Source organism: Hoeflea marina (assembly GCF_003182275.1).
In the GTDB taxonomy this organism is placed as follows: Bacteria; Pseudomonadota; Alphaproteobacteria; order Rhizobiales; family Rhizobiaceae; genus Hoeflea; species Hoeflea marina.
Genome location: NZ_QGTR01000006.1, coordinates 1 through 112,866 on the forward strand (window position 1 = coordinate 1; position 112,866 = coordinate 112,866).

Consider the following 112,866-nt stretch of genomic DNA (forward strand, 5'->3'; position numbering starts at 1 on the left):
GGCGCTGCAGACCCAGCAGCAGCTCGGCATCCAGTCGCTGTCGATCGCCAACTCCAACTCCCAGAACATCCTCTCGCTCTTCAAGGGCTAAGGCCCGGCCCCCGGCGCCGTCCAGTCACGGCAGCCCGGAGGGCTGAGATGATCACCCCATTCTGCTGTGCCGCCGGTCATCGGATGCAGCGGATCAGCCGGATCGCGCCGAATTGCCCTCGGCGCGGTCCGGCTTCTTCATGTTCGGGAGCCGGGCACGGATGCTGGTCCGCCATTGCGTCCCGCATCGCAGCGGCCGGCCCGGGCGGCTGTCTCTGTGCCGCGCGGCGGCAGGTCGCTCACGCCCCGCAGCCGAACACCGGCGCGGGCGGCCATGTACATTGGCTGTGATCGCGCTATCCTCCCGCCTGCGGATGCGGCGGGCCGGAGGTGCAGATGAGCGACGCGGATGTGATCATCGTCGGGGCGGGACTGGCCGGGCTGGCTGCGGCGGCGGAGCTGGGAGATCGCGGCAAGCGGGTGATCCTGGTCGACCAGGAGGGCGAACAAAGCCTCGGCGGCCAGGCGTTCTGGTCGCTTGGCGGGCTGTTCATGGTCGATTCTCCGGAACAGCGACGCATGCGGATTCGTGACAGCCGGGACCTGGCGCTCGCCGACTGGATGGGCTCGGCGCAATTCGACCGGCCCGAGGACTATTGGCCAAGGCGCTGGGCGGAATCCTTCATAGACTTTGCCGCCGGCGAGATGCGGCCCTGGCTCCACGAGATGGGGCTGCGCTGGTTTCCGATCGTCGGCTGGGCCGAGCGCGGTGGATCTTTCGCGCCCGGCCATGGCAATTCCGTGCCTAGGTTCCACATCACCTGGGGTACCGGGCCGGGCGTCCTCGAGCATTTCATCCGCCGCGTGCGGGCGCATGCCGACAGGGGACTGGTCTCGTTCCGGTTCCGCCACCGGGTGTCGGGGATCACGATGCGCAACGGCGCCGCCGACGGGGTATCGGGCGAAATCCTCGCCCCGGACGCCGTGCTGCGCGGCGCGACGAGCAACCGCGATGTCGCAGGTGATTTCGAGCTCCATGCGGCCTCGGTGATGGTGACATCCGGCGGGATCGGCGGCAATTTCGACCTGGTGCGCAAGAGCTGGCCGCGGGAGCGGCTGGGCGAGCCGCCGGCGCAGATGATCGCCGGCGTGCCGGCCCATGTCGACGGCCGCATGGTGGCGATCACGCAAGCCGCGGGCGGCCGGGTGATCAACGGCGACCGGATGTGGCACTACACCGAAGGCGTGCGCAACTGGGATCCGATCTGGCCGGCGCACGGCATCCGCATCCTGCCCGGTCCCTCGTCGATGTGGTTCGATGCCACCGGCGAACGGCTGCCGGCGCCATGCATGCCGGGGTTCGACACGTTGTCGACGCTCAAGGAGATCCGCAAGCGCGGCCACGAGCACAGCTGGTTCATCCTGACGCAGGCCATCATAGAGAAGGAATTCGCGCTCTCCGGCTCGGAACAGAATCCGGACCTGACCTCGAAGCGCTGGCGCGAGGTGCTCAAGAGCCGGCTCGGAAAGGGTGCCACCGCGGCTGTGGAGGCGTTCAAGTCGAAGGGCGAGGATTTCGTCGTCGCCGACGACCTGGCAACACTCGTGGCCGGTATGAACAGGCTGGCGCCGGAAGTGCCGCTCGATCTCGGGCGCATACGCATGCAGGTCGAGGCCCGCGACAGCCAGATCGCCAATCGCTTCGCCAAGGACGCGCAGATCACCGCCATCAACGGCGCGCGCGCCTATCTCGGCGACCGGCTCATCCGCACCGCCAGGCCGCACCGGATTCTCGACCCGAAGAACGGGCCGCTGATCGCGGTCAAGCTGCACATTCTCACCCGCAAGACGTTGGGCGGGCTGGAGACCAATCTGGATTCGCAACTGCTGGGAAGCGATGGTGGGATCGTTCCCGGCCTGTTCGCCGCCGGCGAGGTCGCCGGCTTCGGCGGCGGCGGCTATCACGGTTACAATGCGCTGGAGGGCTCGTTCCTGGGCGGTTGCATCTTCTCGGGCCGCAATGCCGGGCGATCGAAGGCGGTGGCGTGAGCGACTGGTCCTGGTGCGGAATTCCGGAGCGCAGGCGCCGTCGGATTTCCAGGACCGGATGCCTGATCGGCGATTCAAATGGGGGAGTGTCGCATGAGCGTGATTTCGATCGGTCTGGTCGTCCTGGTGACGGCCATTCATGTCTATATTGTCTGGCTGGAAATGTTTGCCTGGGAGAGCAGGGGGCCGAAGGTCTTTCGCAACTTCCCGCGCGACCTGTTCACGCCGACAAAGGCGCTTGCCGCCAACCAGGGACTCTATAACGGCTTTCTCGCCGCCGGGCTGATCTGGTCGCTGCTGATCGCCGATCCGGCATGGCAGACCAACATTGCGCTGTTCTTCCTTGTCTGCGTCGCGGTGGCCGGGATCTACGGAGCGGTGACCGCGTCGCGAAAGATCCTCTATGTGCAGGCGCTTCCCGCCATTATCGGCATCGTCTCGCTGCTGCTCTGAGCATGCGGCCGTCCCGGATCAGGGATTGGGCGGGATGACCGACTTGCGCCACTGCGACAGAAAACGGCTGCGCTTGGCGCGGTCGAGCGAGACCAGCAGCGCCGGCGACAGCGGGATCGGCCGGAAGGCGGTGTCCTCGCCCTCGTTGATGGCGGCGAGCGCCGAAGGGCCGCTCAGCGACGTGAGCAGGCGGGTGTCGCCGTTGAGGATGGCGCGGCCGTCCGCCGAAAGCAGCAACTCGAGAAACGCACGGGCGGCGAGCGGGTCACGCGCCGGCTTGGGCACGAAACCGGCACGGGCGAGCACCAGCGTGTAGTCGGACGGCAGCACCACCCCGATGCGGGGGTCCTTGAGCGCCCGGGCCAGCGCGTAGGAGCCCAGAACGTTGTAGCCGATCAGCGCCTCGCCGCTGGCCACCAGGTCAATGACGTCGCCCGAGCAACAGAAGGTGCGGACATTGTTGCGGCCGAAGCCTTCCATCAGCCGGCCCCAGGTGCTGGCCTCGGCGGCGTCCTGGAAGGCGAAGAGATAGCCGACGCCGGACTGCTCGATATCATAGGTGGCGATGCGACCATCGAGCCGTCCGGTCTGCCGCATCATGTCGATCAGGTCGAAGCGGCTCTTCGGCGGTTCCTGTCCGGCGAAGGCCTGCTTGTTGTAGACCATCACTGCCGGCTCGTAGGTGAGGCCGAAGAGTTCGCCCCGCCAGCGGGCCCAGTCGGGCAGCGTCTCGACGATGGCGCTCTGGACCGGCGAGGCGCAGCCATTGTTGACCAGCCGCACCTGCTGGGCGATGGAGGATGAAATCACCAGGTCGGCGATGAAACGCCCGCCGTTGCACGCTGTGGTGACCGCCGCGTCGAGATTGTTGGACGTGTCCTCGACATAGGTGACCGCAATGTCGGGGTGCTGCCGCTGGAAGGCCGCGATCAGCGGCCGCATGAAGTCGAGGTCGGTGACGCTGGCGATGACCAGCGTTCGCGGATCGTCGGCGCGGGCGGCAAAGCGCGTCTCGGTGGCGGCTCCTGCGCCGCCGGTCAGCGCGCCGAATGCCACGGCAAGCGCGAGCGCGATTGTGGTGGCGACGCTGTGCGTTGCAGTGCTTCGATGCGCCATCAATTGCCTGTTCCCTGCTGGCTCGGCTGGGTCGGAAACACCACCACCGTCTCCTCCCGCGGCTGATCATCGGCGTCGGATCCGTCGGACTGGTCGGCGTCGAGCGGCAGCAGGATGGAGATGGTGAAGCGTCCGCCACTGTCGCTGCCGGTGGTGATCGAGCCCTGGTGAAACTGCGCCACTTCCGCGACGATGGCGAGCCCGAGTCCGGCGCTCCGCGGATCGGTGGCGGTGCGGACGAAACGCTGTCCGATCCGGGCGATGCGGTCGGCATCCATGCCCGGACCATGGTCGTGAACGGTTACACTGGCGGTGCCCGCCTCCAGGTCGGCGGAGACCCTGAGCATGATCGGCGGCACGCCATGGGCGACTGCGTTGTTGATCAGGTTGCGGGCCGCCTCGCGCAGGCTGAAGGCATCGCCGGTGACGAAGACCGGATCGGAGGGCAGGTCGAGGTCGATCCGGCTGGCGCCGCCGGTACGGCGCGCCTCACGCTCGGCCTCCATGGCCACGCGCCGCAGGTCGATGCGTTCCAGCGTGGCTGAATCGGCGCGATGGGTGATCAGCGCGTGCGAGAGCAGCTGATCGGTCAGCCGGCTCACCCCCATCGCGCGGTCGCGGATGCGCCGTTGCAGCACCCTGAGCCGGCGCGGATCTTCCTCTTCCATGGCGAGCTCCGTCTGCGCCCTCAGCGCGGTAATCGGGGTGCGCATCTGGTGGGCTGCATCGGCGACGAAATTCTGCATCGCGCCGACTCGCCGGTCGAGACGGGCCATGAAGCGGTTGATGGCGGCCACGAGAGCAGCCACCTCGCGTGGCGTGTCCGTCGACAGCGGGGTAAGGTCCTTGGGGTCACGCGCGAGGATGGCGCGCTCGATCTTGTCCAGCGGGCTCAGCGCGAGTCTCAAGGCCAGCACGGCCAGCACCAGGGTGAGAAAGCCGGCGATGACGACGCCGATGACGGCGCGGGCGACGATCTCGCGCGCCAGTTCGCCGCGCGCCCGCAAGGTCTGGGCGACGATCACGGTCACCGGTCCGCGCACCGAGCGCTCGGCCAGGAAGCGGCGCATGAGGATGGCGCGCACCGGCTCGCCGGAGAATTCGGCGTCGTAGAGCATCTGGGCGTCGCCCGCCCGGACCTCATCGGGCAGCGGAAAGGCCTCGTCGCCGGTCAGCGTAGCGCCGACCGGATCAAGAACCCGGTAGAAGATGCGGTCCTCGGAGGCCAGCGACAGCAGGCCGAAGGCGGACAGCGGAATGTCGACGACGGTCTCGCCCTCGACCACGCTGATGCGCTCGGAAATCTGCAGCGCCGCCCCGGTGAGCAGCCTGTCGAAGGCGCGGGTGGCGGCGGTGCGACCATAGGCATAGGCGGCGATGATGGTTCCGGTGGCGGCAATTGTCAGCACCAAGGTCAGCATCAGCGTCAGACGACCGGCTATGGAGGGCACGATGCCGGTCGCTGCGGCCGCCATCTCGGGATCGGAGAGAGGAGGCTTCAAGTCAGCGTTTCCGGGGCCGAGAGGACACGCGCCTGGTAGCCCAGGCCGCGCAGCGTGCGGATTTCCAGATCGGCGCCGGCGAGCTTGCGCCTGAGCCGGCCGACATAGAGTTCGAGCGCGTTGGCGCCTGCGTCGGCCTCAAAGCCGAACAGCCGCATGACCAGCTCTTCCTTCTCCAGGACCCGGCCCTTGTTGATGAGGAAAATTTCCAGCAGCAATTGCTCGCGCGGGGTCAGTGCGATCGACCCGCCGGCAACCGTCGCGGTGCGGGAGACGGTGTCGAATTCGAGATTGCCCGCCGAGAGCACCGTACCGCCATCGCCGGCGCGGCGCCGGACAATGGCGCGCACGCGGGCTTCCAGCTCGCCCAGGTCGAAGGGCTTGACCATGTAGTCGTCGGCGCCGAAGTCGAGCGCGCCGATCTTGTCGTCGATGGCGAGGCGCGCGGTCAGAACCAGCACCGGCACCGGATCGCGGCGGCGGCGGAGCCAGCGAAGGAAATCGATGCCGGAGCCGTCGGGCAGGTTGATGTCGAGCACCACCAGATCATAGGCGGAGGCGCCGGCGAAGTGCATGGCATCCTCGAGCGTCGGCGCATGGTCGCAGGCATGCCCGCCGCGCGACAGCCGCTCGGCGATCGCTTCGGCCACGTCCGCCGTGTCCTCGACCACAAGGTAGTGCACCGCGTCTGCTCCTCCCGCGGGCTGACAGCTTTCTGACAGTTTGAAGCGTTAGCATAGCCGCCAATCCTGCTTCGAGGAAAGCCGGGTTCAATCTTTTGGGAGGTTTCCATGAATCTATTTGTAACGCGGCTTGCCGCGACCGCCGTCACGCTCGCATCGCTGACCGTCGCATCCTTCGCGGCCGAATGCATTGCACCGGCCAATCCGGGCGGCGGCTGGGACTTCACCTGCCGCCAGGTCGGAAAGTCCATGCAGGATCTCAAGCTTGTCGACGGCACCGTGCAGGTCACCAACATGGCAGGCGGCGGCGGCGGTGTCGCTTTTGCCGAAGTCGTCAACAAGCGCAATGACGACGGCGAGCTGATCATTGCCGCATCTTCGGCCACCTCCACGCGTCTTGCCCAGGGAGCCTTCCCCGGCAACACCATGGACCAGGTTCGCTGGGTGGCCTCTGTCGGCGCCGATTACGGCATCATCGCAGTCGCCAAGGATTCGCCGATCACGACGCTTCCCGAGCTGATGGACATGATCAAGGCCGATCCGAAGTCCGTTTCCATCGCCGGCGGATCCGCTGTCGGTGGCTGGGATCACCTGAAGGTGCTGATTGCCGCCAAGAAGGCCGGCATCGATGACGTGCGCACGATCAAGTACGTGGCCTTCGACGGCGGCGGCGAGGCGGTGACGCAGTTGCTCGGCGGCGCGGTGCAGGCGTTCACCGGCGATGCGTCGGAAGCCAAGGGCTTCGTCGATTCGGGCGACATCAAGGTGCTCGCCGTGCTGGCGCCGGAACGTCTTGAAGGTGATTTCGCCTCCTTCCCGACCGCCAAGGAGCAGGGAATCGACGCGGTCGGCGCCAACTGGCGCGGCTTCTATGCCCCTGGCGGCATTTCCGACGCCGATTATGACAAGTGGGTCAAGGCTGTCGGCGCTGTCTACGATTCCGAAGAGTGGAAGGCGACCATGGCCGCCAACGGCATCGCGCCGCTCGACCTGCGCGGCACGGAGTTCGAAGCCTTCGTCAAGGCGAACATCGATGAGATTGCCGCGATCTCCAAGGAAATCGGCCTGATCAAGTAAGAGCCGAAACTTGCCCCCGTCCGCACTTGGCGGGCGGGGGCTTTTCCTGCTATCCGGGATGTCCCGGTGTGACTATCCGGGGACGCCGGGACAAACGGGGAGGGCGCCATGAGCGACCGTATTCTGGGCGGCTTCGGCCTGCTCCTCACTGCATTCTTCATCTGGCGCACATCGGTCATCGAGCTGAGCTTCATTTCCGATCCGTTCGGGCCCAAGGCGTTTCCCTACATCATTTCCGTGGTGTTCGGACTGGCGAGCCTTGTAGTGTTTCTGCGCCCCGATACCGAGCCGGAATGGCCGCCGCTGTCGCGGATGTTCGAAATCGGCATGACCGTCGCGGTGATGGTGGCCTATGCGCTGGTGCTGCCGGAACTCGGTTTCGTCATCTCGACCGCTCTCACCGGCGCCTATCTGTCGTGGCGGCTGGGGACGCCGCCGCTCAAGGCGCTCGCCGCCGGCGTGGCGATCTCGCTCGGGATCTTCGTGGTCTTCCATCTCATTCTCGGCCTGTCGCTTGCGCGCGGCCCCTTCGGCTTCTGAGGAGCGATCATGGATTCCCTTTCAGCACTTGCCCACGGCTTCTCGGTCGCTCTCACCTTCCAGAATCTCGGCCTGGCCTTCATCGGCTGTTTTCTCGGCACCATCATCGGCGCCCTGCCGGGGCTGGGACCATCGAACGGGGTGGCCATCCTCATCCCGCTCGCCTTCACGCTCGGCCTGCCGGCGACGCCGGCGCTGATCCTGCTCACCTCGGTGTATTACGGCGCCATGTATGGCGGCCGCATCTCGTCGATCCTGCTCAACATCCCCGGCGACGAGCCGGCGCTGATGACGACGCTCGACGGCTATCCGATGGCCAAGCAGGGCATGGCTGGCGAGGCGCTGGCTCTTTCGGGCGTTGCCTCCTTCGTGGGCTCCTTCTTTGCCACCTGGGGCCTTGTGTTCCTGGCGCCGCAGTTGGTCAAGGTGGCGCTGCTGTTCGGTCCGGCGGAATATTTCGCGCTGTTCACCGTGGCGTTCGCGACATTGGGCGGAATTGCCAGCCGCAACCAGTCCAAGGCGGCACTGGCCGCGGGCCTGGGCCTCGGCATCGCGATGATCGGCGTCGACGGCCAGACCGGGGTGCCGCGCTTCACCTTCGGCGAAGTCCATCTCTATGACGGCATCGATTTTCTCGTCGCCATTGTCGGCCTGTTCGCGCTGTCGGAAGTCTTCATCTTCCTCGAGCATCGCGGCACCGAAAAGGCCACCGGCGATTCCTCCGGCGTCAAGGTCGGCCGCTCCACCGTGCCATGGCCGATGCTGAAGTCGACGTTGCCGACCATGGGCCGCTCGACCATGATCGGCTTCATCGCCGGCGTGCTGCCCGGCGCCGGCGCCTCGCTCGGCTCCTTCATTTCCTACTCGCTGGAAAAGAAACTCGTCGACAAGGACGGCACATTCGGCAAGGGCGATCCGCGCGGAGTCGCGGCGCCCGAAGCCGGCAACAATGCCGCCGCCGGCGGCGCGCTGGTGCCAATGCTGGCGCTCGGCGTGCCCGGGTCGGGCACCACGGCGGTGCTGCTCGCCATGCTGCTGGCGCTCAACATCACACCGGGCCCGCTGCTGTTCCAGTCCAATCCGGACGTGGTCTGGGGCCTGATCGCCGCATTGTTCATCGCCAACTTCATGCTGCTGTTCATGAACATCCCGATGGTCGGAATCTTCGTGCGCGTGCTGCTGATCCCGCCGCGCTACCTGATGCCTGCCGTGGCGATGATTTCCTTCGTCGGCATCTACGGCATTTCCGGCTCCACCTTCGACCTGATCGTGATGGTGCTGTTCGGAGTGCTCGGCTGGGGCCTGCGCAAGCTCGACGTGCCGCTGGTGCCGGTGATCCTCGGCGTGCTGCTCGGCAACCAGATGGAAGCCAATCTTCGCCGGGCGATGACCATCTCCGACGGGGACTGGACGGCGCTGTTTGCCTCGCCGCTGTCGATCGGCCTCTGGCTGTTCGCCTTTGTCGGCTTCGTTCTGCCGATGATCGCCGGACGCTTCTTCCGGGTCAAGGTCAAGCCGGCGATGGCAGAGGAAATGGATCCCGACTGAATGAGCATGACCGAGGTCTGGATTGCGGCCCGAACGCTGGCCCTGGGCGCGCTCGGCGCCGGCATCGCCTGGGCGCTGGGTTTCCCTGCGCCCTATCTGACTGGGCCGGCGGTCGCTGTGACGCTGTCGGGCCTGTTCGGCATCCAGACCGCGGTTCCGCTGCTTCTGCGCTCGGTCGTCTTCGTCATCATAGGCCTTTCCATGGGGCAGTCGGTGACACCGGAGGTGCTGGAGGCCATCGGGCACTGGCCTTTGACCCTGGCGGCACTCGGCGCCAGCCTGTTTGCCATCATTCTGTTCACCCGCTTGATGCTGGTGCGGCAGTGGGGCATGGATCCGACGACGGCGCTGCTGAGCTCGTCGCCCGGGCACCTGAGCTATGTCCTGGGCCTGACCGAGGGCGTGAAGGCCGATCTCAAGACCGTCAGCATTGTCCAGAGCATCCGGGTGCTGTGCCTGACGCTGATCGTGCCGGTGGTCGTCACCCTGATGGGGCCGTTGCCCGTGCTGTCAGGGCTGCCGCCCGCTGAAACGGCACTTCTTCCGCTTCTCGCCTGCATCGCGCTTGCCGGCGCCGCCGGCTACGGGCTCGACCGCCTGAAGCTTCCGGCCGCCTATCTGATCGGCGGGCTGGTGGTGTCGGCGATCCTGCATGTCACCGGGACGGTGGCGGGCGTGGTGCCGGCGCCGCTGACGCTTTCCGCCTTCGTCTGCATGGGTTGCCTGATCGGCACGCGCTTCTCCGGCGTCACGCGGGCCGAACTGGCGCGCGCCACCGGCGCCGGGCTGGCGGTGACGCTGCTCGCCGTGGTGCTGGCGACGGTGTTCGCCGTCATCGCCTCCTATGCGACCGGCCTGGAGCTGACATCCGTGCTGATTGCATTCGCCCCCGGCGGGGTGGAGACGATGGCGGCGATGTCCGTGCTTCTGGGCGTGGACCCGACCTTTGTCGCCACCCATCACGTGGCGCGGCTGCTGATGCTGACCTTCATCGTGCCGTTCTTCGTGCTGCGCCGCAAACAGGCCTGACATTCGCGAGGGCCCGACCGCTCCGCAATCCGCCTCGGCTGGTCCTCAAGCGTCCCGACAATGGTTGATTGCGGATGCCCGCCCGTGCCATTGCTCTGTTGCCATTGGATCGGTGGGCTCGCCGGCCTATATGGGATTGGACAATTCAGGAAAATGCGGAGACTGATGTGAGTGTGAGCAAAGAACAGGTTCTCGACAAGCTGAGAACCGTCAAGGGGCCCGACCTCAGCGGCAACATCGTCGATCTGGGGATGGTCTCGGACATCTTCATCGCCGACGAGAAGGTGTTCTTCTCCCTCACCGTGCCGTCGCAGCGGGCCAAGGAACTCGAACCGCTGCGCGAAGCGGCGGAACGGGCAGCCAAGACAGTGCCGGGCGTGAAGAGCGCCATGGTGGCGCTGACGGCCAGCCGCGAGCCCGGCGCCCAGGCGGCGCCGCCGCGTCCGGCCAGCCCGCCGCCGGCCGCGCACGGCCATGCCGGCCACAGCCACGCGCCGTCAGGCGCCGCGCCAGGCCCGAAGGCAACGGCGGCGCGCACCAAGGCCGACGTGCCGGGCATCGCCTCGATCATCGCGGTGGCCTCGGGCAAGGGCGGGGTCGGCAAATCGACGACCGCCATCAACCTGGCGCTCGGGCTGCAGGCGACGGGGTTGAAGGTGGGCGTTCTCGACGCCGACATCTACGGCCCGTCGATGCCGCGTCTGCTGGGCCTCAAGGGCCGTCCGGAACAGCTCGACGGCCGCATGCTCAAGCCGATGGAGCGCTACGGGCTCAAGGTGATGTCGATGGGCTTCCTGGTGGAGGAAGACACGCCGATGATCTGGCGCGGGCCGATGGTGATGTCGGCGCTCACCCAGATGCTGCGCGAGGTGGCCTGGGGCGCGCTCGACGTGCTGGTGGTCGACATGCCGCCGGGCACCGGCGACGCGCAGCTGACCATGGCGCAGCAGGTGCCGCTGGCAGGCGCCGTGATCGTCTCGACGCCGCAGGATCTGGCGCTGATCGACGCCCGCAAGGGTCTCAACATGTTCAACAAGGTCGAGGTGCCGATCCTCGGGCTGATCGAGAACATGAGCTATTTCGTCTGCCCCGATTGCGGCGGACGGCACGACATCTTCAGCCATGGCGGCGCGCGCGACGAGGCACACCGGATCGGCGTGCCGTTCCTGGGTGAAGTGCCGCTGGCGATGGCCATCCGCGAGACCTCGGACGCCGGGGCCCCTGTGGTGGTTTCAGATCCCGAAAGCCCGCATGCCAAGGTCTATCTCGAGATCGCCGCCAAGGTGCGGGCGCGTCTGGAAGAGCTCGGCGGCGCCGGCCGTCGCGAGGCGCCGGCAATCGTATTCGAATAACCTGGGGCTCGGACGGGGGCAGGGATCGTTCCGCCCCCGTCGCAGTCATCAATCCGCGGCGCAGAGGCTCGCAAACAGAGCCAGGTTCTGGCGGTCGAGCAGGCTGTCCTGCGGCTCGTCCTGGGAGGCGAATTTGGCGATGACCGTGCGGCTTTCCGGATCGACATAGAGATACTGGCCGTGGATGCCGGCGGCGAGATAGGCCTGGCTTGCGCCGCCGACCTGGTACCAGCAGCTGCGGTAGCGGCCGTGGGCGAGGAAGTCAGCCTGGCTGCCCTTGGCCCAGACCTCTTCGTCGCCATTGCTTCGCATGTCGTCGAGCCAGGCCGGCGGGATGATCTGCTGGTCACCGACCTTGCCGCCATCAAGCAGCATCTGGCCGACGGCGAGCAGATCGTGGGGTCTGCAGGACATGCCGCCCGCGGTGCGCGGCGCACCGAAACGGTCGACGGTCAGCATGGCATCGGCGCTGGCGCCGAGCGGATGCCAGAGCAGGGCGGAGCAGAGGTCGGAGAAGCGCCGGCCGGCGAGTTCCTCGAGCGCGGTTCCGAGCATGTCGGTGTTGGGCGACTGGTAGGCGTGGACGCCGCCATGGGCGTGCGCGCCCTTGGGAAGGGCGCAGAGCAGCGCGAACAGGCCGGGATCCTCCTGCTTGGGATCGGCGGGATTCCAGAGCATGGCGCGGCGGTAACGGGCGTAATCGCCGTCGGAATTGTAGACCTCCTCGAAATCGAGGCTGACGCGCATGTCGAGGAGCTGACGGACGGTGGCGTCGCCATAGGCGCCGCGGCGGGTCTCCGGAAGAATGGCGCCGATCGGCGCCGACAGATCGACGAAGCCCTGCTCCTCGAGAATGGCGGTGACCAGCGCGGTTATCGACTTGGTGATCGAGAACAACAGGTGCGGATCCTGCCGGTCCACACCCGCGGCATGCCATTCGCAGATGATGCGGCCGTCGCGGGCCACCAGAAAACTGTCCGTCTGGCTGGTGGCGAGGAACCAGGCCAGCTTCTCTTCGCTGCCCTCGAAGGCGGTGCGCCCGAGCATGGCCGGGTTGGACACGGGGTCCGGCAGAAGGCTGGGCGACGCCGTCGATATCCGTGCCGACGGCACCAGTTCCGCGACATTGCGGAAAGCCCAGCGGTTGAAGGGCTGGGTGCGCCAGTTGGCCAGCGTCACCGCCGAGCGCGGATATCCGTTGCGGGTCGCGAATTCATTGTCCATGAGGTACTCCTTGGGCGGACACTCGGAAATGGCGCCGATCAGGTCAAGCTGAAAAAACTTGAACGAAAGGGTTCACTTTTTCTGGAATCATTCTAAACTCCATCTCAGGTGCAATTGAGACCAGACTCGACGGGAGTGCAATCATGCGGCTGACACGCCAGACAAATTACGCCGTGCGCATCCTGATGTACTGCGCGGCCAACAATGCCGATCTCAGCCGCATCGGGGAGATTGCCCGCGCCTACTCGGTCTCCGAACTGTTCCTGTTCAAGATCCTGCAGCCCCTGACCAAGGCGGGCCTTGTGCAGACGGTGCGCGGTCGCAACGGCGGCATCCGCCTGGGCAGGCCGGCGGAGAAGATCAGCCTGCTCGACGTGGTCAAGGTGACGGAAGACAATTTCGCCATGGCGGAATGCTTCGAGAACGATGCGGCGGAATGCCCGCTGGTGGATTCCTGCGGTCTCAACACGGCCTTGCGCAAGGCTCTGGGCGCCTTCTTCGACGTGCTGGCCGACTATTCGATCGACGACCTGGTCAAGGCGCGGCCCTCGATCAATTTCCTGCTCGGGCTCGACGAGAAACAGCCGGCAGCCTGAGGCTCGACCGGGCGGCGAGCCCGCAAGCCGGGCTTACGGTGGGAAACGCGGCTGCTTCCAGGGCTGATCCCCCCAGCAAGATCCCGGCTCCCGTTCCAGTGGCGCTGTGTGTGAATTATCCCCTTTGCCGCCGGTGAGCAGGGACGCCAGCGGCTTGACAGGGCAGGGCCGGGACGGACAAGCTGCCCGGACCCGAGATCCTTACCTCAAGCCGGCCCAGCATCCGGAAAGTTTCCCCATGAGCAAAGACAGTTCTCCAGATCACGCGCAGCATGGCGCAGGCACGCGCGGCGGAAACCCGCACTGGTGGCGAGGCGGGGTGATCTATCAGGTCTATCCCCGCTCCTACCAGGACAGCTCCGGCGACGGGGTCGGCGACCTTCCCGGCATCATCACGCGACTTGACCACATCGCCTCGCTGGGCGTCGACGCCATCTGGCTGGCGCCGTTCTTCAAGTCGCCCATGGCCGACATGGGCTACGACGTTTCGGACTATTGCGACGTCGATCCGATGTTCGGGTCGCTGTCGGATTTCGACCGGCTGATCGAACGCGCCCACGAACTGGGCCTGAAGATCATCATCGACCAGGTGCTGTCGCACACCTCGGACAAGCATGCCTGGTTCAAGGAGAGCCGCTCGAGCCGCGACAATCCCAAGGCCGACTGGTATGTCTGGGCCGACAGCAAGCCAGACGGGACCGCGCCCAACAACTGGCTCTCGGTGTTCGGCGGGCCGGCCTGGGAATGGGACAGCACCCGCAAGCAGTACTACATGCACAATTTCCTCGCCTCGCAGCCGGATCTCAACTTCCACAATGCCGAGATGGAGGAGGCGCTGCTCAAGACCGTGCGGTTCTGGCTCGAGCGCGGCGTCGACGGCTTCCGGCTCGACACGGTGAACTTCTTCTTCCACGACGCCAAGCTCACCGACAATCCGCCGCTGCCGAAGGACGCGGATGGCGACGAGTTCATGGGCGCCGACGCGCCCGACACCAATCCCTACGGCTTCCAGGATCATCTGCACGACAAGTCGCAGCCGGAGAATGTCGGCTTTCTCAAACGCCTGCGGTCGCTGCTCAACGAATATGACGACCGGGCCACGGTGGGAGAGGTGGGCGACGGCCGCCGTTCGCTGCACACGGTCGCCGCCTATACCAACGGCGGCGACAAGCTCAACATGTGCTACACCTTCGACCTCCTGGGACCGGAATTTTCCGCCGGCCATTTCCGTCGGGCGGTGAGCAATTTCCAGAAGCTGGTCAAGGACGGCTGGGTCTGCTGGGCATTCTCCAACCATGACGTCACCCGGCATGTCTCGCGCTGGATGCAGCCGGGCGACGACCAGGACCACCTTGCCCGTTTCTCGATCACGCTGCTGGCCTCGCTGCGCGGCTCGATCTGTCTCTACCAGGGCGAGGAACTGGGTCTGGAGGAGGCAGACATCGCCTTCGAGGACCTGACCGATCCCTACGGCATCCGCTTCTGGCCGGCCTTCAAGGGGCGTGACGGCTGCCGCACGCCGATGGTCTGGACCCGGCAGGCGGCCAATGGCGGCTTCTCTGACGGCGCGCGCAGCTGGCTGCCGGTGCCCGAGAGCCACTACCACCGCGCCGTCGACCAGCAGGTCCACGTCACAGGGTCGGTGCTCAATCACTACCGGGCGACACTGGGCTTCCGCAAGGCGCATGCAATGCTCGTCGACGGGCCGATGAGCTTTCTCGACCCCGATGGCGAGGTGCTGGCCTTCGTGCGCGGCGAGGGGACGGAGCGGCTGCTCTTCGTGTTCAATTTCAGCCGCGAGCCGGCCGAATGGGCCGTGCCGCCGGCGCTGGCAGCGCTCGAGCCGGCGCACATGCCAGGCTTCGGGCCGTCATTCGATGGCACCAGGGTGTCGCTGATGGGCCTCGACGTGTTCTGCGCCCGGATCGGGCGATGATGGTTCCAACCGCGCCCATGGCGCCGGTCAGGCGCCGTCGTCCGGGATGTTGAGGATGTTGCCGCAGGCCTTGCAGTGCACGGCGTCGGCATCATGGCGGAAGAGGCCGCAATTCGGGCAGGGAAAGGTCACCTTGTAGGGCCGGACCACGGCCTGCGCCAGACGGACGAACAGCGATATGCCGACGATCATGGTGACGATCGAAGTGAGCTTGCCGAAGGTGCCGGGCAGGATGATGTCGCCGAAGCCGGTCGTGGTGACGGTGGCGACAGTGTAATAGAGCGCGTCGACGAAGCCGGCGGTGCCATCCTGCCGGTAGAAGAAGAACGTGTAGACGAAGCCTGTGGTCATGAACAGGAACACCAGCACATTGATCAGGGCGCGAATGACGTCCTGCAGCTCCGACTGGCCGATCCTGCGCAGTCCCACCTTGAGCAGCGGACTCTGGCCGATCACCCAGATCCGCATCGCCCTGAGGAAGGCGAAGTTGTAGAGAAGGTTCGGAAACAGCAGCGTGCCGAGGATGACGAGGTCCACCCATGTCATCGGCCTGAGCAGCCAGTCGCGAGGGCGGCGGGCAATAGCGGCCTGGACCACCAGTTCGCCGGCGATCCAGACCGCGATCAGGTAGTCGATGATCAGATAGCTGGCACCGGCCCGCAGATACGGACCGAAGATGAAGAAGGCGATGATGGCCAGGTCGATGGTGGCAAGCACCGCCTGATAGCGGAGCGCGGAGCGACCTTCCCCTGCGTAGAGGCGCCGCAGGGTCTCGCGCAGCTGTTCGCGGCTGATCATTCGGCCATGCCTGGGTTTCCCGGTTTCATCATCCCGCGCGCCACGCCGACGCCCGGCCCTCGACCGCTTCTGCTCTTCATTCAATCGCAGACGCGCGCTCAGTTCTCGTTTGTCGCATTCTCCTGCGACGAAGTGAATTTCACTTCGTCTGGAAATGCTCCAGACATTTATGTGGCAGGCTCAGGCAATCAATGCAAATGCATCGACGTCGACCATCCCCATGTCGGAGATCTTCAGATGCGGAATCACCGGCAGGGCGAGGAAGGCCAGTTGCAGGAACGGTTCGTCGAGCGTGCCGCCGATCGCCCTGGCCGCGGCCCTGAGCGGGGTCAGCTTTTCGCGCACCGCTTCGAAGCAGAGATCGCTCATCAGGCCTGCGACGGGAAGGGCGATCTCGGCCAGGACCTTGCCGCCGGCAGCGACGACGAAGCCGCCGCGGATCTCGCTCAGGCGGTTGGCGGCCAGCGCCATGTCGGCCTCGTCGGCGCCGACGACGCAGATGTTGTGGCTGTCGTGGGCGACAGTCGAGGCGATGGCGCCGCGGTCGAGCCCGAAGCCCTGCACGAAGCCTGTCGCGATGTTGCCGTTCCTGCCGTGGCGTTCGATGACGGCGATCTTGAGGATGTCGCGGGCGCGATCGCCCGCAGTCTCGCCGTTGTCGATGGGCAGGTCGAGCAGGCGGTGCTCGGTGATGATCTTGCCCGGCACGATGCCGATCACCGGCGTGGCAATGCCGGTCCTGCGCACCGAAAAGCTGCTGGCGGTGACCGAGGGCGCTCGGACACTGTCCATGCCCACCGGCGCGGTGGTGGCGCGAGTGGCAAACAGCGCCTCGGTGACCAGACGGCCGGCGGAGAACACCATCTGTGCGTTGCAGTCTTCGAGCGAGTCGAGCACCACGAGGTCGGCGCGCCAGCCGGGTGCCACCAGGCCGCGGTCGCGCAGGCCGAAGGCGCGGGCGCCGGAGATTGAGGCGGCGCGGTAGATCGCCAGCGGATCGACACCCTTGGAGATCGCATGGCGGATCATGTAGTCGAGATGACCGTGCTCGGCGATGTCGAGCGGATTGCGGTCGTCGGTGCACAGCGCCAGGAACGGCGAATTGCGCTCGGTGATGATCGGGATCAGCGCGTCGAGATCGCGCGACACCGAGCCCTCGCGGACGAGAATGTGCATGCCCTTGGCAAGCTTCTCCAGCGCCTCTTCCGCGGTGGTGGTCTCGTGGTCGGTGCGGATGCCGGCCGCCAGATAGCCGTTGAGCGGCAGGCCGCGCAACAGCGGCGCGTGGCCGTCGATATGACCGCCCTGAAAGGCCGCGAGCTTTGCCATGCAGACGGGATCGCGCGAGAGCACGCCGGGAAAATTCATGAATTCGGCAAGGCCGATGACCTTCTCGTGGTCGCGGAAGGGCAGGAGATCATCGATGTCGAGGCGGGCGCCGGCGGTCTCGAGATGGGTGGCGGGCACGCAGCTCGACAGCTGCACGCGGATGTCCATGATGGTCTGAACGGCGCAGTCGAGGAAATAGCGGATGCCGGTGGCGCCCAGCACGTTGGCGATCTCATGCGGGTCGCAGATCGCGGTGGTGATGCCGCGCGGCAGGACGCAGCGGTCGAACTCGTGCGGGGTGACCAGCGAGGATTCGATGTGGAGATGGGTGTCGATGAAACCGGGGACGACGATGCGGCCGGCGATGTCGATCTCCCTGACGCCGTCATAGGACTCCAGCGTGCCGACGATCATGTCGCCCGAGATGGCGATGTCGCCCTCGCGCAACTCGCCGGTCACCAGATCGAACAGCCGTCCGCCCTTGAGCACGATGTCGGCGGGTGCCTTGCCCTGGCCATGGTCGATGCGGGTTCCGAGGTCCTGTGTCATGGCATCTGTCTCCTGTTGTGAAACGAACCGGCCGGCATTGCTGCCGGCCGGGCCATGTCATTTGACCGAGCTCGGCCAGATTACATCTTGTCGGTGATTTCCGAAGTCCAGGCGCCTTCCGGCTGCTTGGTGATGATCTTCTGGTCGAGCAGCGCCTTGGCGGTGCGCTCATAGGCTTCCGGGATCAGCTTGGCATCGGGCTCGCCGATCAGCTTGGCCACTTCGCCCATCATCCGCTTCTGGTGGTTCTCGTCCTGGCCGCCATTGTCCATGACGATGCCGGCGGCCTCGTCAGGATTGGCGATGGCGTATTCCCACCCCTTCATCGAGGCCTTGACGAACTTCACCATCGTCTCGGCGAAGGCCGGATCCTTGAGCTTGTCTTCCATCGCGTAGAGGCCGTCCTCGAGCAGGTCGTTGCCCATCTCGGAATAGTTGAACACGATCAGGTCTTCCGGCTTGTAGCCGGCGTCGATGAGCTGCCAGTACTCGTTGTAGGTCATGACCGAGATGCAGTCGGCCTGCTTCTGGATCAGCGGCTGCACGTCGAAGCTCTGCTTGAGCACGGTGACGCCGTCGGCGCCGCCTTCGGTGGACAGGCCGAGCTTGTTCATCCAGGCAAAGAACGGGTATTCGTTGCCGTAGAACCAGACTCCCAGCGTGTGGCCCTTGAAATCGGCTTCGGTCTTGATCGGACCGTCGGCGGGGCAGACCAGTTCCATGCCGGCCTTCTTGTAGGGCTGGGCGATGTTGACCAGGCCGACGCCCTTTTCACGGGCCGCCAGCGCGCCGCCCATCCAGTCGACGATCACGTCGGCGCCGCCGCCGGCGATCACCTGTTCGGGGGCGATGTCCGGGCCGCCCGGCTTGATCTCGACGTCGAGGCCGGCTTCTTCGTAGAAGCCCTTGTCCTTGGCGACGAAGTAGCCGGCAAACTGGGCCTGGGCGACCCATTTGAGCTGCAAGGTCACCTTGTCGGCGGCGTGGGCGACGCCGGCCATCAAGGTCATGGTGAGTGCAAGGGTCAGTCCGATTGTTCTTTTCATTAGGTTCTCCTCTGGTTAAGGCACCGGCCGCTTATCTGCGATAGCTCGGATGCCAGAATGTGACAGCGCGCTCAAGAAGTGCAAGCCCGCCATAAAACAAGGACCCGACAATGGCTGCAAGGGCTATTTCGGCCCAGACCATGTCGAGGTTCATCCGACCCACTTCGGTCGAAATGCGAAAGCCCATGCCGACGATCGGCGTGCCGAAGAATTCGGCGACGATGGCGCCGATCAGCGCCAGCGTCGAGTTGATCTTGAGGGCATTGAAGATGAAAGGCATTGCGGCCTGAAGCCGCAGCTTGACGAGCACCTGCCAGTGGCCGGCGCCGTAGGTTCGCATCAAGTCGCGCTCCATGTCGCCGCTGGCGGCAAGGCCCGCCAGCGTGTTGACCAGCATCGGGAAGAAGGTCATCACCACCACCACGGCGGCCTTGGACTGCCAGTCGAAGCCGAACCAGATCACCATGATCGGGGCGATGCCGATCATCGGCAGCGCCGAGACCATGTTGCCGATGGGCAGCAGTCCGTTGGCGAGAAAGCGGAAGCGGTCGGCGAGGATGGCCACCAGAAAGCCGGCGAGCGACCCCACCACATAGCCGAACAGCACGGCCTTGAGCACGGTCTGGCGGAAGTCGGCGGCGAGAATCGGCAGCGATCCGGCGATCCTGAGCCCGATGGCCGAGGGCGGCGGCAGGAGCACGAAGGGCACGCCGGCGCCGCGGACGATGCATTCCCACAGGATCAGGACCCAGATACCGAAAAGGGCCGGCACGGCGATGGCGACGAGGCTCGAGCCCTTGTCACCGTGGCTGCCGTCGCCCGAGAGCACGGTGACCAGCCGCCAGCCGAGAAGCCAGGCGGCGGCGAGGGAGGCGAAATAACCTGCGTTCGCGGTGCCGAAGGCGCCGGTCAGGCCTGCGAGGAGCATTGCCGCGGCGCCGAAGCTGGCAATCGCCAAGATTGTGGTTTCGATCGGCCTGGCGGCGCGCAGCATCGACAGGATCGCGCCTGCAGCGAGCAGGGCGGCGACGGCCAGCGACAGGGCTGGTCCCATCGTCGCGGTGAAGGGCAGGGCGGTGAGCGCGTAGAGCGTGGCGACAAGGGCGGCCAATGCCTGCCAGTTGGGACGGATCGCGCTCATGGCTGCCGCGCCCCCATGCGGGCGTTGACGAAGCGGCCGGCGAGATCGACCAGGGTGACGAGCAGGATGGCGACGATCGAACCCGCGATCAGCGCCGCGAAGATATCGATGGTCTGGCTGTAATAGGAGCCGGCGAGCAGCTTGGAGCCGATGCCGGCCACGGCGCCCGTGGGCAGCTCGCCGACAATGGCGCCGATGAGGCTTGCGGCAATGGCCACCTTCATCGAGGTGAAGAAGAACGGCACTGAGGCCGGGATGCGCAGCTTCCACAGCGTCTGCACCTTGTTGGCGGAATAGGTGCGCATCAGATCGAGATGCAGCACGTCGGGCGAACGAAGGCCCTTGACCATGCCGACGGCGACCGGGAAGAACGACAGATAGGTGGAGATCAGCGCCTTGGGCAAGAGCCCGGTGATGCCGATGGCCGAGAGGAGCACGATGATCATCGGCGCGATGGCGAGAATGGGAATCGTCTGCGAGGCGATGATCCAGGGCAGGAAGGAGCGGTCGAGCGCAGGGATGTGGACGATGCCGATGGCGATGAGGACGCCGAGCGCGGTACCCATGGCAAAGCCGGAGAGTGTCGCCGAGAGCGTGATCCAGGCGTGGTAGACGAGACTGCGCTTCGACCAGGGCTTGACGGTGAGCGTGTTTTTCCAGAGATTTTCCACCACCTGGTGCGGCGCCGGCATGGTCGGCTTCGGCTGACTCATCGTCTTGACCAGGAATTCGGAAGAGGTCGGTGTGACGCCGGCGCGTCGGTCGGTGTCGCGCTGGAACGGCGCGTTCATTGCGTAAGCTGCGACGTACCATGCGAGCACGATCACCAGCAGGATCGTGCCGATCGGCAGCAGTCGGTCATGGACGAAGCGTCCGACTTGCATCAGCTGCGGCTCCCCTGCGGCATGACGATGAGAATGACGGCGACGATGCCGAGCGCGATACCGCTGGCCTGCAGGTTGCCGGGTCGTTCGCCGTAGAAGAGAATGGCGACAAGGTTGACCAGGATCAGCTGGAGGACGGCGCTGACCGACATCGAGACGGCCATGCCGTTTTCCTTCATCAGCCGGACCATCATCAGGTTTCCGAGCGAATAGAGCACCAGCGCCAGCACCAGGAACCAGGCGTTCTGGCGGTCGATATACTGCCTGAGCACGGCGGCCCCCGCAATGAAGATCAGGCTCGCGCCGGTCAGCCAGGCCATCAGGAAACCGCTCATGCAGATACACTTTCAGAGTTGGAGATGCGGGACGTGAAAAACGGCTCAGCCCTCATAGGAATGACCCTCGCGCAGGCCTTCGCGGACCTGATGGGCGATGGCGAGGAATTCCGGCGTCTCGCGGATGTCGAGCGGCCGGTCGGCGCCGAGATTGCAGTCGATGATCGAATGGATGCGGCCCGGCCGCGGGCTCATGACGACGATGCGGGTCGACAGATACACGGCCTCGGGGATCGAATGGGTGACGAAGACCACGGTCTTCTGCGTCTTGGCCCAGAGCTTGAGCAGCTGCGAATTGAGGTGGTCGCGGACGATCTCGTCGAGCGCGCCGAAGGGCTCGTCCATCAACAGCATGTCCGGCTGCACCGAGAGCGCGCGGGCGATGGAGGCGCGCTGCTGCATGCCGCCCGAGAGCTGCCAGGGAAACTTGTTCTCGAAGCCCATCAGATCGACGAGCGCCATGTTGTCGCGCACCCGTGTGGCGCGTTCGGCGGCCGCAATGCCCATCACCTCGAGCGGCAGGGCAATGTTGTCGGCGATGGTGCGCCAGGGGAAAAGCGCCGCCTGCTGGAAGACATAGCCGTAGGCACGGTGGATCCGGGCCTGCTCGGGAGTCATGCCGTTGACGCTGATGGAGCCGCCTGTGGGCTGCTCCAGATCGGCGATGACGCGCAGCAGGGTGGTCTTGCCGCAGCCGGACGGGCCGATGAGCGAGACGAACTCGCCCTTGTCGATGTCGAGCGTGATGTCGGAGAGCGCATGCACCGGACCGTCATTGGTGGTGAAGGTGAGATCGAGGTTCTGGGCGGAGATGACGGGGTTCATGGTGCTGCGGTCCAGCCTCTCGGATTCTTGAAGTGACGTGTACCTAGCGACACAGGTTTGGCCGCTTTGCAAGCAGTGGAACGATGATACCCCCAGCCTCGGTTCAACGCGCGCCACGGGTGGCTCGCCATGACCTTGGAAACAGCATACCCCCACCCTCGGTCTGGCTCTCGCCACGGGTCGCTCGCCGTCCTTCGGACCCCCTCAAGGGGGAGGGAGGTTTCGCTTCGGAATCGCGGCTGCATCGGTCGCAGATCGGCGGGTTTTGGTTCCGGTGCTGAATTGCGAACAAGGAGGCGGAAATGGGCCATCCATTCCCCTCCCCCTTGAGGGGACGGGTCAGGGGTGGGGGTACCATTGCCAAGCAGCAGCCGGATTGCAACCATCATCACACCCCGGTCGCCGGGATGCCGGAGCGTTCGACCTTGCGCGGCGCGGTGATGTTCTTCCAGGTGGACAGCGCCTTGTTGATCGGGGTCACCGGCTTGCGGGCCACGAACTGGCCGTGGCCTTCCCGGGTCTTCATCGTGCCCTCCTCGACGGCGACATGGCCGCGGGTGAGCGTGTAGCGCGGCAGGCCGCGCACCGTCTTGCCCTCGAAGACATTGTAGTCGATGGCCGACTGCTGCGACTTGGCGGAGATCGTCTTGCTCAGTTCCGGATCCCAGACCACCAGGTCGGCGTCGGAGCCGACCAGCACCGCACCCTTCTTCGGGTAGGTGTTGAGGATCTTTGCGATGTTGGTGGAGGTGACGGCGACGAACTCGTTCATGGTCAGCCTGCCGGTGGTCACGCCATGGGTCCAGAGCATCGGCATGCGGTCCTCGAGGCCGCCGGTGCCGTTGGGGATCCTGGTGAAATCGCCGACGCCGAAGCGCTTCTGCTCGGTGGTGAAGGCGCAATGATCGGTGGCCACCACCTGCAGCGAGCCGGCGGACAGACCCGCCCAGAGCGAATCCTGGTGCAGCTTGTTGCGGAAGGGCGGGCTCATCACCCGGCGCGCGGCGTGGTCCCAGTCCGGGTTGAAATACTCGCTCTCGTCGAGGGTGAGGTGCTGGATCAGCGGCTCGCCCCAGACGCGCATGCCCTTCTGGCGGGCGCGGCGGATGGCCTCGTGGGACTGCTCGCAGGAGGTGTGCACCACATAGAGCGGCGCGCCGGCCATGTCGGCGATCATGATGGCGCGGTTGGTGGCCTCGCCCTCCACTTCGGCGGGGCGAGAATAGGCATGGGCCTCGGGGCCGGTGTTGCCCTCGGCCATCAGCTTCTGCTGCAGCTGCGCCACCACATCGCCGTTCTCGGCGTGGACCATGGCGATGGCACCCAGTTCACCGACGCGGCTGAAGGAGGCATACATCTCGTCGTCATCGACCATCAGCGCGCCCTTGTAGGCCATGAAGTGCTTGAAGGTGGTGATGCCCTTGTCGCGGACGATGGTCTCCATTTCGTTGAAGACCTGCTCGCCCCACCAGGTGATCGCCATGTGGAAGGAGTAGTCGCAATTGGCGCGCGTCGACTTGTTGTCCCACATGGTCAGCGCCTCGAGCAGCGACTGGCCCGGCGCGGGCAGGGCGAAGTCGATCACCATGGTGGTGCCGCCGGCCAATGCCGCACGGGTGCCGCTCTCGAAATCGTCGGCGGAATAGGTGCCCATGAACGGCATTTCCAGATGCGTGTGCGGATCTATGCCGCCGGGCATGATGTAGCAGCCGGTGGCGTCGAGCTTTTTGTCGCCCGACAGATTGGGGCCGATGGCGGTGATGATTCCGTCCTCGATCAGCACGTCGGCCATGTAGGTCAGATCGGCGGTGACGACGGTTCCGTTCTTGATGACTGTGCTGCTCATGGCTGGTCTCCGGTGTTGCTTGTCTGCTGTGGCTGTCCCCCTCCCCCTTGAGGGGAGGGGTTAGGGGTGGGGGTATGGTCGTCCATCAATACTTCGGTTTCAGCTCCCGCAGAATCGGCCGCATGTCCTCGCTGGATGGTTCTGCACGAGATCGTTCCTCTATCGACGCTGGTCGCTGTGGTGGCGATACCCCCACCCCTAGCCCCTCCCCTCAAGGGGGAGGGGGACACCACTCCGTCGATGCCTTGCGCTTCTTCGATCATTCAGCAGCTTCATTTCCACTTGCAGTCGACTGATCCTGATCCGGTTTCACTCCGCATAGCCCGGGTTTTCCCGGTCGAGCACGCGCTTCATTTCGGCGAAATGCGAGTATTCGGCGTCCTTGTAGACGTCCCATTCGCGGGCGACGCTCTCGGCCAGTTCGTCGCTCATGACGTTGAGCGGCTGGCCCGTTGTGTAGGCCATCACCATGGTGCGGGCGGCGCGCTCGAGATGGTACATGGCGTCGAAGGCCTCGGCGACCGTCGGCGCCACGGTGGTGACGCCGTGATTGGCCATCATGACCACCGAATGGTTGCCGATGGAGGCGGCGATGCGCTCGCCCTCGGCTTCCTCGGTGGCGATGCCGCCGAAACTCATGTCAAGCGCCATGCGGTTGAAGAAGCGCGCCGTGACCTGGTCGATCGGCTTGATCGAGGGATCCTTGAGCGTTGCCAGCGTGGTGGCGTAGGGCGGGTGCAGGTGCAGGGCGACGCGCGCATGCGGCACGTTGCGGTGGATGGCGGAGTGGATCGACCAGGCCGAGGGATCGGGCGCGTCGGGCCGCTTCATGGTGTCGGGATCGTCGGCATCGACCAGCAGGAGTTCGCTGGCGGTGGCAAACGAGAAATGCTTCCAGCGCGGATTGACCAGGAACTTGCGGCCGTCGGGCGATACGGCGGCGCTGAAATGGTTGGCGACGCCTTCGTGCCAGTCGTAATAGGCGGCGAGCCGCAGGGCGGCGGCAAGATCGATGCGCAGTTGCTGCTCGTCGGGATCGCCCGCGGGACGGAGCGAATGGATTTCAGCCATGCTTCTTTTTCCTTTTCTGCTTCGCGGATGTCAGCGGCTCGATACCGGCGTCGGGTGCTGCGAGCACCGGCGCCATGGCCGGCGCGACGATGGTGTCGGGCGCCGGGATGACGGGGGCATTCAGCCGCTGCCTGCGGCGCCTGGCCAGCCATTTGTGCATGTCGGCGAAGAAGACGTCCAGTGTCCCGAAGACAGGAAACAGGATTTTGAAGCTGGCCGGACGCAGGTCGCGCGAGGGCGCGCAGGTTTCGACCACGCGCTGATGGTGTGCTGCCGGCAGCCAGATGCCCGCAAAACCGGTGAACTGGTGGATCACCTTGCCGCGCAGGTCCTCGATGCGGGAATGGTGCGAGCGGTAGATCGACAGCGTGGTGTAGAGGGCGACCATTGCCGAGAGGCCGAGAATCACCAGGAGCACGCGCGCGTCACCGGCGTAACGGCCCCCGAGGATGGCGACCACCCAGGCGCAAAGCGAAAACAGCACGAAGCTCTTGGAGATGCGGAAGGCGGCATAGGTGGCCTCCAGCCCCGCCTCGTATTTGAGCTCGTTGGCGTCGTCGATGTCCTCGAGCTTGCGCTTGAACTCGAACAAGCGCTGATTTTCCTCTTCGGAATGCTCCTCGCCGCGGGCCTCGCGCAGGATGTCGAAGCTGGCGCTGGTCAGGTCGTCGATGGCGTCCCAGCCGGGCAGCGGCAGGATGGCCGGCGGGATGTATTCGCCGACGCGCTCGAACCCGACATAGGTGATGTGGATGGCGGTCAGGAACAGAAAGAAGATCAGCAGCAGGGCGAAATCGGAAACGCCCAGGATGTCGAAGATGGTCTGGTAGTTGGCGACCACCTGGTTGACCAGTTCCAGATTGGGCAGGATGCCCTCCGCGGTGCTGCCGATGTCGGTGAAGCCGGCGATCACATAGAAGAACAGGCCCGAGACGATCAGCCGGGCAGTCATGAAATTGGAGAAGCGGATGACGCCTTGCAGCAGCCCTTCTACATCCATGACGCCTCCGCTGTGGGACGGGGGGTGAGGATGTCTTGACCGGAATATCCCGGTTCCGGGACCGGGTCTTGCCACCGGTCGATCACCAGAATTTGGGAAAAGCCATACCCCGACCCTGGGTCTGGGTCGCGGTTCGGATACTCTCCTCTATCTGGCACAAGCTTGGCTTCGCCCGAAAGGTACCCCCACCCTCGGCCCCTCCCCTCAAGGGGGAGGGAGGATACGCCCCGCGCTTGGAGCGAGATGGGATGTGAATGGCGAGTCTGGGATTTCCCGGTGGTCTGCGGTGCGATTGCGGATTTGAGGTGGTGCACCATCCATTCCCCTCCCCCTTGAGGGGAGGGGTCAGGGGTGGGGGTATGGCGGGAGCCGAGCGAGGATGGTGACCGCGACCGGTCGACGCGCTGGCTGGAAGGCGATTCAGGCTTCAACGAGGTCGAGACGCTTCTCGATGCGGAGGACGCGCTCGTCGATCCGGTCGAGCCGGTTGGAAATGCTGGCATACTGGGTTTCGAGTATGCCGAGACGGCCTTTGACTTCCTGCATGTCTTCGGAGAGCCGATCGACCGACGACCGGATTGCGCGAAGATGCTCAAGGACAATGTTGTCGGACATGATCCAATCCCGGATTCAGCTATCTCGTTGGACCAATATAGGTGAAATGTACTCACCCGACAATCTCCGCGGTTTCGACCACGGCGTGCATGAGCACGTCGCAGCCGGCGGCGGCCCATTCGCGGGTGATCTCCTCGGCCTCGTTGTGCGACAGGCCGTCGACGCAGGGGCACATGACCATGGCGGTCGGGGCCACGCGGTTGATCCAGCAGGCGTCGTGGCCGGCGCCCGAAACGATGTCGCGGTGCGAATAGCCGAGCCGCTCGGCGGCATCGCGGATCGCCTTGACGCAGCCTGCGTCGAATTCCGGCGGGTCGAACTGGCCGACGATCTGGCTGGAGAATTCGACGCCGATGTCGGCGCAGAGTTTCGGGGCTTCGGCGAGCAGCCGCTCGATCATGGCGTTGAGGCGGTCGAGCTCGTGGCTGCGGATGTCGACGGTGAAGACCACCTTGCCGGGTATGATGTTGCGGGAATTTGGATAGACGTCGATATGGCCGATGGCGCCCACCGCATTGGGGGCATTGTCCATGGCGATCCTGTGCACCAGCTCGGTGACGAGCGCCAGGCCGCGGCCGGCGTTCCTGCGCATCGGCATCGGCGTCGAGCCGGTGTGGCTTTCCTTGCCGGTGACGGTGCATTCGACCCAGCGCAGGCCCTGGCCGTGGGTGACGACGCCGATGTCCTTGCCTTCGGCCTCGAGAATCGGACCCTGTTCGATGTGCAGTTCGAAGAAGGCCTTCATCCTGCGGTCGCCGACCTTTTCGTCGCCCTTCCAGCCGATGCGCTCGAGCTCGTCGCCGAAGCGCTTGCCCTTGGCGTCGACCCGGTCATAGGCCCAGTCCTGCTGGTGGATGCCGGCGAAGACGCCCGAGGCGAGCATCGCCGGTGCGTAGCGGGTGCCTTCCTCGTTGGTCCAGTTGGTGACGACGATCGGGTGTTTCGTCCTGATGTTGAGGTCATTCAAGGTGCGCACCAGCTCGAGGCCGCCGAGCACGCCGAGCACGCCGTCATACTTGCCGCCGGTGGGCTGGGTGTCGAGATGGCTGCCGACATAGACGGGCAGGGCGTCGGGGTCGGTGCCGGGGCGGGTCATGAACATGTTGCCCATGCTGTCGACGCCCATCGTCAGCCCCGCTTCCTCGCACCAGCGCTGGAACAGTCGGCGGCCCTCGCCGTCCTCGTCGGTGAGCGTCTGGCGGTTGTTGCCGCCGGCGATGCCGGGGCCGATCTTCGCCATGTCCATCAGCGAGTCCCACAACCGGTCGGCATTGATCCTGAGATTGGCTGCGGGTGCGGACATGGGATGCTCCTATTTCAGTTCGACTTCGACGAAGGTCATCGGGCTGGTGCCGCCGTTGATGACATTGTGCTCGACGCCGTGCTGGCGGCGGTAGGCGGCGCCGGGCGCCATCGTCACCTCGCGGGTGCCGCCGCCGGGTTCCTCGAGCAGCAGCACGCATTCGGTCACCGGGGTGACGACATAGTCATGACCGTGCACATGCCATCCGGTTTCCTGGCCGGGCTCGAAGTCGAAGCGGGTGACGCGCACCCGGTCGTCGTCGACAAGCACGGTGGCGGTGGCGGGCTGGCGCACGGTCACTGCACCTCCCTCAGCACGCCGCGGACACCGTCGATGAGTTCGTCGATCTGGCCCTTGGAGATGATCAGCGGCGGCGACATGGCGATGATGTCGCCGGTGGTGCGGATGAGGAAACCTTTCTCCCAGGCGCGGACGAAGCAGGAGAAGGCCCGCTTGGTGGGCTCGCCTGATATCGGCGAGAGCTCGACGGCGCCGATCAGGCCGATGTTGCGGACGTCGATCACATGCGGCTCGCCCTTCAAGGAATGCAGCGCCTCCTGCCAATAGGGGGCAAGATCGGCGGCGCGCTCGAACAGGCCCTCTTCCTTGTAGGTGTCGAGCGTGGCCAGCGCCGCGGCCGAGGCGATCGGATTGCCGGAATAGGTGTAGCCGTGCATGAACTCGATCAGGTGTTCCGGGCCGGTCATGAAGGCGTCATGGATCTCGGCGGTGACGAAGACCGCGCCCATCGGGATGACGCCGTTGGTCAGCCCCTTGGCGGTGACCATGATGTCGGGCTGGATGCCGTAATAGTTGGACGCGAACGGCGCGCCCATGCGGCCGTAACCGGTGATGACTTCGTCGAAGATCAGCAGGATGCCGTGCTGGGTGCAGATGTCGCGCAGCCGCTGCAGATAGCCCTTCGGCGGGATCAGAACGCCGGTGGAACCTGCCACCGGCTCGACGATGACGGCGGCGATGGTGGAGGCGTCATGCAGGGTGACGATGCGCTGCAGCTCATCGGCGAGATCGCCGCCATGCTCGGGCTCGCCTTTGGAGAAGGCGTTCCTGTCGGGCAGGTGGGTGTGCGGCATGTGATCGACGCCGGTCAGAAGCGTGCCGAACATCTTGCGGTTGGAGACGATGCCGCCCACCGAGATGCCGCCGAAATTGACGCCGTGATAGCCGCGCTCGCGGCCGATGAGGCGGAAGCGCGAGCCGTTGCCCTTGGCGCGGTGGTAGGCGATGGCCACTTTCAGCGCCGTCTCGACCGATTCCGAGCCGGAATTGGTGAACAGCACATGCGCCATCTTGTTGCCGACCAGATCGACCAGCCGGTTGGCGAGCTCGAAGGCCTTGGGGTGGCCCATCTGGAAGGCCGGCGCGTAGTCCAGTTCGCCCGCCTGAGCGGCGATCGCCTCGGTGATCTTCGGGCGGCAGTGGCCGGCATTGACGCACCAGAGCCCGGCGGTGCCATCGAGGATCTTGCGCCCGTCGGCGGCGGTGAAATGCATGTCCCTGGCGCCGACCAGCATGCGCGGGTCCTGCTTGAACTGGCGGTTGGCGGTAAAGGGCATCCAGAATGCCCGGAGGTCATTCGGCGTTGCATTCAATCTGTTGGACATGGCCCGGCCTCCTGCCGCGTGGTTCGCCAAAACGAAAGTCAAGGCTTGGAAATCGCGGCTGAGCTGTGCTACGAAATCTTGACTGTTTGATAAAACTCTAACAGGGCCAATCACCCGGTCAAGGCCAATTCGTGCCGCCGACGCAGCCGCTGCGGAGAGTGCGAAGATGCCTCGGATCGATGTTCTCGGGGGCGGAGACGTGCGGACCAATGCAAGCCGATGATCAGTCCGGGGACAACCTGATGGCACGGGCCACGGCGACGCAGCGCAAGACCCGCATCCAGGTCGAGAACGAGGGCCGTATTCTCGGCGCGGCGCTGGACGCGTTTTCCGCCCACGGATTTCGCGGCGCCACCATCGACCAGATTGCCGAGGGCGCCGGCATGTCCAAGCCCAATCTGCTTTACTATTTCCGCCGCAAGCAGGACATCTACGAAGCGCTGATCGCGCATCTCTTGGAGACCTGGCTGGCGCCGCTGGAGCACATCGACGACGACGGCGACCCGCTGCCGGAACTGCAGAGCTACATCCGCCGCAAGCTGGAAATGGCGCGCGATTTCCCGCGCGAGAGCCGGCTGTTCGCCAACGAGATGCTGCAGGGCGCGCCGCGGATCAAGCGGCTCCTGGAAACCCAGCTGAAATCGCTGGTGGACGAGAAGGCGAAGGTGCTGCAGGGCTGGATGCGGGCGGGGCGGCTCAATCGGGTCGACCCATGGCATCTGATCTTCGCCATCTGGTCGACGACCCAGCACTACGCCGATTTCGACGTTCAGGTGCGCGCAGTCCTCGGACCCGACCGCGGCGGCGACGGCCGCTTCGAGGATGCCGCCCGCTTTCTCGAGGCACTGTTCCTCGACGGGTTGAGGCCCGCGGCGGTCCCGGCGGCGACCATGCCCAGAGTGCGGGAGATCTAGGTCCAAACCGCAGTCTTGCCGCAACCGCTCGAAGAAGCACCCGGCCGTATCCGCCGTAACATGCCCGACCCGGTGCCGATGGCAGTGCTTGGCCGATTGGCGGTGGATGTCGATTTCCAGGAAAGGGGCCTTGGCACGGCGCTGCTGCAAGACGCGGTGCTGCGTGTGCGGATCGCCTCTGAAACGATGGGTATTCGCGGGATACTGGTGCATGCGATATCGCCCGAGGCCAAGGCATTCTATGAGCACTTTGGTCTTGTCGCAGGTCGGGCGGCGCCCATGACGGTGATGATGGGACTGCGCTAGGTCATGGCGCATGACCTCGGATTCGTGACGTCGACTGTCGTGTCGGATCACGGCATTTATCAGAGCTCCCCGGTCCGGTCCGGATGCGCCTGCCGGCTGTCGGCGGGAGCCTCGGCGCGATCATCGAGGCCGTAGTCGCGCAGCACCTCGGCCACCCTGAGGCGATAGGCCCGGAACACGCCGGCGCGGCCCTTCTGCTGGGTGGCCCGGTGGGCGGCGAGCGTCCGCCATCGTCTGACGGCGTCCTCGTCGCGGAAGAATGACAGGGACAGCAGCTTGCCGGGATTTGAGAGGCTCTGGAAACGCTCGACGGAGATGAAGCCGTCCACCTCCTCGAGCAAGGGCTTCAGCCCTGCGGCGAGATCGAGATAGGTCGCCATCTCTCCTTGCGTCGGCTCCACCTCGAAGATGACGGCGATCATGGCCTGGCTCCGTGCGGCGCCGAAGCGAGCTTGAGGAAGGTGCGGTCCTCGCGCAGCAGGAATTTCTCGCGGTTGGCGAAGTCGTAGTTCTCGCGTCCGAGAGGGTCCTCCTTCAGCCGAGCGCGGTAGGCTTCGTAGGCGGCCAGATTTTCGACGGAATAGACGCCGTAAGCGAGCGTCGAGGAGCCCTCATGCGGGGAAAAGTAGCCGATGAGGTCGGCGCCGCAGCGCGGGATGGCCTCGCCCCAGTTGCGGGCATAGTGTTCGAAGGCCGCCTTCTTCGTGGGGTCGATATGGTAGCGGATGAAGCAGGTGATCATGCGGGTCTCCAAGGATTAAGACCGGAGAGTCGCATGCCTGGACATGGCGTTGCTTCGGCCGTGGCCGAAGCATGGGGGCGGATATGGGGATCATGAAGCCGTTTCCGGAAGCGTGGCCGGCGGACCGGACCGAGTTTCGCGGTCCGGGGCCGGGCGTATGCCCGACCCCCAAGTCCCGGGAGGGATGGCTCAGTTGATGGCTTCGATCCTGACCGGGAAGAACAGTGTCTCGCCGGAGGAATCGTCGACACCGTCATTGTCGGTCACGGCAAAGGCCTGGCCGCCGGCATCGAAGGCGAAGCCTTCGAGCTTGTCGACGACATAGCCGTTGGTGGCGGTCTTGAGGTCGGGCAGGAAGTCGTGGACTTCTTCCTTGGCCACCACAGGCAGTTCGCCGCCGATCTCGGCGCCCTTCAGGTCGGCAATCGCCACCCGGTAGAGCTTCTTGATCTTGGCGTTGTCGCCGATCTGGTTGTCGCGCTCGATGATGTAGACATACTCGCCATGGGCGGTGATTTCCGACAGTCCAATCCAGCCGCCGTCGACCTTGTCGAGCGGATAGCGGACCGCGCCCCATTCCTTCGACTTTGGATTGTAGGAGACAAGCTTGACGAAGCCCTTCTCGTCGTCCTTCCATTCGCGTTGCACGGCCATCCAAAGCGTGGCGTCGTCGCCTTCGCCGACCATGGTCACGCCTTCGAAGCCGAAGCGGACTTCGCCCTTCAGCAGGTCGGCGGGCAGCGCGATCTCGTCCTTGATCTCGCCCTTGTCGTTGACATGGTAGAGCGCGTGCGGAACCAGCTTGTCGGAATTGCCCTCCGAGGCGAGCCAGAAGCCGCCCTTGCCGTCGAGCGTGACGCCTTCGATGTCGAGCTTCTGGGCTGGCTGGCCACCGCGGGTGACGGGGAGTGCGGCGGTGATCTTCGCCGGCTTCGAACTGGCGTCGATGGTGAAGATGCTCGGCTGCATCGAGTAGACGCTGTCGCTGACGGCATAGAGGATGCCGGGCTTGTCGGCGTCGCCGACGAGGCCCGAAAGCGCGCCCCAGCCGAGCGGCGCGCCGTCGACCATGTCGGAGCGGATCATCGGATAGGCGGCCTCGCCTTCGGCCAGTTCATAGATCATGACATGCGAGCGGGCGGCACCGTCCTCGACCAGATCTGCCTCGTTGGCGGAGACGAACAGGTTGCGTTCCGGAATGGCAACGCCGCCTTCAGGCGAGATGCCCGAGGGCAGGATCTGCAGGAGTTCCGGCTCGGCTCCGGTGTCCTTGTAGACGGCGGCGACCGAAGCGCGCTCGGCGAGCACGAAAAAGTATTTCTGGTCGCCGAAAGTGGCTGCTTCCAGGCCTTCGAGCTCGACGCCCTTGGACTTGGCGCGCTTGTCGGGGAAATGGCCGAGACGGGCGATTTCGAGTTCGAGCGAGGCGCCGGACTCGTACTCGACCTTGCCGGTCTTGTCGAAGATGGTGAAGCTGCGCGAGCCGCCTTCGTAGTCGCCTTCATTGGCGGTGACGAGACGGTTGTCGTCGAGCCACTTGACGGCGTCCGGCTCGCGCTTGACGCCGTCCTTCTTGCCAGTGAATTTCAGCGCGCCGTCCGACTTGGTGTCGATGCCGGCGAGATCAACGGTGCCCGCGGAGAAGTGGGCGGTCACGGCGCCGGTCTTGCCGTCGATGATGACGATGTGGTTGTTTTCCTGCATCGTCAGCGCGATTTCACCGAGCGCGTTGATGGAGACGAATTCCGGTTCCGGATCTTCCGGGGCGATTTCCGCTAGACCGGTGACATCGACATGCCTGATCGAGGCGCAATCTGCGGCGCCGTCCTTGAGCGAGACGATGACCACGTCGCCGGCCGGCATCTGCGGGATCTGGCCGTCGTTGAGGTCTTCGTCGCGCTCGTTCTCGATGGCGATGGCGGCGAATGTCTTGTCGGGCGAAATGGCGACCGAGTCAGGCTGGCCGCCCAGATCGCAGGACATCTCGACGCTTTTGCTGGCGAGGTCGACGACGACCAGCTTGCCGGAGGGCTTGGTGTAGCTCTCCGAGGTGTTGACGCCGACGATGACCTTGCCCCCGGCGATGCCGACCGAGGTGGGTTCTCCGTCCATCATCAAAGCGCCGGCCGCCTTCGGCGACTTCGGGTCAGTGATGTCGACGAAGCCGATGCCGCCGAGCGGGCTGTCGGAATAGACGAGCGTCATACCGTCTTCGCTCGCGGTGATGATCTCAGCCGATGTCACCGACGCGGCATCCTTGTCAGCCGGCAGGTTGGTGGCGACGGGGAAGGACGCGATGCGGTTGAAGACCTGTTCGGCATGGGCGGGGACCGCGACCGACGCGAGCAACGCAGCCGTCAGCGCGGCGCGTGGGAAAGTGATAGCCATGGGATACCTCCGGATTGAAACAACGAGGAGGTATCTGCTGCATTGCGATGACAGGCGCGTGACAGTCGGCGCGCTTTCCCCGACTCAGTGGCGGAAGCGGCGCATCGAGGGGGGACTTGACCGTATATCCCGCCGCTGTGCCGTCCGCGCGCGCAAACGAAACCGGCCGCTGCTGGCGGCCGAATTGTCGTCATCGATGGCGGGTATCCATCAGGCCGCGAGGGTTTCGATCTCGGCCTGCCTGAACATGGCGTTCAGGTTGAGAAAGCAGATCATGCCGTCAGGTTGGGTCACGATGCCCTCGCAGAAATCCTGGTCGATCGAGGAGATCTTCGGCACGGGCTGGATCTGGCTGGTGGTGACGGTGAGGATGTCGGAGACACCGTCCACGACAAGGCCGATGGCCATGTTGTGCACGTCGGCCACCACGATGGCGCTGCGCTCGTTGGCTTCGGTGCTCGGAATGCCGAGCTTGCGGGCAAGGTCGATGATCGGAATGACCGAGCCGCGCAGGTTCATGACCCCAACCACCTCCGGCGGGGAATGCGGAATGGGCGTGGACGGCGCCCAGCCGCGGATTTCGCGGATGGCGATCGTGCGGACGCAGAATTCCCGGCTGTTGAGGCGGAAGGCGATGATCTCGAGGCTATCGCCGACTGTCCTTGCGGCTTGCATTTTCGTGTTCATCAAAATTCTTCCCAGCTGTCCTGATTGGTCTTGAGCGCGGCATTGCCGGAATAGGCATGCGCCGGCGCGGGATTGCGAGCGGCGACGGGCTGCGGCTCCGGCTGCGTCCTGACCGCCAGGGGCTGCCTCGGAGGCGCCGCCTGGAGCTGCTGGCGCGGAATGGCGGCGAAGGAGCGGGCCGCGGCCGGATTGCCGTCCGTCCTGAACTGCCTGAGGAGGCTGAAAAGCGCTTCGGCTTCGGCGGCAAGATTGTGGCTGGCGGCCGTCGATTGCTCCACCATGGCGGCGTTCTTCTGCGTACCCTCATCCATGGCGTTGACGGCCGAGTTGATGTGCTGGAGACCGATCGCCTGCTCGCGGGAGCCTTCGACGATGGCCGCGACATTGGTGTTGATTTCCTGAACCTGGGTGACGATCTCCTGGAGCGCCTGGCCGGTCTGGCCGACGAGCGAAACCCCGTCCTGAACCTGTTGCCCGGACTGGTGAATGAGGTTCTTGATCTCCTTGGCCGCGGTGGCCGTGCGTTGCGCCAGTTCGCGAACCTCCTGCGCCACAACGGCAAATCCGCGCCCGGCCTCGCCGGCGCGGGCGGCCTCGACGCCGGCATTGAGAGCCAGCAGGTTGGTCTGGAAAGCGATGTCGTCAATGACGCCGATGATGTTGGTGATCTCGCGCGACGAGGTCTCGATCTGGCCCATGGCGGCGATCGCCTTGCTGACGATGGTGCCCGAGGTCTCCGCGTTGGAACGGGTCTTCTGCACCAGCATGCCCGCTTCCTCGGCGCGCGTGCTCGAATTGGCGACGGTCGCTGTGATCTCGGCAAGCGACGCGGCCGTCTCGACGATGGAAGCTGCCTGGGTTTCGGTCCGCTGCGCCAGGTCGTCGGCGGCGGCACGGATCTCTGCCGATCCCGCGGCAATCGCGCTGGCATTGTCGCCGACCGAGCGCATGGCAGCGCTGAGCTTCGCGGCGGCGCCGTTGAAGTCGACGCGCAGCTGCTCGAGTGCCGGCGAGAAGGGGTCGGGCAGGGATTGGGCAAGGTCTCCGTCGGCAAGCGACTGAAGCGCGTGCGCAAGGTGATTGACGTTGATGACGCGCTGGGTGATGTCGGTGGCGAACTTGACGACCTTGAACACCTTGCCGTTCATGTCGAAGATCGGGTTGTAGGAAGCCTGTATGTAGACCTGTCTGCCGTTCTTGCCGCAGCGCAGAAATTCCGCGGCGATGTATTCGCCCTTGCGCAGCCGCTCCCAGAAGTGCGCATAATCGGCGCTGGCGGCATAGGCGGGCTCGCAGAAGACGCGGTGGTGCCTGCCTGCCAGCTCACTCATCTGATAGCCCATGGCGTCGAGGAAGTTTCCGTTGGCGGTCAGGATGTCTCCGGCGGGGGTGAACTCGATCACCGCCTGCGCCCGGGAAATGGCCTCGAGCTTGCCCGATTCCTCGGCGCTGCGCAGCCGTTGCGCCGTGATGTCGGTGGCGAACTTGACCACCTTGTAGGGTTTGCCGCCGCGCGAGACCGGATTGTAGGAGGCTTCGATCCAGACTTCGCGTCCGCCCTTGCCGATGCGCTTGTACTGCCGCTGGTCAAAATCGCCGCGGCCCAGTCCCGCCCAGAAGGCGGCGTAGTCGGCGGAGGCCGCGTCGGCGGGCTCGACGAATATGCGGTGGTGCTTCCCGATGATGTCTGAGAGCTGATACCCCATGGCCTGGCAGAAATTGTCGTTGGCGGACAGAATATTGCCGGCGAGATCAAACTCAATGATCGCCTGCGACTTGCTCACTGCGCTCAAGACCGCCTTCGCGTCACTGCCAAACCTGTCCCACACGGCCATGCCGTCATCCTCACACAGTGGTTGCAGCCGGTTCGCCAAGGACCCGGTCACGAATCAAAGAAGACACATCTTGGATGGAGCAGGACGGAAATCGCATCTCCTGCACAGCGATCGATCTCGCCGGGTACAGGCTTAAGCAGCAACGCTTAAAGAATTTCTAATTGAATACGGCAGGATCTCGGCTTGCGCGCCGGCGCGGAACCGGCCCGAAGGCCGGTTCCGATCCGTTGCGTGTCAGTTGGCCTTGGGCGCTTCCACGGTCAGGAAGGTGATGTCGCGAAGATCGCCGTCGAGTCCCTTGAGTTCCCAGCTCTGGTCGACCTTGCCGGTCTCCAGCGAGACCGTGTGCAGCATCTTGCCGGCGGCCAGCCAGGCGACATTGCCGCCATTGGCGTCCGATGCGATGTCGAAGGCGTAGGTCGGGGCAGCGTCGATGCCGAGCTTGCCGACGGCCGCCAACGTGCCGTCATTGGGCGAGGTCTGCTTGATCAGCGCCACGATGGTGGTGTCGATGTCGTACATGGCGGTCTTTTCGGGCTTGCCGTAGGAATTGATGTAGGCGGCCGCGGCGATCGCGGGGGCTTCGCCGGCATGCATGTCGGCCGACTCGTAGGCGAGGCTGCCGTCGACGGTGACCTTGCCGCTGTCGACATCGACGCGGTGGTTGGTGGTGCCGGTCATGAAGCGCAGCTTGTCGGCGGCCGGGTTGAAGTCGACGATGACTGCGCCGTCAACCGAAGGCAGCATGGTGTCCATGGTGGAGATCACGGTGGCAGCACCCGTGGCGCGGTCGATCTCGACAATCTCGTGCTTGGCGCTGACGCCGATGATCTGGCCTGTGTTCGGGCGCAGGTCGATGCCGAGCAGACGATCGACGCCGGACACTTCCATCGAGCCCGAGACGGCAGCGGTCTCGCTGTCGATCATGACGAGTGTCTTGTCGCCGACCAGGCCGATTGCGGTGCTGGCCTGGGCGGTGGCTGCAAAGGCTGCGAGCGCGGTGGTGGCCAGGATTGCGGTCTTGAGGATGGACATCTGGAATTCCTTTCGGGTGTAGGGAACCGGGCGCGAATGCCGGTTCTGATCGCCTGACACGCGGGCGGCGCATTTGGATGCAGCCAAAATATATTTTTTTCGATGCATCCAAATGGACGGTTGATGTGTCAACGCGAGATGGACCATCATGTGAGTATCAATTGCGCCTGCCGGGTCCCCGACCTGAGACGGGCTTCCAGGAGCATCGACCGGATGACAGCAGTCGCAGCGGCGGACCTCGACCACGGAGCCTTGCTCCAGCAATGCGCCGCAGGGGACAGGCGGGCGCTGCAGGCGCTCTATCAGGCGGAGGCGCCGCGCATGAAGGCAGTGGCGCGGCGCATGCTCCGGCGCGACGAGATTGCCGAGGACGCGGTGCAGGATGCCTTTGTGCGCATCTGGCACAAGGCGTCGCAGTATGATCCGGAGCGGGGCAGCGCACTCGGCTGGATCTACACGGTGCAGCGCTCGGTGGCGCTCAATCTGCTGCGCGGTTCCCGCCACGAGGATCTGGTCGAGCCGGCCGATTTCGATGCCATCCAGGAGCGGCGACAGGAGATCCACACGGCCGAGGAGGTGTGGGGACGGCTTGACGCGAGCGGGCGGCTCCGGACATGCCTCGGCGGCCTCGAACCGGCGCGCCGCAAGGTGGTGCTGCTTGCCTATGCCTACGGGCTGAGCCATGGCGAAATTGCCGGGCGCCTGGCGCGGCCGCTGGGAACCGTCAAGGCCTGGCTCCGGCGCAGCCTCGAGTCATTGCGGGAGTGCATGAAGTGAGCGCCACCGACCTGGACCGGATCGCGGACGAATATGTCGTGGGTCTGATGGACGACGACGAGGCACGCGAGATCGAGCGGCGCATGGCCGGCGAGCCCGCGCTTGCTGCCGCGATCTCGGCGGCTGCCGAGCGCTTCCTCGAGATCGACCTGTCGGAGACGCCGGTGGCGCTGGCGGCCGAAGGTTGGTCCGGCGTGGAGGCACGGTTGCGGGCGGCGGAAGGGGCCGGCGGCGATCCGATCCTGCTTGCGGCGGAGCGCCTGCGGCGCAGGCCCACCGTGGCGTCCCACTGGCGAACGGTGGCGCAGGCCGGAATGGCGGCGTGCCTGGTGCTGGCTGCGGCGCTCGGCTGGCAGCTGAGCCAGCCGGCGCCGGAAATGATCGCGGTGCTTGTCGACAGTGCGGGCGAACCGCAGGCAGTGATCGAGGCCTTTGCCGACGACCGTGTCACGGTGCTGCCGCTGGTGGATTTCGCCGTGCCCGACGGCAGCACCCTGCAGGTCTGGACGCTTCCCGCCGTGGCCGACGCCAAGCCGGTGTCGCTGGGGCTCATCGACCATATCGCGCGGCTCAATCTGCGCGGGCCGGACCTGCCGGCGCCGGCGCAGGGCCAGCTCTACGAAATCACCATCGAGCAGGCCGGAGGCTCGCCCACCGGGCTGCCGACGGGTCCGATCGTCGGCAAGGGCTTTGCCAAGGGCATCATCTGAGGGTCGGCGATCCGGCCATGGCGGCGATGGCCCTGTCGGCCCCGGCGCATGCGCTTGCGTTATTCGGCGGCCTGCCGTGCCATCGGATTGTTGGGGTGCGTCGTCCAGTTGGCATAGTCGCGGTCGATCTGCTTGCCGGTGCGCGGATCGGTGCCGCCGATCATTTCCACCATGGTGATGCAGTCGTCCACCGGGCAGACATTGACACAGAGATTGCAGCCGACGCACTCGTCGTCCATCACCTCGAAATGGCGCACGCCGTCGACCATGGAGGTGATCGCCTGGTGCGAGGTGTCCTCGCAGGCGATGTGGCAGCGACCGCACTTTATGCAGAGCTCCTGGTCGATGCGGGCCTTGGTGATGTAGTTGAGGTTGAGATACTGCCAGTCGGTGACATTGGGCACGGCAAGGCCGCGGAAGTCCTCGATCGAGACAAAGCCCTTCTCGTCCATCCAGTCGGACAGGCCGTCGATCATCTCCTGGACGATCTTGAAGCCGTAGGTCATGGCGGCGGTGCAGACCTGCACGTTGCCGCAGCCCAGCGCGATGAACTCGGCGGCGTCGCGCCAGGTGGTGATGCCGCCGATGCCGGAGATCGGCATGCCGCGGGTCTCCGCGTCACGGGCGATTTCGGCCACCATGTTGAGCGCGATCGGCTTGACGGCCGGACCGCAATAGCCGCCATGCGAGCCCTTGCCGTTGATGCTCGGATTGGGCGAGAACGAGTCGAGATCGACGGAGACGATGGACGAGATGGTGTTGATCAGCGACACGGCGTCGGCGCCGCCGGCCCTGGCGGCGCGGGCCGGGTAACGGATGTCGGTGATGTTCGGCGTCAGCTTCACGATCACCGGCAGGCTGGAGTAATGCTTGCACCATTCGGCGACCATCTGGATGTATTCGGGCACCTGGCCGACGGCGGCGCCCATGCCGCGCTCGCTCATGCCGTGCGGGCAACCGAAATTGAGCTCGATGCCGTCGCAGCCGGTGTCCTCGACGCGCGGCAGGATGTCCTTCCAGCTCTGTTCCTCGCAGGGCACCATGATCGAGGCGATCAGCGCCCGGTCGGGCCAGCGCTTCTTGACCTCGGTCATTTCGCTCAGATTGACCTCGAGGTCGCGGTCGGTGATCAGTTCGATGTTGTTGAGGCCGAGCAGCCGCCGGTCGGGACCCCATATGGCGCCGTAGCGCGGACCGTTGACATTGACCACCGGCGGGCCGGCCTCGCCCAGCGTCTTCCAGACCACGCCGCCCCAGCCGGCCTCGAAGGCGCGCTCGACATTGTAGGCCTTGTCGGTCGGCGGCGCCGAGGCGAGCCAGAACGGATTGGGGGACTTGATGCCGAGAAAGGTGTTTGACAGATCAGCCATGGTGATTAGCTCCAGCTAACGCACTTTTTCAGTGCGGTGATATCAACGTTCGCCCCAAGCAGCCGATTCCTGGCGGCGGCGACGACATCGTCGGGGAAACTCTCCGAGTGACGCAGAACGATCGCTTCGCCAGTGAGTTCGGGCATGCCGCGTTCGATCAGCATCCTGAATCCGTCGGTTGCCTGGCTTGCCGTTGCAAAGTCTTCCAAGGTCCTCCGGATGCCGACCCGCGTGATCTTCTGCCTCGTCCTGCTCAGGCGAACGGTCTTTCCCCGTTCGTCGCGGAGAACCTCTTCGAAGGCGTGGATCGTCTGCCAGAAATCATGCTCGAATGTGCCCGGATCTTCTTCCGGCAGCAGATGGATCAGCTTCCTGAAGGCGGCTTCCCGAACAGGTTCCGAACCAAGGCGTTTTGCGCTTTCCATGATGTTGCGGATCTTCTCGGCGTCATCGGATTCCGTAATCACGCGAAGGGCCGTCGCTTCCGCCTTGGCAAGCGCCTGCGGGGTCATTCCAGCAATCCCATCAGGGTCCGGTGAATGCTCATGGCGGCGATCTTGCCGTCCTCGACCGAGGCGACGGTGAGATCCTCGCCGCCGAAGACGCAGTCCCCGCCCGCCCAGACCTTCGGATGCGAGGTGCGGCGGTCGGCGTCGGCGCGGATGCGGCCGCGCTCAAAGGCGATGCCGGAGCCTTCCATCGGGTTGTCCGCGAAGTTCTGGCCGATGGCCTTGAACACCTGGTCGGCGACCAGCGTCACCGTCTCGCCGGTGCCGGCAAGCCTGCCACCGTCCATGGAGGTGAATTCCAGCGTGATGGCGGTGACGGCGCCTCTGTCATCGACCGTCAGCGCGCTCGGCTGCAGCCAGTGGCGGATGACGACGCCATGGGTACGGGCCAGTTCCTGCTCATAGGCAGAGGCGTTCATGTGCTCCTCGCCGCGGCGGTAGGCGATGGTGACCTCCTCGGCGCCGAGCAGCTTGGACTGCATGGCGACATCGACGGCGGTCATGCCGCCGCCGATGACCACGACGCGGCGTCCGACGGCCAGTTGCGAGAGATCGTCTGCCTGGCGCAGGCGGGCGATGAAATCGACGGCGTCGACGCAGCCGTCGGCGTCCTCCCCGGCGAGGCCGAGATCGTTGACGCCGGGCAGGCCCATGCCGAGAAAGATCGCGTCATAGCGCGACAGCAGGCCGTCGACGGTGAAATCGCGGCCGAGCATCTGTCCCGTCTCGATCTTGACACCGCCGACGCCGAGGATGAAATCGACCTCGTCCTGGGCGAAATCATTGGTGGTCTTGTAGGCGGCGATGCCGAATTCGTTGAGGCCGCCGGGCTTCGGGCGCGCATCGAGGATGACGACGTCATGACCGAGCGAGGCGAGCCTGTGGGCGCAGGAGAGGCCGGCGGGACCCGCGCCGACGACCGCGACGGTCTTGCCGGTGGGGGCAGCGCGGATGAAGGGATGGGGGTAGTCTCGTTCCATGAAGCGATCGGTGGCATAGCGCTGCAGGAGGCCGATCTTGACCGGCTTGCCCTCGGCGATCTCGCGCACGCAGACCTCCTCGCACAGGGTTTCCGTCGGGCAGACCCGGGCGCACATCCCACCCAGGATGTTTTCGGCGTAGATGGTCTTCGCCGCGCCCTTGGGATTGCCGGCGGCGATCTGGCGGATGAACAGCGGAATGTCGATCGAGGTCGGACAGGCGGTCATGCAGGGCGCGTCGTAGCAGAAATAGCAGCGGTCGGATTCCACCAGCGCCTCGTGGGCGGTCAATGGCGGATGGATGTCGGAGAAATTGTCGGCATAGTCGGTGTCGGGAAGACGCGCTGGGCGGACATCCGGCTTGTCGGGCATCATCGTCATGCAAAACCCCTTTTTGACACTTGGTCGGACAGTCTTCGTTCGAGCCGTCCTCCCGTTGCCGGTGGCTCCGTGCTGTCATGGGAAAAGAATGTAACGATTTTATCAAAAGGTCAAATTTTTTTGCGCGCCCCGCGCGGCCCCGGTTTGCGGCAGGGAATTGCACTCTGCCGCCACTGGCGCTACAGCCGAAGGAGGGAGACAAGCGATGACACAATACCCGATCCGGAACCATGACGACGCCTATGCAAATGGGCCCTATATCCCCGAAAGCGAACTCTATCCGGCACGCTGGATGAAGAAGGCGGCGGCGTTTCGGGCGCATATGGAGGTCGAGCAGAAGGCACGACTCGATCTGCGCTACGGCGACGGGCCGCGCAACACGCTGGACCTGTTCCTGCCGGGCGTCGTTCCCAGGGGCCTGGCGGTCTATGTGCATGGCGGCTACTGGCGCGCCTTCGACAAGTCCTCCTGGTCGCATCTTGCCGCCGGCGCCCTGGCGCATGGCTATGCGGTTGCCATGCCGCAATACACGCTGTGTCCGGAGAATTCGGTCGGCGGCATCGGCCGCGAAGTGGCCGCCGCCGTGGCGTTCGCAGCCGGCGAGATCGACGGCCCGATCCGGCTTAGCGGCCATTCCGCCGGCGGTCAGCTGGTGACAAGGCTGATCAGCGGTACGCCATTGCTGCCGGGCGAGGTGCTCGGCCGCATCGCCGGCGTGGTGTCGATTTCCGGTGTGCATGACCTGCGCGCCATGCGGTTGACGGGGATGAACGAGGTGCTGCGGATCTCCCCTGACGAGGCGCGGGCCGAAAGCCCGGTGCTGCTCGAGCCGCTGGCGGCGATCCCGGTCACCGCCTGCGTGGGCCTTGCCGAACGGCCGGAATTCGTGCGCCAGAACCGCGCGCTCTACGAAATGTGGCGCGGATTCGAGACGCCGCTGCGGCTGATGGAAAGCGCGGGCCTGCACCACTTCAACATCATCGACGGGCTCGAGGATCCGGAGCATCCGCTCTGCCGGGCCTTTGTCGGCACCGACGGCTGGCCCGCATCTCCGGACAAAGCGAGTCTCCCGTCGCCGCAAGAGCAGACGACGACACAGCTGTAACCGGGGACGGTGCTTCCGCGAAAGGCAGACGTGCTGCGGGCAGGTCGCCGCCGCGCCGGGCCACCAGTCGCGGTCACCAGGGCAGGGCGTCGCCGCGATAATCCATAAAGTGTCCCGACCTTTCGGGCGTGGCCGTATCGATGACCTGCAGCAGCAGCCGGGCGGCGGCGTCGGGCGTGCGCCGCTCGAGCCCGCTTGCGGCGAACCCGGCGGACAGGCCGGTGTCGACGGTTCCCGGATGCAGCGCGACGCAGATCGATTGCGGCCGGCTGCGCGCAAGCTCGATGGCCGCGGTGCGGACAAGCTGGTTGAGCGCCGCCTTCGCCGCACGGTAGCTGTACCAGCCACCCAGACGGTTGTCCGAGATGGATCCCACCTTGGCCGACAGGGTGGCGAAGACGGCCTTGCCGTCCTTGGCCATGAGCGGCAGGAAATGCTTCATCAGCAGCGCCGGCCCGATGGCATTGATCGCGAAGGCGTGCGCCATATGGGCGGGATCGATGGCCGAGAGGGCCTTTTCCGGGCGAAAGCCGTCGCCATGCAGGAAGCCTGTCGTGTCGACAACCAGCCGCAGCGGCAGGCCAAAGGACGCAATGTGGGCGGCGGCATGGCCGATGCTGACCTCGTCGAGAAGGTCGAGCTTCGGTTGCGTCGAGCGGCCATAGCCGATCACTCGCGCGAAACAGTCTTCCTGCGCCAGCCTGTGCGCAAGTGCCGAGCCGATGCCGCCGCTCGAGCCCACCACAACCGCCAATCCGCCCGTCTCGAAACTGTCCACCTTCTCCCCCTCCGGGCCGGTCGGTCCATCCTCCCTGCGGCCTTCCGGGAAGTTTCCGGCCTAGGCGCATGGTTGATTGCTGCCGCTCCGCGACCTATCCGTCGGCCGCCGCCGTCAGCACGCGCATGTAGTCGGCGAGAAACATCGCCGGGTCGGTATCGACCATCACCAGATGGTCGGGCCGGGCATCGAAAACGCTGCTGCGCGACGAGGTGCCACCCGGCTGGAAAACGGTCTGGCCGATGCCCGCGCCCTCGGTGAGGACCGCGAGCGCGCCTTTCTGTAGCCGGAAGGCGCCGGGGACGGTGAGCCAGGACAGGGCCATGACGTCATGCGGGACGCAGCCCCCCAGACCGAGATGGGAGCGATAGAAGCGGGTGTAGAACCGTGCCATGTCGGCCAGCGGCTCGCCGAAGCGCGGCGATTCCAGCGCCAGCGCAGCCATGAAATCGGGCGTGAAGACAACCGGCATGGTGCAATCGAGCGGCGCGAGGACCAGCGGCCATGCGGCACCCAGAACCTGGTCGGCCGCGTGTGGGTCGTGCCAGAAATTGGCCTCCGCAACGGGCGTGACATTGCCCGGTCGATGCACCGCCCCGCCCATGACAACCACGGACCGGACCCGGTCCACGATGCCCGGATCGCGTTCGAGAAGGCGGGCGAGGTTGGTCAGAGGGCCGACGGCGCACAGTGTGATCTCGCCCGGATGGCGCCTGGTCATCTCGGAGATGTAGCTGACCGCGTCGAGTTCGTGCGGGACGCGGGCAGTCGCAGGCAGTTCTACGTCGCCAAAGCCGTTGCGGCCGTGGACGGAATAGCTGGGCTCATGGGCGGGAACGGAGACCGGCACCGCTTCGCCTTCCGCCACATCGGCGTCCGACCCCCAGGCCTCAAGCAATCTGAGGGCATTGGCGGTTGCCTCATGGGTGCGCACATTGCCGAAGATCGTGGTCAGCGCCAGAAGCTCGATATCCGGATGGGCAATGGCATAGGCGATCGCCATGGCATCATCAATGCCGGGGTCGGTGTCGAGAATGATTTTGTATGCCATGGATTTCCCCGGTTGTGGTGCCGACGTCGGCCACTGCCGCGCCGGCGATTGCACGAGTCCGCCCGTCAGGGGCGGAGATCCTGCAACGGGGCGCGGCGCCCCTGTGTCGCGGAGCATTGCCACGGCTGTCGAGGGGCCGCAAGTGCTGTCGCGTAAGGCTTGAGCAAGATTGATAGGCGATGGTGAATGTGACCGGCGGCACATCGGGCATTTCCGACGTCGCTTCTCGGGCGTCATTCAGGTTGAATGGCGCCCGTTCGTTTTCTGGGCGGGGGTGCAATCAGCACCCGCACGATCATCCCGTGGTGATCGCGCAGACGACCAAGGCTGCCCGACGGACCGGAAGAGTCTCAGGTCGATGCTCAATCGTCGGCGAAATAAATGGTCTCGAGTGTCTTGAGCACGGCGATCACGGATTCAGCACTCACAGAATAGTAGATGGTCTGAGCATCGCGGCGGGTGCTGACCAGATTGCGATGACGCAATTTCGCCAGATGCTGTGAAAGTGCAGACTGGCTCAGGCCAACCTTCTCCGCAAGTGCACTAACCGCCATCTCGCCTTCGACGAGGTTGCACAATATCAACATGCGTTTGGCGTTGCCCATTGCTGATAACAGGCCTGCGGCGTCTGTCGATTTCGTCATCAGTTTTTGCGTTTGCATGATCTTGCTCATTTGTTCTTATTGTTACTAGTGTAACAGGTGCCTGCACCGATTTACATCTCCGTTATTTCAGAGATTGCATACATTGGGATACTCCTAAATTATACGGGGTTTCATTAGGATATCCGAAAATACGCGCGGCAAGTCCTCGGCGTTGGGCACTGTGTTGTCGAATTCGATGCGCAGCAGATCGTCGCCGTTGGAGAGGTCGACACCGGCGGGGTCTATGGCAAATATTCGCCACCCCGCTTTTTTAGAACCACCGCACACACTTGCACAAACGTCGCCGGCGGCGGAATGTTCCATTGCTATGGCACGAAGCAGTTCTTCTTCGATTGCGGGCATGGCGGTCAGGGCAGGGGAGCTGATGACGAGGTCATCCCGGTCGAGCGCATAGGCCTTGCCGAAGCCGCCGTTGAGCAGTGCCGTGACAGGCTCCATCCGGAAGAATGCGAAGTCGCCGAAATCCGCGTAGAGGGCCGACTTGGGATGACGGGCGATGAAGCGGCGCCGGATGCGGCCGTGATCGGGGTGGCCGCGGTCAACGGCCGCGGCCTGGCATCGAACGGTGATGCGGGCATGGGCGAGGGGATCGCCCTTGCCGGCCTGGCCAAACATCATCGAGGCGCGCGGATCGGCCCGCAACGCCGCGCTGTGGACAGCAAGCGCCGAGACCAGGATCACGGGGACTCCGTCGACATCGGTCCCAGTCAGCACCCGGCTCGAGAACGGGAAGCCGGTCTCCGGTTCCAGCACGGCAATGGCGGCCCGGCGGCTGCCGCGGACCAGCCGCCGGGCCAGCCGCCGGGCGTCCTCGTCGGTGTCGCGCAGGGTGCGGACCGGGTCCTTCACCGTAGCAGACCTACTTGGGCGCCATCCGGATGGCGCCGTCGAGGCGGACGGTTTCGCCGTTGAGCATGACGTTTCCGATCATGTGCATGGCCAGGCTGGCATATTCCTCAGCCTTGCCCAGCCGCGACGGGAACGGCACCGAAGCTCCCAGGCTGTCCTGCACTTCCTGCGGCATGCCCATGAGCATGGGCGTGCCGAAGATTCCGGGGGCAATCGTCATGACGCGGATGCCGAAGCGGGCGAGTTCACGGGCGATCGGCAGCGCCATGGCGTGGATGCCGCCCTTGGATGCGGCGTAGGCGGCCTGGCCGATCTGGCCGTCGAAGGCGGCGACCGACGCGGTGGAGATGATGATGGCGCGCTCGCCGTCGGCCAGCGGCTCCAGCTTCGAGGCACGGTCGGCCACCAGGCGCAGCATGTTGAAGCTGCCGATCAGGTTGACTTCGATCACCTTGCGGAAAAGATTGAGGTCATGCGGGCCTTCACGCCCGACAACGCGGCCGGCCGGAGCGATACCAGCACAGTTGACGAGAATGCGGGCGTCGCCGTGGGCCTCGGCGGCCCTGGCCACGGCGGCTTCGCCTGCGGCGGCGTCCGAGACATCACAGGCAATGGCAATGCCGCCGATCTCGGCGGCGACCTTTTCGGCCTGCTCCAGGTTGATGTCGAACAGCGCCACCCTGGCTCCGGCCGCGGCCAGGGCGCGAGCGGTGGCGGCGCCGAGGCCCGAGCCGCCACCGGTGACGATTGCTGATTTGCCGTTTGCATCCATGTCGGTACTCCAGGGGATAGGCCTGACCGTTGCAGGCGCCGATGCACCTGTTCCGATCGGCGGAAATGATCAGTGACGATGCCGGGTCAAGCCGTTGACAATGTCCTGCGCCGTGATTGACCCGGCGACCACGCCGTTGTCAATGACACCGACCGCGCCAGGTCGTCGCGCCAGCGCGTCCAGCACCTCGGCCAGCGGCGTGTCCAGTTTGACCGATGCCGAGATCGGTGTCTGGCCGCGGGCCTCGTCCGGCTTGCCCGGCGTCATCACGTCGCGCGCCGACAGCATGGCGATCGGGTTCATATTGGCGACGAAATCGGCGACGTAGCGGTTGGACGGATTGTTGACGATCTCGCGCGGAGTGCCGCACTGGACAATGCGGCCGGCTTCCATGATGGCGATGCGGTTGCCGATGCGGAACGCCTCGTCAAGGTCATGACTGACGAAGAGGATGGTCTTGCGAAGGGCCGCCTGGAATTCGAGCAGCTCGTCCTGCAGACGCGCCCGGATCAGCGGATCAAGCGCCGAGAACGGCTCGTCCATCAGCAGGATGGGGGCGCCGGTGGCGAATGCGCGGGCCAGGCCCACGCGCTGCTGCATGCCGCCAGAGAGTTCGCCGACCTTGCGGCCGGACCAGTCGGAAAGGCCCACCAGCTTCAGTTGCTCGGCGACGCGGGCCTTGCGCTCGGGCAGCGGTATGCCCGCGAGTTCGAGGCCGAAGCCGACATTCTCGGCGACCGTGCGCCACGGCAGCAGCGCGAACTGCTGGAACACCATCGAGACATGGTCGGCGCGGAGCTGACGCAGTTCATTGCGGGTGCACGCATAGGGATTGGTCTTCTGAGTGCCGCAGCGCACCTCGACCGTGCCGCGGCGCACCGGGGCCAGTCCGTTGACGGCGCGCAGCAGCGTGGACTTGCCGGAGCCGGACAGGCCCATCAGCACGAGGATCTCGCCTTCCTGCACATCGATCGTGGCGCCGGCGACGCCCAGCACGTCACCGGTGGCGGCGGCGATCTCGTCCCGGGTCGCACCCTTGTCGACGAGGGCCAGCGACTTGACGTGGTCGTCGCCGAAGATGATGTCGACGTCGCGGATCGTCACGGCGGCGGTCATGCCGAATCCTCCCCGGCGGTGCGGAACATGCGGTCAAGCACGATGGCCAGTATGACGATGCAGAGGCCTGCCTCGAAGCCCTTGGCGACATTGACGGTGTTGAGCGCCCGGACCACCGGCACGCCGAGGCCGGACGCGCCCACGAGCGCCGAGATCACCACCATCGACAGCGACAGCATGATGGTCTGGGTCAGGCCGGCCATGATCTGCGGCGCCGCCCAGGGCAGTTCGATCTTGCTGAGCACCTGCCAGCGGGTGGCGCCGAAAGCCTGCGCCGCCTCGACCAACGGCTTCGGCGTGGCGACGATGCCCAGGCGGGTGAGCCTGACCGGTGCGGGAATGGCGAAGACCACCGTGGCGATCAGGCCGGGCACCATGCCGAGGCCGAAGAGGATCAGGGCCGGGATCAGATAGACGAAGGTCGGGATGGTCTGCATCAGGTCGAGCACCGGGCGCAGGCCGGAATAGAGCCAGGCCCGGCGGGCGGCCGCGATGCCGAGCGGCACGCCGATCAGCATGCAGACGGCAGTGGAGGCGATCACCAGCGCCAAGGTCTCGGTGGTCTCTTCCCAGTAGCCCTGGTTGATGATGAACAACAGACCGAGCGCGGTGAGGGCGGCTGGCGCGAGCCTGCGCCGCAGCAGCCAGGAGAGGACGGTGAACACCGCCACGATCACCAGCGGATGCGGTGTCTGCAGGCACCACAGAAGCGCATCGATGAAACTGCCGATGATGCCGGACAGGCCGTCGAAAAACCAGCCGAAGTCGTCGGTAAGCCAGTCGACGAGGACCTTCGCCCATTGTCCGACGGGTATCTGATATCGTTCCAGCCAATCCACTGCGGCTCTTCCTTAAAACGGACATGGGGCGGGCCGCCGACCGTGCGGTGTCGGCCGGCGGCTCGCGAGCTTCGGCGATCAGGCGCCGAGCTTGGCAGCCACGGCAGCGGCGGCGTCGCCGCCGTCGAAGGTGGTCACGCCTTCAAGCCAGGGCTTGACCGCGTCCGGGTTGGCCTTGAGCCAGGCGAGCGCCGCCTTTTCGGGATCTTCGCCCTTGAGGATCTCATCCATGATCTTGTTTTCCATCGACAGCGAGAAGGACAGGTTCTTGATGAACTGGCCCGCATTGGGGCAGTCGCTGGTGTAGCCGGCCCGTACATTGGTGTGCACAGTGGCGGCGCCGAAGCCGGAATCGCCCATGCCGTCGAGATAGGTGATGGCCATTTCGCCCATCACCGGGTGTGGAGTCCAGCCGAGGAAGGCGATCCATTCGTTGTTCTTGATCGCCTTTTCCGCCTGGGTGAGCATGCCGGCTTCCGAGGATTCGACCAGCTTGAAGCCGTCGAGGCCATTGTCCTTGTTGTCGATCATCTCAAGAACAATGCGGTTGCCGTCATTCCCCGGCTCGATGCCGTAGATCTTGGCGTCGAACTTGTCCTTGAACTTGCCGATGTCGGTCAGGCTCTTGACCCCCGCTTCGGCGACATAGGTCGGCACGACGAGGCCATATCCGGCGCCGTCGAGATTCTGGGCAACCGTCTCCACCGACTTGTCGTCGATGAAGGGCTGCACGTCACCGGCCATCGAGGGCATCCAGTTGCCGAGGAAGACGTCGATGTCCTTGTTCTTGAGCGAGGAATAGGTGACGGGAACCGACAGCACCGTGACCTTGGCCTCATAGCCGAGGGCGTCGAGCAGGGTGGAGGCAACAGCCGTGGTCGCCGTGATGTCGGTCCAGCCGACATCGGAGAAGCGCACGGTCTTGCAGGCTTCCGAATCCGCGGCGAAGGACGGCGCGGTGCTGGCCAGCAGCGTGGCAAGGATGGTGAGTGACAGGGTTTTTGTCATTTTGATTTCTCCCAGGATGCAAAATTAGAAACAACCACTGATACGAACCAAACTCAAGCGCTTCTCGGCTTATTTCGGCGGGCGGCCGGCGAAGCAAGCTGTTGAAAGCCTGTTCCCGGGGGTGGCAAAGTGTCGGGCCGATTGCCATTAGAGTGGCGAGGGACCGCACATGGCAAAGCTCTATTTCAGTTACTCGACGATGAATGCCGGCAAGTCGACGCTGCTGCTGCAGGCGTCCTACAACTACCGTGAACGCGGCATGCGCACGGTGCTGTTCATCGCCGCCTTCGACGATCGCGCGGGCCTGGGCCGGATCTCGTCGCGCATCGGTCTTGAGTCGGATGCAATTCCGTTTCGGGCGGACGACGATCTCTTCGCCTCCATCGGCAGCATGCAGGCGGAGAGCGAGATTGCCTGCATCTTCGTCGACGAGGCGCAGTTCCTCACCGAGGCGCAGGTCTGGCAATTGGCCAGGGTGGCGGACCGGCTGTCCATCCCGGTGATGACCTACGGCCTGCGGACGGACTTTCGCGGCCTGCTGTTTCCGGGCTCGCAGGCGCTGCTGGCCATTGCCGACGAGCTGCGCGAGGTGCGCACCATCTGCAAGTGCGGCCGCAAGGCGACCATGGTGGTGCGCACCGACGACAAGGGCAGCGTCATCCATGAGGGAGCCCAGGTCGAGGTGGGCGGCAACGAACGATACATCTCCTATTGCCGGCGGCACTGGGAGGAGGCGATGGGGCGCGACTGACGGTGACCGGAGCGCCGGGCCGCGACATATCGCCTTTCTGCGGCCGAGCGGCGCATTGTCTGCCAATCCGCATTGCCCGGCCGCCAGAGGAAATCGTATGAGATCAAGCTCCAGAATCGCCTCAAGGAGATTGTTCATGTCCAAGTCCCTGTCGTTCATCCTCGGTATGGCACTCAGCGCCGGTCTTGCCCTCACGTCCGCGGCGCGTGCTGACGGCGACGCCGTGGAAGGCGCCAAGGTGTTCAAGAAATGCGCCGCCTGCCACACGGCGAGCGAGCCGAAGAACCGGGTCGGGCCGCACCTGGTCGGCATCGTCGGTCGCGGCGTGGCTTCTGTCGCTGACTACAAGTACTCCAAGGCCATGGCCGATCATACCGCTGAGGTTCCCGTGTGGACCGTCGAGGCACTGGATGCCTATCTGCGCAGCCCCAAGGGCGTGGTGAAGGGCACCAAGATGGCGTTTGCCGGCCTGAAAAAGGACGAGGACGTGGCCAATGTCATCGCCTATCTGACCGATCCCTCCGCCGCCAACTGAGACAGACACAGCCTAAAAGAGGGATCGCCCCGGCAAATGCCGGGGCGATCCCTTTTTTGCATGGGAGAGACTTACCATATGGGCCGGGCCGGTGTTACAAATCTGCCGGGGACCCAAGGGCGCCGAGACATGCGGGGCGCGGCAACACAGAGGATCGTGACATGGCCAGCATCAAGAGCTTCGATGCCGAGATCGAGAAGACAAAGGCGGTGGTCGAGGACATGCGCAGCCGCATAGAACGCTCCGGCGTCGTGCTGGAGGACCTGGCCCAGGCGGACGCGAAGATCGGTGACGCGCAGTTCGACATCGAGAATGCCCGCATCGAGGACGTCCTGCGCCAGCAGCGGGTGATGGAAACCAACATTGCCGACCTGATCATCGGACTCGAGGACGCCACCAATGTCTTCGGCACCGAGTTCGAAAGCATGAAGGGCTATTCGGGGATGGAGAATTTCATCTCGTTCTTCTCCAAGAGCCGGGCGCAGCGCATGCGCACCGACCGTGTGCGCAACATGTCGCTTTCGGGCAACCTGCAGGAACTGCTCGCCAAGTCCGACACCATCGTCGGCATCCTCAAGGACCAGAAGTCGATCCTGGAAAGCCGCTACAAGACGTCGGAAGCAAGCCTGATCAAGGTGATCGAGCGCCGCAAGGCGACCATGGTCAACCTCGAAGCCACCCAGGAGCGGATCGAGACGCTCAATCCCCAGCTGATGGACGTGGAAAACCGCATCGCCGCCTCCACCGACCAGAAGACCCGTACCGACCTCGAATCCGAGCGCTCCCGGCTTGCCACCGAATACAACGAGCGTCAGGCCAAGGAGCAGGAACTGCTGGCCGAGAGCCAGACGCTGGAGCGCTACACTTCGATGTTCCAGACCTTCGTCGATTCCCTCAACAACCAGATCGCCGCGCAGAACACGCTCATCAACAAGCTGACGATCGATACCGAACAGCGGATCGTCCTCTACAAGGCGCTGGAGGATTCGCTCAAGACCGCCGCGCAGCAGGACGTGGCCCACAAGATCAACACGCTGGGCAGCCGCGTCGACACGGCGGCCGAGGAAACCATGGCCGGCATCGGGGCGGCGGCGCAGAAGCACATCGGCGATCTCCTGGAGATGCACGAGAAGAACATGCTCTCGACCCAGGACATCCAGCGCCGCAAGAAGCTCGCCGACGACGCCTTCTCGCGCCGCTTCGCCGAGGTGCTGGCCAAGCACAACTCCGCCAATTATGTCAGCAAATAGGGACGGCGGAGCGGGGTAGGCAGATGCGCGCCGACACCGGTGCAGCCGGGGACTATTTCCGCTCCATGCGCGCCGCTCTCGAGGGGCTGCGGCTCTATCTCGGCGACGAGGCCTCGCCGCTCTACAGCCACGGCCTCGTCGCCGAGGTGGTCGTGCCCTACATCAACCGGCTGTCGGCGACCTTCACAGCCTGGGAAAACCATGTCGGCTTCATGGAGAAGTTCCGCATCTCGCGCGCCGAAAGCGGCTATCCCGTCTATCAGAACGTGCTCGAACTGGAACGCGACAGGGCCGGGGCCGAGGAGCGGCTGGCGGCGATCGCCGGCACCGCGCAGCTGAAGGCCGAAATGGCGGATTTCATCCTGCGGCAGAAGGCGTTTCCCGCCGCGCTCCAGGAGCAGCTGGCCGAGCGGCTCTATCTCGAGCAGGTGCAGGAAGGCGAGGTGTTCGCGCCGTTCATCCTGCCCGAGACGATCAAGGTGTCGGTCAATCCGAAGACCATGCGGCCCTATTACGTCGTGCACTGGGGTGTTTTCGACGGCAGCCAGACCCTGCCGTTGGTCTACATGGCCACCATCGAGGATTCGAGCCCGAAGATCTGCGAGATGCTCGTGACCGCGGATGGCAAGCTCAATCCGGAGGTCGAGATCCCGCTGCCGGTGGAAGGGCTGCTCAATCCGGAGCTGGCGCGCGAATTCGACCTCTCCGTCGAACGCCACGGCAGCTACAATCTCTCGCCCGCCACCATTGCGCAGAACATCGACCGCGACTTTCCCGAGCTGCATCCCAAGCAGTTGCGCCGATTCGTGCTCGGACCGTTCTACTCCGCCGGCATCACCGACAACACCGACCGGGTGACCTCGATCCTGTCCAAGGTGCGCAAGCGCGAGAACGCCTGGGTGCTCTCCTGGACCGTGCAGGAGGTCTATTCAAAAGCGGAGAGGCCTGCCAAGCGCGGGCTCTGGAGTTCGTCGCCGGCGGTGGAAGAATACCACATCGAGACCGATGACCTGGAAGCGGCGCGGCAGGGCGTGAGCGCCTACGAGAAGCATGCGCTGGTGCCGCACGACGCCTATCAGGCGCTCTATGCCGAGGGCGAGACGGCGCGCATTTTCGACGGTTTCAAGGTGCATGTGATTTCCCGCGACCAGGTGATCAGCGAGGTTTGACCCAATGAGCCGAACAGCCGGACTGACGACGATTTCCGAAGACGACATTGCCCGCCACCGCTCGGTGGCGCAGGGAATGGTGACGCGCGTGGTGGTGCTGACGCCCCAGGAGTCGGGGCCATCGACGGCGCTGGCGGGAACCGGGCGGCGCTTCGTCTCCACGGTCTCGACCGGCGGCATGCGGCGCACCCAGGAAGTCGAGCTCGGCAGGACCATCCAGGCGGTGCGGGCAGACGACGCGATGCTGTCGATCCCCCAGCACGCGCTGCTGTTCCGTACAAGGCGGGGCATCGCCGTGGCACTGGCGGTGGCGGAACTGTTTTCCAGGCAAACCGATCTCGAGACGCTGCAGGCGCGCAATCTCGGCAGCCCGCTGCAGGGCGCGGAGGCCGAGCAGTTCAAGCGGCTGCTGTCGGCCGGCGCCTATGTCGCGGCCTTCACGCTTGCGGCCTATCTGCTGCAGACCATCGACGGCGAGAGCGAGCCCGCCGACGACACGGCCGAGCCGGACTTTCAGTTCGACACGCCGCAGGATGCGCTGAAGGCGCTGGTGGCGGGGCTTGACCGGGCGATATCGGGCTGCGCCGACGAGTCGACGATGACGGCGCGGGCCCGGGCGTTCGCACGCGAGGCGATCGAGGGGCTGATCTCGCGGCGGGCGCGCTTCGAGGCGCTCACAGATTTCGGCCAGGCCCATATCCGGCTCGACAGCGACAATTTCACCCTCGACGGCTTCGACGTGGCGCCGGGGCAGCGCCGCAAGCCGCTGGAAATGAGCTTCAAGAAGCCCAACGAGATCATCGGCAACCATCTCGCCAAGCACCATGCGATGCGGCTGGCGCGGATGATCGTGGCCTATGATTTCGAGCGGCAGTTGAACCCGTTCGTCGAGCTCGGCGGCTTCCTGTTCACCTTCATCGGCGACGGTCAGCCCGGCACCGGCAAGACCATCCTGATCCAGATGCTGGCGGGGCTGATCAACGACTACTGCCAGATGGCGGGCTATCCGTTCCACTACGAGAATTTCGGCGTCGACCAGATCTCCTCCTACCAGGGCAAGTCGGGGCAGAACTGCAAGGCCTTCGTCGACAATGTGCTCAACCCGCGCGCCATCGGCTTCGGCACCATCGACGACATCGACCAGGTCGCCGCCAAGCGGTCGGACGACCGCGCCTCGGCCGGACAGCAGGAAGTCACGGCGGTGCTGATGGAAAGCTTCGCCGGCGCATCGACCATCGTGCGCGGCAACTGCACCTTCGGCATGTTTTCCAACTATCCGGAGAATGTCGACGACGCGCTCAGGCAGCGCGCCGGCGCCCGCTGGCTGGTCGACGGGCCGCAGAGCGAGGACGATTACATCGACATCTTCGCGCTGCTTGCCGGCAAGAACCATTCGATCCCGCTTGGCGAGCACAAGCTGTTTGCCGGCCAGGAGATCAAGCAGGCGGTGGCGCGCTCCTATGACGGCCACGACCGGCCGGCGGAGGAGGGGCTCGCCGCGGTCTGGGAGCACTTCACCAAGGCCAACGGCGAGGTGCGTTCGATCCGCGACATCGGCGTCTATCTGCACATGATCAAAGAGGCCGAGCCGCGGTTCACTGGCCGGGCGATCAAGAACATCACCGACGCCATCAAGATGCGCTCGATGGACATCGACCTTCCCGACGAATGGTTCGAGACGCCGGAGCCGTTCCTGCGCAAGACCTACGACGAGAAGACGGCGATGATCTCGGAGCTGCGCCAGCCGTTCTCGATCGAGATGGTGCTGCAGGAGATCAACCGCTACGCCGATTCCGAGTTCCGCTACACCGACCGCTCCGACGCCACGGCGGTGGAGGAGATCATCCGCCGCGAACGGCAGCGCGAACGGGCCATCGGCGAGATCGAGGCGCTGAAGCAAAGCGGGCGTTGGGGGGTGACTTGAGCATTGTTCCGACATTGCACCGCAATTGAATTTCGTCCCGGCAGAGCCTATATTCTAGCCACACTGGCCATAATTGGAGACCGTCATGGATGAGGTCGGCATTCTGCAGGCGCGCAACAATCTCAGCGCACTTATCGAGCGCGTCGAGCGCGGCGAGGAAGTGACCATCACCCGCCATGGCAAGCCCGTGGCGAAACTGGTATCTGCCGACAATGACGATGAGCGCAAGGCCCGCGTGCGCGCGGCGATCGGTTGGATCCGCAGCAACCGGGCAGGCAATTCGTTGCGCGGTGCATCGATCAAAGAGATGATCGAGGAAGGTCGGCGGTCTTGAGCTTCGTGGTCGATGCCTCGGTGATGCTTGCCTGGCAGTTCCCGGATGAAGCATCCGAAGCCGTCGACGAGGTGGCCGAGATGTTCATCGACCAGACGGCCTGGGTCCCGGCCCATTGGCATGCCGAGATTGCCAACGGATTTGCGGTGGCAGTGCGGCGAAAACGGCTGACGCCGGATTACAGGCACGGCGCGCTGATGCGGATATCCGACCTACCGATCGAAACCGATCAGGAGAGCACGAAGGCGCTGTGGAATGAAACCCAGCTTCTCTGCGACGACTGTCAGCTCAGCGCCTATGACGCGGCCTATCTGGAGCTTGCCCGCAGGCGGCGTATTCCCCTGGCGACGCTCGACACTGCGATGGTTCGCGCAGCCGGCGAGTTGGGCATTTCCCTCATCGGCAGGCGGTCCGCATGAAACGTCTTCGCGACAACGAGCTGATCTATGGCCGCCTGCTGACGGTCGATGAGCCGCATCTGATCGCGCGCTACAACAAGGCACTCAAGGCGCTGGGCACGCCGGAGACGAAGCTTGCGAGCTTCGGCATCGACATGACCGGGTTCTCGCCCGAGATCGCCGAGGAACTGGGCGACCAGCAGTATCTGGACCCCAACGGCGTCAACCGGCGCTTCATCCTGCTCACCCCCGACCAGGAAGAGCTGCCGGTGGTCCACACCCAGTTCTCCAACACCGCCGGGCTGATGCACGAGTTCTTCGAGGGCAACCGGCGCGCCATCTCCGCCGTCACCATCCGCGACGCGCTCTATGGCGAGATCGAGGATCCGGTGAGCGAGGTGCGCGACATCGAGGACCTGCTGCTGATCGACCAGGTCAATTTCCGCGTGGTGTCGGCCGAGGACATCCTCGGCAAGGCAGCCGAGCTGCGGACGCTGATCGACCGGCTGACCGGACCGGGCGACACCTGGCGCGACGATGCGGCGCTCAACCGGATGGTCGACCTCGCCAGGGAGACCGGCGACATCCGCCAGAACGCCCTAGTCCCCGACAAGCTGGTGTTCCCGCATCTGTCCTTCTGGGCCAATCATTTCGGCGGCGCCTTTCTGTTTCGCGACGACCGATCGGTGACCGTCATCTGCGACAGCGGCGCACCCGGATTCCGCCGCTCGCGGCCCTGGGAAGTGAGCTACATCGACATCCGCGACCGGGAACGGATCTTCGAATTCCTCTCCTCGACCGGGCGGCTGCAGCTGCCCCGCGCCTCCTGGGTGCAGGCGTCGGGCCTGCTCGCCCACCGCGCCGAGATGGCCGTGCTGGAGATCATCCGCCGCGTCGATCCGGCCGTCGACCTCGGCCATATCGATCCGGTCTGGCTGCAGACCTGGATGCACCGCAATGCGAGCCTCATCGCCGAGGACGGCATCTATCCCTTCCTGCAGGAATCGCTGCGCGAGATCATGCTCAACGGCCAGATCAGGATGCGCGAGGTGCGCGGCGACCGGCGGCTGCTGCTCGTGCGCGCCGAACCGGGACACCAGGACAAGTGGCTTGTCGGCCGGCTTCTGGCGCAGATGATGCCGTTTGATTTCGTCAGCCGCTTCGTCTTCGACAAGCAGGGTTTTTACGAGAGCTACAATTCCTATTCCGAAACCTACCGCGCCCATGTTGTGGATTCGCTCACAAACACTTACCTCAGGGACAAGGCGGCGCTCAGGGCGCGGTTGTTCGGCATAGAAGGAACCCGAGACGATGCTTGATTCAGTCACCGCTTTCTTCGAGCGCATCTTCAATGCCATCGGCCGCTTCATCGGCATGGTGATCGCCGGGATTCTCTTTCCGTTCGTCACCATGGGCCGCTGGTACCGGCAGCGCGGCTTCATCCTGAAGGCGGTGCTCGGCGCCATCGTGGTCATGGTGATCGGGCTCTACGGCTATTTCTTCTGGCAGACGCAGGTCTGGACCAATTTCAATCCGGCCTATGCCCAGGCCTACACAAAGGCCAAGGATGCGCCTGGCGTCGAGGTGGCCGGCGGCAAATGTGCAACCTCCGGGCTGGTGCAGGCCACGGCCGACCTCATCAACTTCAACGTCGACGAGAATGCCTGGATCTCGTCGATGGTGCTCTACAAGATGGGCTTCTTCGGCATCGACTGGGACCACACGCCGTTCTTCGACAACAAGGCCTCGTTCCAGCGCGGCGTCAACCAGGCCATCCGGCGCACCACCGTCGAACTGGTCGACACGCTCGGACGCGTGCGCGGCACCAGCCAGGTCGACGGCAATCTGCAGAGCGCCCGCGGCAACACCCAGTTTGACGAGAGCACCTGGTATTTCAGCTTCAGCCCCTTCGGTCCGAAAACGCCGACGCCGGCCTTCTATCGGGCGGCCGCCCGGGATCTGGTCAAATACAACGAGAGCCTGGCCAACTGCACGTCGATCTTCGATGCGCGCACCGACAACCTGATTCAGTTCATCGACCGCATTGCCGCCGATGTCGGCTCGACCTCGGCGATCCTGCGGGACCGTTCCGAGAACTACAATGCCGGCTGGTTCGACACCCGCGCCGACGACCGCTTCTGGTTCGCCTTCGGCCAGCTCTATGGCTACTACGGCATCCTGGTGGCCGCCCGCGGCGACTTTCAGGAGGTGATCAACCAGAAGAATCTGGCCCAGCTCTGGGCGACGATGGAGCAGCAGCTGGCGGCGGCCCTGAAGATCCAGCCCTTCATCATATCGAACGGCAACGAGAGCGGCTGGATCATGCCCACGCATCTGGCGACGATGGGATTTTATGTGCTGCGGTTCCGATCCAACCTGGTGGAGGTTCGGGCGATCCTTGACCGCTGACAGCTCCGCCCCGGCAGCCCGCATCGCTTCCGCGCGCTACTTGCGCTCGTAGATCCCGACCATCGGCACCTGCTCGTGGAACTCCTCGAACAGGCCGAAGATTTCCTCGCGACCGCTTGCCGTGCGGCGGTAGCGGCCGACGGAGCGGACATACTTGTAGCCCTCGGCCGCCTTGAGGCGCAGGATGTAGTGGTATCCGGTCTTGTCGGCTGCCGCCCGTTCGAACAGTTCAAGCATGTAGGGCAGGTCGTCGGGGTGCACGGCGGCGTTGGCGCGGAACAGGTTCACCGGTCCGGCTGAGTAGTCCATCTCGTAGATTTCGTAGATATCCCTCGACCAGAACACATGCCCGGTGTCGAGCTCGGACCGCCAGAAGCCGAAGCGCTGATGGGCGGTGACAAGGTTGATGGCCTCGATCGCGGTGATGCCCAACTGGTCGAGATCCGGCGGCGGACGCGAGGGTGCGGAAAATTCGAATCTGACGACCACTCGTGTGCCTCCTTGATCCAGAATTCGCGTTGGCGGCCGGTCAGCTGATCAGGCGCAACCGCATCGCCTTGGCGACGAGCTGCGTCCGGTTGACGCAATCAAGCTTGCGCATAGCCGTGTTCATGTAGGTGTTGACGGTGTGGTCGGACAGCGACAGGATCGCGGCGATCTCGACCGACGTCTTTCCGTTGGCGGCCCAGTGGAGCACTTCCAGCTCGCGGCCGGTCAGGTTGCTGGCCGGGGGGCCGGCCGGGTTCTTGAGGGTGCAGTAGATCGCGTAGGCATGCACCACCAGCATGCCCAGCTGCGAAATTTCAAGCTGGGTCAGCGGCGGCCGATCACCGTCGAATCCGATCGCTGCGCGCGAGCCGTCGACGCCGTGGACAGGAAAAAACACCCCCATGCTGATGTGGTGGCGTCGAAACAGCTCCCGCATCGGCTCGTTCTCGATCGCGGGCCGGCCGGAGGTGATATCATCCAGCGACCAGACGGTCGGAATGGTCGTCCGGCGCAGATTGCCGAAGATCAGGGAGTTCTTCAGCAGACCCTGACGGTCATACTCCTCCAGGAAGCCCTTGGGCATGTTGGACAGGCTAATCCGCGGCTGAAGCCGCTCGTCGGAGACCGACGGAACATCGACGATCATGAACCCGGCCAGGCCATATTCCCTGGCGGTCCTGTGCAGGTAGGCAGCCAGGTCCACTTCAGACTGAATGTTTGCCAAGGCATCGAATAGGTCGTTGTCGCCGGTCATCACGTGCGTTCGCTGCCTTTCGAGCTTTCATGCGGGCCGCGCTATGTACGGCTCTAGGGACCCAAAATGAAAGGGCCAAGGTGGCAAAAGCCTGTTGTCGGGCTACCGTGGAGTCGGTTTATGATGACCAAATGGTTACTACAGCTGACGTAACGTCAGCCCGATCCGCAAGTTTGTCAATATGAGCATGTCCTCCCTGTGACCGGGCTGGCGTCAGACCGGCAGCCTGGCTGTGCTCTTGACCTCCTCCATGACCGCATAGGTGTGGGTTTCCCGCACCCCCGGCAGCGACAGGATGACGTCGGACAGGAAGGTCCGATAGGCCTCCATGCCCTTCACCCGCGCCTTGACCAGATAGTCGAAGCCGCCGGCGACCATATGGCACTCCATCACGTCCGGAGACCGGCGCACGGCTGCCGCGAAGGCATCGAAGACATCGCCCGTGGTGCGGTCGAGCTTGACCTCGACATAGACGAGCAAGCCGCGGCCGAGCTTTTCCGGCGAGAGCCGTGCATGATAGCCCAGGATGTAGCCCTCGCGGGTCAGGCGCTTGAGCCGCTCGGCGGTGGCGGTCGGCGAAAGACTGATCTTCTCGGCCAGTTGCAGATTGGTCAGCCGGCCGTCATCCTGCATGGCGGCAAGGATCTTTCGATCGATACGGTCGATTTCCTTCATACATCACCACGAAATGCCGAATTTGTCGGGAATAACACCGCTCTGGTTAGTCAGTATGGTGAGAAACACCGCAAATCAAGCGCTATGAGTGGGGCGCCAAGGGAGAACGTCATGTCAACCATCGCCGCTGCAGCACCTCACGCCTTTCATGCCCCGCACGCACCGGACGACGATGACCTGATCCGGGACTTCGCCGGCCGGCTGCAGTTCAGCGTCAGCCAGGAAAAGGCGATCGACGCGCGGGCCGCGCGGATGATCGAAGCGATCCGGGACGACTCCGGCTCGATGGGCGGTGTCGAGGACTTTCTGCGCGAATACGGCCTTTCCACACGCGAGGGCCTGGCGCTGATGGTGCTCGCCGAGGCGCTGCTCCGCGTGCCCGACGCGCTCACCCAGGACAAGCTGATCGAGGACAAGCTCAAGGAAGGCAACTGGAGCAACCACGAGGCCCATGGCGACACCTGGTTCGTCTCGGCCTCGGCCTGGGCGCTGGCGATGTCGGCGCGGGTGATCCGCCCGGGCGAGACCCCCGAAGGCGTGATGCGCGGACTTGTCAAGCGCATGGGCATGCCGACGGTCCGCACCGCGACCCGTCAGGCGATGCGTTTCCTCGGCCATCATTTCGTGCTCGGCGAGACCATTGAGGACGCCCTCGGCCGCGCGGCCAAGAATGAGGCGCGCGGCTACCGCCATTCCTTCGACATGCTGGGCGAAGGGGCCCGCACGCGGGCCGACGCGGCGCACTATTTCAAATCCTACGCCGACGCCATTGCCGCCATCGGCAAGGCGGCAGACCGTCCGGCCGGCGCGCGCAAGCTGCCCGACAGGCCCGGCATTTCGGTCAAGCTCTCCGCACTGCATCCGCGCTATCTGCCGACCCATCGCGACCAGGTGCTGCGCGAGCTGGTTCCCGACGTCCTGAAGCTGGCTCAGATGGCCCGCAAGCATGACCTCAACTTCACCATCGACGCCGAGGAAGTCGACCGGCTGGAGTTGTCGCTCGATGTCATCGACAGGGTCTTTGCCGACCCGTCGCTCGATGGCTGGGACGGGTTCGGCCTGGCCATCCAGGCCTACCAGAAGCGGGCACCGCAGGTGATCGAGCACATCGCCGCCCTCTGCAGGGCGCTCAAGCGGCGGATGATGGTGCGGCTGGTGAAGGGTGCCTATTGGGACACAGAGATCAAGCGGGCGCAGGAGCGAGGTCTCGACGGCTACGGCGTGTTCACGCGCAAGGCCGCCACAGACATGAGCTACCTCGCCTGCGCGCGGCAGATGCTGGATCTGCGCGACGTGCTGTTTCCGCAGTTCGCCACCCACAACGCTCTGACGGTCGCCACCATCATGGAGATGTCGGGCGACCGCGACGGCTTCGAATTCCAGCGCCTCCACGGCATGGGCGAGGTGCTCTATGAAAGCCTGATGAAGGGCAACGACCCCGTCGCCTGCCGCATCTACGCGCCGGTCGGAGGCTATCGCGACCTGCTTGCCTATCTGGTGCGGCGGCTTTTGGAAAACGGCGCCAATTCGTCGTTCGTCGCCGTCGCCGGCGACCGCAGCATTCCGATTGCCAGCCTGCTCGAGCGTCCGGCCGAGAAGCTCGGCCTCGACCAGGGCCACTCCGCCCGCAACAGCCGGATTCCTGCGCCGGGGGCACTCTACCCGGACCGGGCCAATTCCTCCGGCGTCGAATTCGGCGACCGGCGGGCGCTCGCCGCTCTGGTCGCGGGCATGGGCAAGGCGGTTGCGCAGGTCGACGCGGTGCCGCTGGCCCCGGGGGTGACGGCGTCGTCGCCGTCGCGCGACGTGGTCTCGCCGCACGATCCCAGCCAGATCGTCGGCACCGTGCGGGTGGCGACCTCCGCCGATGTCGACACCGCGGTGGCCACCGCGCGCAAGGGATTTGCCGCCTGGTCGCGGACCCCGGCGATGGCTCGCGGCGCCATGCTGGAGAAGGCCGCCGACCTGCTGGAGGCCGACCGAGATCGTTTCCTGTCTCTGCTCTCGCGCGAGGCGGGCAAGACCATCGATGACGGCCTGTCCGAGATCCGCGAAGCGGTGGATTTCCTGCGCTACTACGCGGCGCGGGGCCGCGAGATGTTCTCGGAGATGGTGCCGATGCCCGGCCCTACGGGCGAGGACAACCGCCTCGGCTGGCGTGGCCGCGGCGTGTTTGCCTGCATCTCGCCGTGGAATTTCCCGCTGGCGATCTTCCTGGGTCAGGTCTCGGCGGCGCTGGCGGCCGGCAACGCAGTCATCGCCAAGCCGGCCGAGCAGACGCCGCTGGTGGCGCACGAGGCGATCCGGCTGCTTCACGCCGCCGGCGTGCCTGCCGATGTGCTCATCTGCCTGCCGGGCGAGGGCGATGTCGGCGCGGCGCTGACCCGCCACCCGCGCATCGCCGGCGTCGCCTTTACCGGCTCGACCGAGACCGCCCGCGCCATCAACCGGACGCTGGCGGCCAAGGACGGCCCGATCGTGCCGCTGATCGCCGAGACCGGCGGCCTCAATGCGATGATCGTCGATGCCACGGCGCTGTCCGAACAGGTGGCCGACGACGTGGTGATGTCGGCCTTCCGCTCGGCCGGCCAGCGCTGCTCGGCGCTCCGCCTGCTGTTCCTGCAGGACGAGGTGGCCGACCAGATGCTCAAGATGATCGAGGGCGCGGCGCGGGAGCTTGTTCTCGGCGATCCTGCCCTGGTTTCGACCGATATCGGCCCGGTGATCGACCAAGCGCAGCGCACGATGCTGGCCGAGCATGTCGAGGCGATGCGGGCGACCCAGACCGTCCGCTATCAGGGCGAGGCGCCGTCCGCCGGCCTGTTCTTTGCGCCGACCATCGTCGAGCTCAAGGATGCCGCATCGCTGCAGAAGGAGATCTTCGGGCCGGTGCTGCATGTGGTGCGCTGGAAGGCGAAGGAGCTCGACAAGGTGCTCGAAGCGATCGACGCCACCGGCTTCGGCCTGACGCTCGGCGTGCACACCCGCATCGAGGCGCATGTGCGCAAGGTGGTCGACCGGCTCGACGCCGGCAATGTCTATGTCAACCGCAACATCATCGGCGCCGTCGTCGGCACCCAGCCCTTCGGCGGATCGGGGTTGTCGGGTACCGGCTTCAAGGCCGGCGGGCCGCACTATCTGATGCGCTTTGCCCAGGAGCAGGTGGTCTCGGTCAACACCGCGGCCGCCGGCGGCAATGCCAGCCTGATTGCGATGGGGGACGGCTGAGGATTCTCTCTTGCGTGATCGGCATGCGGTCAGGCGGTCAGTTCGGCCTGCTGGCGTGTCGTGTGGGCGTCGCGGGCGGGGGGACTGCCGAACATCCGGCCGTATTCGCGGTTGAACTGCGACACGCTTTCGTAGCCGACTGCAAAGGCGGCGCTGCTGGCCGTCATGCCTTGCGATATCATCAGCCGCCGCGCCTCGATCAGGCGCATCTGCTTTTGGAACTGCAGCGGCGATAGCGAGGTGACGGCGCGAAAATGCTGGTGGAAGGATGAAGGGCTCATGCCGGCCTGCGCTGCCAGCTGCTCGACGCGCAGCGGCCGTGCATAATCGGCCCGCAGCAGCGCCACCGTGCGCGCCACCTTCTGGCTGTGGCCGTCGGGCCAGCCGAGACGGCGGATATCGGCGCCGTGGCGGCCGGCCAGCAGCCAGTAGTGGAATTCGCGGATATGCTGGGCCTGCAGCACCGGCAGCGATGCCGGGCGATCGAGCAACTGCATCAGCCGCAGGGCGGCATCGGCGACATCGGCCTCGGTCGGATCGACGCGCACCGGCGGGGCGGACACCGGCGATGGCCGCATCTGCAGCGACAATTCGGCGATCACTGCAGCATCGAGCTCCAGCACGAAGGAGACATAGGGTTCCGCCACGCTGGCGCGGGTGATCTGGCTGACCGTCGGCACGTCGGCGGTGATCAGCAGGCTGTCGCCGGCGCCGAAGGCGAAGGTTTGCGTGCCCATGGTCACCTGCTTGCCGCCCTGCAGCACCAGGCATACGAGCGGCCGCGAGACGGCGCAGTCGAGACCGCTCGGCGTGGTCGAATGCACGATGGTCAGACCGGGCAGCGGCGTCTCGATCGTTCCGTCGGGGCTGGAATGGGTCTCGGCGTGGTGGAGGGCGGCGGCAATCAGGGTTTTGGTCATGCCGCGATGCTAGCCGATATGCTGTCCTGACGGAACGGGTCTGGAGGAATAGGCAAAAATCGCCACGGTTTCGGCAACGACGGTTCTGGTCGGCGGGCGCTATCACTCGGCCTGCACACAACAGGAGTTTCCAATGACCAAGATCGCCCTCGTGACCGGTGGCAGCCGTGGCCTCGGCCGCAACACCGCCCTCAATATCGCCCGCCATGGCGGAGACGTCGTCCTCACCTATCACAGCCGCGCCGATGCCGCCGATGCCGTCGTCGCCGAAATCGCGGCCCTCGGTCGCAAGGCCGTGGCCCTGCGGCTCGACACCGGCGCCACCGACCAATTTCCCGGCTTCTGCACAGAGCTGCGGGCTGTGCTCAAGGACACCTGGCAGCGCGAGAGCTTCGACCACCTTGTCAACAATGCCGGCCATGGCGACACTGCGCTGATTGCCGAGACCACCGAGGCGCAGTTCGACGCGCTGGTCAATGTCCACTTCAAGGGCGTGTTCTTCCTCACCCAGGCGCTGCTGCCGCTGATCGCCGATGGTGGCCGCATCGTCAACCTCTCATCGGGTCTGGTGAGGGTCTCGGCTCCGGGTTGGGCGGCCTATGCGGCGGTCAAGGGCGCAGTCGAAGTGCTGACCCTCTACATGGCCAAGGAACTGGGCGCGCGCGGCATTGCCGTCAACACGGTGGCGCCCGGCGCGATCGAGACCGACTTCTTCGGCGGTGCCGTGCGCGATACGCCGGCCTTCAACGCCTTCTTCGCGGAGATGACCGCACTTGGGCGCGTCGGCCTGCCGGATGATATCGGCCCGATGATCGCCAGCCTGCTGTCGGACGACAATCGCTGGGTCAACGCCCAACGGATCGAGGTGTCCGGCGGACAGGGCATCTAGCATCGGCGACGGTCGGGCGGCGCGCACCCTTCTCCGGGGGGCTGTGTCGCCGGCGCGGCCGGCGGCGGCAACGCCGGTCCGATCGCGGTGGAGCGGCTGAGCGCGGCGCGGCCCCGCATCGCATTTCGTCCGGTCCGTGTCATCTTGGATATGGCATTGCGCCGCATTTCGGGTTCTATTCGCTGTCACTAATCCGCCGGGAGGGCGAAAGCAGGGAAGGGAACGACGACATGGCCGACTTCACATCCGATATCGCGATTGCGCGAGCCGCCAGCAAGAAGCCGATCATGGAGATCGGGGCGAGGCTCGGCATTCCGTCCGAGCATCTGCTGCCCTATGGCCATGACAAGGCCAAGGTCTCCGCCGAGTTCATTGCCGCCAGCAAGGGCGGCAGGGACGGCAAGCTGATCCTGGTCACGGCGATCAATCCGACACCGGCGGGCGAGGGCAAGACCACCACCACGGTCGGCCTCGGCGACGGGCTCAACCGCATCGGCAAGAAGGCGATGATCTGCATCCGCGAAGCCTCGCTGGGGCCGAATTTCGGCATCAAGGGCGGGGCCGCCGGCGGCGGCTTTTCGCAAGTGGTGCCGATGGAGGACATGAACCTGCATTTCACCGGCGACTTCCACGCCATCACCACGGCGCACAATCTGCTTGCGGCGCTGATCGACAACCACATCTACTGGGGCAACGAGCTCAATATCGACATCCGCCGCATCGCCTGGCGCCGGGTGATGGACATGAACGACCGGGCGCTGCGCGCCATCACCTGCTCGCTCGGCGGTGTTGCCAACGGATTTCCGCGCGAGACCGGTTTTGACATCACGGTCGCCTCGGAAGTGATGGCAATCCTTTGTCTTGCGACCGATCTGAAGGATCTCGAAAAGCGGCTCGGCAACATCATCGTCGGCTATCGCCGCGACAGGAGCCCGGTGTTTGCCCGCGACCTCAAGGCCGACGGCGCCATGACGGTGCTGCTCAGGGACGCCATGCAGCCGAACCTGGTGCAGACGCTGGAAAACAATCCGGCCTTCGTGCATGGCGGCCCGTTTGCCAACATCGCGCACGGCTGCAATTCGGTGGTGGCGACGACGACGGCGCTCAAGCTTGCCGATTACGTGGTGACAGAGGCCGGCTTCGGCGCCGACCTGGGGGCGGAGAAATTCTTCGACATCAAATGCCGCAAGGCGGGGTTGAAGCCCGACGCCGCGGTGATCGTCGCCACGGTGCGGGCGATGAAAATGAATGGCGGCGTCAAGAAGGACGACCTTGCAGCCGAGAACATCGACGCCGTGCGCAAGGGCTGCGCCAATCTCGGCCGCCACGTCCAGAACGTGAAGAAGTTCGGCGTGCCGGTGGTGGTGGCGATCAACCATTTCGTCTCCGACACCGAGGCCGAGATCCAGGCGGTGAAGGACTATGTCGCCACGCTCGGCGCCGAGGCGATCCTGTGCAGGCACTGGGCGCAGGGCTCGGCGGGCATCGAGGATCTGGCGCGCAAGGTGGTGGAACTGGCCGAATCCGGCCAGGCGCAGTTCGCGCCGCTCTATCCCGACGACATGAAGCTGATCGAAAAGATCGAGACGATCGCCACCGAGATCTACCATGCCGGCGAGGTGATCGCCGACAAGTCGGTGCGCGACCAGCTCCGGCAGTGGGAGGAACAGGGCTACGGCCATCTCCCGATCTGCATGGCCAAGACGCAGTATTCGTTCTCGACCGATCCGCATCTGCGCGGCGCGCCCACCGGCCACACCGTGCCCGTGCGCGAGGTGCGGCTGTCGGCGGGCGCCGGCTTCATCGTCGTCATCACCGGCGAGATCATGACCATGCCGGGCCTGCCGCGGACCCCGTCCTCGGAAAAGATCTTCATCAACGACCAGGGGCAGATCGAAGGCCTGTTCTAGCAACAGCCCGCGGGCGGGATCGAAACCGCCGGAGCGGCAGCTGGTCGTCTTGCCAGGCGGTCGGCGCGGAAAGCCGTTGGCGACAAGGACGGCAGCCCCGCCGTCCGGCTGCAACAGCCGCGGCGACCGGCCGGGCTTTCCGTGTCCGGGCCGACACAGGCGAGACCGCGCTGGTTCAGAACCGTGGCAATCGCCCGATTATATCTTGACTTGATTTATCATGTTTTATATGTGGCAGAAACAAGGCGTCCCAAGCGCCCGATGTACCTCGTAAAACCAGCCAGCCATTCGGGAAGTCGTTTCCCCGCAGCCAGCCAGAGACCCTTTGAAAGGATCCCGAACATGGTTGCCGGACGATTCCGCGACGTCTTGCTGGCTGGCAGTGCGCTTGCCGTTTTCACATTGGTATCACCAGCCCAGGCGCAGCAGAGCGACGGCGCGGCTTCGACCACGGAACTGGAGCGGCTTGTCGTGTCGGGCGGCGGCGAAACCAAGGGAGTGGCCGACACGCCGCTGGCGACGGAGACGACCGCAGAGCAGATCGAGGATGCCCAGATCACCAGCATCGAGGAACTGGGCCGGGCGCTCGAGCCGGGCGTCAACTTCAACAGCGCCAATGGCAGCGTCAACATCCGCGGCCTCGACGGTCCCAGGGTGCTCACCACCATTGACGGCATTCCCATTCCCTATCTCGAAGATGGCGCCCGCGGCGCGGATGGCGGCATCAACAGCTTCGACTTCAATTCGCTCGACGCCATCAACATCGTGCGCGGCGGCGATTCGAGCCGTGGCGGCTCTGGTGCGCTCGGCGGCGCGATGGTGCTGGGGACCCTCGAGCCGGAAGACCTGATCGAGGAGGGCCGCAACTCGGGCGGCTACGTGAAATCCATTTTCGACAGCAAGGACATGAGCATCGGCGGATTTGCCGGCGTCGCGGCGCGCATGGGCGACACCTCCGTGCTGTTTCAGGGCGGCTACCGGGTCGGCGGCGAGACCGAGAGCAACGGCGAAACCGGCGGCTACGGACCGACGCGGACGGAGGCCAATCCGGCCGACTACGATGAGAACAATCTGCTGTTCAAGATCCGCCAGGCTACGGCGGCCGGCCACACATTCGGCCTCACTGGCGAGCGTTACGACATCCAGAAGGATACGGACCTGATGTCCGAGCAGACGCCAGCGGGCAACTATCGGCCCGGAAACTGGTCGGGCTTCGAGGGCACGAGGCGGGAACGGCTGTCGTTCGACTACGATTACAATGCGGTCGATGACACGTCCGTCTTCGACACGGCCAGCGCCGTGCTCTACTGGCAGCGGCTCGGCCGGTCGAGCGGCAATGACGGCCATCGCTACACGTCCGTCGTCGGCGACTATTCGCGCCTGAGCGAAGTCACCAATGACTCGTATGGGCTGTCGGGTTTCGGGGAGAAGACGCTGGAACTCGGCGCACTGAGCCACAGGTTCACGATTGGCGGCAATTTTGCCACCGGGACGACGTCGCAGTATACGTCCGGCGAGGATTCCTGCGATGAGGCGCCAAGCTTCTCGTGCAATTTCCTGCACACCAACCAGTCCGACATGCCGGATGTCGATTCCACCCAGGCCGGCATCTTCATCGATGACGAGATCAGCATCGGCGGCAGCGGGTTCTCGCTGACCCCGGGCCTGCGCTACGACTGGTACGAGCACTCGCCCAAAGACACTCCGGCCTACCAGGTGAATCCGAACTATGCCGGCCTGCCGGATGGCCAGAGCGAGGGTCAGCTGTCGCCCAAGCTGCTCGGCAAGTACGAGGTCACGCCGGAATTCGATGTCTTCGCCCAGTGGGCGATGGCCTTCCGCGCGCCGACGCCTTCGGAACTCTATCTCGATTACGGCGCCCCCGGAACCTATCTGAGCATCGGCAATCCGGACCTGAAGCCCGAATCCAGCAACGGCTTCGAGATCGGCGCCAGCTACGACAACGGTACTTTGAGGGGGCGGGCCACTGGCTTCTACAACCGCTACCAGGACTTCATCGACACGCGCAGCCTCTCGGCGGACGAGCAGGCCGACCTCGGCATCACACCCGGCACCTATCCCTTCGGCGTGACCCAGAGCATCAACCGCGCCAATGTCGAGATCTATGGCGCCGAGTTCAGCCTGGAGAAGACCTTCGACAGCGGCTTCATCCTGCACGGCGGGCTGGCCTATGCACGCGGCATCGACACCGACACCCGCGAGGTGCTGGGGTCCGTGGCGCCGCTCAAGGCGGTCCTCGGCGCCGGCTACGCCACCGAGACCTGGGGCGCCAATGTCAACTGGATCGGGGTTGCCGGAGTTTCCGAAAACTCGACAGCCAACTACAAGGCATCGAGCTACAGCATCGTCGACACCACCGCCTGGTGGAGGCCGGCCCAGCTCAAGGGCTTGAGCGTCCAGGCGGGGATCTACAACATCTTCGACGAGACCTACTACGACGCCGTCAGCCTGCGCGACGTGTCGATGACCCAGCCGGAGGCTTTCTATTCCGAGCCGGGCCGGACCTTCAAGCTGTCCATCACCCAGCGGTTCTGACCGATGGTTTCCCGCGCCAGTCGCAGTGGCCGGCGCGGGCCTCTCGCCAACTCCGCAAGACCCACCTGGCGTTTGCGCTGGGGCACGTGACAAGAGGCTTGCCGAAAAGCGCGTTCGCCGCTATGGAGATTTCATGAGCACACTCGCAGCAAGCATGAACTGGTGGTGGACCCGCATCCCGCGGCACTGACCACGCATGTGCGTTGCAGATCAACAAGCCGCCCGGGAAGTCTCCAGGCGGCTTTTTTGTTTCGGCCGCTGGATCTTCGAGCCCGGCGGCGGAACAGGGGACCAAGATGGTAACGATCGAGACTGCCGACGGCGCCGAGCGCTATGTGACCAGGGGTGGCGTCGAAGTGACGCGGCAGCGGCGTGAAACCCCCTATGCGGATGCGATTTCCGGCTATATCGACGCGCTCGACAGCCGGCGCGGCGCGGTGTTTTCCTCCAACTACGAGTATCCCGGCCGCTACACCCGCTGGGATACGGCGATCGTCGATCCGCCGCTGGGCATCTCGTCGCATGGCCGCGGGCTGAAGATCGAGGCCTTCAACGGGCGCGGCGAGGCGCTCGTCGGCATCGTCGCCACCCGGCTTGCGGGACATGCCGAGTTCCGCGTGACGGAGCAGACGGCAAGGCTGGTGGTGATCAGCATCAGCGAAGCCGGGAAGGCCGTCAGCGAGGAAGACCGCTCGCGGGCGCCGACGGTGTTCTCGGTGCTGCGCGTCATCACCGACCTGTTCCATTCCGCCGAGGACGGCAATATCGGCCTCTACGGCGCCTTCGGCTACGATCTCGCCTTCCAGTTCGATTCCGTGCCGCTGAAGATCGAGCGGCCCGCCAACCAGCGCGACATGGTGCTGTTCATGCCCGACGAGATCCTCGTCGTGGACCATTACTCCGCCAAGGCCTGGATCGACCGCTACGACTTCAAGCTGGGCGACCTCGATACCCATGGCCTCGACGGCGCCATCGTGGCCGATGCCTTCAAGGCCTCCAGCCGGATCCCGCCCAAGGGCGACCACCATCCGGGCGAGTATGCCGAACTGGTCAAGCGCGCCAAGGAGAGCTTCCAACGCGGCGACCTGTTCGAGGTGGTGCCGGGCCAGACCTTCTTCGAACGCTGCGAAAGCCAGCCGTCGGACATCGCCCGCCGGCTGAAGGCGATCAACCCGTCGCCCTATTCCTTCTTCATCAATCTGGGAGACCAGGAATACCTCATCGGCGCCTCGCCGGAGATGTTCGTGCGGGTCAACGGCCGCCGCATCGAGACCTGCCCGATTTCGGGCACCATCAAGCGCGGCGACGACGCGATCTCGGATTCCGAGCAGATCCTCAAGCTGCTCAATTCCAAGAAGGACGAGTCCGAGCTCACCATGTGCTCGGATGTCGACCGCAACGACAAGAGCCGGGTCTGCGAGCCGGGCTCGGTCAAGGTCATAGGCCGCCGCCAGATCGAGATGTATTCGCGCCTCATCCACACGGTCGACCACATCGAGGGCCGGCTGCGCGACGGCATGGACGCCTTCGACGGCTTTCTGAGCCACGCCTGGGCCGTGACGGTGACCGGGGCGCCGAAGCTCTGGGCGATGCGGTTCCTCGAGAACAACGAGAAGAGCCCGCGCGCCTGGTACGGCGGCGCCGTCGGCATGGTCAATTTCAACGGCGACATGAACACCGGCCTGACGCTGCGCACCATCCGCATCAAGGAGGGCATCGCCGAGGTGCGGGCGGGCGCGACGCTGCTGTTTGATTCGGTGCCCGACGAGGAAGAGGCGGAAACCGAACTCAAGGCCTCGGCCATGCTGTCGGCGATCCGCGAGGCCAAACTCGGCAATGCCGGGGTGGCCGGCCGCGACGCGGCGCGGGTGGGCGAGGGGGTGGCGATCCTGCTCGTCGACCACGAGGATTCCTTCGTCCACACGCTCGCCAACTATTTCCGCCAGACAGGCGCCACGGTGACCACGGTGCGCTCGCCCGTCGCCGCCGAGGTGTTCGACCGACTCGATCCCGATCTGGTGGTGCTGTCGCCCGGACCGGGAAGTCCGAAGGACTTCAATTGTGCCGCCACCATCAAGCTGGCGCGGGCCCGCGACCTGCCGATCTTCGGCGTCTGTCTCGGGCTGCAGGCGCTGGCCGAAAGCTTCGGCGGCGAACTCAGGCAACTGGCGGTGCCGGTGCACGGCAAGCCCTCGCGGATCCGGGTGTCGGGCAAGGGGGTGATCTTCTCGGGCCTGCCGAACGAAGTCACCGTCGGCCGTTACCATTCCATCTTCGCCGACTACAACGCATTGCCGACCGAGTTCCGGGTTACGGCGGAGACCGACGACGGGGTCATCATGGCCTTCGAGCACGAAAAGCTGCCGATCGCGGCGGTGCAGTTCCATCCCGAATCGATCATGACGCTGGGGCAGGATGCCGGCATGCGGATGATCGAGAACGTGGTCGCGCATCTGGCGCGGCGCAGAAAGGTGAAGGCGGCATGAAAGCTTTGAAATTGCTATCGTTATCGTCAGTCATGCTTGTGGCGCCGGGCCTGGCGCAGGCGCAGACCGATCCGGACGTCGGCGTTGGACAGGTTCTGGTCGAGCTCAACTGTTCGCGCTGCCACGCCACCGGCCTGACCGGCGCCAGCCCGCACAGCATGGCGCCGCCGTTCAGGACACTGGGCGAGCGCTATCCGATGGATGCGCTGGAGGAGGCCTTCGCCTCCGGCCACATCACCTCGGCGCATCCCGACATGCCGGACTTCACCGCGACGCCCGACCAGATCGGCGCCATCATCGCCTATATCGCCTCGATCCAGGCGCAATAGGGTGCCGCAGTCCGCAAAGACGGTCCGGCGCCTGGCGTTCTGGTCGATTCCGCTCGCCTTCGGGGTGATGGCGCTGAAGTTCGCGGCCTGGCACGTCACCGGTTCGGTGGCGCTGTTTTCCGATGCGCTCGAATCCACCGTCAATGTCACGGCGGCCTTCGTCGCCTTCGTGGCCATCGGCTATTCCCACAAGCCGGCCGACGAGGGCCATCCGTTCGGCCACCACAAGGCCGAGTATTTCTCCGCCGTCATCGAAGGTGTGCTGATCGCGCTGGCGGCGCTCATGATCCTGCGCGAGTCGGTGATGGGGCTGATGAACCCCGAGATGCTCGATGCGCCCATCCTGGGTCTCGCCATCAACGGCGCCGCCGGCGGCATCAATGCTGCCTGGGCAGTGCTGCTGCTGCGGGTGGGGAAGCGGCATCGTTCACCGGCGCTGCAGGCCGACGGCCATCACATCCTCTCCGACGTCGTCACCTCGGTCGGCGTCATCCTTGGCCTGGTGCTCGCCATCCTGTTCAACGAGCCGCGGCTCGATCCGCTGCTGGCACTGATCGTCGCCTTCAACGTTCTCTGGCAGGGCTGGAAGGTGATCGCGTCGTCCTTCGACGGGCTGATGGACAAGGCGATCGAGCCGGTGGAGGCGGCGCGCATCCACGACCTGATCAAGGACCACGCCAACGGGGCCATCGAGGCGCACGACATCCGCACCCGCATGGCCGGCCGCGTCTCCTTCGTGGAGTTTCACCTGGTCGTCGACGGCGACATGACGGTGGAAGCATCGCACCGGATCTGCGACCGGCTGGAAGCAGTGCTGAAGAAGGAGATCGACGGCGTGCAGGTGATCATCCATGTCGAACCGGCCTACAAGGCCAAGGATGAAGGCGTGCGGCTGGCATAGGGCGCCGTCCTCCGGCTTCGCTCGCGTTCCAGGCCGGGGCACTGCCGGAGAACGGCCGAACCGACGACGGGAAAGGCCGGACGCGGCTCCGCTACCAGCGGCGGGAGCGGGGACAGTGATCGGCCTGACCATCGCGGGGCATGGACGCCGCCAGTCCCGCATCGATCCGCAGGTGATCGCTTCGGCGCATCATGATCAGCTGCAACTGCCGCAGTTCGGCTCTGCGCCGCCGCCACACCCGCCATCGGGCGGAAGCACGGGTGATGAATCGCGCAACGGTCTGCATGACTTCGTCTCCAGCCTCGGGAGCCCATCAGGGCTGCTGGCTGGACATTTCACAAACGAATAGTCATGATGGCAGACATCAGAAAAATCGATGGCTGGCAATGCTTCCTTCTCTCGACAGCGAACTCCTCAGAACCTTTCTGGTCGTCGCCGACGCCCGCAATGTCACCCGTGCCGCCGAGACGCTCGGTCGGACGCAGTCGGCCGTCAGCATGCAGGTCCGGCGCCTGGAAGACGCTGCCGGCTCGCAACTCTTCCTCCGCGGACCGCGCGGCGTGGAACTGACGGCGCAGGCCGTGCGTCTGCTTCCCTATGCGCGCCGGGTCGTCGGCCTGCTCGAAGAGACGCAGGCGGCGATCCGCACCGAGCCGATCGACGGGCCCGTGCGCATCGGCATACCGGAGGAGTATTCGAGCACGATTCTGCCCCAGGCGCTGGCGGCCTTCGCCGAACGGCATCCGGCCACCGAGGTGACGGTGATGTGCGGCTACTCCGCCCAGCAGCTTGCCGCATTGGACAGCGACGAACTGGATCTCGCCGTGGTGTTCGACTGGAACAACGCCACGGCGGGGGAAGTGCTGGCGGTCGACCCCACGGTCTGGGTGACGTCGCGGCTGCATGACCGGCACGAGAAGCGGCCGGTGCCCATTGCCATCTACTGGAATTCGGGCTGGTGCCGCGACTTCGCCATCCGCTCGCTGACGCAGCATTCCATCGCCTATCGCGTGGCCTACAGCTGCGACACCGGCGGCGGCCTGCGCACCGCCGCATCGGCCGGCTTGGCCATCGCGCCGCTGGCGCGCAGCAACATTCCGCCGGACTGCCGGGAACTGACGCTCGATGACGGGTTTCCGCCGGTGGATTCATCGCGCGTCGTGCTCAAGCTCAATCCGCGCCGTTCGAGCGCGGCCATCGACGGGCTGGCCGGGATGATCCGCGAGGCATTCTCCCCGTTCACCGGCCGGCCCATCGGCTGACGGCATTCCGGCGCAGGGCGGCATCCCTGATCATCCGCCAAAGCGTTCGAGGGCGGTGCGGAACACGGTCGCGTCCACATTGCCTCCCGAGATGGTGACGATGACATCGTCTCCCTCGATCTCGTCGCCATGAAACAGCGCCGCGGCCAGCGCGACGGCGCCGCCGGGCTCGGCCACGAGCTTGAGCCCGGAAAAGGCAAGCGCCATGGCGTGCAGCGCCTGATCCTCGGTGACGACCATCCCGGGACCGGCAAGCCGGGACAGGATCGGAAAGGTCATGGCTCCGGGCTGCGGCGTGATGATCGCGTCGCACAGCGAACCGGAGAGCCGTTCGTTGCGCTCGATGACGCCCGACCGGAGGCTGCGCGCCATGTCGTCGAATTCCTCCGGCTCCACCGGGCGCACCCTGAGCCCCGGGGCCTCGGCCTCCAGCGCCAGGGCGACGCCGGAGGAAAACCCGCCGCCGCCGCAGCAGACCAGCACGTCGGCCCTTGTGATGCCTTCGTCTCGCGCCTGCTCGGCGATTTCCAGTCCGCAGGTCGCCTGTCCGGCAATCACCCAGGCGTCGTCGAAGGGCCGGATCAGCGTCAGGTCGCGATCGGCGGAGATCCGGGCGCAGATCGCGTCGCGGTCGTCCCGGGCGCGATCATAGAGGACGACCTCGGCGCCGAGCGCCCGCGTGGCGTCGATCTTCGCCCGCGGCGCGTCGTCCGGCATGATGATGACCGCGGGTGCGCCGTGTCGGGCGGCGGCAAGGGCCACGCCCTGGGCGTGGTTGCCGCTGGAAAAGGCGATGACCCCGCGCGCCCGAAGCGCCGGCTCCATCGCCGAGATCGCCGACCAGCCACCGCGCAGCTTGAAGCTGCCGGTGTGCTGCAGGCACTCCGCCTTCACCCAGACCCGCCGGCCGGCCACCGCATCGAGAGACGGGGAGTTGAGCAGGGGGGTGCGCCGCACATGGCCGTCAAGCCGCGCCCTGGCCGCGCGGATCATTTCGATGTTCATCAGATTGCCCCGGTTTGAACTGTCAGCGGCAGGTTACCGCCGAAGACAGCAATGCGCCACGGTTTTCAGCAGTCTGGAATGTTGCGATGAAGCCCGCCGGCGGCGCGGGCGGCCGCAGCCATCGCGGCATCGTCTGCGGCCGCCGGGCTTGGCGCATGGGATCGCCCGGACCGCTCGTTTGCTGCGGTGCAGCGAAATCGTATCCGTACGACTTGACTTTGCCGCAATTGTCTGGCTTAAGAGCGGCAACTGGATAGGGGCCAACTCGGCCGCTGCACGCTCATGTATTCTCATGTATGTTGCGTGTTCTGACTTCCCCTTACGTCCACCCCGAAATTTTCGCGTCTCCAGCGGCGATGCGCCCAACCCGAACACCCTTGGCTCCATACCGGAGCCGGAGGGAATTTTTTGTCGGGCAAGGCCGAGGCCGCAGCGCATGACCGCGCGCGCCCGCTCCTTCCCAAACACCGGAAAGATTTTTCATGTCCTTTGAATCCCTTGGCCTTTCGCGTCCGCTTCTCGAGGCGCTCGCGCAGCTCAACATGACCGCCCCGACCCCGATCCAGGTGCAGGCGATTCCGCCCGTGCTCGCCGGGCGCGATGTCATCGGCCTGGCCCAGACCGGCACAGGCAAGACCGCCGCCTTCTCCCTGCCGATCCTGCACCTGCTCTCGCCGCTCAAGCCGGCGGCGCCGAAGAAGGTGCAGTGCCTGATCCTGTCGCCGACCCGCGAACTGGCTTCCCAGATCGCGCGTTCGGTCAAGGATCTCGGCCGCAAGATGCATCTGCGCTCCGCCGTTGTCGTCGGCGGCGTCTCCATCAAGCCGCAGATCAAGGCCTTGCTCGGCGGCGTCGACATCCTGATCGCCACCCCGGGCCGGCTGATGGACCTCATCGAGCAGCGCGCCGTGTCGCTCAACGAAACCGAAATCGTCGTTCTCGACGAAGCCGACCAGATGCTCGACATCGGCTTCATGCCGGCGATCAAGCGCATCCTGGCGATGACTCCCGCCAAGCGCCAGACGCTGCTGTTCTCTGCCACCATGCCGAAGGAAATCCGCGAGCTGTCTGCCAAGCACCTGAGCAATCCGGTGGAAGTCTCGGTGATCCCTGTCACCAAGACCGCCGACCGGATCGAACAGTCGGTCATGCACCTGCAGACCCCGGCCAAGATGAGCGCGCTGGCAGGCCTGATCCGCACCCGCAAGGGCGAGCGCGTCATCGTCTTCACCCGCACCAAGCGCGGCGCCGACAAGGCCACCAAGCGCCTTGAGGCCGAAGGCATCAACGCAGCCGCCATCCACGGCAACAAGTCGCAGGGCCAGCGCGAGCGCGCGCTCGCCGGCTTCCGCGCCGGCACCGTGCCCGTCCTGATCGCCACCGACATCGCCGCCCGCGGCATCGACGTGCCGGGCGTGACGCTGGTGGTCAACTACGAACTGCCCAACGTGCCGGAAGTCTACATCCACCGCATCGGCCGTACGGCTCGCGCGGGTGCAGCCGGCCATGCCGTCACTTTCTGCGCGCCCGACGAACGCTCGCTGCTGCGCGACATCGAGAAGCTTCTCAAGGTCGCCATTCCGGTGACCAACGCGCCGGAAGGCACGTTCGCCGACGCGCTCGAAGAAGACACCGATTTCAAGCCGATCCGTCCGGCTCCCCGCCAGGGTCAGCGTCCGGGTCAGGGCCAGCGGCCCGGCCAGGGTGCGGGCAAGCCCGGCGGCGGTCGCAACGGCAATCCGGGATCCGGCCAGGGCCGCAAGCCCGGCGGCCGTCCCGCCTTCGCGCAGGGCGCGGCTCCGGCCGCAACCAATGCCACCGGTGAAGCAGCCGGCAAGCCCGGCAATCGCCGCCGTCGCGGCGCCGACCGCCGCCCGCGGCCGGAACAGGCCGGCGACAAGGCCGTCGCCCGCGGCTGAGCCCGCAGGATCGTCAGCCGTTGACAGTCTTTGAATGAGATCGGAAACGCCGCGCCCAAAGCGCGGCGTTTCGCATTGCCGGGCAACACGGCAGCAGCGATTGCCGCGCTGCCATTGTTATTGCCGGCGGTTCGTATTATCTGCGGACACAGATACAATCGGAGCCATGCCCATGTTCATGAATGACGAAGACGACGACAACAAGAAGACCGAAGCGCCGCTGGGCAAGGACGCCGAAGCCAACCTGTTCAAATCCCGCACCATCTTTATCTATGGCGGCATCACCCAGGAACTGGCGCAGAAGGTCTGCGCCCAGCTGGTGGCGCTGTCGGCGGCGAGCGACGAGGACATCCGGGTTTTCGTCAACTCGCCGGGCGGCCACGTCGAATCGGGTGACGCCATCCACGACATGATCAAGTTCATCAAGCCCAAGGTCACGATGATCGGTACCGGCTGGGTCGCCTCCGCCGGCGCGCTGATCTATGTCTCGGTGCCGAAGGAACGGCGCATCTGCCTGCCCAACACCCGCTTCCTGCTGCACCAGCCCTCCGGCGGCGCCCGCGGCATGGCTTCCGACATCGAGATCCAGGCCAACGAGATCATCAAGATGAACAAGCGGCTGATCAGGATCTTCGCCAAGGCCACCGGCCAGACCGAGGAAAAGATCGCCAAGGACATCGACCGCGACTACTGGATCTCCGCCGAGGACGCCATCACTTACGGCCTGGTGTCGAAGATCGTCACCAGCCAGACCGAGATCTGACCCAGCCTTCGGCACCGCATGCAGGGCCCCGCCGGTCTGCACCGGCGGGGCTTTTCGTTGCCCGGCCGTCGCCCGGAACCGCGCAGGCCCGTGCGCATCCTTCACCCGTGACCGGCGGCCCGGCTGCCGACGGCCGTCCGACGAAAGAGCCCATGACCGAGATTCCGACACTTGAGACCGAACGGCTGCTGCTTCGGGCGCAGACCATGGACGACTGGCCGGCCTATGCGCGGCTGATGATGTCGGATCGAGCCGTCCATCTGGATGGGCCGCATTCGCTGGGCGACGCCTGGGGCCTGTTCTGCCACAATCTGGCGCAATGGCCGCTGATGGGACAGGGGACGCTGATGATCGAAAGCCGCGCCACAGGCGAATGCCTGGGCCAGGTCGGCATCCATCACGGCCCGCTGTTTCCTGAACACGAACTCGGCTGGCAACTCTATCCCGGCGCCGAGGGCAACGGCTACGCCTTCGAGGCGGCGCAGGCGCTGCGCGACTGGGCATTCTCCGTGCGCGGGCTGGAAACCCTGGTCAGCCACATCGATCCCGACAACCACGGCTCGCGCCGACTGGCCGAGCGGCTGGACGCGGAGCTGGAACTGGATCCGGAGCGGCCGGGCCCCGAGGTGCTCGTCTACCGGCACAGGGCGTAGGGCCGTCCGCCGCCTGGGGCAGATCCGCTGGCATGTCGTCATGCCCGGCCCTGTGCCGAGCATCTGCGGTGGCTTTCCCGGCGTCGACCTCGCCGTCCGCCGCCAACGGCAGATCCTCGTGACAGGCCCGAGGATGACGGCGATGGAGGCGGTGCCATGGCGGTGAGGGCGGCGGTGGCAGAGAAAAACCCCGCCGAACTGCTCCGGCGGGGTCCCTGATATCTCAATTCTCTCGCGGCTGTCCGCTGGGCTCAGAACTCCAGGGCGCGGTCGCCGTTCTCGTCCCGGATGCGGGTCGGCAGGCCGTTGTGGTTGAGGATGTTGAGGAAGGGTTTCGGATCGAGTTCCTCGACATTGGCCATTCTGCCCACATCCCACTCGCCGGTGGCGACCAGCATGGCGGCGGCGACCGGCGGCACGCCGGCGGTGTAGGAGATCCCTTGCGAGCCGACCTCATTGTAGGCGTCCTTGTGGTCGGCGACGTTGTAGATGAAGACCTCGCGCTCGACGCCGTCCTTGAGACCCTTGACGAAATCGCCGATGCAGGTCTTGCCGGTGTAGCCCGGCGCCAGCGACGCCGGATCGGGCAGGCAGGCCTTGACCACCTTGAGCGGCACCACTTCGGAACCATCGGCGAGCCTGACCGGCTGTTCCGACAGCAGCCCGATCGATTTCAGCACGGTGAAAACGTTGATGTAGTGATCGCCAAAACCCATCCAGAAGCGCACATCGGCGCCGTCCATGTTCTTTGCCAGCGAGTGCACCTCGTCATGGCCGCAGAGATAGGCCTTCGAGGGGCCGACCACCGGCAGGTCGTAGGTCTTGCCGATCTCGAACATCTTGTTGGTCTGCCACTGGCCGTCCTGCCAGGAATAGACCACGCCGGTGAACTCGCGAAAATTGATTTCCGGATCGAAATTGGTGGCGAAGTACTTGCCGTGGCTGCCGGCATTGATGTCGACGATGTCGACGTCGGTGACGGTGTCGAAATAGTCGTCCTTGGCGAGTTTCGCATAGGCGTTGACGACGCCCGGATCGAAGCCGGCGCCCAGAATGACGGTCACGCCCTTCTCGGCGCATTCCTCGGCGCGCTGCCACTCGTAATTGCCGTACCAGGGCGGGGTTTCGCAGATCTTGCCCGGCTCCTCGTGGATGGCGGTGTCGATATAGGCGGTGCCGGTGTCGATGCAGGCGCGCATCACCGACATGTTGAGAAACGACGTGCCGACATTGATGACGATCTCGGCGCCGGTCTTCTCGATCAGCGCCTTGGTGGCCTCAATGTCGAAGGCGTCAAGCGCGTGGGCCTTAAGCACGCCGGGCTGCTTCATCGCCTGCTTGTCGTGGATCGAGGCGATGATGGCGTTGCATTTGGCACGGGTGCGCGAGGCGATGTGGATGTCACCGAGCACGTCGTTGTTCCGGGCGCATTTGTGGGCAACGACCTGGGCGACACCACCGGCGCCGATGATGAGTACGTTTTTTTTCATGATGTGGGACCAACTCCTGTGTCCAATCGTCAGAAGCCTCAAGAGAGGCTTTGTTCGAAATCCGTGTAGTCGAACTCACGGACCGTCCTGATGCTGCCATCCAGTTCTCGAATGGCGATTGACGGCATTCTCACGCCGTTAAACCAGTTTTTCTTGACCATCGTGTAGCCGGCGGCGTCCTGGATCGAAATCCGGTCGCCGACCTGCAGCGGGGCCTCGAAATTGAATTCGCCGAAGATGTCTCCGGCGAGGCAAGACTTGCCGCAGACCATGATGCGGTGGTCGCCTGTGCTGGGTGCGAGCTTGGCGTTCTCGCGGTAGATCAGCAGATCGAGCATGTGGGCCTCGATGGAGCTGTCGACAATGGCGAGGTGCTTGCCGTTGAACAGCGTGTCGAGCACGGTGACCTCCAGCGTCGTCGAGCGGGTGATCGAGGCTTCGCCGGGCTCGAGATAGACCTGCACGCCGTAGTCGCCGGCAAAGCGCTTGAGCCGCTCGGCGAAGCGCTCCAGCGGATAATCGTCGCCGGTGAAGTGGATGCCGCCGCCGAGACTGACCCATTCCGCCCTCTTGAGCAGCGGGCCGAACTTCTGCTCGATCTCGCCGAGCATGCGGTCGAAGAGGGCGAAATCGCCGTTCTCGCAGTTGTTGTGGATCATGAAGCCGGAGATCAGCTCCATCACCGGTTCGACCCTGCCGATATCCCATTCGCCGAGCCGCGAGAACGGACGCGCCGGATCGGCCAGATCGAAGCTCGAGGAGGAGACGCCGGGATTGAGCCTGAGCCCGCGGGTGATGCTATCGGCCTTGCCGGCAAAGCGATCGAGCTGGCTGATGGAGTTGAAGATGATCTTGTCGGCGTGGGAGACCACCTCGTCGATCTCGTGGTCGGCATAGGCGACCGAATAGGCATGGGTCTCCTTGCCGAAGCGCTCGCGGCCGAGCCGCACCTCGTTCAGCGACGACGAGGTGGTGCCGTCCATGTAGTCGGCCATGAAGTCGAACACGCCCCAGGTGGCGAAGCATTTGAGTGCCAGCAGGGCCTTGGCGCCGGAGAGGTCGCGAAGCCGGGCGATCCTCTCCATGTTGACGCGCAGCTTCGATTTGTCGATCAGGTAATAGGGGGTCTGGATCACTCTCTCGTCCGTCCTGGCTATCACGGGGAAGGGGCATTTTGCACGCGGGTGTGCGGGCCCGGCTCTGCCGGGCGTCAGGGGCAATTAGGAAAATCCCATGTCACAAGCAAGGCCGAAACGGGATTCTGGTGAAAAAGGCGGCGTTCGCGGTTGTTCCGGGGCGCGATGCCCCCTACTGGCACGCCGAAACCCCGCGCACGCCCTTGTCGACGACGGGTTGGGGCTGTTCCAGTGTTTCCGACAGGAGCCGGAATGCGGGGCGCACGCCTTAGCGTGCCCGAATGAAATGCTAGGGTGTGGCTTTTGGCTCGCTCGCGCGCCCCGCCGGCTCAAGGGCCTGCCGCCTTCCGGGCGGCGAGCTGATCCCGGATCGAGGGCCGTTCACGCATCCCCGGACGGGTCGTTTCGTACGGCGTGACCGCTGCCGAACCCGTCCTTGAGCCGGGCGCCCCTGGCCAAAGGCCGAGGCCGGAACGCCGGTGCGGGCCGGCGCTGTCTTCCGTTCCGGCGCGAAGGCCGGGGTGTCCGTCTCCTCGTTCCGTCCGGCGGCGCGGTTCGGCCCGGCGCCGCCCGGACTTCACCGCCTCCCGCCGGACCGGGATCCGTCATCCCGGCCCATCCGTGCTGGCGGAAGGCGATGTCAGTGCTGCACGGGTGGGAAAGGTGGTGAAGAAATGGGGGTGGATTTTGGCTAAAGGGTTGGCTTTGTTGGGGATGGGGTGGGGGAATGTGCACAGCCCCGAACGATCTCGAAAGTTGCGGACAGCATCCAGGTATTGCGCAAAAAACTGAGCATCGGCAAAACGGGTTCAGCGCGGATCGGCAAAACTCGGCCAAACTGGCTTGTTCTGCGGTTTGAATCACCCCCTCTTGTTGGAAGAACAGGCAAAAATACACGGGTACCTGCCAAATTCTGCTCTGACTGCAATCTGGCTCAGATCTGTTCCCAATAAATCGTCTAAAACAGGGTCTCTCTCAATTTCAAAGCTTCGCCCCAACGCGTCAATTAGCAATCCCCTCCAATTATCACATACTAATGATCTTGATGTAAGGAGATTTAAAGCATTGGAAAGGTTAGAACTTTCTATAATTGTGCGATTTGTTCCTCTTCTTCCTTTTAAAGACGTACTTTTTATGTATAGGTCTCGCTCAAAATTGTCATCAAGCCAACAAAATCGTAGAAATGCTAAATTATTATTCAATTCTGTAATTCTTATTCCCGCCTGCATCCATGGAACCCGACACTCGCGTGATAACAAATCGCAGAATTCCAACCAATCGTTCGTATTCTTGGGATAATTTTTCGACAAGCATGTAGAGATATAGTCATCAGATATTAATAGATTTCTTGCAAATCGGTCGCAAAGCTCCTCGATTTTCCAGTGATTAAAGTGTTTTAGATTCTCTGGAAATTGGGCTTCCTCAATCGCCACGTGAGCAAGTTCGTGGGCAATACAAAACCGCTCATATGAACGAATCGGCACCATCGGAAGCGAAATACTGTATCTGAATTTTCCTTCTCGCGGGCGAGAGAGCTTGGCAGCTAGTCTCGGAATTTCCGGGCCCTTTTTGATGGATATTCGGTTGGTTGCGCAATATTCACTCAAAAAAAACAACGGAGAGTCGTCATTGCTTCTAAGCTTAGTCGCCATCGCGACTATTTTCGCCTCGAAATGTTGAAATTCAAGTGCTGCTTGCACACTGAGCCTCACAGTTATTTTTCGCCGTCGCGGCGGAAGAAATTTCTTAAACAGAGAACTCCATTGGGATAACGGGGCTCTGGTCCGACATCGGCGATCAGACGGGCGGCTAGTTCCTCATCATCAGCGTTGTCAACGAATTTTATATTGTTGTCTCCCAGCTTGGCCTTGGCATCCACAAAATCGCGAGCTAAGGAACGGCAGCGCTCAGACACATGCGCGGGCGGGCTTCCAACGGAGGTGACAACCTCTTTAATAAATCTATCTATTCTTCGCAAATCTTTAGGATCCATGTTCTCCTTGACATCAAGGTCAATAAAGAATTGAATTTTCCAAAGTCCTGAAAACCGTTTTATCTGCGCGGACAAATGCCCCCCTGTTAGCGAATCTTTAGTGCTCATTTTATTCTTGCCAGATTCATATTCGCTAAATCTTGCGACCTCCCCATCTACTTCAATGTTTACGTCCGCTATCTTTGGCTTAACTTCCGTGCAATATATTGAAATGCTTCCAGCAGGCAATTCAAAATCCAACTCAATATCGCGCGCTACCGTGTAGCGGTTAATTGAAGATTTTTTTGATCCATGCACACCGAACCGTTCTGCCAATCCGGCTTTTTTCGCATCGAGCAGTTTTCGGGATTCGTAGCTCACAAATTCTTTCTGAAGGCGTCTATTCTTTAATTTATGCAAAATAGATTTTGCTGTGATTTTTGAACGTGTTTCGTAATACTCATCTATATTATTTTGCGTTGGCGAACATTCATCCAAAGCGTAATCTAACAGCTGATCATCGCTTAAGTCGATGACGCGCTCTAGTAGTTTCTCGCTGGAGTCGGTGCCCCAGAGCTCAAAAAATGCCCTACCCAGCATGGATGCAGCTGCTGCTTTAGTTCGATGAAAAAGAACTGTTTCAGCTAGCTCGTACCTCCATTCAAGTAAACCAAGTATAGCTGTTACTCCGTCTGTTCGCGTTCTTCCCGTACTTGAAGTCAGACGGATAACAAACTCATCATAGCAGCTTGGGTTGCTATCGCCCAATGCATGGCTGGAATCGGGGCCGCGGGCGATTTCCATGTATTGATACAGTCGGTCTTCGACTGTTCGTACACGCCCAATATGGTACCAGTCTCGATAAATATAATCTAGAAGATCTGCGCATATTGTATTTCCAACAATATTTTGGCAGACACGAAACCTTATATGATCTGATGATGCCAGTGCCTCATAATTTTTTTCATACTTATCTTTATCTTTGGGATGTTTTCGTATTATAAGTGTAATGAGAAGCGAGGGGGTCATGCCCTTTTTCTTGAGCGGTGGTGGCAGAAAATTCGAATACATGTCGTCAATTAATTTTCGTAGCGAAATTGATTCGCCGCCAGGCCAATCTGTTCGATCCAAGATGAAATCGATGCGAGGGTGACCATCGTGTATGTCTAATAGATTTAATTCATCTTCCAATGTATGTCCGGCTGCCACATGCCCAATATCGTGTAATAAGGCGCTTAGGCGAATAAATCTGATTTCCTGTAAACTTAAAGCTGGTGGATGGTTTCTCCCAGGATGTCTTACGGCTCTTCTAATCATATTTTCTTTGACTGAGCGGCAAATTTTGTCCGCCACCGCAGTTGATCCCAGCACATGCTCAATTCTTTTGTGAGTTGCGCCGCGGTATACGAGATGGGCTTGGCCAAGTTGATTTATTTTGCTTAACCGTTGGAACGCGGGATGATTTATGATTGCGAGTTCTTCGGGGTAGAACTGGAAAAAACCGGTAACCGGCAAGTAGAACTCTTGCAATTCGCCTTCACCACGAACCTCGTCGTTCGGCGAGGTGGTACTGCCTTCAAGCAGCGCTAATTCAGTAGCTGCCTGTTCGCTTTTCTGTCCATTCTCAAAAAAAGGGAGCTCTGCCATTAAAGTACCTCCTCCTTCATTATATCCGATTGAAGAGCTCTCGTCCAATAAGTTTCAAGGGGCGTGTCTTATCGTGGAAACCAAATGGCAGAAAGACATCGGTTCCCGTCTCAACGATGTAACTGTATTTACGTCGCTTACCGTCGTTGATCTGTGTTTTCGTGTTCACCGCCCACGCCCCACCCCCTTGCCATATTTCCCCGTCCGCTGTATCCAGCTGCCATGACCAAGACCTCGCGCCCCTCCGAGACCTCATTCGCCCGCTTTTCGGCGGCGGTGGTTTCGCATGCGCGTCTTGGCGGCCTGCTGCTTCTTTCGCTTAGTGGCGATCGCCGGGCTCGTTGAGGAGCGTCCGGCGGTCGACGCGCCGGCGGTGCAGCTCCTTGCGAACTTCCACAATTTCTTCCATTGAGAAATGACGGCCCGGACCGGGACTGCGCCTGACGCGCGTCCGCCGGGGAGGGCCCCAGAGCGAGAGACGATCATGACAGCACATTCCGCAAGCGGCCAGAAGGGCATGCCCGGCGCCGCCTCGAAGTACCAGCCTTACCCGGCCATCAACATTCCCGACCGAACCTGGCCCTCCAAGCAGATCGACAAGGCACCGATCTGGTGCTCGGTCGACCTGCGCGACGGCAACCAGTCGCTGATCAACCCGATGGGCCATGACCGCAAGGCGCGGATGTTCCAGCTGCTGCTCGACATGGGCTTCAAGGAAATCGAGATCGGCTTCCCGTCGGCCTCGCAGACCGATTTCGACTTTGCCCGCTGGTGCATCGAGGAGGGCAATGTGCCAGCCGACGTGTCGCTGCAGGTGCTGGTGCAGTGCCGGCCTGAGCTGATCACCCGCACCTTCGAGGCGCTTGAAGGCGCCAACCGGCCGATCGTGCATTTCTACAATTCGACATCCGAATTGCAGCGCCGCGTGGTGTTCGACAAGGATGTGGCCGGCATCAAGCAGATCGCCATCGATGCGGCGAAGATGATCAAGGACATGGCCGAGAAGGCCGGCGGCGATTTCCGCTTCGAGTATTCGCCGGAGAGTTTCACCGGCACAGAGCTGGAAGTGGCGCTGGAAATCTCCAATGCCGTCATCGAGATCATTCAACCGACGCCGGACAACAAGCTGATCCTCAATCTGCCCTCGACGGTGGAAATGGCGACGCCCAACATCTATGCCGACCAGATCGAATGGATGTGCCGAAATATCGACAACCGCGAGAACGTCATCGTCTCGCTGCACCCGCACAACGACCGCGGCACCGGCATCGCCGCCACCGAACTGGGCCTGATGGCCGGCGCCGACCGGGTCGAGGGCACCCTGTTCGGCAATGGCGAGCGCACCGGCAATGTCGACGTTGTTGCGCTGGCGCTCAACATGTTCACGCAAGGCGTCGATCCGAAGCTCGATTGTTCGGATATCGAGCGCATCAAGGCAGTGTTCGAGTATTCCAACGAGATGACCATCCCCGAGCGCCACCCCTATGTCGGCGAACTGGTCTACACCGCGTTTTCGGGATCACACCAGGACGCCATCAACAAGGGCATGAAGGCGATCCGCCAGGCCAACAAGAGCCTGTGGGAAGTGCCCTATCTGCCGATCGACCCGCAGGACGTCGGCCGCAGCTACGAGGCGATCATCCGCATCAATTCGCAGTCGGGCAAGGGCGGCATCGCCTACATCATGCAGGAGGATTACGGCCTCACCCTGCCGCGCGCGCTGCAGGTGGAGTTCCGCGGCGACATCCAGCGCATCACCGACGAAGGCGGCAAGGAACTGCCGTCGAAGGCGATCCACGACCGCTTCATGCAGCTCTATGTCGAGCAGCCCGGCGCGAGGCTGAAATTCGTCGACCATCACACCCACACCGATCCGGCCAACAAGGCGATCCGCATCGTTTCGGCCGAGATCACCGACGGTGGCGAGACCAGGCGCATCGAAGGCCGCGGCACGGGCCCGATCGACGGCTTCGTCAATGCGCTGTCTACCTATCTCGGCATCGAGCTGACGGTGGCCAACTATTCCGAGCACTCGATGCAGCACGGCTCCAACGCGGCCGCGATCAGCTACATGGAAATGGAGACGCCGGCCGGCAAGCTTTTCGGCGCCGGCATAGACACCAACATCGTCGCCGCCTCGCTGGCTGCGGTGGTTTCCGCCGCCAACCGTGCGCTCGACGCGCAAGGCGCGGCCTGACACCGGACGCCGCCGCCCGCGCGGTGGCGTCCCCATCCGGGAGTGACCATGTCAGAGCTCAACTTCACCGCCTCCGGTCCCGCCTCGGGCGTTCCGATCGTCTTCCTGCACGGGTTCGGCGGACTCGGCTCGAGCTGGGACGCCGTAATCGCCGCGCTCGGCGATCGGCAGCCGGCGGTGACGGTGGATCTGCCAGGGCATGGCGGCTCGCTCCATGCCGAGGGCCGCGGCGGCGCCGGACGCATGGCCAAGGCGATTGCCGCCGGGCTCGAGGGGCGCGGCCTTGCCCGCTTCCATCTCTGCGGCCATTCGATGGGCGGCGCAGTCGCCGCGCTGATCGCACTCAGGGCGCCCGAGCGGGTGGCCTCGCTGACGCTGATCGCCCCCGGCGGCATGGCGCCCGAGATCAATGCCGAGTTGCTCGGCCGATACGCGCAGGCCGAAAACGAGGCGGAGATCCGCGCGCTTTGGACCGAGATGGCAGCGCCCGGCTTTGACTGGCCCGCGGACCAAATCGCCGCACAGGCCGCCGCCCGCCGAGCGCCCGGGGCGATGGCGGCGCTCGGCGAGACCTATGCCTCGATGTTCCCGGCCGGCCCCGACCAGGGCCAGGGCGTCATCCCGCAGGCGCAGCTTGCAGCGCTCGACATGCCGGTGGCGGTGATCTGGGGCGGCGACGATCATGTCGTGCCCTGTCCCGGCCCGGCGGGACTGCCGGCCAGTTTTGCGCTCAGCCTGTTGCCTGGGCATGGCCACATGCTGCCCGAGGAGGCCGCCGGCGCGATCGTGCGGGTGCTCCGCCACCAGACGGGCGGCTGATTCCGGGGCATTCGCCCTGCCGGTCGGAGCGAACAAAAGCCGAACCGGGCTTCTCGCCATGCCCGTCAAGCTGTGCTAAGGAAAAATTAACCCTGGGGCACGGGCTGGCGATTGCGCCCGGTCCGGCTCCGGCTTTGATGAAACCGTGCGCCAACCGGCGGAGGCTCAAATGAGCGAACCTTCCAAGCCACAGACAGCCGAGCGCCGTCTTGCCGACATCGTGCGCGAGGTGAAGATCGCCTCGGCCGACCGCGGCGACGTGGTGGTCGATATGCGCGACGCCGATCTGGCGCGGCTGGAATTGCTCGCCGACGAACTCAGGCCGGTGTTCGCCGACATCGATCCGGCCGACGACCGCTTCGATTTCGGCGTCTCCTCGGGCCAGCAGCCGCGGCTGTGGATCGACGCCGTGGCGCATGTGCATATGGGCCGCGACCGCCGCGTCTTCCGCTTCGTCCGCGACACGCGGCTCGGCAGGGTGGTGATGAGCGAGACCAGCGATCTCGGCCAGACCGCCGATCTCGTCGGCCGTTACGTGGCCGAACGCGTCATCGAGCGCGAGCGGATTCTGGCGGGCGATTTCGAGGCCTACAGGGACCGGCTCCCCGACGCGGCCGCGGCGGGCGCCCGACCGGACGCCGCATCCGATGAAGCCCCCGCCGCTGCTGCGGAGGAGCCCGTCGGCGGTGCCGAGGCGGCCGACGGCGCCGCGGACAGCATGCCGCAGGCGATCCTGCCGCCGGAGCGCAGGCAGGGCCGCAGCGCCGGGCTGGTCATCGGCCTGTCCTGGTTCATCCTCGGCTGTGTCGCGGGCGTGGCGGCGCTGGTCGGCGCCTTCTGGGACCGCATCGCCGGCGTGCTGGGCTAGAACGCGTCCCTTTGGGTCGATACCGGCGCTCCAGACTGTGAGCCGGCGCATGGCCCCCGGCGAAGCGAAATCTGTGCCGTCCGGACAGACGCAGCGCCGACCGCGCCAGCTCTGCCGCGGCCCTGTCGGTCCGGGTGCCCCGTGTCAGCCCTCGAGCTTGCCGGAAAGCGGTCCGCCGATGACGGCCAGCGGGTTTTCGACCATGGTCTGCCCGTCGTCGCCGAGGTGAAAGCGCTTGTGCCCGAGCTGCCAGGCGCCGCGTTCGCCCGCAATCTCGAACAGGTTGAAGCCCGCGGGCGGCTTGTGGCCGCCCAGTCCCTGGCTCGCCGAGGCGATACCGACCACGGGCACCATGCCGTCGCGGCCTTCAAGCTCGTAGAGCGTGTCGAGATGGGTGTGGCCGTGCAGGACCAGTTCGGCGCCATGCTCCGAGATCATGTCGGCGAAGCGGCCGATGCCCTTGAGCCGCTTGTGCCAGGCGGCGGCGCCGCGGATCGGCGGATGGTGGATGAGCACCACCCTGAACAGGCCCTCGCGGCCGGCCTCGTCGAGCAGGCCGCCCGCCGCCCGGATCTGCTTCCGGCTCAGGTCGCCGCTGGCCATGAACGGCATGGTGGCGTTGGCCGTCGAAATGCCGATCAGCGCCACCGGACCGCGCCGCGCCATGGTCGGAAACGGGCTGCTCGCGCCGTCGCCCCCGGTGTGCTGCGCCCCCGAGAGCATCCAGGGCCGCCAACTCCGGACCACGCGCTCGAGCGCATTGGGCACATAGGCGTCATGATTGCCCGGAACCAGCGTGGTGCGGGCCGGCTCGAATTCGGTTTCCAGCCAGGTTCGCGCGGTATCGATTTCGGTGCGCGTGGCCAGGTTGACGATGTCGCCGGTGATGGCGACATGATCGACGCCGAGTGCCTCAATGGAATCGGTGACCGTATCCAGCGTGGTGCCGAAAAGATGCTTGCCGCGGTTGCGATGCCAGTTCACATAACCGGTGATGCGCTTGGACGCGAGTTCGGACAGCGACACCTTAGGCAGGGGACCAAGATGAATATCGGAGATGTGGGCCAATCGAAACATGGCTCAAGCAATAGCGAGCCGGTGGCCGACCCGCAACCCGGCGCCGACGGTGATGACGGTTTTGGCGGGCGTCCGCCGGAGATGCGCTCGGTGCGCGCGCGCCTGGTGACCCGAGCCATTCATGTCTGGTTCGCGCTGACCCGGGCGATGACGCTGGGCGTGCGCGCGGCCTGCTACGACGCGGAGGGCCGGATCTTTCTGGTCAAGCACTCCTATGTGCCCGGCTGGCACATGCCGGGCGGCGGCGTCGAGCGCGGCGAGACCGTGCTTGCCGCGCTGGCGAAGGAACTTTCCGAGGAGGGCAATCTGGTGCTGGACGCCGAACCCCGGCTGTTCGCGGTCTATTTCAACCATCTGACCAGTCCGCGCGACCATGTGGTCTTCTACCGCTGCCAGGTGAGCCAGACGGCCCCCAAGCTCCGCGACGCGGAAATCATCGACACCGGGTTCTTCGATACCTCCAACCTGCCGGAAGGCACCACCGGGGCGACGCGGCGGCGGCTGGCCGAACTGTCGGGCTCGGCGACGCCAAGCCAGGTCTGGTAGGGCAGGCCGGGTGACTCCTGTCATCAGACCAGGGTGACCATCCGGCGACTGGGTCTCGCCGCACCCTCCGCCCGCGTCACCCCGGCCCCCGAGCCGGGGGCCAGTGCCCCCCGCGTCCGCGCGGTGAGAGACATTCCTTGTTGACGATGCTCCGGAAAGAGTCTTCCGGCTCGCCGACGCGGGCCTGCCGGATGCCGGCTCGGGGGCCGGCATGACGGAGGAGAGGGGGGCCGGACTCCGGGCTTTGCCTCAGGCTGCACGTCCAAGCCCGAAAGACATCCCGGTTTCGACGGGTTTCCCCGGCGCTTTTGGGTGCTGCGCTGTCGCCAGGCGACCCGAAAATGTCAGCAGCGGGGCTGTCCTCCTCCTCCCCGCCCTTGAATGTGGCGGAAACCGGCTTACCTCTGCCAAACTGCGATTTCCGATTTCCGGCGAGAGCCGCCTGCTGTTGCGGCAGTGGCCCCGCTCCGACACCCATTGAAAAGATCACCATGGCTCCAATTCTTTCCATCAGCAATCTGTCCAAGCAGTATGCCAGCGGCTTCCAGGCGCTGAAGAGCGTCAATCTCGACATCGAGGAGGGCGAGATCCTGGCGCTTCTCGGTCCCAACGGCGCCGGCAAGACGACGTTGATCTCGATCATCTGCGGGCTGGTCAAGGCCAGCTCCGGCAGCGCGTCGGTCGGCGGCTTCGATGTGGTCAGGGATTACCGTCAGGCCCGCTCGCTGATCGGGCTGGTGCCGCAGGAGATCTCGCTCGAGCCGTTCCAGACGGTGATGGATGCGCTGCGCTTCACCCGCGGCCTGTTCGGCAAGCGCAACGACCCGGCGCTGCTCAGGCGCATTCTCGAGCAGCTGTCGCTGTGGGACAAGCGCGACGCCAAGACCATGGAGCTGTCCGGTGGCATGAAGCGCCGCGTGCTGATCGCCAAGGCGCTCTGCCACGAGCCGCGCGTGCTGTTTCTCGACGAGCCGACCGCCGGCGTCGACGTGGAACTGCGCAAGGAGATGTGGGAGGTGGTGCGCCAGCTCAAGGCCGACGGCGTGACCATCATCCTGACCACCCACTACATCGACGAGGCGGAAGCCATCGCCGACCGGGTGGGCGTCATCCGCGGCGGCGAACTGCTCCTGGTGGAGCGGAAGGAAACCCTGATGCAGCGCATGGGCAAGCGGCAGATGCGGGTCGAGCTGATGCAGCCGCTGCCAGCGATTCCGGCCTCGCTGGCACGCTACAATCTCGACTATTCCGCCGAGGACCGCTCGCTGGTCTATTCCTACGAGGCCAATGGAGAGCGCACCGGCATCGCCTCGCTGTTCGCCGATCTGAGTGCCGCCGGCATCCTGCTGCGCGACGTCGAAACCAAGCAAAGCTCGCTCGAAGACATCTTCGTCGGCCTCGTCGAGGACAAGTCATGAACTTCCATGCCGTCAAATCCATCTATTCGTTCGAAATGGCGCGCTTCTTCCGCACGCTGTCACAGAGCCTGATCTCGCCGGTGCTGTCGACATCGCTCTATTTCATCGTCTTCGGCGCCGCCATCGGCTCCCGGATCGAGGAGATAGACGGCGTGAGCTACGGGGCCTTCATCGTGCCCGGCCTGATCATGCTCTCTGTGCTCACGCAGAGCATTTCCAATGCCTCCTTCGGCATCTATTTCCCGAAATTTCTCGGCTCGATCTACGAATTGCACACCGCTCCGGTGTCCTTCGTCGAGATCGTGCTCGGCTATGTCGGCGCGGCGGCGACCAAGTCGGCGCTGATCGGGCTGGTGATCCTGGCGACGGCGGAGTTCTTCGTCGATTTCCAAATTCTCCACATGGGCGCGATGCTGGCGTTCCTGCTGCTGACCTGCATCTCGTTCAGCCTGTTCGGCTTCATCATCGGCGTCTGGTCGAAGAATTTCGAGCAGCTGCAGATGGTGCCGCTGCTGGTGATCACGCCGCTGGTGTTCCTGGGCGGCAGCTTCTACTCAATCTCGATGCTGCCGCCGTTCTGGCAGACGGTGACGCTGTTCAATCCCGTGGTCTATCTGATCTCCGGCTTCCGCTGGGCCTTCTTCGGCACCGCCGACATCAATCTCGGGCTCAGCCTCGGCATGATTGCCCTGTTCATGTTCGTCTGCCTCGGCATCATCGGCTGGACCTTCAAGACCGGCTACAAGATCAAGACCTGAGGCGGATCGCCGGCACCAATAAGAAAGGCGCCCATGTCCGGGCGCCTTTTCGTGTCCGGTCGCAAGCCTGCCGTCAGGCCGCGGCCGGCCTGCCGATGCGGCCGCGGCCGTGCGGCGAGAGGAAGTCCAGCACCGGGCCGGTGGGCACGATGCCCGTCGGGTTGATGGTGTCGTGGCTGCCGTAATAATGGTGCTTGATGTGGAAGATGTTGACCGTCTCGGCCACGCCCGGCACCTGGTAGAGCTCGCGCAGATAGCCCGACAGATTGGCATAGTCGGCGATGCGGCGGATGTTGCATTTGAAGTGGCCGACATAGACCGCGTCGAAACGCACAAGCGTGGTGAACAGCCGCCAGTCGGCTTCCGTCAGCGTGTCGCCGACCAGGTAGCGCCGGGTGGCAAGCCGCGCGTCGAGCTTGTCCAGCGTCTCGAACAGGGCGACGACGTTTTTTTCATAGGCGTCCTGTGTGGTGGCGAAGCCTGCCTTGTAGACGCCGTTGTTGACGGTTGAATAGACCAGCTTGTTGATCTCGTCGATCTCGCCGCGAAGGGCTTCCGGATAGAAGTCAGGCCCGGATTTGGCTATGGCTTCGAAGGCCGAATTGAACATGCGGATGATTTCCGAGGATTCGTTGGAGACGACCGTGCCGGTCTGTTTGTCCCACAAGACCGGCACGGTCACGCGACCGGAGTAATCCGGTTTTGCCGCGGTGTAGACCTGCCAGAGATAATCCTTGCCATTGACATGATCCTTGGTGCCGCCATCGCGCTCCCGGAATTCCCAGCCGTTTTCGCCCATGTGATAATCGACGATGGAGAGGGAAATGGCATCTTCCAGTCCCTTGAGCTTGCGGAAGATCAGCGTCCGGTGCGCCCAGGGACAGGCAAGAGAGACATAAAGATGATAGCGGCCGGCTTCGGCCTTGAAGCCGCCGATGCCGGACGGCCCGGGGGCGCCATCGCGCGTCACCCAGTTCCGGAACGCGGACTCAGAGCGCTTGAACTGACCGTTGTTGGCCTTCGTGTCATACCAAACGTCGTTCCAGACGCCATCCACCAGCATACCCATGAAACAGTCTCCTTTGGCTGAGATATAGGCACTGCACCGGCCAAGTCGACAGGCGCAGGTGTGAACGGTGCGTTTTGGATTGGACGCCGCGGGTCGCATCTGCTATCTGCGGTCACGGTCGCGCAGCTTTGCGCGACGTGCACCAGGAGCAACCGGATGCTGTCTTGCAGGGACCTTCGACGAAGCTGAGCCCGTCCGCGCGTGCCACGCGCGCCCGTGAATGCTTGTCCCTATCCTCCGGAATTTCCCATGTCTCACTCGGACTTTGTCTATCTCACCGAGGACGCATCGCATGATGCGGCCATCCTGCTGATCAACGAGGAAGCTTTCGGGCCGGGCCGCTTCACCCGCGCCGCCGAGCGCATCCGCGAGCAGGGCCCGCATGACCGGCGGCTGTCGTTCATCTGCGCCGACCGCGGCGAGGTGATCGCCTCCGTGCGGATGACGCCGGTGCTCGCCGGCATGACGGACGCGCATCTGCTCGGCCCGCTCGCCGTGCGGCCTTCGCACAAGAATCGCGGCGTCGGCCGGGAACTGGTGCGCATCGCCGTGGACGCGGCCAGGCGCGCCGGCAGCCATGCCGTCATCCTGATCGGCGATCCGCCCTATTACAGGCCGCTGGGTTTCGAACCGACACGGCCGGGAGCGCTTGTCCTGCCGGGTCCTGTCGATCCGCACCGGGTGCTGGCCGCCTGCATCGACGGGGTCGCGGCGACGGATCTGGCCGGCGTGCTGCGCCATCGCTCGCTCCGGCACGGCATCCCGCGGGGCGTGTAGAGCGCCTCTCGCTGTGCCGGATCGCGGAATCGATCGGGTTGCCGCAAGTTCTGTGCTGAGGTGCGATTGACTTCGTCTGGAAATGCTCCAGGCGGGCGGGGTCAGCGGCCCTCGCGGAACCAGGTGGCGCCCATGGCCAGGATCATCAGCACAAGCCCGAGGACGCCGGCAAACAGCGGCACGCTGCGCACGCCGACGAGAATGCTCTCGCCGCTGCTGCGCAAGGCCATGCGCTCTCCGGACTGGCGCGGAACCGTGCGGACCGGCAGGACCTGCGGCAGGTCGGACACCTCGGCGTTGACGCGGGCCACCAGGCCGCCGCTTTCGTCGGCCACCGGCTGCAGCGGCCGGGTGGTCGAGACGGTGGCGCGGAACTCCGGCGCATCGACCGCGCCGACATGGGCGAGCGCGGTCAGATCGCCGTTGCTCACCTCGACCAGCCCGGGCTGATCGAGGGCGACCTCGGCGCGGAAGATGCCTGCCTCCGCCGCCTGCAGAGGGATCTCTCGGGTCTCGCCGGAGGGGAGGCGGATGCGGGCCGGCGGCACCGTGTCGGCCATGGTCTGGCGCTCGATGATCAGCCTGCGGCCGGTGGCGGTGGCTCTGAGCGCTTCCTCTTCGAGCGACGGCTCCTTCATCAGCCAGTGGGCGATCCGGCGATACAGCGCCACCGACGGCCCGCCGCCCTCGAAGCCGCGGGCCCAGAGCCAACCCTGATCCGACAGAAGCATGGCGACCCGGCCCTCGCCGTAGCGGTTGAGCACCAGCAGAGGGGACTTGTCGTCCGTCTCCATCACCTGGTCGCCGACGACGGCACCCACAGGCACCGAGCGGAACCAGCGGCCCCAGCCGGGCGGCTCGGTGCCGGCGCCGGGCAGGCCGCGGGTCACCGGGTGGCGGAGTCCTGCATCGGACAGGCGCGGATAGAATCCGCCCGTTCTGACGTCGCCGCGCGGCACGGCGGGCAGGGCAGGCGCAAGCGGCGTCTCGGCGATCGATTCCCGGCCGGAGAATTCCGGTCCGGCGGCGACGAGCAGCGCTCCGCCATCCTCGACATAGCGGGCGATGTAATCGTAGTAGAGCACCGGCAGCACGCCGCGGTTCTGATAGCGGTCGAAGATGATGAGGTCGAACTCGTCGATCTTCTCGACAAAGAGTTCGCGTGTCGGAAAGGCGATCAGCGACAGTTCGCCGATCGGGGTGCCGTCCTGCTTCTCCGGCGGCCGCAGAATGGTGAAATGCACCAGATCGACGGAGGCGTCGGATTTGAGCAGGTTGCGCCATGCGCGCTCCCCGGCATGGGGCTCGCCCGAGACCAGCAGCACGCGGAGGTTTTCGCGGATGCCCTCGACCTCGGCGACGGCAAGATTGTTGCTCTGCGAAATCTCGCCCGGCAGATCGGCGACGGACAATTCGACGATGTTGGCGCCACCGCGCGGCACCTTGAAGACGAACTGGCTTTCCTCGCCGGGCACCGCCATCTCGGTCGAAATGTCCTCGCCGTTGACGCGGGTGGTGACGGCCACCGGACCGCGGTCGCCGGGGCCGTCGACGGAGACGCGGTAGACGATGTCCTGGTTCTCGCCGACAATGCCGAAGCGCGGCCCGCGCACGATCTCGATGCGGCGGTCGACCTCGTTGTCGTCGCCGGTGATCAGCGCGTGCAGCGGCGCGTCGAGCCCCAGCGCAGCGGCGGTGCCGGGAACGTCGTGGACCTGGCCGTCGGTGATCATCACCGCGCCGGCGAGCCGCGACGTGGGGATGTCTCGGATGCCGTTCGACAGCGCCTCGAAAAGCCTCGTATCGGGCGAATTGCTGTCGGGATCGGTCACCGCCTCGATGATGCGGGTCTCGAAGGCGGGATAGCGGTCGAGACGCTCGATGAGCGCTTTCAGCGCCGCGTCGGTGCGCTCGGTGCGGCCGGCGATCGCCTGGCTCGGGCTGCGGTCGACGACGATGGAGACAATGCTCTTGACCGGCAGGCGATCCTCGAAATTGGCCACGGGATTGGCGAGCGCCAGAACCAGGGCCGCAAGAGCGAGCGCGCGCAGGAAAGCGCCGCGCAGCCTGGCATAGAGCGCCCAGCCGGCGAGGACGGCCGCCAGCACGGCGAGGGCCGCCAGAAGCCAGATCGGCACGAAGGGCGAGAAAGCCAGGCTCATGTCACTGCCCCAGCCTTTCGAGCAGGGCTGGAATGTGCACCTGGTCGGATTTGTAGTTGCCGGTCAGCATGTACATGACGATGTTGACGCCGGCGCGATAGGCATATTCACGCTGCCACGGATCGGGCGGCACGGTGGAATAGAGCGGCGTGCCGGTGTCGTCCACGGCCCATGCGCCGGCCAGGTCGTTGCCGGTGATCAGGATCGAGGAGACGCCGTCGCCGGCCCGTGCCGGCCGGGCCCCGTCGTCGGTCTGTTCCGGCAGCGCCTCGATCCAGAGCGGGCCATCGGCATAGCGGCCGGGGAAACTGTCGAGAAGAAAGAAGGACTTGGTGAGCACATGGTCCGCCGGAACCGGCTCCAGCGGGGGAATGTCGAGATCGGCGAGAATCGTCTGCAGCCGCAGCGTTTCGGGGCTGCCGCCGCCGGTGCCGATGTCGGCGATGCGGTCCCGGGTGTCGAAGAGAACGCTGCCGCCGCCCTTCATGTAGGCGTCGATGCGGCTTATCGCCGAGGCCGAGGGCATGGGGGAGTTGTCGCTCATCGGCCAGTAGATCAGCGGGTAGAAGGCCAGCTGGTCGGTCTCGATGTCGACGCCGACGGCGTCGCCCGGCTCGAGCGCGGTGCGGCCCGTCAGATAGCTCGACAGGCCGTCGAGACCGAGACGGCTGGTACGGTCGACATCGTCGTCGCCGGTGATCACATAGGCGAGATGCGTCCGGTCAAGCCGGTCGAGAATGTCGGCGTCCCCGGGCTGACTGTCCCCGGCGGCCTGAGCCCTGGCCGGATGGGGCATGGCAGCCAGCCCCGCGCCCAGCAGGAGAACCGCCGCCGCCGCCGCGCCGCGCGCCCTGAAGCGGCGGGCGGCTCCGCCCATCACCAGGACGATGAGCGTGTCGACGAGAAGCCCGAGCAGTGCTGCACCGAACAGCCACGGCTTGAAATCGAAGGCGGTGTCGCCGGCGATCGGCGCCCGGGTGACGGTCACATCGGTGTCCGGGACGGCCAGAGGTTCGAGCAGGTCTCCGGTTCCGAACAGATTGAGCGCGACGAAGCCGTCCTCGGTGCCATAGAGTCCCGGCGGATTGTCCGCGCCGGCGTGCGCCGGGATGCCGGTCGTGAGATCAAGCGGCCTGGCGTCGCCCGAGGCGGGCACCAGCCCGCCGCTCGCGTCCAGCAGCCGCCAGGGCGGCAGGATCCCGGACGCAGTTCCACCGGCCCCCGCCACCGCATGGGAGAGCTGCACGACGCGGCGCAGCATATCGACGAAATGGCCCGAGATCGGCAGGTTGGACCAGCCGGCCGCCGCCGTGACATGGAACAGCACGATGCGGCCGCCGCCGCGCTCGGCGGCGGTGACCAGCGGCGTGCCGTCGGCAAGGCTCGCCCAGGTGCGCGCTGCAAGATCCGCGGAGGGTTCGGCCAGCACCTGGCGGCTGACGGTGACATCCTGCGGCGACGGCAGTCCGGCGAATGGCCCCGTGACCGGATAGTCGGCCAGCGGCTGCGGCTCGACCCAGGACAGCGCGCCGCCGAGCTCGCGCTCGCCCTTGCGCAGTTGCACCGGTACCAGCGGATCGTCGGCGGGAGCAGCCGCCAGTCGAGGTCCGGCAAAGCGAACCAGCGTGCCGCCGCGATTGACCCACTCCTCCAGCTGCCTGCCCGGTTCATCGGGCAGGATGCCGATGTCGGCCATGATGATGACGGCGGGATTCTGCGCGATCAGCGACGGAATGGCCTGACTCAAATCGGCGCTTTCGGCCCTGACCAGGTCGGCATAGGGCGCGAGAGCCCTGTTGATGTAGTAGAGCGGCGAGAGCAGCGGCTGGGCGATGTCGGCGGCCTCGCCGGAGATCAGCGCAACGCGACGACGGCGGAAGCTGTCGTCAAGCAGACGGACACCGCCGGCGGTGGGCTCGGCGCCCACGGAGATGCGGGCGATGTCGTTGCGCAGCTCGAAGGGGGCCTCGATGGTGCCGCCGGCGGCACCCTCTCCGGCCTCGAAGCTCAGCCGGCCGGCGGCGATGTCGTGGCCCCGGATGTCCCGCGCGGTCAGGGTCTCGGTCCCCGTTGCGGCTTCCGGCAGGCGGCTGGCGGTGACTTCCAGCGACTCGGCGCCGTTGGAAGCGGAGGTCAGGGCGGGCGGCCTGCCCGCGCCCGATTCGATCAGCCGGAATTCGGCCGGCCCGAGATCGAGCAGGCGCTTCAGGGCGTCGGCGCTGTCCGGCGTGGCTATGCCGTCGCTGAGGAAGGCAACGGTGCCGGGCCGGACGCCGTCGAGGCCGGCGATGATGGCGCCGACGGTGGCATCGCGTTCGGGCCTTGCGGGGCGGGGGGCGGCGGCGAGCAGCTGCTCGCGGGCATGGTCGGCGGTACCGGGGGAGGCGTCGTTGCGGCGATCCGCCGTCAGCGCGATGATCACCGGCAGCTCGCTGGTCTCCGCGTCGCCGATCAGCATTTCCGCCGCACTGACGCGCGCATCCCAGTCGGGCGCCGCAGCCCAGCTGTTGTCGATCATGATCACCAGCGGCCCGTCGGAGGCCAGCGAATTGTCGCGCGGATTGAGCACCGGCTCGGAGAGGGCGAGGATCACCAGGGCCGCCACCAGCAGCCTGAGCGCCGTGAGCCACCAGGGGCTGTGCGCCGGCGTTTCCTCGGTCTTGAGCACGCGGGCAAGAATGGACAGCGGCGCAAAGGGCTCGGCCTGCGGCCGCGGCGGCGTCAGCCTCAGCAACCACCAGATCACCGGCAGTGCCAGCAAGCCGAACAGCAGCGCCGGGGCGCCGAAGGCGATCGGGAGCCCGCCCATCAGCGCGCCTCCGTCTTCATCACGCCCGGCACGCCCGACAGTCGTCCGTGCAGCGCGGCGAGCGCCTCGGAGGCGGGGCGGTCGGTGCGGTGGGGCAGAAAGCTCCAGCCCAGGCGCCGGACTTCGGCCCCCATGGCCTCGCGCCGCGCCAGCCAGACGCGTCGATAGTCGGCGGCCACGGTTTCGGCGCGGCCGGCCACCAGCTTGGCGCCGGTTTCCGGATCGCGGAATTCGGTGCGGCCGGAATAGGGGAAGGTCTCCTCGGCTGGATCATAGACCTCGATGGCGTGGCCGCGGATGCCGCGCCGCGCCGCGGGGGCGATGCAGCCCTCCAGCGTGTCGGCCTCGTCGAGGAAGTCACCGATCAGCACCACTTCGCTGCTGCGGCTGATCCGGCCCAGATCGGGCATGCCGGCGGGCCCGGACCTGGCCAGCGACAATGCCATGGCCAGCCGCTCGGCGGCGTTGCGCGAGGCCACCGGCTCAAGCACGCCGGGAAAGGCGATGCGCTCGCCGGACCGAGAGAGCAGTTCGGCTGCGGCCAGCAGCAGCACCAGCGCGCGGCTCTCCTTGGAGACCAGGCCGAGATCGGACTTGAAATGCATCGACGGCGACAGGTCGGCCCAGAGCCAGATGGTGTGGGCGGCCTCCCATTCGCGGTCGCGGACATAGAGACTGTCGTCGCGGGCCGAGCGGCGCCAGTCGATGCGCGACAGCGATTCGCCGTCGACATAGGGGCGGAACTGCCAGAAGGTCTCGCCGATGCCACGCTTGCGGCGGCCATGCCAGCCGGCGATCACCGTGTTGGCGACGCGACGCGCTTCGGCCAGGCAATCGGGCAGCAGGGCGGCGCGTTGGCGGGCGCGGGCGAGTGCGTCAAGCCGGGTCGTCGATTGCGTGAGCTGGCCGCGAGCCGCCATCCGGTCAGCCGGCCTGCGGGGCTGCGAGCCCGGCAATGACATCGCGGATGCCGACGCCCTCGGCGCGGGCGGCGAATGTCAGCGCCATGCGGTGCTGCAGCACCGGTTCGGCCAGTGCGCGGACATCGTCGACCGACGGCGCCAGCCGACCGTCATAGAGCGCGCGCGCGCGCGCGCAGAGCATCATCGCCTGCCCGGCGCGCGGGCCGGGACCCCAGGCGACATGGGCGTCGGTGGTCTTGTTGCCGTGCCCGGGACGGGCGGAGCGGACCAGCTCGAGAATCGCGTCGACCACCGTTTCGGGCACCGGCATCTGCCGGATCAGCGACTGGATCGAGGCCAGGCGGACGGCATCGATGGCGGCCCGCGGCTCGGCCTCGTTGACGCCGGTGGTTTCCATCAGGATGCGGCGCTCGGCGGCCATTTCCGGATAGGGCACGTCGACCTGCATCAGGAAGCGGTCGAGCTGGGCTTCGGGCAGCGGGTAGGTGCCTTCCTGCTCCAGCGGGTTCTGGGTGGCCAGCACATGGAACGGCCGCGGCAGGTCGTGGCGGGCGCCGGCGACGGTGACATGGTATTCCTGCATAGCCTGGAGCAGCGCCGACTGGGTGCGCGGCGAGGCGCGGTTGATCTCGTCGGCCATCAGCAGCTGGGTGAAGACCGGGCCGGGCACGAAACGGAACGAACGGCGTCCGGCCTCGTTCTGGTCCATGACTTCGGAGCCGAGAATGTCCGACGGCATCAGGTCGGGGGTGAACTGGATCCGGTTGGCCGACAGGCCGAGCACGGTGCCCAGCGTCGAAACGAGCTTGGTCTTGGCGAGGCCGGGAACGCCAACCAGCAGGGCGTGACCGCCGGAGAGCACGGCCAGAAGGGTGCGTTCGACCACGCTCTCCTGGCCGAAGATGACCTCCGACACTGCCTCGCGGATCGAGGCGATGTCCTCAAGCGCCTGTTCCGCCGCGGCGATCATCGCCTTTTCGTCGCCTGGCGCGGTGCCTGTGTCGATGCGTCCCATGGGGTTCTCCGCTTGCTTGCCGGTGTGGGCCCGGGGGCTCACATTGCACCATCGTGGCTCGGAAGACAGCTTATTCGCCCGTCAAAGGCTGACAAGTGCCGCTGAGTTCACTATCTCATTACCTGACCGAATAGCTGGACAGGACAATGGCAAAAACAAGGACGACCGAACAAACAGATGCATCGGGGCTAGCCGCGATGATCAGCCGGGCCGCGGGAGACCGCAATGCCGGCAAGGACGGTCTGCCGCCGATCGAACGCTGGAACCCTGACTATTGCGGCGATATCGACATGGAAATCCGCGCCGACGGCACCTGGTTCTACATGGGCACGCCGATCGGCAGGGCGCCGCTGGTGCGGCTGTTTTCCACGGTCCTCAGGCGCGACGATGACGGCAAGACCTATCTGATCACGCCTGTGGAAAAGATCGGCATCCGGGTGGTCGATGCGCCGTTCCTGGCCGTCGAGATGACGCGCACGGTCGAGGACGACGGACCGGTGCTGACCTTCCGCACCAATGTCGGCGACGTGGTCCGCGCCGGCCCCGACAATCCAATCCGGTTCGTGGTCGAGGGTGACGACAGGCAGCTCAAGCCCTATCTGCTGGTCCGCGGCAGGCTGGAAGCGCTCGTCAGCCGGGCGGTCACCTATGATCTCCTGGCGCTGGGCGAGGAGGCCGAGATCGACGGCACGGCGATGTTCGTGCTGCGCTCGACCGGCGCCGTCTTCCCGGTGATGCCGATGGCCGAGACCGGCGCCGACGTCGGTGCCGCGGAGTGACTGACCACGCCGAAGAGCGATTCGACGCCCGGGACTTCCGGCGCCGCGCGATCGCGCATGTGCCCGAGCGGGTGCTGGGACTGGAGGACGCGGACGAGAATGCCGACGCCGCCGGCCCGTCCTTCCTGGCGCATGGCGATCATGTGCTCAACCCGGATATGGTGTCGCGTCTGGTCGGCACGCAGTTGCGCGAGGCGGCCGTGCTTGTGCCGGTGATCGATGACGGCGCCGAGCCGCGCGTCATCCTCACCCGACGGTCCGCGGCCATGCGCCGGCATTCGGGTCAGGTCGCCTTTCCCGGCGGCTCGGTGGATGCAGGCGACGGGACGGTGGAAGTGGCCGCGATGCGCGAGGCGGAAGAGGAGATCGGCCTCGACCGCAGCTTTGTCGAACCGGTGGGCCAATTGCCGGTGTATCTGACCACGACGGGCTTCCGGATCACGCCGGTGCTGGCGCTGGTCCGGCCCGGCTACCGTCTCGTGGCCAATCCGGACGAGGTCGACGCCGTCTTCGAGGTGCCGCTGGCCTTTCTGATGGACCCGGCCAACCACCGCCGCGAAAGCCGCATCTGGGAGGGCATCGAACGCCATTACTACGTCATGCCCTATGGCGAGCATCACATTTGGGGCGTGACGGCGGGCATCATCCGCACGCTGTACGAAAGGCTTTATGCATGAGCATCGCTCCTCCCAATCTCTCCGGCGAGGGCTGGTTCGCCGATCCGGCCTTGCAGCGCATCTTCGCGCTGCTCAATGCCGATGGCGGCGAGGTGCGGGTGGTGGGCGGTGCGGTGCGCAACGCGCTGATGGGGGTCAAGGTCGGCGACATCGATCTCGCCACCACCTGGCGGCCCGAGGAGGTGGTCAAACGGGCCGCCGCGGCCGGCATCAAGGCAGTCCCGACCGGTATCGACCATGGCACCGTGACGCTGTTGATCGGGGGGCACGGCTTCGAGGTGACGACGCTCCGGCACGACGTCGAGACCGACGGCCGGCGGGCGACGGTGGCATTCGGGGCCGACTGGTCGGCGGATGCGCGCCGTCGCGACCTGACCATCAACGCCCTCTATGTCGATCAGTCCGGCACGGTGTTCGACTGGGTCGGCGGGCTGGCCGACATCGACAGCCGCACGATCCGCTTCATCGGCGAGGCGCCGGAGCGGATTGCCGAGGATCATCTCAGGATCCTGCGCTATTTCCGCTTCTTCGCCCATTATGGCGGCGGGCGTCCGGATGCCGACGCCCTGCGGGCTTCGGCGCGCGCCAAGGACAAGCTCGCCACGCTCTCGGCGGAACGGGTGTGGAAGGAACTCAAGGCGCTTCTCGGAGCGGCGGATCCGGGCCGGGCGCTGCTGTGGATGCGGCAGGCGGGGGTGCTCGCGGCGGTGCTGCCGGAAACCGAAAAATGGGGCATCGACTCGATGCCGGGCCTGATCGCCAGCGAGCAGGCCCGGGGCTGGGAGCCCGACGCGCTCATGCGGCTGATGGCGATCGTTCCCCCCGACCCGCTGCGGGTGGCGGCGATGGCGGGACGGCTGAAGCTGTCGCGCGCAGAGGCAGAGCGGCTCAACGCCTGGGCCGGCACGCCGCAGCCGGCCGCGGGGCTGGCGGAAACAGCGCTCGACCGCATGCTGTACAAGCACGGCCCGCAGCCGGTCACCGACCGCCTGCGGCTGGCGCTGGTGGTGGCGCGCGGCCGGCCCGATCCGACCGAGGATTCGGCTCCGAGCCCGGAACTTGCCGGACTGACGCGGCTTCTCGCGCGCGCCGGCAGATGGGTGCGGCCGGACTTTCCGCTTACGGGAAAGGATCTCATTGCCGCGGGCATCAAGCCGGGACCGGATCTGGGCACGAAACTCGCCGCGGCCGAGGAACGCTGGATTCACTCCAACTTCGTCCTCGACCGGGCGCAACTGCTGGCGTTTCTCAACCTGACGGGCTGACCGGAGCCGGCCGGCTCCATCCGGCAGCGTGCGCCGGTCGTCGCCCGCCTCAGGCGGCGTCCTGTTCGTCCTGGATGCGCGCCTTGATCTGCTCGATCATCGATTCGCGGATGATCGTCTCGCCGTGGGTCTGGCGGAGATGATCGACCGAGCGGGAGACGATTTCCGCCTCGCTGTCGCTACGCGTGTGCCAGTCGCAACCCGGCACAAGTGTTCCGCAATGGAAGGTCTTCATGGGGTGTCCTCCTTTTCGAGACCGAAAATGAAACAACGCCATGACCGGCTGGTGCCGGCCGACGGACCGCGAGTCTATCGCAAAACCGGCCGGATTGCACCCTCGGCTCAGGGATACATCACCACCGGCGGCAGGGAGGACAGGATCGAGGGCACGTTGCCGCCGGTCTTCAGGCCGAAGATCGTGCCGCGGTCGTAGAGCAGGTTGAACTCGACATAGCGGCCGCGGCGAATGAGCTGCTCGGTGCGCTCGTCTTGCGTCCAGGGCTGGTTGAAATTGGCGCGCACGATCTTGGGGTAGACGACGTTGAAGGCGCGGCCGACATCCTGGGTGAAGGCCAGGTCGGCATTCCAGCCGCCGTCGGCGTCGTCGGAATGCTGCCAGTCGTAGAAGATGCCGCCGATGCCGCGCTGCTCGTTGCGATGCGGCAGGAAGAAATACTCGTCGCACCACTCCTTGAACTTCGGGTGATCGGCGACCGCATGGCGGTTGCAGGCGATCTGCATGGCCCGGTGGAACAGCAGCGCATCGGGATCCGTCGCCGTGCGGCGCGCGTCGAGAACCGGGGTCAGGTCGGCGCCGCCGCCGAACCAGTGGCTGGTGGTCACCACCATGCGGGTGTTCATGTGCACGGTGGGCACGTGCGGATTGAGCGGATGGGCAATGAGCGAGATCCCTGAGGCCCAAAAGCGCGGGTCCTCCTCGGCGCCGGGTATCTGCTTGCGGAACTCAGGCGAGAACTCGCCGAACACGGTCGAGGTGTGAATGCCGGCCTTCTCGAACACCCGGCCCTTCAGCATCGACATGACGCCGCCGCCCGAGTCGCCCTCCCGGGTCCATGGCGTTCGCACGAAGCGGCCGGGCTCGCCCTCGCCCTGGGGGTTGTCGACGGCGTCCTCGAGGCTCTCGAAACTGGCGCAGAGCGTGTCGCGGAGCTGCTCGAACCAGCTGCGTGCGAGCGTCTTCTTGGCTTCGATGTCGGCGGGCAGACCGACGGGCAGTGCGGGGCGTTGCATGAAAAATCCTTGATGTTTGATGGATGCATAGCAGCAACATCGATTCCGGGAAACTCTCTGCGGTCACCGGCGTTGTTTTGCCGGACTCGCGGAATTGCGCGTTTGCCGCTATTGTGATGCCGGAACAAGGATCAGCGATGAGCCGACTGCCTCCCCGCCCGCCGCTTGACGGACTGCGCCGCCAGCTGGCGCGCGCCCGTTCGCAGCCCGCATCCGAAGCCTCGGGGCGGACGCCCGGTGCGTTCGTGCGCGAGACCTACCTGATGAGCCGAGAAGAGGCGCGCTCCAAGGCGAGGGAGTGGTTCTCCACCTGGCCGAAGGCCGCCTACTGGACCGAAGTCGAAAGCTGGCGGCCGCTGCCGGACGACCGGATCGAATTCACCATGCGAAGGCTGCCGACGGCGGACTGAGCCGGTGGACGCATCGCTCGTCCAAAGATGCCTTCAGTTTTCCAGCGTTGCCGGCGCGATCAGGCGATGGCCGGACGGAATCGTCTGACCGCCAGATATCCAGCTGCGAGCGCGCCGATCAGCACTATGGCCTGAACGATGGCGAAGGGCGGCTCCGATCCGTTCGGCGCCAGCGCATGCAAGAACGGCACCTTCAGGAATGACTGAACCACGAGCACGAAGCAGTTGAAATAGAGTGCCGCAACGGACGTGGCGATAAAGATCGTCCGCCACCCGCCCGACAGATGGAACCGGTAGAGCGCCACCAGTGCGACAGCCAGGATGATGGTCGAGATGAGGCCGACCCCTATCGCCGGCGTGAATCCCTTGAACGGGAACAGGAACCCTGTCAGCGTCGTGGCGATGGTGGTCCAGAGAAAGAAGCCGGTCCAGCGCGACATGGTGTTCGCTCGCAACCAGTGGGCCAGCACCGCGAGGCCACTGACGATTGCGACCAGACTGAGAAGAACGTGAAACAGCGTGAAAGCAGTCAAACCGAAGCTCATGGCCATATCCCCTGATTCCAAAGAGATTGCTGCATTTGCCTACAGGGCTAATATTCTACTTGAAATTGCTTTTGTCGAATTGATTCTTCTGCGGCATACCGACTTTCTGCCGGCGTTCGCGATTTCCGGTTAGCGCATGTCCTCAGATCAACAATCGTGATCGATACCCACTGTTTCAGGCCGCGGCACGCCGTCGCGGACACTGTCCTGAAGAACCAGGCGCGGTCCCTTGCCGTGGCGGGCGGCGCGGTCTTCGGGGTTGTAGAGCCGGCAGGTGTCGAGCGACAGGCAGCCGCAGCCGATACAGCCGTCGAGCCGGTTGCGCAGGCGTTCGAGCTGCCCGATCTTCTCATCGAGGTGCGACCGGAAGCCGAGGCTGATCTTCTCCCAGTCCGCCTTCGTCGGGGTTCGTTCCAGCGGCAGCGTCCGCAGCTGGCGGCGGATCTCGTCGAGCGAAAAGCCCAGTTGCTGGGCGATGAGGACGAAGGACAGGCGGCGGATGTCGGAGCGCAGGAACTGGCGTCGTCCGCCCGGCGTTCGCCGCGCGCTGACCAGGCCCTCATCCTCATAGTAGCGGATGGCGGAGACGGCGAGCCCGGTGCGGCGGGCGACGTCGCCGATGGAGATCAGGCCGGGGGCTGTGGTCATGATGAAAAACTCCTTGACCTCAAGTTAACTTGAGGAAGTAGCGTGTCAACCACTGCATCAGCCCTCAGGAGATCATCATGTCTGAAACGGCCCTCGAACATGTCAATTTCACAGTCACCGACGCGCGCGCCACCGCGGAGCGGATGACGAAGCTTTTCGGCTGGAAGATCCGCTGGCAGGGGCCGTCGATCGACAAGGGGTTCTCGGTCCATGTCGGCGACGATTCGTCCTATCTGGCGCTTTATACCCCACCCACCACGAAAGCCCGTCAGGGCAATGCACGACGCGAAGTTGGCAATCTCAACCATGTCGGCGTGGTCGTCGAAAACCTCGACGCGGTGGAGGCGAAGATCAGGGCCATGGGGTATGCAACCCATTCGCATGCCGACTACGAGCCTGGTCGCCGCTTCTATTTCGACGATGGCGACGGCATCGAATTCGAGGTGGTGAGCTACGCCTGACGGCCTTGGCGGTCAGGTGCGGGTCTGGCGCAACGCCTCGCTGGCGAGGATGGCCGCCGAAAGCGCCAGATTGAGCGAGCGGGCGCCGGGCTGCATCGGGATGACGACACGGGCGTCGGCGAGCGCGTGGACCGATTCGGGCACGCCGGCGCTTTCGCGGCCGAAGAGCAGGATGTCGTCTGTCCTGTAGGCAAAGTCGAGATAGGGCAGGGCCGCCTTGGTGGTCGACAGCACCAGCCGGCGTCCGGTCTTCTTCCTCCAGCCTTCGAAAGTGTCGAAGGAGACGTGGTTGGTCAGCGCCGCCAGTTCGAGATAGTCCATGCCGGCGCGCTTGAGGTTGCGGTCGGACATGTCGAAGCCGGCGGGCCCGATGACATGCACCTCGATGCCGAGGCAGGCGCCGAGCCGCAGGATCGAGCCGGTGTTGCCGGGAATGTCGGGCTGGTAGAGGGCGATGGCGGGTTTGGTCATGTCGCTTCCTTGCCACAGCGCCGGCCCGACGCAAAGCGCCTTGATCGCGCCCATCTTTTCGTCTTGGGTTTGACGGTGTAAGGCATTCGCTTCGCGGGTTGCGGCGCCGATGCGCCGAGGCCGGGTTGAACGCCGCCCGCTCAAGCCTGTCAGGACAGGCGGCAGCCATCACAGGATCGCTTGCGCCCATGGCCACCGGCCGGGGTCGGCAGGCGCCTTCTCTTTTCGCGGCCAGAGCCGCACAGGATCCGGATCATGTTCGCCTGGTTTGAACGCCGCCTCAATCCCTATCCCGCCCCGGAGCCGCAGGCGCCGCCGCAGGGGCTGATCGCCTTCTGCTGGCACTATTCGCGCGACGCCGCGCCGTGGCTGGTGATGATGGGGATCACCGCCGCACTGATCTCGGTGGGCGAGGTGATGCTGTTCGGCTTCCTCGGCTCGATCGTCGACTGGCTGTCCACCGCCGACCAGGCGGGCTTCCTCGAGCGCGAAGGCACGCGGCTGGCCTGGATGGGCGCCATGGTGCTGATCGGCCTGCCGCTGACGGTCTATCTGCATTCGACGATCATCCACCAGACCCTGCTCGGCAATTACCCGATGATCGCGCGCTGGCAGATGCACCGCTACCTGCTGCGCCAGAGCCTGACCTTCTTCGCCAACGAGTTCGCCGGACGCGTCGCCACCAAGGTGATGCAGACCTCGCTGGCGATCCGCGAATCGGTGATGAAGCTCACCGATGTCTTCGTCTATGTGCTGGTCTATTTCATTGCCATGATCACCATGGTGGCGAGCGCCGACTGGCGGCTGGCGCTGCCGCTGGTCGCCTGGGTCATCATCTATGCCTCGCTGATCCGCTATTTCGTGCCGCGGATGAGCGCCATTGCCGCCGATCAGGCGGATGCCCGATCCGCCATGACCGGCCGGATCGTCGACAGCTACACCAACATTTCCACCGTGAAGCTGTTCTCGCATTCGCGCCGCGAGGAAGATTATGCGCGGGAAAGCATGGACCAGTTCCTCGAGACCGTGCACCGGCAGATGCGGCTCGTCACGCGACTGGAGACGAGCATCTATCTCAACAATTCGGTGCTGGTCTTCCTGGTCGCCGCGCTGTCGATCTACTTCTGGATGAACGGAATCGTCTCGGTCGGCGCCATTGCCGTGGTCATCGGGCTATCGCTCAGGATCAACGGCATGTCGCAGTGGATCATGTGGGAAGTGTCGGGCCTGTTCGAGAACATCGGCATCGTCCAGGACGGCATGGACATGATGGCCAGGCCGCACGACGTCGTCGACCGGCGCAATGCCGCCGTGCTTTCCGCCCGCCACGGCCAGATCGAATTCGACCAGGTGCGCTTCCACTACGGCAAGGCCAGCGGCGTGATCGAGGACCTGTCGCTGTCGATTCGCCCGGGAGAGAAGATCGGCCTCGTCGGTCGCTCCGGCGCCGGCAAGACCACTCTCGTCAACCTGCTCCTTCGCTTCTACAATCTTGAATCGGGGCGCATCCTCGTCGACGGCCAGAACATCGCCGAGATGACCCAGGACAGCCTGCGCGCGCAGATCGGCGTCGTCACCCAGGACACCTCGCTGCTGCATCGCTCGGTGCGCGACAACATCGCCTATGGCCGGCCGGACGCCACCGAGGCCGAAATCATCGAAGCCGCGCGCAAGGCCAATGCGCTCGAGTTCATCGCCGGGCTGGAGGACGCGGTCGGCCGCAAGGGGCTGGACGCCCATGTCGGCGAGCGCGGCGTCAAGCTGTCCGGCGGCCAGCGCCAGCGCATCGCCATCGCCCGGGTCTTTCTCAAGGACGCACCGATCCTGATGCTCGACGAAGCCACTTCGGCGCTTGATTCCGAAGTCGAGGCGGCGATCCAGGAAAACCTGTTCGCGCTGATGGAGAACAAGACGGTGATCGCGATTGCCCACCGGCTGTCGACGATCGCCGAAATGGACCGGCTGGTGGTGCTTGACCGCGGCGAGATCGTCGAGACCGGAACCCATGCCGAACTGGTGGCCGGCGGCGGCATCTATGCCGCCCTGTGGTCGCGGCAGTCGGGCGGCTTCATCGATGTGGATGCCGATGCCGATGCCGGACCGGCAGCAGCCGAATGAGGCCGCTCCCGGAACCGGCCACGCCGTGCGGGATCAGGTGCCGGCCGCTGCCCATCGCCCCCGTTGCCAAACCCGAACCGAGTCCTATTCTCACGCCATGATATTTCGTCCGCTGCTGCTCGCCTTCGAACGCTGGATCAATCCGTTTGTGCCGCGGGCCAGCTATCGCCCACCCCAGGGGCTGGTCGCCTTCCTGTGGCACTATGTCGGCCAGGCCCGGTCGGCCTTCGTCGCCATGCTGGTGCTCGGCGGGCTGGTGGCGCTGCTCGAGGCGGCGCTGTTCTATTTCGTGGGCCTGCTGGTCGATGTGCTGGATAACGCCGTCCCGGCGGCCGGCTGGCATGGGCTGATCGGCGACCACGGCCCGGCGCTGGCCTTCATGCTGTTCGTCGTCATTCTGGCGCGCTTCCTGGTGACGACGCTGGCGGCGCTGGTCGAGGAACAGACCGTGGTTCCCGGCTTCTACAATCTGGTGCGCTGGCAGGCACATGTGCATGTGGCGCGGCAGAACCTGGCGTTCTTCCAGAACGATTTCGCGGGCCGCATCGTCACCAAGGTCTGGTCGGCCGGACAGGCAACGGGCGACTTCATGATCTCGCTGCTGCAGGTGGTGTGGTTCATCGCCATCTACACGGTGACCACCATGGCGCTGGTGGCGCAGCTCGACTGGCGGCTGGCTGCGATGGTTGCCGTCTGGATCGTGCTGTTTGCCCTGATGGCGCGCTACTTCGTGCCGCGCATCCGCAGGCATGCCCGCGCCAGCGCCGAGGCAGGGTCGCTGCTCAATGGCCGGCTGGTCGACAGCTACTCCAACATCCAGACGCTCAAGCTCTATGCGCGCGAGGACGACAACGACCGCTACATTCGGCGCGGCTTCGACCAGTTCATCGCCACCATCATTCCCTTCACCCGATATCTGACCGGCGTGCGCGCCTCGCTGGCGCTGCTTTCGGGCCTGATGATCACCGCGGTGGCGGCCTTCGCCATCAATCTCTGGCTGGCGGGCACGATCTCGGTCGGTTCGGTGGCCTTCACGCTGTCGCTGGTGCTTCGTCTCAACATGCTGCTGGGGCGGATGATGACCCAGCTCAACGGGCTGATGCGCAATATCGGCACAGTGCAGAATTCCGCCGAGCTGGTCTCCAGGCCGATCGGCCTGGTCGACAGGCCGGACGCGCCCCGGCTGACGGTCCGGCAGGCCTCGATCCGCTTCGATGATGTCAACTTCGGCTATTCCAGGGACCGCGAGGTGATTGCCGGCCTGTCGCTCGACATCGAGCCGGGAATGAAGGTCGGCGTCGTCGGCCGCTCCGGCGCCGGCAAGTCGACGCTCGTCAACTTGCTGCTGCGCTTCTACGACCTCGGCTCGGGCCGGATTCTCATCGACGGGCAGGACATTGCCGGGGTGACGCAGGAATCGCTGCGCCGGCAGATCGGCATGGTGACGCAGGACACCGCCCTGCTGCACCGCTCGATCCGCGAGAACATCGTCTTCGGCCGGCCCGACGCCGATGACGAGATGGTGCGGCGGGCTGCCGAACAGGCCGAGGCCTGGGAGTTCATCGGCCGGCTCTCCGACCAGAACGGCCGTGTCGGGCTCGATGCCCATGTCGGCGAGCGCGGCGTCAAGCTGTCCGGCGGCCAGCGCCAGCGCATCGCCATCGCCCGGGTGATGCTCAAGGACGCGCCGATCCTGGTGCTCGACGAGGCCACCTCGGCGCTCGATTCGG

The 112,866-nt window shown here is 65.1% G+C and carries 104 protein-coding genes (1 of these 104 only partly in view); 49 read left to right on the plus strand and 55 right to left on the minus strand.

The features are described 5' to 3' along the window. The first annotated feature begins 426 nt into the window (after positions 1-426). Together DFR52_RS19965 and DFR52_RS19970 are read left to right on the plus strand one after the other, a co-directional pair. Entirely contained in the window at positions 427-2,079 is a 1,653-nt protein-coding gene (locus DFR52_RS19965) for an FAD-binding dehydrogenase (protein ID WP_110033795.1), read from the plus strand. Between the two features lie 93 nt (positions 2,080-2,172). Continuing rightward, positions 2,173-2,532 carry a DUF1304 domain-containing protein gene (locus tag DFR52_RS19970; protein ID WP_110033796.1) on the plus strand — a complete coding sequence of 120 codons (360 nt, stop codon included), beginning with the start codon at positions 2,173-2,175 and terminating at the stop codon, positions 2,530-2,532. A gap of 18 nt (positions 2,533-2,550) precedes the next feature. Here DFR52_RS19970 and DFR52_RS19975 read toward each other — a convergent pair whose 3' ends face one another. From DFR52_RS19975 to DFR52_RS19985, 3 genes are read right to left on the minus strand one after another with little or no spacing between them, the layout of a single operon-like run. Beyond that, a complete protein-coding gene (locus DFR52_RS19975) occupies positions 2,551-3,648 on the minus strand; it encodes an ABC transporter substrate-binding protein (protein WP_110033797.1) in 1,098 nt (365 codons plus the stop codon). Next, the gene (locus tag DFR52_RS19980; RefSeq protein WP_245415418.1) at positions 3,648-5,150 is read right to left on the minus strand and encodes a sensor histidine kinase; all 1,503 of its coding nucleotides are present in this window, start codon (positions 5,148-5,150) and stop codon (positions 3,648-3,650) included. Before DFR52_RS19980 ends, DFR52_RS19975 begins: the two co-directional genes overlap by 1 nt. Beyond that, entirely contained in the window at positions 5,147-5,833 is a 687-nt protein-coding gene (locus tag DFR52_RS19985) for a response regulator transcription factor (RefSeq protein ID WP_110033799.1), read from the minus strand. Before DFR52_RS19985 ends, DFR52_RS19980 begins: the two co-directional genes overlap by 4 nt. A gap of 108 nt (positions 5,834-5,941) precedes the next feature. Between DFR52_RS19985 and DFR52_RS19990 the strand changes: the two genes are divergently transcribed. From DFR52_RS19990 to DFR52_RS20010, 5 genes are all read left to right on the plus strand, one after another. Further along, complete coding sequence (locus DFR52_RS19990) at positions 5,942-6,910, plus strand: Bug family tripartite tricarboxylate transporter substrate binding protein (RefSeq protein WP_110033800.1); 969 nt, start codon at positions 5,942-5,944, stop codon at positions 6,908-6,910. A gap of 108 nt (positions 6,911-7,018) precedes the next feature. After that, positions 7,019-7,450, plus strand: a complete 432-nt coding sequence (locus DFR52_RS19995) for a tripartite tricarboxylate transporter TctB family protein (protein WP_110033801.1) — start codon at positions 7,019-7,021, stop codon at positions 7,448-7,450. A gap of 9 nt (positions 7,451-7,459) precedes the next feature. Beyond that, positions 7,460-8,998: a tripartite tricarboxylate transporter permease gene (locus DFR52_RS20000; protein WP_110033802.1), complete on the plus strand. Its 1,539-nt coding sequence runs from the start codon at positions 7,460-7,462 to the stop codon at positions 8,996-8,998. Continuing rightward, positions 8,999-10,027 (plus strand): AbrB family transcriptional regulator, encoded by a 1,029-nt coding sequence (locus tag DFR52_RS20005; protein WP_110033803.1) that lies wholly within the window; start codon positions 8,999-9,001, stop codon positions 10,025-10,027. A 167-nt stretch (positions 10,028-10,194) separates the two neighbouring features. After that, complete coding sequence (locus DFR52_RS20010) at positions 10,195-11,379, plus strand: Mrp/NBP35 family ATP-binding protein (RefSeq protein ID WP_245415419.1); 1,185 nt, start codon at positions 10,195-10,197, stop codon at positions 11,377-11,379. A gap of 48 nt (positions 11,380-11,427) precedes the next feature. Here the strand turns inward: DFR52_RS20010 and DFR52_RS20015 are convergent, their stop codons facing one another. Next, entirely contained in the window at positions 11,428-12,603 is a 1,176-nt protein-coding gene (locus DFR52_RS20015; RefSeq protein ID WP_110033805.1) for a serine hydrolase domain-containing protein, read from the minus strand. 143 nt (positions 12,604-12,746) lie between these two features. On the opposite strand from DFR52_RS20015, the gene rirA reads away from it, so the two are divergent. Beyond that, complete coding sequence (gene rirA, locus DFR52_RS20020) at positions 12,747-13,199, plus strand: iron-responsive transcriptional regulator RirA (protein ID WP_110033806.1); 453 nt, start codon at positions 12,747-12,749, stop codon at positions 13,197-13,199. Between the two features lie 238 nt (positions 13,200-13,437). Beyond that, complete coding sequence (gene bglA, locus DFR52_RS20025) at positions 13,438-15,135, plus strand: beta-galactosidase BglA (protein ID WP_110033807.1); 1,698 nt, start codon at positions 13,438-13,440, stop codon at positions 15,133-15,135. Between the two features lie 27 nt (positions 15,136-15,162). On the opposite strand, the gene DFR52_RS20030 is transcribed toward bglA, so the two are convergent. The 14 genes from DFR52_RS20030 to aptA form a co-directional block, all read right to left on the minus strand. Continuing rightward, a complete protein-coding gene (locus DFR52_RS20030; RefSeq protein WP_110033808.1) occupies positions 15,163-15,933 on the minus strand; it encodes an ion channel in 771 nt (256 codons plus the stop codon). A gap of 180 nt (positions 15,934-16,113) precedes the next feature. Continuing rightward, positions 16,114-17,811 carry an adenine deaminase gene (gene ade / locus DFR52_RS20035; protein ID WP_110033809.1) on the minus strand — a complete coding sequence of 566 codons (1,698 nt, stop codon included), beginning with the start codon at positions 17,809-17,811 and terminating at the stop codon, positions 16,114-16,116. 80 nt (positions 17,812-17,891) lie between these two features. Next, positions 17,892-18,857 (minus strand): ABC transporter substrate-binding protein, encoded by a 966-nt coding sequence (locus DFR52_RS20040; RefSeq protein WP_110033810.1) that lies wholly within the window; start codon positions 18,855-18,857, stop codon positions 17,892-17,894. A gap of 31 nt (positions 18,858-18,888) precedes the next feature. Beyond that, complete coding sequence (locus tag DFR52_RS20045; protein WP_110033811.1) at positions 18,889-19,998, minus strand: ABC transporter permease; 1,110 nt, start codon at positions 19,996-19,998, stop codon at positions 18,889-18,891. Further along, positions 19,995-20,882 (minus strand): ABC transporter permease, encoded by an 888-nt coding sequence (locus DFR52_RS20050; protein WP_110033812.1) that lies wholly within the window; start codon positions 20,880-20,882, stop codon positions 19,995-19,997. Before DFR52_RS20050 ends, DFR52_RS20045 begins: the two co-directional genes overlap by 4 nt. After that, a complete protein-coding gene (locus DFR52_RS20055) occupies positions 20,882-21,217 on the minus strand; it encodes a GRP family sugar transporter (RefSeq protein ID WP_110033813.1) in 336 nt (111 codons plus the stop codon). The genes DFR52_RS20050 and DFR52_RS20055 overlap by 1 nt, the downstream gene beginning before the upstream one ends. 45 nt (positions 21,218-21,262) lie before the next feature. Beyond that, positions 21,263-22,042: an ABC transporter ATP-binding protein gene (locus DFR52_RS20060; protein WP_110033814.1), complete on the minus strand. Its 780-nt coding sequence runs from the start codon at positions 22,040-22,042 to the stop codon at positions 21,263-21,265. A 388-nt stretch (positions 22,043-22,430) separates the two neighbouring features. Next, a complete protein-coding gene (gene hydA, locus DFR52_RS20065; protein WP_110033815.1) occupies positions 22,431-23,888 on the minus strand; it encodes a dihydropyrimidinase in 1,458 nt (485 codons plus the stop codon). A gap of 309 nt (positions 23,889-24,197) precedes the next feature. Further along, positions 24,198-24,959 (minus strand): class II aldolase/adducin family protein, encoded by a 762-nt coding sequence (locus DFR52_RS20070; protein WP_110033816.1) that lies wholly within the window; start codon positions 24,957-24,959, stop codon positions 24,198-24,200. Beyond that, on the minus strand, positions 24,952-25,959 hold the full coding sequence (locus tag DFR52_RS20075; protein ID WP_110033817.1) for a hypothetical protein: 1,008 nt from the start codon (positions 25,957-25,959) through the stop codon (positions 24,952-24,954). Before DFR52_RS20075 ends, DFR52_RS20070 begins: the two co-directional genes overlap by 8 nt. 420 nt (positions 25,960-26,379) lie before the next feature. Next, positions 26,380-26,574 carry a hypothetical protein gene (locus DFR52_RS20080; RefSeq protein WP_110033818.1) on the minus strand — a complete coding sequence of 65 codons (195 nt, stop codon included), beginning with the start codon at positions 26,572-26,574 and terminating at the stop codon, positions 26,380-26,382. A 52-nt stretch (positions 26,575-26,626) separates the two neighbouring features. Continuing rightward, the gene (locus DFR52_RS20085; RefSeq protein ID WP_110033819.1) at positions 26,627-27,877 is read right to left on the minus strand and encodes a Zn-dependent hydrolase; all 1,251 of its coding nucleotides are present in this window, start codon (positions 27,875-27,877) and stop codon (positions 26,627-26,629) included. A 9-nt stretch (positions 27,878-27,886) separates the two neighbouring features. Beyond that, positions 27,887-28,177 (minus strand): cupin domain-containing protein, encoded by a 291-nt coding sequence (locus tag DFR52_RS20090; protein WP_170132321.1) that lies wholly within the window; start codon positions 28,175-28,177, stop codon positions 27,887-27,889. Further along, positions 28,174-29,502 carry an omega-aminotransferase AptA gene (gene aptA, locus DFR52_RS20095; RefSeq protein ID WP_110033820.1) on the minus strand — a complete coding sequence of 443 codons (1,329 nt, stop codon included), beginning with the start codon at positions 29,500-29,502 and terminating at the stop codon, positions 28,174-28,176. Before aptA ends, DFR52_RS20090 begins: the two co-directional genes overlap by 4 nt. Positions 29,503-29,711: 209 nt before the next feature. On the opposite strand from aptA, the gene DFR52_RS20100 reads away from it, so the two are divergent. After that, positions 29,712-30,416, plus strand: a complete 705-nt coding sequence (locus DFR52_RS20100) for a TetR family transcriptional regulator C-terminal domain-containing protein (RefSeq protein ID WP_245415420.1) — start codon at positions 29,712-29,714, stop codon at positions 30,414-30,416. A 15-nt stretch (positions 30,417-30,431) separates the two neighbouring features. Then, positions 30,432-30,722: a GNAT family N-acetyltransferase gene (locus tag DFR52_RS20105; protein WP_245415421.1), complete on the plus strand. Its 291-nt coding sequence runs from the start codon at positions 30,432-30,434 to the stop codon at positions 30,720-30,722. A gap of 59 nt (positions 30,723-30,781) precedes the next feature. Here DFR52_RS20105 and DFR52_RS20110 read toward each other — a convergent pair whose 3' ends face one another. The 6 genes from DFR52_RS20110 to DFR52_RS20135 all read right to left on the minus strand — a co-directional run bounded on the left by DFR52_RS20110 (position 30,782) and on the right by DFR52_RS20135 (position 37,409). Further along, on the minus strand, positions 30,782-31,144 hold the full coding sequence (locus DFR52_RS20110; RefSeq protein WP_110033822.1) for an antibiotic biosynthesis monooxygenase family protein: 363 nt from the start codon (positions 31,142-31,144) through the stop codon (positions 30,782-30,784). Beyond that, a complete protein-coding gene (locus DFR52_RS20115; RefSeq protein WP_110033823.1) occupies positions 31,141-31,464 on the minus strand; it encodes an NIPSNAP family protein in 324 nt (107 codons plus the stop codon). Before DFR52_RS20115 ends, DFR52_RS20110 begins: the two co-directional genes overlap by 4 nt. 189 nt (positions 31,465-31,653) lie before the next feature. Then, entirely contained in the window at positions 31,654-33,852 is a 2,199-nt protein-coding gene (locus tag DFR52_RS20120; RefSeq protein ID WP_110033824.1) for an esterase-like activity of phytase family protein, read from the minus strand. 210 nt (positions 33,853-34,062) lie between these two features. Further along, positions 34,063-34,539, minus strand: a complete 477-nt coding sequence (locus tag DFR52_RS20125) for a chemotaxis protein CheW (RefSeq protein ID WP_110033825.1) — start codon at positions 34,537-34,539, stop codon at positions 34,063-34,065. After that, entirely contained in the window at positions 34,539-36,374 is a 1,836-nt protein-coding gene (locus DFR52_RS20130) for a methyl-accepting chemotaxis protein (RefSeq protein ID WP_110033826.1), read from the minus strand. Before DFR52_RS20130 ends, DFR52_RS20125 begins: the two co-directional genes overlap by 1 nt. Positions 36,375-36,608: 234 nt before the next feature. Further along, positions 36,609-37,409, minus strand: a complete 801-nt coding sequence (locus DFR52_RS20135; RefSeq protein WP_110033827.1) for a DUF4394 domain-containing protein — start codon at positions 37,407-37,409, stop codon at positions 36,609-36,611. A 213-nt stretch (positions 37,410-37,622) separates the two neighbouring features. Here DFR52_RS20135 and DFR52_RS20140 point away from each other — a divergent pair, with 213 nt between their 5' ends. Continuing rightward, positions 37,623-38,186 carry a sigma-70 family RNA polymerase sigma factor gene (locus DFR52_RS20140; protein ID WP_110033828.1) on the plus strand — a complete coding sequence of 188 codons (564 nt, stop codon included), beginning with the start codon at positions 37,623-37,625 and terminating at the stop codon, positions 38,184-38,186. After that, positions 38,183-38,896, plus strand: coding sequence for an anti-sigma factor (locus DFR52_RS20145; RefSeq protein ID WP_245415422.1), 714 nt, complete (start codon positions 38,183-38,185; stop codon positions 38,894-38,896). Before DFR52_RS20140 ends, DFR52_RS20145 begins: the two co-directional genes overlap by 4 nt. Before the next feature lie 59 nt (positions 38,897-38,955). On the opposite strand, the gene preA is transcribed toward DFR52_RS20145, so the two are convergent. The 3 genes from preA to DFR52_RS20160 are packed head-to-tail and all read right to left on the minus strand — an operon-like array spanning position 38,956 to position 42,136. After that, positions 38,956-40,266 carry an NAD-dependent dihydropyrimidine dehydrogenase subunit PreA gene (gene preA / locus DFR52_RS20150; protein ID WP_110033829.1) on the minus strand — a complete coding sequence of 437 codons (1,311 nt, stop codon included), beginning with the start codon at positions 40,264-40,266 and terminating at the stop codon, positions 38,956-38,958. Positions 40,267-40,271: 5 nt separating this feature from the next. After that, positions 40,272-40,778: a hypothetical protein gene (locus DFR52_RS20155; RefSeq protein ID WP_110033830.1), complete on the minus strand. Its 507-nt coding sequence runs from the start codon at positions 40,776-40,778 to the stop codon at positions 40,272-40,274. Beyond that, a complete protein-coding gene (locus DFR52_RS20160) occupies positions 40,775-42,136 on the minus strand; it encodes an NAD(P)-dependent oxidoreductase (RefSeq protein ID WP_110033831.1) in 1,362 nt (453 codons plus the stop codon). Before DFR52_RS20160 ends, DFR52_RS20155 begins: the two co-directional genes overlap by 4 nt. Before the next feature lie 205 nt (positions 42,137-42,341). Between DFR52_RS20160 and DFR52_RS20165 the strand changes: the two genes are divergently transcribed. After that, complete coding sequence (locus tag DFR52_RS20165) at positions 42,342-43,241, plus strand: alpha/beta hydrolase (RefSeq protein WP_110033832.1); 900 nt, start codon at positions 42,342-42,344, stop codon at positions 43,239-43,241. Positions 43,242-43,314: 73 nt separating this feature from the next. Here DFR52_RS20165 and DFR52_RS20170 read toward each other — a convergent pair whose 3' ends face one another. The 8 genes from DFR52_RS20170 to choX all read right to left on the minus strand — a co-directional run bounded on the left by DFR52_RS20170 (position 43,315) and on the right by choX (position 50,319). Next, positions 43,315-44,019: an SDR family NAD(P)-dependent oxidoreductase gene (locus DFR52_RS20170; RefSeq protein ID WP_110033833.1), complete on the minus strand. Its 705-nt coding sequence runs from the start codon at positions 44,017-44,019 to the stop codon at positions 43,315-43,317. A 94-nt stretch (positions 44,020-44,113) separates the two neighbouring features. After that, positions 44,114-45,070: a nucleoside hydrolase gene (locus DFR52_RS20175; protein ID WP_158285004.1), complete on the minus strand. Its 957-nt coding sequence runs from the start codon at positions 45,068-45,070 to the stop codon at positions 44,114-44,116. A gap of 362 nt (positions 45,071-45,432) precedes the next feature. Beyond that, the gene (locus tag DFR52_RS20180; protein WP_110033835.1) at positions 45,433-45,732 is read right to left on the minus strand and encodes an ArsR/SmtB family transcription factor; all 300 of its coding nucleotides are present in this window, start codon (positions 45,730-45,732) and stop codon (positions 45,433-45,435) included. 96 nt (positions 45,733-45,828) lie between these two features. After that, positions 45,829-46,584 (minus strand): HugZ family pyridoxamine 5'-phosphate oxidase, encoded by a 756-nt coding sequence (locus tag DFR52_RS20185; RefSeq protein WP_110033836.1) that lies wholly within the window; start codon positions 46,582-46,584, stop codon positions 45,829-45,831. A gap of 10 nt (positions 46,585-46,594) precedes the next feature. After that, a complete protein-coding gene (locus tag DFR52_RS20190; RefSeq protein WP_110033837.1) occupies positions 46,595-47,356 on the minus strand; it encodes an SDR family NAD(P)-dependent oxidoreductase in 762 nt (253 codons plus the stop codon). A 69-nt stretch (positions 47,357-47,425) separates the two neighbouring features. Continuing rightward, the gene (gene choV / locus DFR52_RS20195) at positions 47,426-48,472 is read right to left on the minus strand and encodes a choline ABC transporter ATP-binding protein (protein WP_110033838.1); all 1,047 of its coding nucleotides are present in this window, start codon (positions 48,470-48,472) and stop codon (positions 47,426-47,428) included. Next, positions 48,469-49,311: a choline ABC transporter permease subunit gene (choW, locus tag DFR52_RS20200; RefSeq protein ID WP_110033839.1), complete on the minus strand. Its 843-nt coding sequence runs from the start codon at positions 49,309-49,311 to the stop codon at positions 48,469-48,471. The genes choV and choW overlap by 4 nt, the downstream gene beginning before the upstream one ends. Positions 49,312-49,389: 78 nt before the next feature. Continuing rightward, positions 49,390-50,319, minus strand: coding sequence for a choline ABC transporter substrate-binding protein (gene choX, locus DFR52_RS20205; protein WP_110033840.1), 930 nt, complete (start codon positions 50,317-50,319; stop codon positions 49,390-49,392). Positions 50,320-50,488: 169 nt separating this feature from the next. On the opposite strand from choX, the gene DFR52_RS20210 reads away from it, so the two are divergent. From DFR52_RS20210 to DFR52_RS20250, 9 genes are all read left to right on the plus strand, one after another. Then, on the plus strand, positions 50,489-51,070 hold the full coding sequence (locus tag DFR52_RS20210) for a thymidine kinase (RefSeq protein WP_110033841.1): 582 nt from the start codon (positions 50,489-50,491) through the stop codon (positions 51,068-51,070). 136 nt (positions 51,071-51,206) lie between these two features. Further along, positions 51,207-51,605 carry a c-type cytochrome gene (locus DFR52_RS20215; RefSeq protein WP_170132322.1) on the plus strand — a complete coding sequence of 133 codons (399 nt, stop codon included), beginning with the start codon at positions 51,207-51,209 and terminating at the stop codon, positions 51,603-51,605. Positions 51,606-51,766: 161 nt separating this feature from the next. Continuing rightward, positions 51,767-52,855: a hypothetical protein gene (locus DFR52_RS20220; RefSeq protein ID WP_110033842.1), complete on the plus strand. Its 1,089-nt coding sequence runs from the start codon at positions 51,767-51,769 to the stop codon at positions 52,853-52,855. A gap of 23 nt (positions 52,856-52,878) precedes the next feature. After that, positions 52,879-54,024, plus strand: coding sequence for a hypothetical protein (locus tag DFR52_RS20225; RefSeq protein ID WP_110033843.1), 1,146 nt, complete (start codon positions 52,879-52,881; stop codon positions 54,022-54,024). Positions 54,025-54,028: 4 nt separating this feature from the next. After that, entirely contained in the window at positions 54,029-55,948 is a 1,920-nt protein-coding gene (locus DFR52_RS20230; RefSeq protein ID WP_110033844.1) for an AAA family ATPase, read from the plus strand. Positions 55,949-56,033: 85 nt separating this feature from the next. Then, complete coding sequence (locus tag DFR52_RS20235; protein ID WP_110033845.1) at positions 56,034-56,282, plus strand: type II toxin-antitoxin system Phd/YefM family antitoxin; 249 nt, start codon at positions 56,034-56,036, stop codon at positions 56,280-56,282. A gap of 5 nt (positions 56,283-56,287) precedes the next feature. Continuing rightward, the gene (locus DFR52_RS20240; RefSeq protein ID WP_245415437.1) at positions 56,288-56,701 is read left to right on the plus strand and encodes a type II toxin-antitoxin system VapC family toxin; all 414 of its coding nucleotides are present in this window, start codon (positions 56,288-56,290) and stop codon (positions 56,699-56,701) included. After that, positions 56,698-57,999, plus strand: a complete 1,302-nt coding sequence (locus DFR52_RS20245) for a DUF6638 family protein (RefSeq protein ID WP_110033847.1) — start codon at positions 56,698-56,700, stop codon at positions 57,997-57,999. Before DFR52_RS20240 ends, DFR52_RS20245 begins: the two co-directional genes overlap by 4 nt. Then, positions 57,992-59,089, plus strand: a complete 1,098-nt coding sequence (locus DFR52_RS20250; RefSeq protein WP_110033848.1) for a DUF2333 family protein — start codon at positions 57,992-57,994, stop codon at positions 59,087-59,089. The genes DFR52_RS20245 and DFR52_RS20250 overlap by 8 nt, the downstream gene beginning before the upstream one ends. A 36-nt stretch (positions 59,090-59,125) precedes the next feature. Here DFR52_RS20250 and DFR52_RS20255 read toward each other — a convergent pair whose 3' ends face one another. The 3 genes from DFR52_RS20255 to DFR52_RS20265 all read right to left on the minus strand — a co-directional run bounded on the left by DFR52_RS20255 (position 59,126) and on the right by DFR52_RS20265 (position 61,007). Then, entirely contained in the window at positions 59,126-59,578 is a 453-nt protein-coding gene (locus DFR52_RS20255; RefSeq protein WP_110033849.1) for a PAS domain-containing protein, read from the minus strand. Between the two features lie 40 nt (positions 59,579-59,618). Next, positions 59,619-60,332 carry a helix-turn-helix transcriptional regulator gene (locus DFR52_RS20260; protein ID WP_110033850.1) on the minus strand — a complete coding sequence of 238 codons (714 nt, stop codon included), beginning with the start codon at positions 60,330-60,332 and terminating at the stop codon, positions 59,619-59,621. 213 nt (positions 60,333-60,545) lie between these two features. Continuing rightward, positions 60,546-61,007: an Lrp/AsnC ligand binding domain-containing protein gene (locus tag DFR52_RS20265; protein ID WP_110033851.1), complete on the minus strand. Its 462-nt coding sequence runs from the start codon at positions 61,005-61,007 to the stop codon at positions 60,546-60,548. Positions 61,008-61,118: 111 nt separating this feature from the next. Between DFR52_RS20265 and putA the strand changes: the two genes are divergently transcribed. Beyond that, positions 61,119-64,235 (plus strand): bifunctional proline dehydrogenase/L-glutamate gamma-semialdehyde dehydrogenase PutA, encoded by a 3,117-nt coding sequence (gene putA / locus DFR52_RS20270; RefSeq protein WP_110033852.1) that lies wholly within the window; start codon positions 61,119-61,121, stop codon positions 64,233-64,235. A gap of 29 nt (positions 64,236-64,264) precedes the next feature. Here the strand turns inward: putA and DFR52_RS20275 are convergent, their stop codons facing one another. Further along, complete coding sequence (locus DFR52_RS20275) at positions 64,265-65,155, minus strand: AraC family transcriptional regulator (RefSeq protein ID WP_110033853.1); 891 nt, start codon at positions 65,153-65,155, stop codon at positions 64,265-64,267. Between the two features lie 133 nt (positions 65,156-65,288). Between DFR52_RS20275 and DFR52_RS20280 the strand changes: the two genes are divergently transcribed. The 8 genes from DFR52_RS20280 (at position 65,289) to DFR52_RS20315 (ending at position 75,488) form a co-directional block, all read left to right on the plus strand. Next, positions 65,289-66,044 carry an SDR family NAD(P)-dependent oxidoreductase gene (locus DFR52_RS20280; protein WP_110033854.1) on the plus strand — a complete coding sequence of 252 codons (756 nt, stop codon included), beginning with the start codon at positions 65,289-65,291 and terminating at the stop codon, positions 66,042-66,044. A gap of 230 nt (positions 66,045-66,274) precedes the next feature. After that, the gene (locus DFR52_RS20285) at positions 66,275-67,954 is read left to right on the plus strand and encodes a formate--tetrahydrofolate ligase (RefSeq protein ID WP_110033855.1); all 1,680 of its coding nucleotides are present in this window, start codon (positions 66,275-66,277) and stop codon (positions 67,952-67,954) included. 342 nt (positions 67,955-68,296) lie between these two features. Continuing rightward, positions 68,297-70,510: a TonB-dependent hemoglobin/transferrin/lactoferrin family receptor gene (locus DFR52_RS20290; RefSeq protein WP_170132323.1), complete on the plus strand. Its 2,214-nt coding sequence runs from the start codon at positions 68,297-68,299 to the stop codon at positions 70,508-70,510. A gap of 296 nt (positions 70,511-70,806) precedes the next feature. Further along, positions 70,807-72,996 carry an anthranilate synthase gene (locus DFR52_RS20295; protein WP_110033856.1) on the plus strand — a complete coding sequence of 730 codons (2,190 nt, stop codon included), beginning with the start codon at positions 70,807-70,809 and terminating at the stop codon, positions 72,994-72,996. Positions 72,997-73,028: 32 nt separating this feature from the next. Next, on the plus strand, positions 73,029-73,325 hold the full coding sequence (locus tag DFR52_RS24740; protein ID WP_158285005.1) for a c-type cytochrome: 297 nt from the start codon (positions 73,029-73,031) through the stop codon (positions 73,323-73,325). A 1-nt stretch (position 73,326) separates the two neighbouring features. Then, a complete protein-coding gene (locus DFR52_RS20305) occupies positions 73,327-74,226 on the plus strand; it encodes a cation diffusion facilitator family transporter (RefSeq protein WP_210205879.1) in 900 nt (299 codons plus the stop codon). A gap of 115 nt (positions 74,227-74,341) precedes the next feature. Next, on the plus strand, positions 74,342-74,575 hold the full coding sequence (locus DFR52_RS24325) for a hypothetical protein (RefSeq protein ID WP_146215635.1): 234 nt from the start codon (positions 74,342-74,344) through the stop codon (positions 74,573-74,575). Between the two features lie 37 nt (positions 74,576-74,612). Next, the gene (locus DFR52_RS20315) at positions 74,613-75,488 is read left to right on the plus strand and encodes a LysR family transcriptional regulator (protein WP_110033860.1); all 876 of its coding nucleotides are present in this window, start codon (positions 74,613-74,615) and stop codon (positions 75,486-75,488) included. 30 nt (positions 75,489-75,518) lie between these two features. Here the strand turns inward: DFR52_RS20315 and DFR52_RS20320 are convergent, their stop codons facing one another. Further along, positions 75,519-76,496, minus strand: coding sequence for a threonine ammonia-lyase (locus DFR52_RS20320; protein ID WP_210205891.1), 978 nt, complete (start codon positions 76,494-76,496; stop codon positions 75,519-75,521). A gap of 479 nt (positions 76,497-76,975) precedes the next feature. Here DFR52_RS20320 and DFR52_RS20325 point away from each other — a divergent pair, with 479 nt between their 5' ends. The 3 genes from DFR52_RS20325 to DFR52_RS20335 all read left to right on the plus strand — a co-directional run bounded on the left by DFR52_RS20325 (position 76,976) and on the right by DFR52_RS20335 (position 79,828). Continuing rightward, positions 76,976-78,412, plus strand: a complete 1,437-nt coding sequence (locus DFR52_RS20325; protein WP_110033862.1) for a DEAD/DEAH box helicase — start codon at positions 76,976-76,978, stop codon at positions 78,410-78,412. Between the two features lie 178 nt (positions 78,413-78,590). Beyond that, complete coding sequence (locus DFR52_RS20330) at positions 78,591-79,175, plus strand: ATP-dependent Clp protease proteolytic subunit (protein WP_110034103.1); 585 nt, start codon at positions 78,591-78,593, stop codon at positions 79,173-79,175. A 152-nt stretch (positions 79,176-79,327) separates the two neighbouring features. Further along, positions 79,328-79,828: a GNAT family N-acetyltransferase gene (locus tag DFR52_RS20335; protein WP_110033863.1), complete on the plus strand. Its 501-nt coding sequence runs from the start codon at positions 79,328-79,330 to the stop codon at positions 79,826-79,828. 251 nt (positions 79,829-80,079) lie between these two features. Here DFR52_RS20335 and DFR52_RS20340 read toward each other — a convergent pair whose 3' ends face one another. The 4 genes from DFR52_RS20340 to DFR52_RS20355 all read right to left on the minus strand — a co-directional run bounded on the left by DFR52_RS20340 (position 80,080) and on the right by DFR52_RS20355 (position 86,073). Beyond that, complete coding sequence (locus DFR52_RS20340; RefSeq protein WP_110033864.1) at positions 80,080-81,318, minus strand: saccharopine dehydrogenase family protein; 1,239 nt, start codon at positions 81,316-81,318, stop codon at positions 80,080-80,082. Positions 81,319-81,356: 38 nt separating this feature from the next. Continuing rightward, entirely contained in the window at positions 81,357-82,454 is a 1,098-nt protein-coding gene (locus DFR52_RS20345; protein WP_110033865.1) for a carboxynorspermidine decarboxylase, read from the minus strand. Between the two features lie 860 nt (positions 82,455-83,314). Beyond that, the gene (locus DFR52_RS20350) at positions 83,315-84,154 is read right to left on the minus strand and encodes an ImmA/IrrE family metallo-endopeptidase (RefSeq protein WP_146215636.1); all 840 of its coding nucleotides are present in this window, start codon (positions 84,152-84,154) and stop codon (positions 83,315-83,317) included. 14 nt (positions 84,155-84,168) lie between these two features. Then, a complete protein-coding gene (locus DFR52_RS20355) occupies positions 84,169-86,073 on the minus strand; it encodes an HD domain-containing protein (RefSeq protein WP_110033867.1) in 1,905 nt (634 codons plus the stop codon). A 484-nt stretch (positions 86,074-86,557) separates the two neighbouring features. On the opposite strand from DFR52_RS20355, the gene leuA reads away from it, so the two are divergent. The 3 genes from leuA to DFR52_RS20370 all read left to right on the plus strand — a co-directional run bounded on the left by leuA (position 86,558) and on the right by DFR52_RS20370 (position 89,957). Further along, entirely contained in the window at positions 86,558-88,270 is a 1,713-nt protein-coding gene (gene leuA / locus DFR52_RS20360) for a 2-isopropylmalate synthase (RefSeq protein WP_110033868.1), read from the plus strand. 48 nt (positions 88,271-88,318) lie between these two features. After that, entirely contained in the window at positions 88,319-89,089 is a 771-nt protein-coding gene (locus DFR52_RS20365) for an alpha/beta fold hydrolase (RefSeq protein WP_110033869.1), read from the plus strand. A 169-nt stretch (positions 89,090-89,258) separates the two neighbouring features. Next, positions 89,259-89,957, plus strand: coding sequence for a hypothetical protein (locus DFR52_RS20370; protein ID WP_110033870.1), 699 nt, complete (start codon positions 89,259-89,261; stop codon positions 89,955-89,957). A 144-nt stretch (positions 89,958-90,101) separates the two neighbouring features. Here DFR52_RS20370 and DFR52_RS20375 read toward each other — a convergent pair whose 3' ends face one another. Further along, complete coding sequence (locus tag DFR52_RS20375; RefSeq protein WP_110033871.1) at positions 90,102-91,034, minus strand: metallophosphoesterase family protein; 933 nt, start codon at positions 91,032-91,034, stop codon at positions 90,102-90,104. An 81-nt stretch (positions 91,035-91,115) separates the two neighbouring features. Here DFR52_RS20375 and DFR52_RS20380 point away from each other — a divergent pair, with 81 nt between their 5' ends. From DFR52_RS20380 to DFR52_RS20390, 3 genes are all read left to right on the plus strand, one after another. Next, on the plus strand, positions 91,116-91,580 hold the full coding sequence (locus tag DFR52_RS20380) for an NUDIX domain-containing protein (RefSeq protein ID WP_245415438.1): 465 nt from the start codon (positions 91,116-91,118) through the stop codon (positions 91,578-91,580). A 491-nt stretch (positions 91,581-92,071) separates the two neighbouring features. Then, entirely contained in the window at positions 92,072-92,998 is a 927-nt protein-coding gene (locus DFR52_RS20385; RefSeq protein ID WP_110033873.1) for an ABC transporter ATP-binding protein, read from the plus strand. Then, positions 92,995-93,756, plus strand: a complete 762-nt coding sequence (locus DFR52_RS20390; RefSeq protein ID WP_110033874.1) for an ABC transporter permease — start codon at positions 92,995-92,997, stop codon at positions 93,754-93,756. Before DFR52_RS20385 ends, DFR52_RS20390 begins: the two co-directional genes overlap by 4 nt. Before the next feature lie 73 nt (positions 93,757-93,829). On the opposite strand, the gene DFR52_RS20395 is transcribed toward DFR52_RS20390, so the two are convergent. Then, a complete protein-coding gene (locus DFR52_RS20395) occupies positions 93,830-94,825 on the minus strand; it encodes a glutathione S-transferase family protein (RefSeq protein ID WP_110033875.1) in 996 nt (331 codons plus the stop codon). 249 nt (positions 94,826-95,074) lie between these two features. On the opposite strand from DFR52_RS20395, the gene DFR52_RS20400 reads away from it, so the two are divergent. Beyond that, positions 95,075-95,602 carry a GNAT family N-acetyltransferase gene (locus DFR52_RS20400; RefSeq protein WP_110033876.1) on the plus strand — a complete coding sequence of 176 codons (528 nt, stop codon included), beginning with the start codon at positions 95,075-95,077 and terminating at the stop codon, positions 95,600-95,602. A 101-nt stretch (positions 95,603-95,703) separates the two neighbouring features. Here the strand turns inward: DFR52_RS20400 and DFR52_RS20405 are convergent, their stop codons facing one another. The 4 genes from DFR52_RS20405 to DFR52_RS20420 are packed head-to-tail and all read right to left on the minus strand — an operon-like array spanning position 95,704 to position 102,511. Further along, positions 95,704-97,764: a hypothetical protein gene (locus DFR52_RS20405; protein WP_110033877.1), complete on the minus strand. Its 2,061-nt coding sequence runs from the start codon at positions 97,762-97,764 to the stop codon at positions 95,704-95,706. 1 nt (position 97,765) lies between these two features. Beyond that, positions 97,766-100,573 carry a DUF4159 domain-containing protein gene (locus DFR52_RS20410; protein WP_110033878.1) on the minus strand — a complete coding sequence of 936 codons (2,808 nt, stop codon included), beginning with the start codon at positions 100,571-100,573 and terminating at the stop codon, positions 97,766-97,768. Then, a complete protein-coding gene (locus DFR52_RS20415; RefSeq protein WP_110033879.1) occupies positions 100,573-101,493 on the minus strand; it encodes a DUF58 domain-containing protein in 921 nt (306 codons plus the stop codon). The genes DFR52_RS20410 and DFR52_RS20415 overlap by 1 nt, the downstream gene beginning before the upstream one ends. Before the next feature lie 4 nt (positions 101,494-101,497). Next, complete coding sequence (locus tag DFR52_RS20420) at positions 101,498-102,511, minus strand: AAA family ATPase (RefSeq protein ID WP_110033880.1); 1,014 nt, start codon at positions 102,509-102,511, stop codon at positions 101,498-101,500. A 146-nt stretch (positions 102,512-102,657) separates the two neighbouring features. On the opposite strand from DFR52_RS20420, the gene DFR52_RS20425 reads away from it, so the two are divergent. The 3 genes from DFR52_RS20425 (at position 102,658) to DFR52_RS20435 (ending at position 105,232) form a co-directional block, all read left to right on the plus strand. After that, on the plus strand, positions 102,658-103,290 hold the full coding sequence (locus tag DFR52_RS20425; protein WP_110033881.1) for a DUF1285 domain-containing protein: 633 nt from the start codon (positions 102,658-102,660) through the stop codon (positions 103,288-103,290). A 71-nt stretch (positions 103,291-103,361) separates the two neighbouring features. Further along, positions 103,362-103,967 (plus strand): CoA pyrophosphatase, encoded by a 606-nt coding sequence (locus DFR52_RS20430; protein WP_245415439.1) that lies wholly within the window; start codon positions 103,362-103,364, stop codon positions 103,965-103,967. Next, positions 103,964-105,232, plus strand: a complete 1,269-nt coding sequence (locus DFR52_RS20435) for a CCA tRNA nucleotidyltransferase (RefSeq protein WP_110033882.1) — start codon at positions 103,964-103,966, stop codon at positions 105,230-105,232. The genes DFR52_RS20430 and DFR52_RS20435 overlap by 4 nt, the downstream gene beginning before the upstream one ends. A gap of 49 nt (positions 105,233-105,281) precedes the next feature. Here the strand turns inward: DFR52_RS20435 and DFR52_RS20440 are convergent, their stop codons facing one another. Next, positions 105,282-105,467 (minus strand): DUF1059 domain-containing protein, encoded by a 186-nt coding sequence (locus DFR52_RS20440; RefSeq protein ID WP_110033883.1) that lies wholly within the window; start codon positions 105,465-105,467, stop codon positions 105,282-105,284. A 107-nt stretch (positions 105,468-105,574) separates the two neighbouring features. Further along, entirely contained in the window at positions 105,575-106,483 is a 909-nt protein-coding gene (gene hemF, locus DFR52_RS20445; protein ID WP_110033884.1) for an oxygen-dependent coproporphyrinogen oxidase, read from the minus strand. Positions 106,484-106,620: 137 nt separating this feature from the next. Here hemF and DFR52_RS20450 point away from each other — a divergent pair, with 137 nt between their 5' ends. Then, entirely contained in the window at positions 106,621-106,893 is a 273-nt protein-coding gene (locus DFR52_RS20450; RefSeq protein WP_110033885.1) for a hypothetical protein, read from the plus strand. Between the two features lie 59 nt (positions 106,894-106,952). Here the strand turns inward: DFR52_RS20450 and DFR52_RS20455 are convergent, their stop codons facing one another. Continuing rightward, on the minus strand, positions 106,953-107,438 hold the full coding sequence (locus DFR52_RS20455; protein WP_110034106.1) for a hypothetical protein: 486 nt from the start codon (positions 107,436-107,438) through the stop codon (positions 106,953-106,955). 147 nt (positions 107,439-107,585) lie between these two features. Then, positions 107,586-108,086: a redox-sensitive transcriptional activator SoxR gene (gene soxR, locus DFR52_RS20460; protein WP_110033886.1), complete on the minus strand. Its 501-nt coding sequence runs from the start codon at positions 108,084-108,086 to the stop codon at positions 107,586-107,588. A 77-nt stretch (positions 108,087-108,163) separates the two neighbouring features. On the opposite strand from soxR, the gene DFR52_RS20465 reads away from it, so the two are divergent. Continuing rightward, the gene (locus tag DFR52_RS20465; RefSeq protein WP_110033887.1) at positions 108,164-108,547 is read left to right on the plus strand and encodes a VOC family protein; all 384 of its coding nucleotides are present in this window, start codon (positions 108,164-108,166) and stop codon (positions 108,545-108,547) included. A 12-nt stretch (positions 108,548-108,559) separates the two neighbouring features. Here DFR52_RS20465 and DFR52_RS20470 read toward each other — a convergent pair whose 3' ends face one another. Then, positions 108,560-109,018, minus strand: a complete 459-nt coding sequence (locus tag DFR52_RS20470) for a tRNA (cytidine(34)-2'-O)-methyltransferase (RefSeq protein WP_110034108.1) — start codon at positions 109,016-109,018, stop codon at positions 108,560-108,562. 255 nt (positions 109,019-109,273) lie between these two features. On the opposite strand from DFR52_RS20470, the gene DFR52_RS20475 reads away from it, so the two are divergent. Both DFR52_RS20475 and DFR52_RS20480 read left to right on the plus strand, forming a co-directional pair. Then, positions 109,274-111,136: an ABC transporter ATP-binding protein gene (locus tag DFR52_RS20475; RefSeq protein WP_110033888.1), complete on the plus strand. Its 1,863-nt coding sequence runs from the start codon at positions 109,274-109,276 to the stop codon at positions 111,134-111,136. Between the two features lie 97 nt (positions 111,137-111,233). After that, positions 111,234-112,866, plus strand: partial view of an ABC transporter ATP-binding protein gene (locus DFR52_RS20480; protein WP_110034109.1) — the 5' portion only. It continues 236 nt past the right edge of the window; 1,633 of the gene's 1,869 nt are visible here — the first part of the coding sequence; it begins with the start codon at positions 111,234-111,236; the stop codon falls past the right edge of the window.

Excerpts from the sequence above, each read along its gene's own strand:
- DFR52_RS19965 (WP_110033795.1), top strand. The coding sequence starts at position 427 with ATGAGCGACGCGGATGTGATCATCGTCGGGGCGGGACTGGCCGGGCTG.
- DFR52_RS19970 (WP_110033796.1), top strand. The coding sequence starts at position 2,173 with ATGAGCGTGATTTCGATCGGTCTGGTCGTCCTGGTGACGGCCATTCAT.
- DFR52_RS19975 (WP_110033797.1), bottom strand. The coding sequence starts at position 3,648 with ATGGCGCATCGAAGCACTGCAACGCACAGCGTCGCCACCACAATCGCG.
- DFR52_RS19990 (WP_110033800.1), top strand. The coding sequence starts at position 5,942 with ATGAATCTATTTGTAACGCGGCTTGCCGCGACCGCCGTCACGCTCGCA.
- DFR52_RS19995 (WP_110033801.1), top strand. The coding sequence starts at position 7,019 with ATGAGCGACCGTATTCTGGGCGGCTTCGGCCTGCTCCTCACTGCATTC.
- DFR52_RS20000 (WP_110033802.1), top strand. The coding sequence starts at position 7,460 with ATGGATTCCCTTTCAGCACTTGCCCACGGCTTCTCGGTCGCTCTCACC.
- DFR52_RS20005 (WP_110033803.1), top strand. The coding sequence starts at position 8,999 with ATGAGCATGACCGAGGTCTGGATTGCGGCCCGAACGCTGGCCCTGGGC.
- DFR52_RS20015 (WP_110033805.1), bottom strand. The coding sequence starts at position 12,603 with ATGGACAATGAATTCGCGACCCGCAACGGATATCCGCGCTCGGCGGTG.
- rirA (WP_110033806.1), top strand. The coding sequence starts at position 12,747 with ATGCGGCTGACACGCCAGACAAATTACGCCGTGCGCATCCTGATGTAC.
- bglA (WP_110033807.1), top strand. The coding sequence starts at position 13,438 with ATGAGCAAAGACAGTTCTCCAGATCACGCGCAGCATGGCGCAGGCACG.
- DFR52_RS20030 (WP_110033808.1), bottom strand. The coding sequence starts at position 15,933 with ATGATCAGCCGCGAACAGCTGCGCGAGACCCTGCGGCGCCTCTACGCA.
- ade (WP_110033809.1), bottom strand. The coding sequence starts at position 17,811 with ATGACACAGGACCTCGGAACCCGCATCGACCATGGCCAGGGCAAGGCA.
- DFR52_RS20040 (WP_110033810.1), bottom strand. The coding sequence starts at position 18,857 with ATGAAAAGAACAATCGGACTGACCCTTGCACTCACCATGACCTTGATG.
- DFR52_RS20045 (WP_110033811.1), bottom strand. The coding sequence starts at position 19,998 with ATGAGCGCGATCCGTCCCAACTGGCAGGCATTGGCCGCCCTTGTCGCC.
- DFR52_RS20050 (WP_110033812.1), bottom strand. The coding sequence starts at position 20,882 with ATGCAAGTCGGACGCTTCGTCCATGACCGACTGCTGCCGATCGGCACG.
- DFR52_RS20055 (WP_110033813.1), bottom strand. The coding sequence starts at position 21,217 with ATGAGCGGTTTCCTGATGGCCTGGCTGACCGGCGCGAGCCTGATCTTC.
- DFR52_RS20060 (WP_110033814.1), bottom strand. The coding sequence starts at position 22,042 with ATGAACCCCGTCATCTCCGCCCAGAACCTCGATCTCACCTTCACCACC.
- hydA (WP_110033815.1), bottom strand. The coding sequence starts at position 23,888 with ATGAGCAGCACAGTCATCAAGAACGGAACCGTCGTCACCGCCGATCTG.
- DFR52_RS20070 (WP_110033816.1), bottom strand. The coding sequence starts at position 24,959 with ATGGCTGAAATCCATTCGCTCCGTCCCGCGGGCGATCCCGACGAGCAG.
- DFR52_RS20075 (WP_110033817.1), bottom strand. The coding sequence starts at position 25,959 with ATGGATGTAGAAGGGCTGCTGCAAGGCGTCATCCGCTTCTCCAATTTC.
- DFR52_RS20080 (WP_110033818.1), bottom strand. The coding sequence starts at position 26,574 with ATGTCCGACAACATTGTCCTTGAGCATCTTCGCGCAATCCGGTCGTCG.
- DFR52_RS20085 (WP_110033819.1), bottom strand. The coding sequence starts at position 27,877 with ATGTCCGCACCCGCAGCCAATCTCAGGATCAATGCCGACCGGTTGTGG.
- aptA (WP_110033820.1), bottom strand. The coding sequence starts at position 29,502 with ATGTCCAACAGATTGAATGCAACGCCGAATGACCTCCGGGCATTCTGG.
- DFR52_RS20100 (WP_245415420.1), top strand. The coding sequence starts at position 29,712 with ATGCAAGCCGATGATCAGTCCGGGGACAACCTGATGGCACGGGCCACG.
- DFR52_RS20110 (WP_110033822.1), bottom strand. The coding sequence starts at position 31,144 with ATGATCGCCGTCATCTTCGAGGTGGAGCCGACGCAAGGAGAGATGGCG.
- DFR52_RS20115 (WP_110033823.1), bottom strand. The coding sequence starts at position 31,464 with ATGATCACCTGCTTCATCCGCTACCATATCGACCCCACGAAGAAGGCG.
- DFR52_RS20120 (WP_110033824.1), bottom strand. The coding sequence starts at position 33,852 with ATGGCTATCACTTTCCCACGCGCCGCGCTGACGGCTGCGTTGCTCGCG.
- DFR52_RS20125 (WP_110033825.1), bottom strand. The coding sequence starts at position 34,539 with ATGAACACGAAAATGCAAGCCGCAAGGACAGTCGGCGATAGCCTCGAG.
- DFR52_RS20130 (WP_110033826.1), bottom strand. The coding sequence starts at position 36,374 with ATGGCCGTGTGGGACAGGTTTGGCAGTGACGCGAAGGCGGTCTTGAGC.
- DFR52_RS20135 (WP_110033827.1), bottom strand. The coding sequence starts at position 37,409 with ATGTCCATCCTCAAGACCGCAATCCTGGCCACCACCGCGCTCGCAGCC.
- DFR52_RS20140 (WP_110033828.1), top strand. The coding sequence starts at position 37,623 with ATGACAGCAGTCGCAGCGGCGGACCTCGACCACGGAGCCTTGCTCCAG.
- preA (WP_110033829.1), bottom strand. The coding sequence starts at position 40,266 with ATGGCTGATCTGTCAAACACCTTTCTCGGCATCAAGTCCCCCAATCCG.
- DFR52_RS20155 (WP_110033830.1), bottom strand. The coding sequence starts at position 40,778 with ATGACCCCGCAGGCGCTTGCCAAGGCGGAAGCGACGGCCCTTCGCGTG.
- DFR52_RS20160 (WP_110033831.1), bottom strand. The coding sequence starts at position 42,136 with ATGACGATGATGCCCGACAAGCCGGATGTCCGCCCAGCGCGTCTTCCC.
- DFR52_RS20165 (WP_110033832.1), top strand. The coding sequence starts at position 42,342 with ATGACACAATACCCGATCCGGAACCATGACGACGCCTATGCAAATGGG.
- DFR52_RS20175 (WP_158285004.1), bottom strand. The coding sequence starts at position 45,070 with ATGGCATACAAAATCATTCTCGACACCGACCCCGGCATTGATGATGCC.
- DFR52_RS20180 (WP_110033835.1), bottom strand. The coding sequence starts at position 45,732 with ATGCAAACGCAAAAACTGATGACGAAATCGACAGACGCCGCAGGCCTG.
- DFR52_RS20190 (WP_110033837.1), bottom strand. The coding sequence starts at position 47,356 with ATGGATGCAAACGGCAAATCAGCAATCGTCACCGGTGGCGGCTCGGGC.
- choV (WP_110033838.1), bottom strand. The coding sequence starts at position 48,472 with ATGACCGCCGCCGTGACGATCCGCGACGTCGACATCATCTTCGGCGAC.
- choX (WP_110033840.1), bottom strand. The coding sequence starts at position 50,319 with ATGACAAAAACCCTGTCACTCACCATCCTTGCCACGCTGCTGGCCAGC.
- DFR52_RS20210 (WP_110033841.1), top strand. The coding sequence starts at position 50,489 with ATGGCAAAGCTCTATTTCAGTTACTCGACGATGAATGCCGGCAAGTCG.
- DFR52_RS20215 (WP_170132322.1), top strand. The coding sequence starts at position 51,207 with ATGTCCAAGTCCCTGTCGTTCATCCTCGGTATGGCACTCAGCGCCGGT.
- DFR52_RS20220 (WP_110033842.1), top strand. The coding sequence starts at position 51,767 with ATGGCCAGCATCAAGAGCTTCGATGCCGAGATCGAGAAGACAAAGGCG.
- DFR52_RS20225 (WP_110033843.1), top strand. The coding sequence starts at position 52,879 with ATGCGCGCCGACACCGGTGCAGCCGGGGACTATTTCCGCTCCATGCGC.
- DFR52_RS20230 (WP_110033844.1), top strand. The coding sequence starts at position 54,029 with ATGAGCCGAACAGCCGGACTGACGACGATTTCCGAAGACGACATTGCC.
- DFR52_RS20235 (WP_110033845.1), top strand. The coding sequence starts at position 56,034 with ATGGATGAGGTCGGCATTCTGCAGGCGCGCAACAATCTCAGCGCACTT.
- DFR52_RS20245 (WP_110033847.1), top strand. The coding sequence starts at position 56,698 with ATGAAACGTCTTCGCGACAACGAGCTGATCTATGGCCGCCTGCTGACG.
- DFR52_RS20250 (WP_110033848.1), top strand. The coding sequence starts at position 57,992 with ATGCTTGATTCAGTCACCGCTTTCTTCGAGCGCATCTTCAATGCCATC.
- DFR52_RS20260 (WP_110033850.1), bottom strand. The coding sequence starts at position 60,332 with ATGACCGGCGACAACGACCTATTCGATGCCTTGGCAAACATTCAGTCT.
- DFR52_RS20265 (WP_110033851.1), bottom strand. The coding sequence starts at position 61,007 with ATGAAGGAAATCGACCGTATCGATCGAAAGATCCTTGCCGCCATGCAG.
- putA (WP_110033852.1), top strand. The coding sequence starts at position 61,119 with ATGTCAACCATCGCCGCTGCAGCACCTCACGCCTTTCATGCCCCGCAC.
- DFR52_RS20275 (WP_110033853.1), bottom strand. The coding sequence starts at position 65,155 with ATGACCAAAACCCTGATTGCCGCCGCCCTCCACCACGCCGAGACCCAT.
- DFR52_RS20280 (WP_110033854.1), top strand. The coding sequence starts at position 65,289 with ATGACCAAGATCGCCCTCGTGACCGGTGGCAGCCGTGGCCTCGGCCGC.
- DFR52_RS20285 (WP_110033855.1), top strand. The coding sequence starts at position 66,275 with ATGGCCGACTTCACATCCGATATCGCGATTGCGCGAGCCGCCAGCAAG.
- DFR52_RS20290 (WP_170132323.1), top strand. The coding sequence starts at position 68,297 with ATGGTTGCCGGACGATTCCGCGACGTCTTGCTGGCTGGCAGTGCGCTT.
- DFR52_RS20295 (WP_110033856.1), top strand. The coding sequence starts at position 70,807 with ATGGTAACGATCGAGACTGCCGACGGCGCCGAGCGCTATGTGACCAGG.
- DFR52_RS24740 (WP_158285005.1), top strand. The coding sequence starts at position 73,029 with ATGCTTGTGGCGCCGGGCCTGGCGCAGGCGCAGACCGATCCGGACGTC.
- DFR52_RS20315 (WP_110033860.1), top strand. The coding sequence starts at position 74,613 with ATGCTTCCTTCTCTCGACAGCGAACTCCTCAGAACCTTTCTGGTCGTC.
- DFR52_RS20325 (WP_110033862.1), top strand. The coding sequence starts at position 76,976 with ATGTCCTTTGAATCCCTTGGCCTTTCGCGTCCGCTTCTCGAGGCGCTC.
- DFR52_RS20330 (WP_110034103.1), top strand. The coding sequence starts at position 78,591 with ATGAATGACGAAGACGACGACAACAAGAAGACCGAAGCGCCGCTGGGC.
- DFR52_RS20335 (WP_110033863.1), top strand. The coding sequence starts at position 79,328 with ATGACCGAGATTCCGACACTTGAGACCGAACGGCTGCTGCTTCGGGCG.
- DFR52_RS20340 (WP_110033864.1), bottom strand. The coding sequence starts at position 81,318 with ATGAAAAAAAACGTACTCATCATCGGCGCCGGTGGTGTCGCCCAGGTC.
- DFR52_RS20355 (WP_110033867.1), bottom strand. The coding sequence starts at position 86,073 with ATGGCAGAGCTCCCTTTTTTTGAGAATGGACAGAAAAGCGAACAGGCA.
- leuA (WP_110033868.1), top strand. The coding sequence starts at position 86,558 with ATGACAGCACATTCCGCAAGCGGCCAGAAGGGCATGCCCGGCGCCGCC.
- DFR52_RS20365 (WP_110033869.1), top strand. The coding sequence starts at position 88,319 with ATGTCAGAGCTCAACTTCACCGCCTCCGGTCCCGCCTCGGGCGTTCCG.
- DFR52_RS20370 (WP_110033870.1), top strand. The coding sequence starts at position 89,259 with ATGAGCGAACCTTCCAAGCCACAGACAGCCGAGCGCCGTCTTGCCGAC.
- DFR52_RS20375 (WP_110033871.1), bottom strand. The coding sequence starts at position 91,034 with ATGTTTCGATTGGCCCACATCTCCGATATTCATCTTGGTCCCCTGCCT.
- DFR52_RS20380 (WP_245415438.1), top strand. The coding sequence starts at position 91,116 with ATGCGCTCGGTGCGCGCGCGCCTGGTGACCCGAGCCATTCATGTCTGG.
- DFR52_RS20385 (WP_110033873.1), top strand. The coding sequence starts at position 92,072 with ATGGCTCCAATTCTTTCCATCAGCAATCTGTCCAAGCAGTATGCCAGC.
- DFR52_RS20390 (WP_110033874.1), top strand. The coding sequence starts at position 92,995 with ATGAACTTCCATGCCGTCAAATCCATCTATTCGTTCGAAATGGCGCGC.
- DFR52_RS20395 (WP_110033875.1), bottom strand. The coding sequence starts at position 94,825 with ATGGGTATGCTGGTGGATGGCGTCTGGAACGACGTTTGGTATGACACG.
- DFR52_RS20400 (WP_110033876.1), top strand. The coding sequence starts at position 95,075 with ATGTCTCACTCGGACTTTGTCTATCTCACCGAGGACGCATCGCATGAT.
- DFR52_RS20405 (WP_110033877.1), bottom strand. The coding sequence starts at position 97,764 with ATGAGCCTGGCTTTCTCGCCCTTCGTGCCGATCTGGCTTCTGGCGGCC.
- DFR52_RS20410 (WP_110033878.1), bottom strand. The coding sequence starts at position 100,573 with ATGGGCGGGCTCCCGATCGCCTTCGGCGCCCCGGCGCTGCTGTTCGGC.
- DFR52_RS20415 (WP_110033879.1), bottom strand. The coding sequence starts at position 101,493 with ATGGCGGCTCGCGGCCAGCTCACGCAATCGACGACCCGGCTTGACGCA.
- DFR52_RS20420 (WP_110033880.1), bottom strand. The coding sequence starts at position 102,511 with ATGGGACGCATCGACACAGGCACCGCGCCAGGCGACGAAAAGGCGATG.
- DFR52_RS20425 (WP_110033881.1), top strand. The coding sequence starts at position 102,658 with ATGGCAAAAACAAGGACGACCGAACAAACAGATGCATCGGGGCTAGCC.
- DFR52_RS20435 (WP_110033882.1), top strand. The coding sequence starts at position 103,964 with ATGAGCATCGCTCCTCCCAATCTCTCCGGCGAGGGCTGGTTCGCCGAT.
- DFR52_RS20440 (WP_110033883.1), bottom strand. The coding sequence starts at position 105,467 with ATGAAGACCTTCCATTGCGGAACACTTGTGCCGGGTTGCGACTGGCAC.
- hemF (WP_110033884.1), bottom strand. The coding sequence starts at position 106,483 with ATGCAACGCCCCGCACTGCCCGTCGGTCTGCCCGCCGACATCGAAGCC.
- DFR52_RS20450 (WP_110033885.1), top strand. The coding sequence starts at position 106,621 with ATGAGCCGACTGCCTCCCCGCCCGCCGCTTGACGGACTGCGCCGCCAG.
- DFR52_RS20455 (WP_110034106.1), bottom strand. The coding sequence starts at position 107,438 with ATGAGCTTCGGTTTGACTGCTTTCACGCTGTTTCACGTTCTTCTCAGT.
- soxR (WP_110033886.1), bottom strand. The coding sequence starts at position 108,086 with ATGACCACAGCCCCCGGCCTGATCTCCATCGGCGACGTCGCCCGCCGC.
- DFR52_RS20465 (WP_110033887.1), top strand. The coding sequence starts at position 108,164 with ATGTCTGAAACGGCCCTCGAACATGTCAATTTCACAGTCACCGACGCG.
- DFR52_RS20470 (WP_110034108.1), bottom strand. The coding sequence starts at position 109,018 with ATGACCAAACCCGCCATCGCCCTCTACCAGCCCGACATTCCCGGCAAC.
- DFR52_RS20475 (WP_110033888.1), top strand. The coding sequence starts at position 109,274 with ATGTTCGCCTGGTTTGAACGCCGCCTCAATCCCTATCCCGCCCCGGAG.